Source organism: Nisaea nitritireducens, assembly GCF_014904795.1.
GTDB lineage: Bacteria > Pseudomonadota > Alphaproteobacteria > Thalassobaculales > Thalassobaculaceae > Nisaea > Nisaea nitritireducens.
Genome location: NZ_JACZFS010000014.1, coordinates 55,769 through 152,532 on the forward strand (window position 1 = coordinate 55,769; position 96,764 = coordinate 152,532).

Here is a 96,764-nt window from a genome sequence, read left to right on the forward strand (position 1 = left end):
CTTCCGCGGGCGCCAGATTCATGTCCCGCGCAACGCTATCCAGATCGGGCGCGCAATCTCCCTCATAGCAGACCGGAATGGACCAGAGCCGGTAGCCATCCTCGCCCTCATGCTGATGATGCAGGATTTCCGAGATCGCCGATTGCAACTCGGAGGAGCGCGTCACCAGCGGATCGTAATGCACCATCAGGGAGCGGATCGTCGGCACGATATCCACAATGCCGCCCAACGACAGCTCGCGCAGCTTGGCCGCAACATGGCGCACCTGCCTGTTCACAACGGCGTCGACGGCTTCGCCGAACTGCACGACAAGGGCGGTATCCCCGGCGGGAAGAAAGACAGGTTCCGACATCACAATGGTTCTGTTCCGGACATGGACCATACGAAGGGTTTGGCGCTAATCTTCACGTCCTATCGCCCTTCGACAAAGCGTCCCGGACGCGCGACCCGCGCTTCGAGACAATAGCCACGGACCGTAACCATGACCAAAGTGAATTTGAACGCCGATATGGCCGAAGGTTTCGGCGCTTACGATATCGGCGACGACATGGCGATGCTGAAGATCGTCGGCTCGGCCAATGTGGCCTGCGGGTTCCACGGCGGGGACGCCAATGTGATGGATCGGGTCGTGGCCGGTGCCAAGTCGGAAGGCGTCAGTATCGGCGCGCATCCTGGCTTCAACGATCTCTGGGGCTTCGGCCGCCGCCGCATCACCATGGCCCAGCGCGAAGTGGAGGCGATGATCGCCTACCAGATCGGCGCGCTGCAGGCGATGGCGGCGATGCACGGCATGAAAGTTACTCATATGAAACCGCATGGCGCATTGAACAATATGGCTTCCGAGGACAAGGACCTGGCTGAGACCATCGTGCGCGCCACCAGGGCGGTGGACCCTTCGATCATTCTGCTGGCGACGACCGGCTCGGAGCTGATGAAGGCCGGCGCCACGCTCGACGTGCCGACCGCATCCGAGGTCTTCGCCGACCGGACCTACGATTCCAAAGGCAGCCTCACCAGCCGGAAGCGCGACGACGCTATGATCCGCGACCCGCAGCAGGCGGTGGAGCATGTCCTGCGTATGCTCGAAACCGGCAAGGTCCGCTCAACCGACGGAGTGGATGTACCGGTCGTCGTTCATTCCATCTGCATTCATGGAGACGAGCCGACAGGCCCGGCCGTGGCCGGTGCTGTCCGTGCCGCGCTCGAAGCCAATGGCATCGAGGTCGTTACCCTTCCTGAAGTTCCCCTCAACTGATCCCCCATCTGTCCAATCCAGGAGCTACCCAAGTGAGTCGTGAGCAAGCCATCTCAGCCGCCGCCGAACATTTCGACAGCGGCGATTTCCTCAAGGACCTGAGCCGCCGGGTGGCAATCCGCACCGAGAGCCAGCTCTACGAGGAGCGGAAGCCCGACATGGAGGCCTATATGGCCGAAATGCGCGCGGCCCTGGAGCCGATGGGATATGTCTGCGAGCAGTTCCCGAACCCCTCGCCGAAGGGCGGCCCCTTCCTGATCGCAACCCGTCACGAAGGTGACACTCTGCCGACCGTGCTCACCTACGGTCATGGCGACGTCGTCCGCGGCATGGAGGGGCAATGGGCTGAGGACCGTGATCCATGGACGTTGACCGAGGTCGGCGAGCGTGTCTACGGCCGCGGGACCGTCGATAACAAGGGTCAGCACTCGATCAATATCGCCGGCCTTAACGCCGTGCTGAAGACCCGGGGCAAGCTTGGCTTCAACTCCAAGATCCTGATCGAGTCCGGCGAGGAATCCGGCTCCCCGGGACTGGCGGACTTCGCAAAACAGCAAAAAGACAAGCTGAAGGCCGATTTCCTGATCGCCTCCGACGGTCCGCGCATCAGTGCCGACCACCCGACTGTCTTCATGGGGTCGCGCGGTGCCTATCCGATGGATATCACCTGCGACCTGCGCGAAGGCGCCCACCATTCCGGTAACTGGGGCGGGCTCCTCGCAAACCCGGCGGTCATCCTCGCCCATGCGCTCGCCAGCATCGTCGACCGGCGTGGCCAGATCCGTGTGCCTGAATGGCGTCCGACCACCCTCACCCCGGCAATCCGGGCTGCTCTCGCCGAGTGCGAACTGGAGGCGGAAGCGAACGGCCCGCAGATCGATCCGAATTGGGGAGAAGAGTCCCTGACCCCGATCGAACGGGTGATCGGCTGGAACAGCTTCGAGATCCTGGCTTACACGGCCGGTCTGCCGGACAAACCGGTGAACGCGATCCCTGGCCGGGCGACCTGCCGCGGCCAGCTCCGCTTCGTCGTCGGCACCGACCCGGAAGACATCGTTCCGGCCCTGCGCCGGCATCTGGAGCGCGAAGGCTTCCCGATGGTCACCGTCGCGGACGCCGATCGCGGCTATATGAAGGCGACGCGCCTCGATCCCGACCATGCGCTCGTGCAGTGGGCGGCAAACTCGATCCAGCGCTCGACCAACAAGAAGACCGCAATTCTGCCAAACCTCGGCGGCTCCCTGCCGAACGACGTCTTCAGCGAAATACTAGGCCTGGCCACGATCTGGGTGCCGCATTCCTATGCATCCTGCTCCCAGCATGCCCCGAACGAACATGCGCTGAAGCCGATCCTCCGCGAGGGTCTGCAACTCACCGCTGGCCTGTTCTGGGATATCGGCGACGGTACCCTGCCGGAAAGCTGGTAATCCGATGACCGCGCGGCGTGTTCTGTCGGCTGAGATCAGCCACGAGACCAATACTTTCAGTGTGTTGCGGACCGACATGGACGCTTATTTGCGTCGGCAATGCTATTTCGGAGACCAGATAGCGGCGCATATGTCCGGCACCGCGACGGAAGTGGCGGCACATATCGACGCCGCGCGGACCTACGGCTGGGAGCTGATCCCGACCGTTGCGGCCCATGCCACACCAAGCGGCATGACCACGGCGGATGCCTGGGAAGAGCTTTGCAGTATTGTGCTGGCCGGTCTCGACACGGGACCGGTCGACGGGGTCATGCTGGCCCTGCACGGCGCCATGGTGACCGAGAGCAGCCAAGATGCGGAAGGCGACCTGCTGAAGCGGCTGCGTGATCGTCTCGGCAAAGATGTTCCGATTGCCGTCACCCTCGATCTGCATGCGAACGTGACGGACGGAATGGCCGCGCTGGCTGATATTCTGGTTCCCTACAGGACTTATCCGCATATCGACCAGTACGAGGCCGCGACGGAGGCGGCTTCCCTGCTCCAGCGGGCCATGGACAAAGAGATCCGTCCGGTCACGATTGTTGCCCGGTGCCCGACCCTCGACGGCCTCAATCACGGCCGCACCCAGGAAGGCCCGATGGCAGAACTGCTGGCCCGGGCGGCGGAGATCAAGGCAGCTGATCCGGACGTTCTGGAAATCGGCCTCTGTGCAGGTTTCGCTTGGTCCGATATTGCCGAGGCAGGCCCGTCCGTCAGCGTCACCACGGATGGCGATACGGAAAAAGGCCGGAGAATAGCAGACGACCTGATGCAGTTCGTCTGGGATACCCGCGCGATCAATACTGTCCCTCTGCTCTCCCTCACCGACCTTTCGGCAAGGATCAAGGGCGCGCCCTCCGGCGAAGGTCCATTGGTTATCGGGGACACGACAGACAATCCCGGCGGCGGTGGTTATGGCGACGGCGTTCGCCTGCTGGAGACCATTATCGCGACCGGCACTCCGAACGCCGCACTAGCCGCAATCTGCGATCCCGCTGTTGCCGAGCAGGCCCATACAGCCGGGGTGGGAGCAAACATCGCCATCTCACTTGGCGCGAAAGTCGATCCGGACAGCTATGGCCCGCCGATCGGGACTGAGGCCACGGTGCTCGCTCTCAGCGACACCGGCGCCTTCGTCTGTGACGGGCCTATGTGGGCGAACATGGAAGTGCGCCTCGGCCGCTCCGCCCTGCTCGATATTTCAGGCGTGAAAGTGGTGATCGCCAGCAGCAACCTGCAGGTCACGGACCAGCAGGCACTGAAGCTGTTCGGGCTCGATCCGGCGGTGCTGGATGTGATCGCCGTTAAATCCTCGCACCATTTCCGCGCGGCTTTCCAGCCGGTCGCCCGCGAAGTCGTGCTGGTGGATAGCGGCTGCCTCGTCTCCCAGGACTACAGCAGCTTTGACTACAAGCATCTGCGCCGCCCGATCTGGCCGATCGATCCTATTTCGTAAGCCGACCCACTCCGGAAGCTGAGAGGCACGCTGCGCCGCAGCGGACGGCCCCGCTCGGCCAAAACCCGGCAAGAAACGAGAAATCAATTTTCGATAGTTAAATAACTTTTAAGTTTTACAGCGGATAAAACCCCTCGGAAAACAACGGCTCTGTTCCAGAACGGGCCGGGTTCACCTCATACCAACAACGACTGATTTTCAGAGGACCTACAGATGTTCAAGAAACTCCTCATTGCCGCTGCAATGCTGTTCACCGCCACCATGGGTGCAACAGCAGCCGACTTCGCCTCCGAGGCGGAAGCCAAGGCGATGGCTGAAAAAGCCGCTGCGCATATGAAGTCCGCTGGTGTTGCCACTGCGATCAAAGACTTCATGGTCCCTGGCGGCGATTGGCATGACCGCGATCTTTATGTCTTCGTTTTTGATCTCAAAGGCATCACGATCGCACACGGTGCCAAAGCCGCTCTCGTCGGCCGCGATCTGACCGGCCTTCGCGATGTCGACGGCAAGCAGTTCATCAAGGAATTCCTGAAGGTCGAAGACGCCAACTGGATCGACTACAAATGGCAAAACCCGAAGACGAATGCGGTTGAACCCAAGACTTCCTACGTCATTCGCGTCGCTGACAACGTCATCGGTGTCGGCGCCTACAAGCGCTAAAAAAACCTATGCGCACCAGGCCGGAGACGGATCTTTCCGTCCCCGGCCGTATAAAAATCTTGGGACCGGGACCGCCAAAAATGCTGAAGAATCTACCAATCATTCAAAAAACACTAATAGCACCTGGTGTTGCCTGCTTGATGATCCTGATCATCGCAGCGGTATTCTTCATTTCTTCAAAGGAGACCACCCATCTCCAGAAAAACGCGGGGCTGGCCGGGGAACTGGTCCTTGACACCAAAGAGCTGCAAGGGCTTGTGAATGCTGGTCATGCAACACTGTTCCGGGCTCTCAGCTGGCAACAATCCGGAGTAGCTGCCGAGGACGTTGCGAAAGCAGCCGAGGAAGCACGGACCATCTACGGAAACGTTGAAGCGCTGTTCGCGAAGATTGAGGCGAATACTCCCGCAGACAAAATAGAGGCCCTGCAGACGATCCGGGACGAGTATGGCGCGTATCGTGATGTCGCGACAGAAACACTCGAAACCGTTGCTATCGACTCATTCCTGGCCTCCATGTTGATGACAGACGCTCACGTCAGACTGAGTGACGTCTCCGGAAAGATCCAGGAGCTGTCCGACGCCATCGTCCAGAAGGCGGACGACCTGCAAGATCAAGCCAAGGCGGCGCAGGATCTGGCCGAACTGGAAGTGATGGGCGTCGTTGTCGTCGCCTTTATCCTTTCGCTTGCCATCAGCATTTTCACCGGCCGCGCCATCACTGCGCCAATCAGCCGGATCACAACGGTGATCAAGGAAATCGCATCAGGGCACAGCAACACCGATATTACCGACCAGGATCGCAAAGACGAGGTCGGTGCAATTGCCGAAGCCCTCGGCGTGATGAAGGAAGGCTTGATCGAGCGCGAGGAAATGCGCGCCAAACAGATTGCCGAAGAACAGGATCGGTCGAAACGGGCCGAGCGGATCGAAGCCTCGATTGCCCGCTTTGAAAACATGATCGGGCAATCCATGACCGAACTCAACAGCATGGCGGCCAACCTGAATGACACCGCCAACGAGATGACTCTTGCCGCCGGCGAAACTAATTCACAATCGGATCAGGTGGCCTCTGCGGCGTCGTTGGCATCGACCAACGTGAACACTGTTGCCGCCGCGACGGAGCAACTCTCCGCATCGATCGGCGAAATCACCCGCAAGGTCTCCGACGCCTCCCAGATCAGCAGCTCCGCTGTTGCCGAAACCGAGCGGACGAACGCGCAGATGCAGGCTTTGGCGCAGTCGGCCGAGAAGATCGGCGAGATCGTCACGCTCATCCGGGATATTGCTGAGCAGACAAACTTGCTTGCCCTGAATGCGACGATCGAGGCCGCCCGGGCAGGTGACGCCGGCAAGGGCTTCGCGGTGGTCGCCAGCGAGGTGAAAAGCCTAGCCAATCAGTCCGCCCAGGCAACCGAGGATATCTCAACACAGGTCCAGGAAATCCAGCAATCGAGCAGCGCCGCGGTCGAGGCAATCAGTCGCGTGACCGGCCTGATCTCCAACTTGTCGGAATCCTCAACCATGATTGCGGGCGCAGTCGAAGAGCAATCTGCAGCCACCTCCGAGATTTCACGCAATGTTCAGGATGCCGCGACCGGTACCGATGAGGTTACCAGCAGCATCGCACACGTGAATCAGGCGACAGTGAAAACCAGTGCGGCGGCCGAGAATGTAACGGGAACTGCATCCCGCATGAACGACTCTGTCAGCGCCCTGCGCAGTCAGGTCGACGCTTTCCTCGCAGAGGTGCGCTCCGCCTGACCTGAGAAAAAGCTACACTAATATGAAGCGGCCGGGCATCTGCCCGGCCGTTTTCATTAGTCCTTCTTCTCGACCTGCCCGTCCGCCTTGATCCACTCTCCAAGGCCACCCTCAAGATGGGCGACGGGCGTCAGCCCCATATCCTGCGCCGTCTTGGCGGACAGCGCCGAGCGCCAGCTTGCGGCGCAATAGAAGACAAAGGTTTTGTCCTCGCCGAAGAAGTCCTTGTAATAGGGGCTGGCCGGGTCGATCCAGAATTCCAGCATGCCGCGCGGCACGTGGCGCGCGCCGGGAATGCGCCCGGTCTTGGCGATCTCGCGCACATCGCGGACATCGATAAAGGTCACGTCGTCGCTGCCGACCATGGCCTTTGCATCCTCGACGGAGACGATGCGGACCTGCTCGTTGGCTTCGGCCACCATGGAGTCGACGGTTTTGATGGTTTTCTCGGCCATTGAGGCCCTCCCTCAGGATCACGTTTCTGGGGAGAGCCTAGTGCGCGCGGAGCGCAAACGGAATGGCCTTTCGGGAACCGGACTGATGCTCCGGTTCCCTTGGGTCGTCAGGAGAGTATCAGCCTTCGGCCGCTATCTTGCGGGCATGCTTCTTGCGCTCGTTGATATCGAGATAGCGCTTGCGCAGGCGGATATGGTTCGGCGTCACTTCGACCAGCTCGTCATCGCCGATATAGGAGATCGCCTTTTCGAGAGTCATCCGGATCGGCGGGGTGAGGACGATCGAATCGTCCTTGCCCGATGCCCGGAAGTTGGTGAGCTGCTTGGACTTCAGCGGGTTCACGTCGAGATCGTTGCCGCGGTTGGTCTCACCGATCACCATGCCCGGATAGATATCCTCGCCGCCGCCGATCATCAGCGGGCCGCGTTCTTCCAGGTTGAAAAGCGCATAGGCTGCAGCCTTGCCTTTTTCCAGGCTGATCAGCACGCCGTTGCGGCGGGTCGGGATCGGGCCCTTATAGGGACCGAAGGAGTCGAACACCCGGTTCATGATGCCGGTACCGCGGGTATCGGTCATGAATTCGCCGTGATATCCGATCAGACCGCGCGACGGGCAGCGGAAGGTCACCCGTTGCTTGCCGCCGCCGGACGGACGCATGTCCATCAATTCGGCTTTGCGCTGCTGCATCTTTTCCACCACGGCGCCGGAGAACTCCTCATCCACGTCGATGACGACTTCTTCCATCGGCTCAAGGCGCTGGCCAGTCTGCGGATCGGCCTGGAACAGCACGCGCGGGCGGCTGATCGAGAGCTCGAAGCCCTCGCGGCGCATCTGCTCGATCAGCACCGCAAGCTGCAACTCGCCACGACCGGAGACCTCAAAGGCGTCCTTGTCGGCGGTTTCGGAGACACGAATGGCAACGTTGCCTTCCGCTTCCTTCTGCAGACGGTCCCAGATCACCCGGCTCGTCACCTTGTCGCCGTCCAGACCGCCGAGCGGGCTGTCATTGACGGAGAAGGTCACCGCGATGGTCGAGGGGTCGATCGGCTGCGCCATGATCGGCTCGGTCACTTCCGGCACGCAGATGGTGTCGGCAACAGTCGATTTCGAAAGCCCGGCAAGCGCCACGATGTCGCCGGCCACAGCTTCGTCCAACGGCACCCGCTCCAGACCGCGATAGGCAAGGACCTTGGTGATCCGGCCCTGCTCCAGCACCTTGCCGTCCCGGGACAGTGCCTTGACGCTGAGGTTCGGTTTCACGGTTCCGGCCTCGATCCGGCCGGTCAGCAGACGGCCGAGATAGGGATCGGCCTCAACCGTGGTTGCCAGCATCCTGAACGGCGCGTCCTTCTCGACGGCCGGTGCCGGCACGTGCTTCAGAATGAGCTCGAACAGCGGCGTCATGTCGGTGCCGACCTCTTCCGGCGTCTCGCTCGCCCAGCCGGCCTTGCCGGATGCGAAGAGCGACGGGAAGTCGAGCTGATCTTCATTTGCCTCGAGCGCGGAGAACAGATCGAACATCTCGTCCTGCACTTCGTAGGCACGCTGCTCCGGCTTATCGACCTTGTTGACCACGACCATCGGACGCAGGCCCAGCTTCAGGGCCTTGGCGAGCACGAACTTGGTCTGTGGCATCGGGCCTTCGGCCGCGTCCACCAGAACGACAACACCGTCCACCATGGACAGGATACGCTCGACCTCACCGCCAAAATCGGCGTGGCCCGGCGTGTCGACGATATTGATCCGCGTGCCGCCATATTCGACCGAGGTACATTTGGCGAGAATGGTGATACCGCGCTCGCGCTCGATATCGTTGCTGTCCATCGCCCGTTCCTCGACCTGCTGGTTCTCGCGGAACGTACCGGTCTGTTTCAGGAGCACGTCGACAAGCGTGGTCTTGCCGTGGTCGACGTGGGCGATGATGGCGATATTTCTCAGTTCCATGGATCGACTCCGAACAGGTCCGCCGCGCGCCGCTATTACGGCGCGGTGCCAGGCGTGCAAATCTGCGTTGATTGGCTCAGGGCGGTTCAGGCCCGGCAGTGTAAAATGACTCGGCGCTAACATACTTATATTGCAGCGCGAAACAAGCGCTGGATTGCATGGCTGCATCCCGTTTGCAACCCCATCCGGCATCCCACTGGGATGTGATGCCGCCTAGCCTTGCCAGCAAAGCGTTAAATGGGAACAATAAGAGAACAAACAAGAGGAATCGGGTCATGGCCGCATCGAAAGAGCTCGCGGACTTCATCACCGACATGCTGGAGCCGTTGGGCGATATCCATGCGCACCGCATGTTCGGCGGCTATGGCATCAAATATGGCGAGGTCAATTTCGCCCTCTTGCTGGGTGACCTGCCCTATTTCCGCGTGGACGACCGGAATCGCCCGGCTTTCGAGGAGCGCGGCAGCGAGCCGTTCGGCTACAACACAAAGAAAGGCGAGGTCACGGTCGGCAGCTACTGGGAGGTCCCGACAGACATACTTGAAGACCCAGAGTTGTTTCTGGATTGGGCCCGCGCCGCCATCGATGCGGCCCTCAAGGCACATAAACCTAAGAAAAATCGAAAACGCAAACAGGCTTAATTGGCCAAAATCAGTGCCTTACGGCTTGCCAATACACGGTATTTGATTCAATTTTATGTATATTATCCAATTATCCTAAACGGCGAGAGTAACCTTCATGGTACCTGAGTCTGACCGCATCACTTTCGAGGCTGGTGACATCATCTGTGAACATGGTGAGCCGTCTGACCACGTCATGTACGTTCTCAGCGGCGAGGTTGCCATGGAACATAGTCCCGGCCTCCTCGTCGAGCTGGACGGCAAGGTCACGACCTTCAAGCGCGGCTCTCTCCTCGGCGAAAGCTCTGCCATCCTGAAGCGGCCCTATGTCGGAACCCTCGTCGGCTTCAGCAGCGGCGCCTACGCTCGCGTACGTGCGGACCGGGTACGCGCCGACATCGCTAAATGCGCGAAACTGCCGAAGATGATCATCCTCAATCAGGCCCACAAGCTCGATCAGGCCTATGGCTTCATCATGACGAACTACAAGAATGCCAGCCGTGGTCAGGTGAAAGAAGTCTTCGAACCCGACCACAGCCTCGGCGATTTCTTCGAGGAAGGTGTCTCGAAGTAAGGCGAAGGCCGCCTACCCCGTCAGCGCCACCCTTCCCTCCAGCGGATAGGCCGGATCATTGTATCCTGGCGTCGAGGGGTGCCCTTCCGCCACCAGGCCGTTAATCAGCGCCTCGTCCTCTTCCGTGAATTCGTATTCCAACGCTTTCGCATAGGCCTTCCACTGCTCCATCGTGCGCGGCCCGGCGATGGTTCCGGTGACGAGGCCGTTATTCAGCACCCAACCAACGGCGAGGTCGATGATGGTCGCGCCTTTGGCTTCGGCATGGGCCTTGATCTTCTCCGCGATTACCAGACTTTCCTCGCGCCATTCGGTCTGCATCATGCGGGTGTCGGCACGGGCGGCGCGGGTGCCTTCGGCGGGCTCGGCACCCGGCTTGTACTTGCCGGAGAGCACGCCACGGGCGAGCGGGCTGTAAGGGAAGACGCCAAGTCCGTAATAATCGCAAGCGGCCAGATGCTCGGTCTCCGGCATCCGGTTCATAGCGTTGTAATAGGGCTGGCTGACGACCGGGCGGTCGATGCCCGCCGCATCGCAGAGATTGCAGATTTCGGCCACCCGCCAGGAGCGGTGGTTGGAGATACCGAAATGCCGGATCATGCCGGCATGGACCAGATCCGCCATTGCGTTCACCGTCTCTTCCAGCGGCGTCGAATGGTCTTCCTTATGCAGGTAGTAGATGTCGATATAGTCGGTATCGAGCCGCTCCAGCGATTCCTCGCAGGCCTGCAGCACCCATTTCCGGGACAGGCCGCGCGCGTTCGGATCGCCCGCGTCCATCGGATTACCAAGCTTGGTCGCCAGCACCCAATAATCGCGATGGGCGGCAATGCCGCGGCCGACCACACGTTCCGAATTGCCGTTGTGATAGGCGTCGGCGGTATCGATGAAATTCACCCCTATATCCCGCGCCTCGGCGATAATCTCGTGGGAATCGGCCTCGCTGGTCGGCCCGCCAAACATCATGGCGCCGAGACACACCTTCGAGACCTTCAGGCCGGAGCGGCCGAGATTGCGGTATTCCATTGGTTTTCCTCCCCATTTTTGCCACCCCTGATGGCTCAGGTGCGGTTCCGGAACGACAGAATAGCCGGGATGGACAACGACCGCACTTGAGGATCGCGAAGTCTCCGTGCTCTGATGCGGGCCAATGAAAAAACCGGCACCGGGAGGGCCTTCAATGACCGGATTGAGCGATACGGCACGGGAAAAGCTGGCGCATGTCAGCACCGCGACCCTGACCACGCAGCTTCTGAAGCGCGGATTGCGCAATCAGTGCCTTCAGGGCGTCAGCCGCCTGACCGCGCATGATCGCAATATGGTCGGCGAGGCTTTTACCCTGCGGAACATCCCGGCGCGTGAGGATATCGACCAGATCAGCGCCTATGACGATTACGATCACCCCCAGCGCAAAGCCATCGAGACGATACCGGCCGGCAAGATCCTGGTGGTGGATTGCCGTCAGGACGCCAGCGCCGCTTCCGCCGGCAATATCCTGATGACGCGCCTGCAGGTCCGCGGCGTCGCCGGCTTCGTTTCCGATGGCGGCATCCGCGATTCCTACGAGATCGCGGAATACGACATTCCCTGTTATGTCGGCGGACCCTCCGCGCCGACCAGCCTGATCAAGCACCATGCCGTGGCCGAGCTGAACACCCCCATCGCCTGCGGCGGTGTCGCGGTCTATCCGGACGATGTGCTGGTCGGCGACGCGGAAGGTCTTGTGGTTCTGCCGGCCCATCTTGCCGAGGAAATTGCCGAGCAATCCTTCGAGCAGGAGAAGATGGAAGTCTTCATCGCGGAAGAAGTCGCAAGCGGCAAGCCTCTGCGCGGCACCTATCCGCCGGATGAAGCCACCAAGGCCCGCTATGTGGAATGGCAGAAGAAGCGGGACGCCGAAGCGTGAGTGCTGCCGATACGGATAACGACGCGCTGATCGCGGTCTATGATCGTGATGCACGGCGCCTGCGGACGGAATGGTCCGCAGGTGCGGAGTCCGCAACCCATAGCGACAAGTTCATTACTTTTCACACCCCCTACCTTCCGTCCGAGGGAGGCCATGCCCTGGATATCGGTGCCGGATACGGGGCCCATGTAAACGGGCTTGAATCCCGGGGGCTGGAAGTGGTCGCGGTCGAACCCGCCGCCGGTATGCGCGCGGAAGCAGAGACCCTCTATCCCAACTCCCGAGCGACCTGGCTCGACGACCGCTTGCCGGATCTCGCAAAAGTGCACGCGCTCGGGCGCCGGTTTGATTTCATGCTGATGAACTCGGTCTGGATGCATCTGCCGCAGAATTTGCGGAGTCAGGGCATGGCATGCCTCGCCGCGCTTCTCGCACCTGGCGGTCGTTTCTCCGTGCTGCTGCGGCACGGTCCGGCACCGGCGGACCGGCCAATGCTCGAGTCAGACACCGAGCCCTTCCTGGCCCTCGCCGAGGCGCAAGGACTTTCCGTTATTCACCGCGAAGAAAACGGCGATGAGTTGGAACGCGACAGCGTTTCCTTCACCCGCCTCATTTTGACGAAATCAGGTTAATTCAATGACATATGAAACTTTGCTCTTCTCAATCGAAGACAACATCGCCCGCATCACCCTGAACCGGCCGGAGCGGATCAACGCCGTCACCGCGGTCATGCACGAGGATTTGCGCGACGCCTTCACTCAGCTGGAAAAACCGGGCTCCGCCCGCTGTGTGATCATCACCGGCGCCGGACGCGGATTCTGCTCCGGACAGGATCTCGCCGACCGCAAGGCCACCAGCACGGCCGAACGGCGCGACCTCAGCGAATCCATACAGCAGAACTACAATCCGCTGATCAAGCGCATGGCCGCCCTGCCGATCCCGATCATCTCGGCGGTCAACGGCGTCGCCGCCGGGGCTGGTGCCAGTCTGGCACTCGCCGCCGATATCGTGTTGGCAGGTCACAACACCAAGTTCGTGCAGGCCTTCGTCAATATCGGTCTGGTACCGGATGCAGGCGGAACCTACGTGCTGCCCCGCCGCGTCGGCCTTGCCCGCGCGCTCGGCATGACCTTGATCGGCGCTCCGGTGACAGGCAAGCAGGCTGCCGACTGGGGCCTGATCTGGTCCTCGGTCGAAGACGAAACCCTGCTGGAGGAAGCCGAAACCCTGGCAAAAACCCTGGCCGCGAAAGCCCCTCTGGCGCTCGCCGGGATCAAGAAGATCATGCGTGCCTCGCTCGACAACGGATTGGCCGAACAACTTGATATGGAAGCAGAATTCCAGCGTCAGTGCGGTTATACGGACGATTATCAGGAAGGCATCGCCAGCTTCCTTGAAAAACGCGCGCCAAACTTTCAGGGCAAATAAGCCGGAGCATCCCGATGAGCGTCGTCATCTATCACAATCCGCGCTGCTCCAAGTCGCGACAGACATTGGAGCTGCTGCGGAGCAACGGAGTTGAGCCGGAGATCCGGGAATATCTGAAATCCCCGCCGAGCGCGGCGGAGATCGAGGAATTACTCGGTTTGCTCGGCATGGAGCCGGTCGCTCTGATGCGGCGCAAGGAAGCGCCCTTCAAGGAACTCGGCCTTGGCGACAGCTCAAAAGACCGTGCAACGCTCGTCCAGGCGATGCACGACAACCCGGTCCTGATCGAGCGTCCAATCGTCATCGCCAACGGCAAGGCCGCCATCGGCCGCCCGCCGGAAGACGTGCTTAAAATCCTTTAGGGTGTTTCAGGCGGAATCGGAGATGTTCAGGATTCCGCACCGGCACATCCAGATAACCAGAAGATCTAACTCTGACGCCTGTTGAGCCCCCAACATAGATTGAAGCGGGAGCAATATCCTCAGACACAAACTTGTTCCTTAATTCCGGCTGACGCTCGGCACGATCTCAAGCGCAACAATCCCGGTAATCGTATCGTCATCGTCTGGCAAGACCTTGAACATGGCTGCGTCCATGATCCGGTGCAGCGACTTGCGTTCATTCTCGTACAGTCCGTTGACCCCGGCATTCAGGAAATAGGCCCCCGCCGTCAGACAGCACTCGAACTCAAAGCTGACATTAATCTCCTCGCCCGCCCGGTAATCCGGAAGACCGCGCCTGAGGCTGTCCGTTGTCCTGCCGGACAATAGAACCCCCTGGATGGTCTTGATCATCATCGCGCACATGACCTGCTCGCGATCCTCAACGAAGCGAACCTTATAACGGAAGGCATAGTGCCTGCCGCGCACCAGAAGATTGACCGCTTCGCCGTCAAGAGTTTCGATACGCGGCTGGCTGATCTCTGCCCCAAGGCTGACATACGCCGTGCGGCTTTCCGGCACCATTTCCGTATCTAGGGTTTCTCGCGACTCCTCGCGTCCGGTTTCGTTTCGGCAGGCTTCCTCGTCCCGGCGGATATCATCTCGCACGGCATTGAGCTGAGCGGCCGGTGCATGGGTCAGCTTGTGATAGTTGGAAATCACCCTCTTCGGATCCCCGTCCATCAGCATTTCGCCATGATCCAAAAGGACAACCCGGTCGCAAAGCTGCGTGATCATACCGGCCTCGTGGCTGACGAAGAGGATCGTTGTGCCGCGACGGCGCATTTCCTCGATCCGGGCAAAGCACTTCCGCTGGAAACCTTCATCTCCAACCGCAAGCGCTTCATCGACAATAAAAATTTCCGGGTCCACGCTGACCGCGACCGCGAAAGCGAGGCGGACATACATGCCGCTCGAATAAGTTTCGACTAGCCGGTCGAGAAAATCGGCCAGGCCGGAAAACGCGACTATGTCATCGAATTTCCTGTCGATCTCCTCCTTCGAGAGGCCGAGGATTGCCCCGTTCATGTAAATATTCTCACGGCCGCTCGCCGCCGGGTTGAAGCCTGCTCCCAGTTCGAGCAAAGCGGAGACCCGGCCATTCACCGTGACATCTCCTTCAGTTGCCATCAGCAGACCCGCAACGATCTGCAGCAACGTGGACTTACCGGACCCGTTCCGCCCGATAATCCCGATCGTCTCTCCCCGCCCGACCCGGAAAGTCACATTATCCAGGGCCACGAAAGGAGTGAAGAAGGTGCGCCGCCCCCGCAGGATCGCCTGTTTCAGCCGGTCGAGGGGCTGATTGTAGACGTTAAAGACCTTCCGGACGCCCCGAATGTCGATGGCGACATCCGTCTCCGTGCGCAGCGCGACGCTATCGCTGGTCTGATTATTCATGCGGCAATCACAATCCGGGACGGCTCGGCGGCCGGCTGGTTTAAAACACGGCTCATGGCCGCGATCTTACATCACCTCGGTGTAACGAAGCGGCTCAGCTATTCGGGCCTGCGAACATCGCTTCCATTTCGCGCCGGACCTTCACCGCATCGTCACTGTTATCGATCTCTACATCGGACCATTTCAGCCGCTCGCCTGTGACGACCGATCGCTTCATTTTGACATTCTGCGCGAGGCCAAGCGGCAGGTAGCCTTCGTCGAGCGAGGTCCGGGCCGGGGTTTGCTTGCCCCAGACGCAGAACCCGCCCTCACCGTCCAGCATCTCGCCTTCGGCAATATCCCGCTTTGCCGTGGCGACCACGTCCGAGTTGAAGGCAATCGGCGAGCCGGTCGGCTCCCCCCTTAGTGCAGCGGAGGCGACGGAAACACCCAGTTCGAGCCCGATCATGTGGGTCGGCCGGTACAGCGAGGCGAAGCGGAAACTGCTGTCCGGGAGCATGTGATACTCCTCGAAACAATAGCGGGCGTAATCGGTCTCGCCCTCGATAACGACGAACGTCCCGTATTGCAGATGGCCCTCCACCTCGGCGCCGTCCCGGGTCAGCGAGGACACCACCTCGGTGGTGCCTGAATGGGTCAGCGTGCCGCCGTTCCCGACAGGCTTGCAGACCTCGGCCAGATCAAAGCGTGAGCATGGCGGAAAAGCCAGCCCGTCCGGCTGCGGTGTCAGTCCGGTGGCATTGCAGACCGCGCTCATCTCGATGCCAGACTTTGTCCCGTCGATGAAGCTGTTGAACATTTTCGGATTGAGCCGGCCGCGTTTGACGACCTCGGGGTCCCAGCCGAAATGATCCCAGACCGTGTCAGGCGTCGATTGATGGAAGCTGGGAAGGTAACGGGTCCCCTTGCCGGCCGAGACGACCATGAAACCGCAGGTCCGGGCCCAGTCGACATGTTCGGCAATGAGCGCCGGCTGATCGCCCCAGGCGAGGCTGTAGACGGTTCCGGCAAGCTCCGCCTTTCGGGCCAGCAATGGTCCGGCCACTACATCTGCCTCGACATTGACCATCACGACATGCAGGCCGTGGCTGATCGCCATCAGGCAATGGTGGATACCGGCGGCGGGATCGCCGGTCGCCTCGATCAGGACGTCGAGGCCGCCATCCCGGATCAGGGACGCGCTGTCATCTGTGATGAAGGTGCTTCGGTGCTTCTCGGCATCGTCGAAACTGCGGGCGGCGAACCGCTCCGCCTCCCAGCCGATATGGGTCAGGGTTTCCCTGGCCCGTGCCACATTGAGATCGGCGATGCCGACCACATGGATACCCTTGGTCAGACGGGCCTGCGACAGGTACATCGCGCCGAACTTGCCGCAGCCGATGATCCCGACTTTCACCGGATCTCCTGCGGCCTCCCTCTGCGCCAGCATACGTGACAGATTCATCCCGCCCTCCCTTGGTTCCAGACCTTTGCAGCTCAGTTCAGGATGCGGATCGGCTCTCCCGCGTGCCAGGCTTTGATGTCCTCGACCATCTCGCCATAGAACAGCTTGTAGGTTTCCTCGGTCACGTAGCCCATATGCGGCGTGAGCAGGATATTATCCAGCGTGCGGATCGGATGATCGGCCGGGAGAGGTTCCGGCTCGAAAACGTCCACGGCGGCGCCTGCGATCCGGTTGTTCTTCAGCGCGTCGATCAGCGCATCCTCATCCACGATCGGACCGCGCGAGGTATTCACCAGCAGCGCCGTCGGCTTCATCTCCGCCAGAGCGGCCGCATCGATCATGCCGCGGGAACGGTCGCTCAACACGACATGGAGGGTGACGATATCCGCCTCGCGCAGAAGCGCTTCCTTGCTCGCCGCCTTGCGCACGCCGACTTCGGCACAGCGCTCTTCGGTCAGGTTCGGCGACCAGGCGACCACGTCCATACCGAAAAGCTTGGCAATCTCGGAGACTTGGCTGCCGAGTTTACCGAGCCCGACGACCCCCAGGGTCCGGCCCTTCAGATCAACGCCGATACGGGTCTGCCACTTGCCTTCCCGCATCATGCGGTCGTCATGCGCAACCTGCCGGGCCAGCGCCATCAGCATGGCCCAGGTATGTTCCTTCGTCGTGTTCCCGCTGGTCGCGGTGCCGCACACCGGAATGCCGCAAGCACGGGCCGCCGGAAAATCGACCGCGTTGTTCCGCATGCCGCTGGTGACGAACAGTTTCAGGTTCGGCAGGCGCTGGAAGATCTCCGCCGGGAACGGCGTCCGTTCGCGCATGGCACAGACGATCTCGAAGTCTTTCAGGCGGTCGACGAGCGCGTCGTGCTCTACCAGATTATCGGTAAAGACGACCGTCTCGTACCCCTCCGGCAGGCTTCCCCAATCGGCCATGCGCAGGGATACATTCGCATAGTCGTCCAAAATCGCAATCTTCGGCATTTCCTCACCTGTCACTTTAGTTTGTTGTAGTATCTTATTGTTTTACGGTCTTTTTTGACCGAGACATACAGCTTTTACTCGTCCTTCTGCTTCAGATCGAGCGACGCCGAATTAATGCAATACCGCAAGCCGGTCGGCTGCGGCCCATCGGGGAACACATGCCCGAGATGGGCTTCGCACTTCGCGCAATGCACCTCGGTCCGGACCATGAAGTGGCTACGGTCCGTCGTGCTCTCGATATTCGCCCCCTCGATCGGCTGATAGAAGCTCGGCCAGCCGCAGCCAGCATCGAATTTAGTCTCGCTTTCAAAAAGCGGCTCGCCACAACAGACGCAGGTATATGTCCCCAGCTCAGTCGTTTCGGCGTACTTGCCCGTAAAAGGGCGTTCCGTCCCATGCTTCCGTGTCACCTGGTACTGCTCGTCGGTGAGCTGCTCCCGCCACTCGGCGTCACTCTTCACGACCTTTTCCATCATGCCCTCCAGTTCCCTTGTCAGGGCTGAGATTGTGCCAATGCGCGGTTCAGGCAAGTCACCTTTCCGCAATCCGCTATTTGGCCTTGCGACGCTCCTCGACCAGAACACCCTGCTCTGCCAGTGCGGTGATTTCGGTCTCGCTGAAGCCATGTTCGGCAAGAATGGCGCGGCCATGCTCGCCGAATTTCGGCGGCACCGATTTCACTGAGCCGGGTGTCCGCGACAGTTTGATCGGGATTCCCCAGGATTTGTACCAGTCGAGTTCGACTGCCATGTCCCGGTGCTTGGTGTGCTCATGCGCCATGACATCCGCTGTATTCCGGATCGGCCCGACAGGCACTCCCGCCCTCAGCAGGCGGTCGCAGATCTCGTTTCCGTCCTTATCCTTCAGCAGAACTTCAAGCTCCGCCCGCAAGGCATCACGGTTGGTCACGCGATCCGCATTGCTGACGAACCGCGGATCCGTCGCCAGTTCCGGCTTGCCGAGCTCCGCTGTCATCCGCTGCCAGGCCCTGTCATTCCCGCCTGCAACGAAGATATCCCCGGTCTGGGTCGAGAATTTATCGTAGGGGCTGATATTCGGGTGCTGGTTGCCCGTAATCCCCGGCACCTTGCCCGACAACTCGTAATTCGCAACGTGCGGATGCATCAGCGACAGGCCACAATCGTACAGCGTCATGTCGACATACTGGCCGAGACCGGAGCTGTGCCGCTCAAACAGCGCCATCATGATCGCGTTCGCGGCATAGAGGCCTGTTCCCATATCGACCATCGGAATACCGACACGGGTCTGATCCACGGGTGTCGAACCATTGACCGAGAACCAGCCGGTCATGGCCTGAATGATGCCGTCATAGCCGGGAAAGCCGCCATAAGGACCGTCGGAGCCAAAGCCGGAAATCCGGCAATGGACCAGCTTCGGGAATTTCTCCTTCAGCACATCCTCGTAACCAAGCCCCCATCTCTCCATCGAGCCGGGCTTGTAGTTCTCGACCAGGACGTCCGCGTCCTCGAGTAGACGCAGAAGCACCTGCTTGCCCTCTTCCTTCGAAAGGTCGAGGCCGAGGGATTTCTTGTTCCGGTTCACACCGATGAAATAGGACGCATCGCCTTCATGGAATGGCGGACCCCAGTCCCGCACCTCGTCGCCCTGCGGCGGCTCGATCTTGATGATCTCCGCGCCGTGATCCCCAAGCATCTGGGTGCAGTACGGACCGCCGAGCACGCGTGTGCAATCGACGATCTTGATCCCCTGGAGCGCGCCGGCGGATGCCGCAGTGCCACTCATTCCGTTACTCCTCAATTCTCAAGGCTGGAACCGGTCAAAACGATCCGGTCATATTGGAAACCCGGCGACCCCGGGTCAATTATCAGGCTGCCTTTTCTATCCCGAAAACCTCGGCTGCGAAGCCCGGGTAGATTTCAGCGATCTGCGCGGCAACCGGCCCCCGGATGGTCTCAAGAGTTTTGGCGTCCGGCAGACGCGTTTCCGGCACGGCGGCCAGCTCATCATAATCAAAACCGGTCTGCTCCCTGATTTCCTCGACCGTATGTCCCGGATGGACACTCGCCAGGCTGAAACGGCCTTTCTCACGGTCGAAATGGAAGAGACAGCGGTCGGTGATCAGGGCATACGGCCCGCCCGGCCGGTAGATGTTCGGCTCCGAGGTTCCCGGTGCGCTGATGAAGTCGACTTTCTCCACCAGGGTACGCGGTGTGTGCTCCAGTCGGAACAGGATCACGCGCGGCACGGTGAAATACATGTAGGAAGAACCGAAGGAGCCCGGAAACCGGACCTTGGGTTTGTCCGGATTGCCGACCGAGACGAGATTGATATTCGCCTGCCCGTCGATCTGCGCGCCACCAAGAAAGAATGCATCGATGCGGCCCTGCCCGGCGCAGTCAAACAGCTCCTTGCCGCCGTCGGTGAAGAAATTGTTGTCCTCACTGCCGAGCACAGAAACACGGGTTCTGTCCGGATGCCGCGCCCGTGCCAGCATGGCCGCTGCTCCGGGCACCGGAGAAGACGCGCCGACCGCGATATGGCTCAGCCCGTCCAGCATATCAGCAATGGAGGCGATCAGGATTTCCTCGGCGCGGACGCCGTCGTTTACTGTCGTCACGTCTTTACTCCGCCGCCACGGCTTTGGTGCCTGCCATATAGGCGGCAAAACCATCTTCCGTGCGCGCCATATCGACATAGCGCGCCAGCTCATCCTGATCCGCGTCATAGCCGCCCGGGATGCCGAGCGGCCAGGCGCCCTGCTCCGCTTCGGCAATGGCGCCGACATAGAGCCCCGGGATCGTCCCAGCGGCGCGGACCGGATCGTCCAGCAGGTTCCCGTCCACGATCTTCTCGGCCGTAACCAGACTGGATTTCGCTGCATGGGCCATCAGCATCAGCTCGCGCCGGACACCGACCCAGACATTGCCGAACCTGTCCGCCAGCGGGGCATGAAACACCGCGAAATCGGGCTGGATCGCCTTCACCATCAGAATGGGATCATTCTCTGCGAAAGGATTCTGGCCAATCACCCAGTCATCCCGGCGCTTCTCGACATCGGATCCGATGACGCCGCGCAACGGCATGAAGGGCACGCCCTTCTCGGATGCCTGCAGGCCGGCATGGATCGCCGGGCAGGTCGCGTCCAGCATGCGAATACCGGCGGCCTTGATGGAGGCACTGAACCGGGGCGCCAGACCGAACTCGCCAAGCGTAACCGCCGCTGTCTCCACAGTGCCGACGCAGCCGGCACCGATCAGCTGATCCGCCTGGAAACCAAGGGCGGGAACGCCGACCAGATGAAGGTCGCGGACATTGCGGGCGATGATGGCGCGCACCAAAGCCATGGCGCAGTATGAATAATCCGGCGGCAGAGCGATTTTAGCGCCGTCACTCACCCGTGCCGCCAACCCATCAAGGTCGAGCCGGATGGCATCCATTGTCATTCCTCCCAGAATGTTTCCCGCATCCTACGCGATCGGTTGCCGGAATAAAGCCGCAACCCGTCATGACATCGTTTCCCATGCAAGTGGGTCCAAACCCATCGACGGCCATCGGCCAGGCGCATATTCTCCCCGCAAAAGAAGTGACTAAAAGAGCAAGGGAGTAACGGGGTGAGCGAAGTTTACGACTATATCGTGGTCGGCGCGGGCTCAGCGGGCTGCGTCGTCGCGAACCGGCTGTCGGCGGATCCGAAGAATCGCGTCCTGTTGCTGGAAGCAGGCGGCAAGGATCGCAACCCCTGGATCCATGTTCCGGTCGGTTACTACAGGACGATGTATCATCCCGATATTTCATGGGGTTACGAGACGGAACCGGATGCCGGCGTGAATGACCGGGTGATGGTCTGGCCGCGCGGCCGGGTGCTCGGTGGCTCCAGTTCTATCAACGGCCTGCTTTATGTACGCGGCCAGCATCAGGATTACGACCACTGGCGCCAGCTCGGCAACGAAGGCTGGGGCTGGGACGACGTGCTCCCCTTCTTCAAGAAATCCGAAAGTTACGAGCGTGGCGGGAACGAGTTCCGTGGCGGCGACGGCCCTCTTTCGGTCTCCGACATCGCCGACCGGCGCCCGGTCTGCGAGGCCTTCCTTGAGGCTTGCGAGGAAGTCGGTATTCCGCGGAACGAGGATTATAATGGCTCGACCCAAGACGGCGCCGGCTACTACCAGACCACCAGCCGGAACGGCCGCCGGTGCAGTGCCGCAGTCGCTTATCTCAATCCGATCAAAAGCCGGAAGAACCTGCGTATCGAAACCCGCGCCATGGCGTCGAAGCTGGAGCTCAAGGACGGACGCGCGAGCGGAATTACCTACTTACGCGACGGCATCGAATATAAAGCGGAAGCAACGCGCGAGATCGTGCTCTGCGGCGGCGCCATCAATTCCCCGCAATTACTGCAGCTCTCTGGCATCGGCCCTGGAGAGCATCTGCGTAGCGTCGGCATCCCGGTGCAGCACGATCTGCCCGGTGTCGGTGACGACCTGCAGGACCATTTCCAGGTCCGTGCGATTTATGAGCTGGACGGCCTTGAGTCGCTCAACACCGATGTCGCCAATCCGCTGAAACGGATTGCCATGGGCCTGCAATACGCCCTCACCCGAAGCGGACCGCTTACCGTCAGCGCCGGTCAGGTCTACGTCTTCACCAAGACGCGCGCAGAGCTGGAAACACCAGATATCCAGTTCCATTTCATCCCGTTCAGCGCGGACAAGCCGGGCCAGCTGCTGCACCCCTTCCCCGGCGTCACATCCTCGATCTGCCAGCTCCGCCCGGAAAGCCGGGGCACAATCATGGTGAAATCCGGCGACCCGCGTGAGTATCCGAGCATCAAGCCGAACTATCTTTCAACAGAGGGCGACCGGCGGACAATCATCGACGGCATGAAGCTGAGCCGGAAAATCTCCCAATCCCCGGCCTTCAGCAAGCATCTGAAGAACGAGTATGAACCGGGCCTGGACCGTGCGGACGATGAGGGTCTGCTCGCCTATGCCCGCGAGAAAGGCGGCACCATCTTCCACCCGACCAGTACCTGCCGCATGGGGGCCGACCCGAAAGCAGTGGTCGATGCCCGGCTGCGAGTGCACGGTATAGCCGGATTGCGCGTCGCCGACTGCTCGATCATGCCGACCGTGGTCTCCGGCAACACCAACGCGCCTGCGATGATGATCGGGGAAAAGGCGTCGACGATGATCCTCGAGGACAACCAAAGTTAAGGGCATTCACTCAGAATTCCCGAAAACATAAAAAAGAGCCTAGGGAGTGGACGAATGGATTTCAGCGAGGATCCAATCATCGAGGTAGTGCGCGACACGGTCCGCCGGGTCTATGACGTCGAGATTGCCCCGAAGATTGACGCATACGAAGCTTCCGGTGAGTTTCCCTACGAGATCATCCGCGCCATGGGCGGTGCGGGTTTGTTCAGCGCGGCCTTTCCCGAAGAGATGGGCGGGACCGCACTGGGTTTTGCCGCTGTCGGAACCATCGCCGAGGAGATTTCCCGTCTCTCGCCGGGCTTTGGCTATGCCATGAACATGCAGGCCATGACCTGTCCCTTCACCATCTTCAATTGGGGCACGCCTGAACAGGCTCGGCATTTCGTTCCGGAGCTTATCTCGGGCCGGAAGATAGGCATGTTCGCCTTGACGGAGCCCGGCGGCGGCTCCGATCCCGGTGGCGCCATGCGGACCGTGGCAAAGCGTGACGGCGACAGCTATGTGCTGAACGGCTCCAAGATCTGGATCACCTTCTCAAATGCCGCCGATGTGGGTGTGTTGTTCGCGAAGACAGATCCGGCCGCCGGCAAGCGCGGTATTTCGGCATTCATTGTCGAGCCGAAGAGCGCGCCCGGTTTCACCGCCCGGCCGATCGAAATGCGTCCGCTGTCCAATTGCCTGCGCTCCTGCGAGGTCTTTTTGGAGGATTTCCGGGTGCCGGCAGAAAACCTGCTCGGCAACGAGGGCGAAGGACTTAAGGTCGCACTTAATGCGCTGGAATACGGACGTTTGACCGTTTCCGGGAGACTGATCGGGCTGGCCCAGGCCTGTTTCGACGAAACATTGCGCTATGCACAGGAACGGGAAGTCGGAGGGCAAAAGATAGGCGCCTATCAGATGGTCCAGCACCCGATAGCCGATGTTGCCGTCGGAATCGATGCAGCACGCCTGATGATGCGCCGTATGGCCTGGCTGATGGATAAGGGCGAGCGCTCGACCAGGGCCGCAGCGCGGGCGAAGTATCTGGCCTCGGAAGTCGCACAGAAAGCGGCTCAAACCGCCAGGGACACGTTCGCCGCCTATGCCCTCGCGGAGGAGTACCCGATCAACACGCTTTCCGCTTACGTAAACATGCTGACTGTTGGCGAGGGTACCCCGAATGTACAGCGTATCCTGATCGCTGAAGACGCGCTTGGCTTCAAGACTGCCGACCGGCACCCGGTCATGAACCCGCTGAGACGCCAAAAAGCCTTATACAAATGAAAAGGCCGCCCGAAGGCGGCCTCTCAGATCAGGTTTGCAAAAACGTAGTCGTTCAGAGCTTTTCGACGTTCACACCGATGGTGATAGCCCCGATCGGCTTGCCGCCATCACTGATGGTCGCGGACATCTGCGACTGGAATGCACCCGAGCTTTCGTCGAACTCAACCTCGTCGATGAAGAGAGCATCGCCGCCAGAACCATACGTCTTCTGGTGCTTGCCTTCATCGCCCTGCATGTAATCGGACGTCAGATCGCTCAAGCCCACATTGAGGCCCTTTGCGTCCATAACGAACGCCTCGGCAATCTTGCCGCCGGCTTCTTCCTTCTTCTGCTTCAGCCAGGCTGACAACGCGTTGCTGGAAACCTTCTCCACGAGCGGACCACTACCCGCCTTTGCTTCGGCGCGCCACTGCTTGTCGAGAGTATCGATCTTCGCCGCATCAAAGCCGGCCGTTTCTCCGTTCTGCGCCTTAATGGCTGCAATCACCGCCGGATCGGTAAGCCAAGCCTTCACCGTACTGTTGTAGAATTCCTTGATCTGCGGCTCAAAATCGTTTGCTGCGGCCGGCATGGCAAAAGCCATGGTCAAGGCGAGTACGGCAAGTCCGTTTGCAATTTTTTTCATGAGTGTCTCCTCCTAAAGCTGCCTTTTTGAATGGGACAGCAATCATCTGAACATATGATTAACGATATTACGCAAAACTTTGTTAACGCCTTATTAAATTGTGCCCGTTATTTGTTTCATGTTCTATTCTTTCAAGCCACAACAATGTCTGGGTTAGCCATGCGCATTGGATTTCGGATCGCTTCGGGTTTCGCCGTCACTCTTCTAATTGCTGGCGGTGTAGGTTTAATCGGGTATTTCGGCCTCAACCGATACGATCGGGACATCACACTGACACTCGATCTACTGGATGCAGTTGACACATTCAGAAGCTCGAACGCTCAAGTTAATCTGTACGCTCTCAGCCGAGCGGAACAGTATTACGAGGAGGCAGCGACCGGCGCACGGGCAACCAGCGAAAAACTCTCGGCGATTGAATCGAGAGGCGAAACAGATCCCGCGATCACCAACATCAACAACGAAGTTGGGTTGTATCAGGCAAAGCTCGAAGAACTGCATACGGTAAACACCGAGACCAAAGCCATTACCGCGTCGATGGCTGTGGAAGCAGAAGATATCAAAGCGAGCGCCGCCCAGCTCAGTGTCGCTGCAGGAGAGACATTCGCGATCAACCTCGCGGCCGAGGCTGCTGCGACCGCCACCCGAGACAGCAGCATTGCCATCATGAATTCGTCGAATGCGCTGCTGGCAAATGGTAATGGCATCCGGGCGACAGAGGCCGCCTACAGGCTTGAGCGGTCGGACGAGAACAGGACCGAACTGGAAGCCGGGACGAAGCGCCTCTTCCTTGACGCCCTGTCGCTGCGCAAATCGGCCAAGGGTACTCCGGCGGAAGCCGCCGCCGGGAAAATCGCTCAATTGAGCGGTGCCTACCGCAAGACGTTCTCCACCTTGGTGCAAGCCGTCCAGGACGGAGACTCTCAAGCAGAGACCCTGTTCAACGAACTGAGTAACACCAGTAAGGCCCTGACGCAGACGGCAAGTGAGATCCTGAAGGATCGCAGAGCTGCGCTGAAGGAAGCAAACGAGGCGTACGAGATCGCGAAAAAGAAGGGCGGCGAAGCTACAAATGCCCGCATCGCCGCTTTGGAGATGGTGATCGCAGCCGACGAGATGGCAGCGGAAACGAAAGCCTATATCGAAACATCGGACGAGAGCGTGCGCGCCGCTCTTAAGGACGCAATAAGCGCCGAAGTTTCCAGAGTTTTCTCGAAAGCGCTCGTCGTGAAGAAAGCGCTTTCGGAAGAATTTGGCAAGATCGCCATTGGTGCAGCAAAAGCCGCAAAAAGTTTTCGTAATCGGGTTGATACTGTAGACGAGGCCTTGGCAAAGCAGGCCGAAATCGAACAGCAGATGCGGACGGTCGAAGCTAAGAACTCTGAGCTGACCAGCAGCTTCAAGAACGACAAGCTCGCTGATCTGAAAGATCTGAAAGAACAATCCGTCCAGTCGATCCTGTTCGGCACATTAGGCGGTATAGCCATCGGCTTCGTTCTCGCCTTCCTGATTGCCCGCAGCATCGTGCGGCCGATATCCGCGATCACAGGTTCCATGAACGGTCTTGCCGACGGCGATCTTGAAAGCGAAATCCCGATGACTGACCGCAAGGACGAGATCGCTGAAATGGCCCGCGCGGTCCAGGTCTTCAAGGACAACGCGACCGAAATGAAGCGCATGGAAGGCCAACAGGAAGAGTCCGAGCGCCGCACAGCGGAAGAGAAACGCCGACAAATGGCGGAACTCGCCGATAATTTCGAAAGTTCCGTGAAATCCATTGCGCAGCGCGTCGCGGATGCCGGCGGCACAATGGAAGGCTCAGCAGGCGAAGTGAGTCAGGCAATCGCCCAAACGCACGATCAGGCCGCCGCTGTCGCCGCCGCTTCAACTGAAGCCAGCGCAAATGTCCAGACCGTGGCAGCAGCGACATCCGAGCTGACCTCCTCCATTCAGGAAATCAGCCGCCAAATCGCAATTTCGAACGAGAAATCGCACGATGCCTCGCAGCGCGCGGAGCAATCCGTCGCCCTGATGGGGAATCTGCGCAAGGCGGTAGGTGAAATCACCGAAGTCGTACAGCTGATCCAGGAAATCGCCGAACAGACAAATCTGCTGGCCCTTAACGCCACGATCGAGGCTGCCCGCGCGGGCGACGCCGGTAAGGGTTTTGCCGTGGTCGCCTCCGAAGTGAAGAACCTCGCAACGCAAACCGCCCAGGCAACGGAACGCGTCTCCGAACGTGTGGCAGCCATTCAGCAGGAAACCGACAGCGCTTCCGTGAACATGGAATCAGTGTCGAAGGTGATTGAAGAGCTTGGTGAGATCTCGGCCAGTATTGCGGCTGCGATGGAAGAGCAGACCTCCGCGACACAGGAAATTGCCCGCAACATCGAGGAAGCCAGCGTCAGCGCGGACGATGTCGCCCGCAACATCGAAGGCGTGAATTCAAGCGCCGAGGTCTCCGGCAGCGCCGCTGATGCCGTCAGCGGACGGGCACGCGAGCTTTCGACGCAAATCCAGAACCTCAACCGTCAGGTCGAGGAATTCCTTGTGGAAGTCAGGCAGAAGTAAGCGACGTTACTCAGGATCGGGCGCGGTGCCGACAGTCCAGAACAGGCCCGCCCCGATCAGCGCTGCCAGCGTGCAGCCAATGAAGGCAGCGCTGTAGCCGCCGGTCAGGTCAAACAGCAGGCCGGAAAAGAACGCACCTGACGCCGCGCCCAGGCCCTGCCCGAAATTCGCCGCACCGAGAATGGCGCCAATGCCGGAACCGGAGAACCGCCGCGCCATCAATGTCGTGATGATCGGCCCGCGCGCCCCCATGCTGAGACCGAAGCAGACGATATAAATGACCAGCAGAATGCCAGTGCTGTCCGCTGGTACAAGCGCAAGAGCACCGATGGCAATCACCGTGAGAACATAACTCCCGGTCGCGACGATCCGATGCCCGAACCGGTCCGCCGCCATGCCTGTCGCCGTCATACCGAAGAAGGACAGCATGCCCGCCGTACCGAATGCGAAGGCGGCTTGCTGCTCGCTCATCCCCCCACTGACCAGATAGGCGACCGATTGCAGGCTGATGCCGTAAATTGAAACCGCGGTAACGAAAAAGATCACGAAAAAGGCCCAGAACTCTAGGGTCTTCAACGCGGCCATCAAGGTTGGCCCAGAGGGCCCCGCCGAAGCGCTATGGCGGCGCGGGTTGCCGGGAGCCCCTTCCGCGATCCGGCGCCAGGGCAGGAACAGCACAAAGCCGCAAAGCACCGCGAAAACCAGCGCATACCAGCCATAGGCGTCCCGCCACCCCTGACTGGAGATCAGATATTCAGCCAACGGCGCCATGATCAGGGTTCCGATACCCAGCCCGCCATAGGTCATGGAAAGCGCCGTCGCCAGGCCTTTGTCGAACCAGCGGCTGACCACAGCCTGGGCCGGAGCGAGACCGATCAGCGCGGCGCCGAAACCGCAGAAGCCACCGATTGCAATCTGGAACTGCCATAGCTGGGAAAGGGATCCGGCAGCAAAATAGCCTACCGCGAGTGAGCCCAGCCCCACGGCATAGACAAGACGCCCGCCAAAACGGTCGAACAGATGTCCGGCCAATGGCGCGAAAAATCCGGTCGCCGCCATGAAGAGAGAATAGACCGAGGTTGCCGAGGAACGGTCCCAGCCAAGCTCCCCCGACAGCGGGAGCAGAAAGACGGCGTAGCTTTCCCCTGCCCCGCGCCCCAATGCCGTCATGCCAAGACACAAGGCAAGAACACCGAGAGCGCCGATCATGGCAACACCCGCTCCGCGCAATAGCGGCATCTGGAAACACTCCGGCAACGATCAATATGCGGCAGTCACACTAGGCCGTGACAGCCACAACCGAAAGACGCCGCTCCGGCACTTCAGTCGCGCGATTTTCTGAAAAGCTGCGTCAGGATGAGAAGCGAGGAGGAAATGACGATCATGATGGTCGAGATCGACGCGATAGTCGGATCGATCTGGTCCCTGAGCGCGTTGAACATGTTCCGCGTCAGGGTCGAGTTGTCACCACCCGAGACGAACATGGCGACAATCACTTCATCGAACGACGTCAGGAATGACAGCAAGGCCGCGGTCAACACGGAAAACCGGATCTGTGGCAGGGTTACATCCATGAAGGCGGTAAAGCGTGATGCGCCGAGGCTTCGAGCCGCCATTTCCAGGTTCATGTCAAAGCTCTTCAAAGCAGCACTGATCACGATCAGAACCAGCGGCAGCGCCAGGATCGAGTGCGCGATCACCAACCCGAACATGCTGTTGACCATCCTGATCTGCACAAAGACATAGAAGGCCGCGATGGCGATCAGAATGACCGGGATCATGATCGGCGTGATCAGCAGAACATAGAACATCCGGCTAAGCGGATGCTTGGTGACGAACAGGCCGTAAGCCGCCGCCGTTCCGATCGGCGTCGCAACGCACATGGTGAAGAACCCGGCCTTCAGGGATGTCCAGGTCGCCTGTATCCATTCCGGCGAATTGAGATAATGCTCGTACCAGCGGAGCGACCATTCCCGTGGCGGGAACTCGAGATACTGCGAGGCCGAGAAGGACATCGGGATCACGATCACCGTTGGCGCAACCAGCAGGATCATAATCACCGTCGCCAGAATGTAGAGCCAGAGACGTTGGCCATGGGTGATCTGGGTTTCGGAGGCGGGTCTGTTCAGCCAGTTCATCAGTGACCTCCGCCAAGAACATTGTCGAGTTTAAGCAGCCGGGAGGCAGCAAGCAGGATCGCCAGGGTGATGACCAGCAGGACGACACCAAGAGCGCTAGCGGCGCCCCAATTGAAGAACAGCTCGATATTGCTGGTGATCTGCATGGAAACCATGATCACCTTGCCGCCGCCGAGCACTGCGGGTGTCACGAAGAAACCGAGACAAAGCACGAAAACGATCAGCGCGCCGGCGAACAGGCCCGGCAACGACAGCGGGAAGAAGATATTCCAGAACGTCTGGCTTGGCCCCGCACCTAGATTGGACGAGGCTTTCAGGTAATCGGCACTGATGGCCTTCATCGAGCCATAAAGTGGCAACACCAGGAACGGCAGCATGATGTGCACCATGCCGATCAGTGTGCCGTTCAGATTGTGCACCAGTTTCAGCGGCTCATCCCAGAGCCCGAGATCAATCGCCCAACTGTTAATCAGCCCCTTGCGCTGCAGCAGGACCAGCCAGGCGTAGGTCCGGACCAGAAGCGAGGTCCAGAACGGCAGCAGCACTGTCAGCATGCAAAGCGCCGCCATACGCGGGGAAAGCTGCGACAGGAAATAGGCCAGTGGATAGCCGATCAGAATGCAAAGGCCCGTGGTCAGGAAGCTGACCTCGAACGTCGTCATGAAGATCCGGCCGTAGGCTTTGCTTTCCAGCATCCGGTTGTAATGCTCAAGCGAGAAGCTGCCGTCATCCGCCAGGAAGGACAGATAGAAGAGCCAGCCGACCGGAAGCACCATGACAATCAGAACCGTCAGGATCGCGGGCGATGCCAGCCCAAGCAGAGCCCATTCCTCTCGCCGCGACTGCTTCAAAAGAACCGTCTCGTTGGCGCGGGCTTCCGATCCGATGCTCACCCCGGTCACGCCTCCTCACGCGGTATCAGGACGGCGTCGGCAGATTTCAGGCCCAGCTCCAACCGGTCGCCGATAGAAGCTTTCTCGATCGGCTCGCCCGTGCGGGTTCCGGCCCGGACGGTCAAATCCGTCCCATCCGCAAGCGTGACATAGGCCAGCACCGTATCGCCCTGATAGACCAGATCGCGCACGGTCCCGGAGAAGACATTGGTATCCGGTGTCGGCGGGCCGTCAAGAACGCTCAGTCGCTCCGGCCGGACAACCAGAGCAAGTTTGCCGGCCGCAGGGAGCGCGCCCGTCTTCAATTCCGTACCGGAAAAGCTTACCCGGTCCCCATCGCGCTCAACCTGCAGAAAGGTGGACTCGCCGATGAACTCGGCGATGAAACGGTTGGCCGGACGCTCATAGATCGTGCGTGGCGTATCAAGCTGCATCAGCCGGCCGTGATTGATGACTGCGATGCGATCCGACATTGTCAGTGCCTCGCGCTGGTCGTGTGTCACATAGACCGTGGTCATACCCAGTTTCTCATGCAAATGGCGGAGTTCGATCTGCATGTGTTCGCGCAAATTCTTGTCGAGAGCGGACAGCGGCTCGTCCATCAGCAGGATGCGCGGACTGAACACTATGGCGCGGGCAAGGGCCACACGCTGTTTCTGGCCACCGGAGAGCTGACTGATTCGCCGCTCGCCGTAACCGCCGAGCTGAACCGTTTCCAGAGCGTCCGCCACCAGCTTTTCCGCTTCGGCCTTCGGTGTTTTCCGGAGCTTCAGCGGGTAGCCGACATTCGCCGCGACGGTCATGTGCGGGAACAGCGCGTAATTCTGAAACACCATTCCCACACCGCGCTTATGCGGCGGCATGGAGATGATCTCGTCCTCGCCGAACCGGATGCTTCCGAAGTCCGGCCGGGTGAACCCCGCGAGCGCCATCAGCAGTGTGGTCTTGCCGGAGCCGGACGGGCCCAGCAGCGTCAAAAATTCGCCGCTCTGAACCTCCAGATCGACATCGTTCAGGGCGAAGATATCGCCGTAAACCTTTGTCAGACCGGAAATAGAGATCGGAAGCGCTTGCTGCTTCGACATGCCAAATTCACCGATTATCACTGGATTGAGAACATAGCCGGATTAGGCCGGCGACGGGACGGCGGAGAACCGCCGTCCACGTCCCTTCGAAAGCGCTAACGCTATTCGGTCAGCATATCCTGATACATGGCAGCGGCCTTCTGCTCCCACTTGGCATACCAAGCGAGGCTGACAGGAAGCTGAACAGCGGCATTGTCCGGGTGAGACGGCATCATGCGCGCTGTCTTGTCGTCGATCATGCCGATTTCGTAGGCCTTCTTGTTGGTCGGCCCATAGGTGATGTGTTTCGGCAGGTTGGCCTGGATCTCCGGCTTGCTCACCTCCGCCAGGAACTTCATGGCGAGATCCTTGTTCGGCGCCCCTTTCGGGATCGCGAAGCAATCATAGTCGAGCAGGCCCTGGTTGAAGGTGTAGGCGACTTTCGCGCCGTCTTTCTTGGCCACGTCGAAACGTCCGTTCCAGCCCGTCGTCATGTCGACTTCGCCGTCTTTCATAAGCTGGGCATGCTGGGCACCAGACTTCCACCAGACAGCAATTTCCGGCTTCAGCTCGCGGATCTTGTCGAGAGCGCGCTTGATGCCTTCCTCGGAATCCAGAACCTTGTAGACATCTGCCGGCGCGACACCGTCGGCCATCAGTGCCGGCTCAAGCGCACCGGCGACCTTGTTGCGGTAGGCGCGCTTGCCCGGGAATTTCTTCACATCCCAAAAATCGGCCCAGCTCTTCGGTCCGCTATTGCCATAGGTTGCCGTGTTGAATGCCATCACGGTCGAGAACACGTCGCTGCCAACGCAGTAGTCCGTCTTCAGCGTCGGATAGAAGGTCGAGACGTCAATGACGTTGTAGTCCAGTTTTTCCAGCAGGCCTTCCGCGGCAGCGCGCGCGGCGCTCCCCGAACCGCTGGAAACGATATCCCAGGACACGGCACCGGCCTTCACTTTCAGACGCACGTCGGACATGCCGCCGTAGGTCTCTTCCTTCACCGTGATCCCCATGGCTTTCGACGCCGGCTGGAACAGTGCGAGGCTTTGCGCGTTCTGGTAGGAGCCGCCCCAGGAGGCAACAGTCACCGAGCCGTCCGCCTGGGCGGGCACTGCGGTCATGGACATCGCCATCGCACCGGCGGCAACCGCCAGCAAGCCACGACGCGAGAATTCTGTCTTCTTCGTCATAAGAACGTTCTCCGCTGTTCGATTTCTGGGTCTTATTCAAAGCTTGGCATCCCTGCCCGGCTCCCGGATTGGTTTCAATCCTGCCCACTGTCGGAAATTGAAGGACGCGATTGGACTTCAGAACAGGTCCATTCTCGATAAAACATCAGACCAATTTTATCCAAAATTCTTGCCCGGAATGGCTTTTCGGCTACCTGTTGAGGCCATCTCGCCACCTGTAGAAGGCCACGGATGCCGACAGAAACCATGGCCGCCCGGTATAGAGTGGACGCGATGGAAAACTGATTCCGTCGAACCCGGTTCTGCCTTCCTTAAGTCCCAGCATCTGCTGCGCAATCCGCATCCCCAAATATCCCGACATGGAAACACCAGAACCGCAGTATCCCATCGCATAGTGGATGTTTTCATGACAGCCGACATGAGCCAGCGTGTCGAAGGTGTAAGCGACGAACCCCATCCAGGAATGACTGACCCGAACACCGGACAGTTCGGGGAAGAGACGGATCAATTCCTGACGCAGCAACGGCGCGCTTTTGAGCGGATCTGTTTCACTGCTGGACACACGTCCGCCAAAAAGGATGCGGCTGCGATCAGGAGACGGGCGGTAGTAGTAGACCACCTTCCGGCTGTCACCGAGCATCCGGTCTGTCGGCATGATCCGGTCCATCAGATCCTTCGGAAGCGCCTCTGTCGCGATGATATAGCTGCCGATAGGAATGACCCTCCGGCGCTGCCAGCCAGATTCCGAACCTGTATAGCCGTTTGTCGCGACAAGCACGTTACGGGCCTTAACGGTGCCGCCGGGTACCTTCACCCGGAAGCCCGGGGCCGACTCTTCAATTCCCGTGACAGGGCAATGCGTCACGATCGTCACACCGGCTTCACGGACCCGCTCCAGCATTCCCTGATGAAACATTGCCGGATCGAGCGACGCCGTGCTGGTGTTCACGATACCGCCGTAATAAGCGTCGGTCCCAAGCTCACGCTTTTGCTCCGCCCGCGTAATTACCTCAAGCGGCTCCTCCAGGCCCTCGGGCTGGTTCGCAGCAGCCCGGGCCATGGCTTCGAACTGGGCCTGATTGTGGGCACCGGTGAATTTTCCAGGTACCGCAAAGTCACACTGGATATTTTCCGAGGCGACAAAACCTTCTACCCATTCCAAGGCCCGCGAGCCTTCGCGGATGATCTCGAAAGCCGTGTTTGCGCCGTAACGCCGGGTAAGTTTCTCATATCCCGGTTTGATTGACCGGCTGATCTGCCCGCCATTACGCGTGCTGCAGCCCCATCCCGCATCCCCGGCATCGAAGACCAGAACGGAGCGACCGGCCCGGGCCAGCACCAGCGCCGCAGAGAGGCCGGTGTAGCCGGCCCCGACGATAACGACATCCGATTTCTCCGGTAATGACGTAGCGCCAATATTGGGCCGCGGGGTCTTTTCCCACCAAAAGGGCTCAGTCTTGAAATCCTCGGTAAAGATGTCGGTCTGCATGGTTCCGTGTCCGCGTTTCAGCTATCGAGCTCGCTGCATTGATAGTGCGCACGTTCCAGCCAATCGCGCCTGATCTGAATGCCCCAGCCCGGCTCGAAGGGTATTTGAACCTTGCCGTCCCTGGCTATCGGGAACGGGTCATAAAGGTCTTTCTGCCACGGATAGTAATCGAGCCCTTCGATGGCGAATTCGACGTAGGGTCCAGCCGCCTCGATGGCACCCATCAGATGCAGCGTGAAGACGGTGACAAGCGAGAGATTCGCCGAATGCGGTGTGCAGGCCATCTCGTACCGCTTCGCCAGCTCGGCCACCCGCATGGTCCGGGTGATGCCGCCGAGATAACAGATATCCGGCTGCAGCACATCGACCGCCCCCATTGATGCCATCCGGCGCCAGACCGCCAGATCGCAATCCTGCTCCCCGCCGGTCACATCGATGTCGAGGGCATCCGCAACTTCCTTCGTCCAGTCGAGTTCCCAATAGGGACATGGCTCTTCGAAATGGGAGAACCCGTTATCCTCAAGCATCCGGCCGACCTCAATCGCGCGCTTTGGTGTGAAGCAGCTGTTGGCGTCGGCCAACAAGGTTGCCTTGCCGCCGAAGGCCGCACTCATGGCTGTGATAATTTCTTCGGTCCGGCCGGGCCATTCGTCGACATCATGGCCGTATTCGCTGCCGACCCTGATTTTAAAGGCGTCGTAGCCGCATTCGTCCTGGAGCTTCTTCAGCCGCTCCACTTCGTCTTCCGGAGAAATATCGCGCCGCATGCTGGAGGCATACACACGAAGCGGCCGAGGTCTACCGCCGAGTAACTCGCAAACGGTCTTGCCCTCGCGCTTGCCATAGAGATCCCAGAGCGCCGTATCGACGCCGCCAATCGCCCGTCGGAGATAGGCGCCGGGAAACTTGTGCTCCTTCTCCGGAATGATATCGACCAGCCCGTTCAGATCGAACGCATCCCACCCAAGCGCATAAGGCGCCACCTGCCGATGCAGCACGAGGGAGGAGATATCGGAATTATAGGTCGAGACCTGCCCCCAGCCTTCGCTGCCATCTTCGGTGGTCACCTTTACGAAACCAACGAACTCCGTGCTGAAGGTCTCGATCTTCGTGATTTTCATCCGTGGTTTCCCATGCGTTTGGATCAAAAAGCGGAAATTAGCAGCTCAGCAAAGACTGAATGATGACTCATCTTGACGAGTAATTTGGATGGAAATTAAGGTCCATTATCGACATTTCGCCAAACCAATTTTGCGCGCGATAAAAAATCTCCGCCATAGCGGTTGAAAGTTCTGTGATGGTGAAACGAGCCGCCGGCGCCCTGCTCAGCGCAATCCGCATCGATCACGGGTCGTCGCGCCTGCTCGCGACGCAGATCGTCTCCTCTATCCGGGACATCATCCTCACGGGCGGATTGAGGGCCGGCGACCGTCTGCCGGCCACACGCACGCTGGCCAACGATCTCGGCGTTTCACGCACCACCATGGTCGAAGTATTCGATCGGCTGACCGCTGAAGGTTTGCTGGAAGGACGCACCGGGGCCGGAACATTTGTCAGCCAATCCGTCCGGATAGGCCATCCGGCAGAAGAGACCGCAATCGACATCGCCAATGACGGGCCGGAGCCGCAGGCAGACAGTGCATTCCCGTCCCCTGCTCCCGTCGGCTCGGCTTTCGTTGAGCGACTCCCACACACCATCCGGGCATTTACGACCGCCCTTCCCGCCGTTGACATCTTTCCGATCGCGCAATGGACCCGCCAGTCGAACAAACACTGGCGCGAGCGGCGCGATGTGGTTCTCGGCTACGGTAATGCCTCCGGCTTTCCGCCGCTTCGGCGCGCCATTGCCGCACACCTGCGGGCCAATCAGGGGATCAACTGCCAAGACCGGCAAATCTTCATCACCAACGGCGCTCAGCACGCCTTCCATATCATCGGCTCCATGCTGCTGAACCGGGGGGACAAGGTCTGGTTCGAGAATCCAGGAGCAATCGGTGCCTACAACGCCTTGCTGGCCGCCGGTGGAGAGATGGTTCCGCTGCCAATCGACGACCAGGGCATGATGGTGTCCGAAGGACTGCGGCAAGCGCCGGACTTCCGGCTCGCCTTCGCGACGCCGCTGCACCAGCAACCGCTCGGCGTGACCATGAGTCTGGAACGCCGCTTTGCCTTGCTGGAAGCCGCTGGGGCGGCCGATGCCTGGATCATCGAGGACGATTATGACGGCGAATTCTATTACGGCGACCATCCGATCCCGACCCTGAAGAGCATCGACCATGCCGACCGCGTGTTCTATGTCGGCACCTTCAGCAAGACGCTGTTCCCCGCCCTTCGGCTCGGCTACATGCTCGTCCCCCCGGCCTTCGTCGAGCGTCTCGAGCAGATGTTCGCTGCCTATCTGCCAAGTGCCCCCCTGAACCAGCAGGCCATTGTCGCGGGCTTCATGGATGAAGGTCATTTCGCGACCCACCTCCGCCGGATGCGGCGGGTCTATACGGAGCGCTATCAGGTGCTGAAAGCCTGCGCTGACCGGGAGCTTAACGGACTGCTGAAACTGAAGCCGACCGATACCGGTCTTCACACGATTGCGCATCTGCCTGACGAGCTTGACGAAAGAGTGGTCGCAGACGCAGCAGACAAGGCCGGCATTACGGTGACACCATTCAGCCGTTACGCCATAGCCCCCCTCACCCTCAATGGCCTCGTGCTCGGCTTCAGTGGGGTTCCACCGAGCGATATCGAGGCAGGGTCAATGGTCCTGGCAAATGTTCTCGACAATGCCTTCCGCGACAGCCGGAAGACGAAGACAGTAAGGGTTTGAGAGTTGGAAGATCAGTTTGACTACATCATCGTCGGCGCCGGGTCGGCAGGATGTGCGCTTGCGGGGCGCCTCAGCGAGAACGGACGACACCGGGTGCTTTTGTTGGAAGCGGGTGGCGACGACCGGCGGTTCTGGATCCAGGTTCCCATCGGCTATGGCAAGTCCTTCTACGACCGGTCAGTGAACTGGATGTACATGACCGAGCCGGTGCCAACGGCAGGCAACCGCCCGAGCTATTGGCCCCGCGGCAAGGTGCTCGGCGGCTCAAGCTCGATCAATGCGATGGTTTATATCCGCGGACAGGCCGGGGATTTTGACGATTGGCGCGATGCAGGCAATCCCGGCTGGGGCTGGGATGACATCCTGCCGGTCTATAAAAAGATGGAGTCTCACGAATGGGGCGAGAGCGCCTGGCACGGCGGCTCCGGCCCGCTCCATGTCAGCGCCCCGAAGGACGACCTTCACCCGCTCTGTGAGGCCTATATCAAGGCCGGCGAAGAAGCCGGTCTGCCACGCAACGACGATTTCAACGGCGCCAGCCAGGAAGGCGTCGGCACCTATCACGTCACGACCCGGGACGGCGTGCGCATGTCCACCTCCCGCGCCTATCTCTGGCCTGCCCGGCGACGGTCAAACCTGCGGGTCGAAAAACACGCGATGGCCGAACGCCTGCTGTTTGACGGAACCCGCGCGACCGGGGTCGAGTACCGATGCCGCGGAGAGCTGAAACGCGCACATGCAAATGCCGAAGTGATCGTCTCCGCCGGCGCGATCGGCAGCCCGCTGCTGCTCATGCGTTCCGGCATTGGTCCGGCGGAAGACCTGAAAGCAGCCGGGATCGATGTTCTTGTCGACCGGCCCGGCGTTGGTCGGAACATGCAGGATCACTACATCGTCGACCAAACGCTGAAATCCAGACTTCCGACGCTCAACAACACGCTGACGCCATGGTGGGGAAAACTCTGGGCCGGGATGCAGTATGTGTTCGCGCGCAGTGGCCCGATGTCTCTCAGCCTGAATCAGGGCGGCGGTTTCTTCAAAACCCGCCCGGACCTTGAGCGGCCTAACATGCAGCTCTATTTCTCGCCACTGAGCTACCTGAAGGGCCCGCCGGGCAAACGCGCTCTGATGCATCCGGACCCCTTCGCCGGCTTCATCATGAGCATTTCGCCCTGCCGTCCGACCAGCCGGGGCTATCTGCGCCTTCGTTCCGCCGACCCGGAGGCCGCACCGGAAATTCAGCCCAACTACCTCGCAACCGAGCATGACTTGGAGGAGAATCTGGAAGGGCTGAAATTCCTCCGCCAGCTCACCAACACACCGACAATGAAGGACATCGTGCTGGAGGAACTCTTTCCCGGCCCCGATGTCGATGGCGACGAGGCCATGCTCGACTACATCCGGACCAAGGGCGGCAGCGTCTTCCATCCGTGCAGCACCTGCATGATGGGCCCCGACGCGCAGACCTGTGTGGTCGATCCGAGCCTGAAAGTGTACGGCCTGGAGAATCTGCGTGTCGCCGACGCGTCAATCTTCCCCACAGTGACGTCGGGGAACATCAACGCCCCCTCTATCATGGTCGGGGAGAAGGCGAGCGACATCATTTTGGAGGCTGCGAAAAGCCCCTGAAACCAAGATCTTCCTCCGGAGCAGGACATGTCCGTCGTGCCTGCCCTGAAAAAAAACAGTTCGGATGAATGCATTCATTGACAGTGGGCAGGCCGCCGCATAGAAGGGGCGCTGCATACGTCGTGCGGCGGGTTTACCCGCTGTGTCACTCCGGCGGAGGGGTGGCCGAGTGGCTGAAGGCGGCGGTTTGCTAAACCGTTATACTGGGAAACCGGTATCGAGAGTTCGAATCTCTTCCCCTCCGCCAGTCTTCCCTTCCCGATAATCTGATATTGCATCGTGACAGGCTCGTTTCCGGAGTAGCCGGAAACGTCTCTAGTCGCCGATTCCGAGCCGTGTCCATTTTGGCGGAGGCTGGTCGGCTTTTACGCCGACGGACAGCCAGACATTCCAGGCTGCATCGATTTTCTCGTAAGTGCCATTGTCGCGTATTTTTTCAAGACCGGTGTCAAGAGCATGCGCCAGCATCATTGACCGCGCTTCAGCCGCCCGGGAAAAGGACACGAAGAGATCGTATTCCACCAGCTTATGAACCGGCACCGGTGACGGCGCAATCCGCGCCCGATTCCAACCCATCTGAAACTGCGCTACTTTTTCATAAACGACCGCAAAATCGGCCCTGCGGCGGGCAACCATGGCCAATGTCTGCAGATCGGACTCAACTGCGATTTTCCGGATAGACGGGTTTCGGTCGAACGCATCCGTATAAGTGTACCCGCGCACAACCGAAAAACTCTGGGTCTCGAAGTCCTCTTCAGTGAAAACCCCAGTCCGGACGGGGTGCGCATAAATCATGATGCGGCCACGGAACAGCGGCCGGTCGTGGAATATGAATTTCTGCTGATTATCCGCTGAGTTCGTCGTGTTGAAACAGCCGATCTGCCGCCCAGCCTGGACCTCGCGGATGCAGCGCGCATAGGGCATTGCCACGAAGTTGACTGTACAGCCAACCGCGCTGAACGCCGCAGAGACAATATCAAGCGAGAAGCCCCGCAGCTTGCCTTCGAACATTCCGGTGTAGGGAAAGAATGCATCCTCGGCAGCGAGCGTGAATGCGGGAGCCTTATCACATGAATGGCCCTCGTCTGCTCGCGCAGCGGCGCCGGATTGAACCACGGCAATAAAGACGCCGAGCATGGTTGCAACAACCATGAACAAGCCCCGCAATTCATGCGGCATCCCCCCCTGTTCACGTCCCGCACACAACATCGCCATTAACCAATTCTCGACTGATTACCCAGTATAGCAATATAGCCGAAGTCTCGGGCCAGCCCCGTAATTCGGCCACAATACCACAATTATATTAAGTTCCCCGCAGGCTAGCCCTGATTGATCCGGTCTTATACCGTAACCTTGTTACTTGCGTTCCAGAGAGAGTCCTTGGTCAGTTCACAGGTTCCTTTTCGTCGCCGGTTGTCAGTCCGGCAAGCTCAGATAGCGGTCTTTATCGCGCTGGCTATCGGGGCTGTGTTCGCCATCATGCAAATTCTGCTCGACGCGCGAAACGAGCGTAAAGACTTGAGCGTCCATGCTGCATCCATTCTGAATTATGCGGGCCAGCCGGCGGCCCGCGCCGCATACCGGCTGGATGATGTCGGTGCCCAGGAACTGGTCGCCAGCCTGCTGAGCGATCCGGCACTTGTACAAGCTCAAATTCTGGATGAGATCGGCCTCACGCTCGCTCGTGCGACCCGAACCACGACGAAATCACCCTCGGTTATAGAGCAACTCTTGCTGGGGTCCGAAGCGGCGCATTTCGAACGTCATTTGCGCATTGAAAAAGCGGACCTTGACGTCGGAACCCTGATTATCGAACTCGACCCGGTAGCGGCTGCGCCAGGGTTCCTGCAACGGACCTGGAATGCTGTGCTTTCCGGCCTGTTGAAAAGTACGCTTCTAGCGTTCCTGCTTACGACGATATTTCAGCTGATCATCACAAAACGTGTCACCCGGCTTGCTGAATCGTTTTCCAGCGCCGCACACAACAAACCGAACACGAACCGGCGCGGCGACGAGCTGGATCTGCTGGAAGAGCGTGTACTTCAATCGACCAACGCTTTAGCCGCAGCCGTTATCGAGGCCCAGGCCGCGAACAAAGCCAAATCTGTTTTTCTTGCCAGCATGAGCCACGAAATGCGGACGCCGCTCAATGCCATCATCGGCTACGCGGAGGCGCTGGAAATGGGCATCGGCGTCGACAATACAGAACGCAGGAACTCGTACCTCAAAAACATCTCCAGTGCCGGCCGGCAACTGAACCGGTTGCTCGGAGACATCCTCGACTTCTCGAAAATCGAGGCTGGCTCAATCGAATTCGAGATCGAGGATGTCAGCCTGGCTGACATCATCCGGCGCGATACCCAGCAATTGGAAGAGATCGCTGCCGAGCGCCAGATCACGCTGAAAACCGATATAAGCACTGAGGAAACAGTGCAGGCAGACCAGTCTCGCCTGCGACAGATTTTGCTGAATTTCGTCACCAACGCGACGAAATACAACACCTCCGGCGGCACTGTCATCGTCGGCGTCACGGCCCGGCCAAATGGCCTGCAACGCCTGTATGTTAAAGACAGCGGAAGCGGAATCCCCCCCGACCAGCTCCGGTCGATATTCGAGCCCTTTGTTCGGGGAGACAACAACCTCCCTGACATTCCCGGAGCCGGCCTTGGACTTGCCATCTGCAAAATGCTCGCGGAAGGCATGGGGGGACATATCGGCTGTGACAGCATTGTTGCCGAAGGATCGACATTCTGGGTCGATCTGAAAGTTTCGCCTGCTGCTGCACCCTCTCACGATGAGGGTGCCCTGCCCCAATTATCTGAGATACGGTGATATTCACGACACAGGATGACCCATCAGTGCCCGCTGCCGCACGCGGCAGTCAGATCATTTTTTTCCATGCACAATCGAGAATGTAGTCCGTGACGCCATCATATGCGGACAGGAAAACGCCACGATCGAGATCGCTGTTTCTGTCCTGGATGGACGCGTCACCCAGACAATAGACAACCGCGGCGAAAGCCTTCGCGCCTCGGGCCTCCAGCCGGTCTTCGAGCCCTTCTATAGAACGCCCGCCGACCACATTCCTCCCCGCAGGACCAAGTATCGGCCTTGCCACAACGCATCACGTGCTGCAGGTGCACGGTGGCTCTGCTGCCTCATCATAACTGGTCGCCAGAACACTAAACGAAAAACGGGCCGATCACTGTGTGACCGGCCCGTAAATTCACAAGTGGCGTGATGTGTTAGAGCGCCCGGACATTCCCCAGGAACTGGTCGATCTCGCCTTTGAGCTTGCGGTTCCGCTCGCTCAACTCGCCGACGACAGTCTGCTGGCTCTCGGCAAGCTGGCCGGTCTCTCCAGCCGCGGAAGACACTGTCTCGACGACCTGGGCAACCGTCTGGGTACCGGAAGCCGCCTGCTCGATGTTTTGTGCGATTTCATTGGTCGCAGCACCCTGCTCCTCAACCGCACTGGCGACCACGGCCGTCAACTCGTCAATCTTGTTGATCGTATTCCCGATACCGAGTACCGCATCGGCGGCTGCACTGGTCTCGCTCTGGATCTCCGCGATTTTCTGACTGATCTCCTCGGTCGCTTTGCTGGTCTGGGTCGCCAAGCTTTTCACTTCGCTGGCAACAACCGCAAACCCTTTTCCGGCCTCGCCGGCCCGGGCAGCCTCAATGGTCGCGTTAAGGGCAAGCAAATTGGTCTGCTCGGCAATCTCGTCGATGATCTGGATGACCTGACCGATGCTTTCAGCCGCTTCGTTCAGAGCCCCGACCCGCGTGTTGGTCGTCTCGACTTCTCCGACCGCGGCACGGGTCACGGTTGAAGCCTGTGCCATTTGCGAGGAGATCTCGTTGATGGAAGAGGACAGTTCGGTCGTTGCAGACGCCACAGTCTGGATATTGGCGTTTGCTTCCTCGATCGCCGCTGCGGCATCTCGCGAGAGGCCTGTCGTATTTTGAGCGTTGGCCGCCATCGTTTCAGACGAAACACGGACACTATTGACCGCCTCTTCCACGATTTTCAGCGCGCTCACCATCTCGGCATCAAATGAACGGGTGTAGCCTTCCATCTTCTGGTGGCGTTCGTTCTCCTGTGCCTGCTGCTCTGCCTCACGCGCCTTCTGTTCACGCTGCTCAAGGCCGTTGCGTTTGAAGATCTCGACGGCCGCAGCCATGCTGCCGATCTCGTCTTTTCGTTCGGTACCGGACACAGTGATATCGAGATTGCCGTTGGCCATCTCCCCCATCAGTGCGGTCATGCTGCCAATCGGGGTCGCAATCGAACGGCTCATCGCGAAGGCCGAGACGACGGCAACGACAATAATCAAGGCGATCGAGACGATCATGGTTACGGTGAAGCTGGCGAGTGCCGCCGTACGCTGTGCAACGGCATGGGCAGAGATACCCGAAAGTTCCTGCTCCAGCTTCATCGCTGCTTCAGTGAAGCGATCGATCGCGATCTGGGGCTCACCGGTCACCTCAATGGCGCGGGCCTGGTTCACCGTCAGATAGTTACTCATGAGCCGGACCTGCTCTGCTGCATAAACGTCCAGCCATTCCTTGTAATCCAGAACGAGCGTATCCACGAGTTTGGCGACAGCCGGAATGTCAGCCGACTGTTTGCGAAGCGAGGCAACAGCGGCAGCGATCTTCGGTGACATCTCGTTGAATTGTTCCAGACCTGTCCGATCCCCCGTCAGGAGGTAGTAAAGCAGGCCCTGACGCTTGAGCGCGAAAGCCCGCTCATACTCGAGATAGATATCGCCGAGCTGATCAGCTTTCTGACTCTCGGCTTCAGCGGATTTGATTTGTTCCATCGCCGCGAAGGCCAGGATGGCTGTCAAAACCGTCATCGCGATGATGATGGAGAAGCTAAGAGCGAGCTTCCGTGAAATCTTGAGGTTCTGGATAAAATTCATTTTATGTTTCCCCGGTAAACCGATGGTCAGGCGGCGTTACATGATCCCCCGGCGACGCGCCAGCTCGCTCAGGTTGTACTCTACGGTAACCGCACCGATCGCTTTTCCATCCTTGGCCAAGGTCAGATTCACCTGGGTTCGCCACGTCTTGCTTTTCTCGTTGAACTCAGGCTCATCGACAAAAACAGCCGTCGGGCTGACAAGGAACGTCTTCTGATACTTCGCCTCGTCTCCCTGCCAGAAATCGGACGTGATAGCGCTCTGCCCCACATTCAAACCGAAGGCATTCATGACGAAGATTTCAGTGAAAATTCCGCCGGATGCCGCCTGAATCTGGGTCAGGTAGGTCGATAGCGGGCTGCTGAGCGTGGCCGCGATCAGCGGCTGGTCTGCACTTTCTTTCTCGGCGCGCCATGCTTTATCGAGCTCATCGATCTGCGCCTGCTCAACACCCTCATACAGTCTGTTATGCGCGGTAACGGACATTTCCACGACCGGATTGGAGAGCCAGTCACGAATTTCAGCGATCGCGTTACCGTCGAGAATGTCCACAGACGGAGGATTATCTTGGGCGTAGCTCTCCGTGATCATGAAGGGACACGCGACGATCAAAAGGGCGGCGAACCGCGAGAAGACCGTATTCATTGCAACCTCACATTCAAACCGTAATGCCGTCAGCCTGACTTTCAGGCGAGTAGCGATCAGTTAAGCTGCAAGAAATTAAGAAACATTTAAACTAAGTCTAATTCTCCATCAGCAAAACACCCTTTGGTTTGTTTTTGCTGGATTTTTGATGTTAATCAATTTTCATCATGAGGTGATTCGATCCACATCAAAGGTGGACATTCATGCTAGAGAAATTCCATATGCATGGTGATCGGTTACGTAAAAACTCAACCGCAACTCGACACAGCGGTCCGCTATGTCGAATGCTTTTCTCTCAACACGCATAACTGGACGGGTTTCGACAATTCCCAAGGCAGAAGCGGTCTCTTGATCTGCCGCAACAGCCCTGATGCTTTCATCCGCGCGTACGATCGCAATCCTGAAAGCTTGCTGGTAAAGGGCGTAGAGCGCGTTGGGCAGCGGTGCACGTTCGGCCAGGCCGGGGAAGAGCACTGCCGGCACCACTGATTTTTCATAAATCAGCCGCGCTCCATCAATGGTCCGCACGCGGACAATTTCATGAACCCTTTCCGGCGCATCGGAAAGCTGTCCCGCTTCAGATGCCGTCGCCTTACGAGATGTCACCGTTTCCTCGGCCAGTCCCGGGATGGCTTGGGTGCCGTCCGGATTACGCAGTCTGAAAAACTGAAACAGGGCATTCTCGGGAGTCCGGACGGCGACAAAACTTCCCACACCTTGTCGGCGCTTGATGATCCCCCTTCGCTCCAGCTCCTCAAGCGCCTTGCGGGCGGTGCCTTGGCTCACGCCGAGTTCCGCGCCGAGGTCATATTCACTCGGCAGCATCGCACCCGGGACCAATTCGCCCGAGACGATGCGGTCGATCACAGTTCCTATTACGGCTTTGTAGAGCGGTTCCGTCATCAGGTTCGCTTGATCCAATCCAGCTTCCATCGCGCTAGCAACGCCATGTACCAGATCGGAGCGCATCAGTCTTGTATAAGAATTCTCCTACATGTAATGAGATGGGTTAACGAAACTCAAAAATGAAACTGAGGGAGCTCACGAAATGACCAACATCCCGCAATTGCTGGTCCATAACCCGGACGACACGGTCGGTGTCGTCGTGGTGGAGGACCTGAAAGCCGGCACCGAGATGCTCTGCGTCGTCACGCACGATAATTCGGACTTCCGGCTGACCGCCAAGGCGGACATTCCCATCGGCCACAAGGTGGCCCTGAAGGATCTCTCCGCCGGTGATACGGTCATCAAATATGGCGAGGATATCGGCAAGATGGTCGGCAATGCCGGCGTCGGCGAGCACGTCCATACCCACAACATGAAAACCAAGAGGTGGTAGAGATGGCCGATCTTGCAAATACGAGCGTGAATGCCTGGCGCCGGGAAAACGGCCGCGTCGGCGTCCGCAACCATGTTCTCGTCCTGCCCGTGGACGATATTTCCAACGCCGCCTGCGAAGCCGTGACCAACAACGTCAAAGGCACCATGGCCATCCCGCATGCCTATGGGCGCCTGCAATTCGGCGAAGATCTGGATCTGCATTTCCGCACCATCATCGGCACCGGCGCGAACCCGAATGTCGCCGCCGTTGTGGTGATCGGCATCGAGCCTGAATGGACCAAGGTGATTGTCGACGGCATCGCCAAGACCGGCAAGCCGGTCACCGGCTTCTCCATCGAGCAGAAAGGTGACTTCGAGACCATCCGGGCCGCCTCCTGGCAGGCCAAGGAATATGTCCACTGGGCGACGGAACTGCAGAAGGAAGCCGTACCGCTGACCGACATCTGGGTTTCGACCAAATGCGGCGAGAGCGACACCACGACTGGCCTCTCCTCCTGCCCGACCGTCGGCAACATGTACGACAAGCTGCTGCCGCACGGCCTTTATGGCTGTTTCGGGGAAACCTCGGAGATCACCGGCGGCGAGCATATCTGCGAGGCCCGCGCGGCAACGCCCGAGATCGGAGCCAAATTCCGCAAGATCTGGCAGGCCTATCAGGATGAGGTGATCTTCGCCCACCAGACGGACGACCTTTCGGACAGCCAGCCGACCAAGGGCAACATTCTCGGCGGTCTCACGACCATTGAGGAGAAGGCGTTGGGCAATCTGGAGAAGATCGGCCGGACATCGACCTATATCGATGCCATCGGCCCCGCCGAGACGCCGGAAAAAGGTCCGGGACTCTACTTCATGGACAGCTCGTCGGCGGCGGCGGAGTGCGTCACCCTGATGGCGGCTGGCGGCTTCGTCATCCACACCTTCCCGACGGGACAGGGCAATGTCGTCGGCAACCCGATCGTGCCGGTGGTCAAGATCTCCGGCAACCCGCGCACCCTGCGCACCATGTCGGAGCATATCGATGTGGACGTGACCGGCGTGCTGACCCGGGAGATGACCATCGACGAGGCCGGAGATTCCCTGATCGACATGATTATCCGGACCGCGAACGGCCGTAACACGGCGGCTGAAGCCCTCGGCCACCGGGAGTTCTCCATGACCAAGCTCTACCGCTCGGCCTGATCGACATCCACATCACAGAGAAAGCCGGCCCATTATGCGGCCGGCTTTTTCGTTCGCCCCCCGCGTCAGATGTTTCCGCCGTCGACCCTGAATTCCTGGCCGGTGCATCCGCGCGATGCGTTCGAGGCCAGGAACAGCACCATCTCGGCAACATCGTCTGCCTGCATTGGCCGCTTCAGGCACTGGCGGGCGATAATGTCGCGTTTGGTCTCTTCGTCGATCCATTCACGAAGCTGGCGCGGGGTCAGGATAGCGCCCGGCACGACTGAGTTGACACGGACACCCGCTTCACCGAAATCGCGCGCGAGGGAACGCGTCAGACCGAAAGCCGCTGCCTTGCAGGAGGAATAGACTGCCAGGTTCTTCACCCCCTGGGTCGGTGCGATCGAGCCGAAATTGATGATCGACCCTCCTCCATTTTCGGACATGATCCCGTAGGCAGCCTGCGCGGCAAAAAACTGATGCTTCAGGTTTATCGCGACGATTGCCTCCCAATCCTCCTCCGTCACTTCTTCCGCGACGAAGCGCTGGTCATGCGCCGCATTGTTGACCAGCGCGCAGAGTGATCCTGTCGCATCCGCGGCCCGGTTGATCGCGCTTTTCAACTCCGTCGTGTCGGTCACATCGCAGCGATGGAAGAAAGGCGCATTTCCCGTTTCCTCAGCCAGGCGCTGCATCAATGCTTCAGCCGCCTCGACGTCGATATCGACAAAATAGGTATGCGCGCCCTGTACGGAAAATGCCTCGACGATAGCCGCGCCGATCCCTGTCGCGCCGCCGCTGACAAAGACCGCCTGTCCTTCCAGATCCGGATACCGTGTCTGATATGCGGTCATCTCAACATCTCCCTCTCAAGCATCCTTGTAACAAGATCATAAGACAGGCCGTACAGCTTGCGGACACGAAAAGAAGCGACCCGGGAAAAGGAAATTATTGACGGTGAAATAGCCTTGCGGCAACATATTTTTGAGCAAAAAAATAAATCAAATGGCGAGTTAATGCCATCTCATAAGGGAGGAAAAAATGAGGGTACGTTTCCCTGGAATTCTTGCCGCCGGGACATTGCTTCTTGGCGGAATGATTGCAACCTCACAGCCAACCAACGCAGCCGATCTTGTTGTCGGCGTCAGCTGGTCGAACTTTCAGGAAGAGCGCTGGAAAACCGACGAAGCGGCAATCAAGGGCGCTCTGGACAAGGCTGGCGCTGAATATATCAGCACGGATGCGCAGAGCTCGACGGCCAAGCAACTCTCCGACGTTGAAAGCCTGATCGCGCGGGGCGCCAATGCCCTTATCATCCTGGCTCAGGATGCATCCGCCGTAACGCCGGCAATCAGAAAAGCGGCAGCCGAAGGCATCCCTGTGGTCGGGTATGATCGTCTGATCGACGACCCGGACGCGTTCTACATCACCTTTGACAATATCGAGGTCGGGCGCATGCAGGCCCGCGCGGTGTACACGTCTCAGCCAAAAGGCAACTTTGTCTTCATCAAGGGGAGCCCGCAGGACCCGAACGCCGACTTCCTTCATGACGGCCAAATCGAGGTCCTGAAAGCCGCGATCGACAAGGGCGATATCAAGGTCGTCGGAAATCAATATACCGACGGCTGGCTGCCGGCGAATGCCCAGCGCAACATGGAGCAGATCCTCACCGCGAACGACAACAAGGTCGATGCTGTGGTTGCGTCCAACGACGGAACAGCAGGCGGCGTTGTCGCCGCGCTGACGGCGCAGGGCCTCGATGGCATTCCCGTTTCCGGCCAGGACGGCGACCATGCGGCACTCAACCGCGTTGCGCTCGGCACGCAGACGGTTTCGGTCTGGAAAGACGCCCGCGAACTCGGCAAACGAGCCGCTGAAATCGCCGTGGAACTCGCCAAGGGGGAGGACGCCTCAAAGGTTTCGGGTGCCGTGCAATGGACCAGCCCGAACGGAAAGGCCCTGAACTCGCTCTTCCTCGCACCTGTGCCGATCACCCAGGACAAGCTGAACATCGTGATCGATGCCGGCTGGGTCTCGAAAGACGTGGTCTGCAAAGGCGTCAAGAACGGCTCGGTCGCCGCCTGCAACTGATCCAACCCTGTCCACTGACCGGCACCACCCGGTGCCGGTCTTTTCTTCTCTGCAAATTGGATGGGCTGGATGAGCGACCGCGTTCAATCACTCTCTGACATCGAACAACCTGAGACGCCGACATCCGCCGAAACCAGGAGCGGCATCACCGGCATGGTGCGCACCATGGAGCTCGATCTACGCCTGCTCGGCATGGTCGGAGCTCTCCTGCTCATCTGGGTTGTGCTGGATCTGCTGACCGGCGGGCGCTTCATTACCCCGCGCAATCTCTTCAACCTCTCCGTCCAGACAGCGTCGGTCGCGGTCATGGCGACCGGCATGGTGTTCGTTATCGTGACACGCCATATCGACCTCTCCGTCGGCTCGGTCCTCGGCGTCATCGCCATGGTCATGGGGGTCGTCCAGGCGGAAATCTTGCCTGATCTCCTTGGCTTCAACCATCCAGCAAACTGGATTATCACGATCCTTGTCGGGCTCTGCCTCGGGATTCTGATCGGCTGCCTTCAAGGCTGGGTGATCGGATACCTTGCCGTGCCCGCGTTCATCGTCACACTCGGCGGCCTCCTGATCTGGCGCGGCGCCGCTTGGTGGGTCACGACCGGGCGCACAGTGGCCCCGCTGGACTCGACCTTCATCCTGTTCGGCGGCGGCGTCGCCGGTACCATGGGCGAGATGGCCAGCTGGATATTCGGGGCCATCATGGCCGCGCTGGTAATCTATGGAATCCTGAGGGGACGTCGCAGGCGTCAACTCTTCGATTTCCCGCTGAAGCCGCTCTGGGCAGACTGGCTGAATATCGGCGTGCTGACTTTGGCCGTCTTCGGGTTCGTCGCCGCAATGAATGCCTATCCGGTGCCTCCCCGCGCCGCCAAGAGGCTGGCTGAAGCCAAGGGTTGGGCTATTCCCGAAGGCGGGCTGGAGCTGATGCACGGGATCGCCATCCCGGTTGTCATCGTTGCCCTGGTCGCCATCGCAATGACAATCGTCGCCCGGCGCACGAAGTTCGGACGCTATGTTTTTGCCATCGGCGGCAACCCGCAGGCGGCAGAACTCTCCGGCATCGATACCCGGCGGATGACCCTCTACATTTTCACATTGATGGGCGGGTTGTGCGCCATCTCGGCAGTCATCGCTTCAGCACGGCTGCAATCGGCAGCCAATGATCTCGGCACCCTCGACGAGCTGCGCGTCATTGCCGCCGCCGTGATCGGCGGAACCTCCCTCGCCGGGGGCATCGGAACGATCTATGGCGCAATCCTCGGTGCGCTCGTCATGCAAAGCCTGCAAAGCGGGATGGCCCTGATCGGCACCAACACGTCGCTGCAATCCATTGTCATCGGCTTTGTGCTTATTCTCGCGGTCTGGGTCGATCAGGTCTACCGCCGCCGGATCGGGGAGTGAACGCCATGCCCACAGATACCGCTCATCCCCTCGTCGCGCTCAGCGATATTCATGTCTCCTTCGGCGGCATCAAGGCCGTCGATGGCGTGTCCTGCGATCTCTATCCGGGCGAGGTCGTCGGCCTCCTTGGGCATAACGGGGCAGGAAAATCGACCCTGATCAAGGTGCTATCCGGTGCCTGCCATTCGGACTCCGGTGACATTCGGATCAACGACCAGAAGGCCGTCATCCGCAACGCACGGGATGCAAGAGCCTACAATATCGAGACAATCTACCAGACGCTCGCCCTCGCCGATAACCTGGATGCCGCCGCCAATCTCTTCCTCGGGCGGGAAATCCTGACGCCTTCCGGGATGCTGGACGACGTCAGGATGGAGGACGAGACCCGCAAGATAATGGGCCGCCTCAACCCGAATTTCCGCAAGTTCGCAGCCCCCGTAAAGGCTTTATCCGGTGGCCAACGCCAATCCGTGGCCATCGCCCGCGCGGTCTATTTCGACGCCAAGGTCCTGATCATGGACGAGCCGACCGCGGCTCTCGGGGTTCAGGAAACAGCCATGGTCTCCGAGTTAATCAAACAGCTAAAGGCCGAGGGTATCGGTATCTTCCTGATCAGCCATGACATTCATGACGTGTTCGATCTTTCCGATCGGCTGACAGTCATGAAGAATGGGCGCCTGGTTGGAACTGTCCGCACCGAAGAAGTTTCAAAGGAAGATGTACTCGGCATGATCATTCTCGGGAAAATGCCGGATCACCTGGAAGATGGCTCCGAAGCGGGCAAGTCCCCCGCGCAATGAACCAGCATTACCGCCGACTTGGACGGCACATATCCGACCCGGTCCGGGCGCAGAACAGAAAAGCAATTGTCGACTGCCTCCGGCGGCACCAGGCCGCGGCGCGGATCGAGATTGCAAAGCATGTCGGCATCAGCCCCGCGACGGTCACGGTTATCACCTCGGAATTGATCGAGGATGGTGTGATCCGCGAGGAAATAAGCTCGACGGACAGAAACGGGTCGTCACGCGGCCGCCCCCGCACACGACTGGAGTTGAACCCGGAAGCCGGCTTCGCCATCGGCATCAAGATATCGATGCACCAGGCCTCCATCTCTCTGACGAACCTCTCGGGAGAAATTCTGGGGGCAAAGATCGTTCCCATGCGCGCAAACCGCGACTCGCCGGAACGCATCGCCGAGGTCTGCATGACCCAGATACAAGAAGTGATCGGCGATGCAGGGATCGATCCGGAGCTGGTTCTTGGTGTCGGAATTGGCGTTCCTGGATATGTGGAATATCCATCCGGAATTGTCAGATGGGCGCCGGTCTTCTCTCGACCAGACGTTCCGTTCCGCGAGATCGTCGAGCAGAAAACCGGATTTCGAACCTTTATCGACAATGACGCCAATATGACGGCCCTCGCCGAGAAATGGTTCGGGGTCGGGCGGCAATTCCCGACCTTCCTCGTCGTCACAGTCGAGCACGGCATCGGCATGGGGCTGGTTGTCGACGAAAAGCTCTATCGCGGTGCCCGCGGCTTCGGGGCTGAGTTCGGACACACGAAGATCGTCGTTGGCGGCGCCCTATGCCGCTGCGGCCAGCGCGGGTGTGTCGAAGCCTATGCCTCAGACTACGCCATAGCACGTGAAGCGAACGTCTTGGGGTCAACAACCGACATCGACGATCCGTTCGCCTTGCAGGACCGGATGGAGCATCTCATCAAGCTGTCCGATGAAGGCTCGCCAGCAGTGACGTCGATCTTCAAACGCGCGGGAACCATGCTCGGCACCGGCATCGCCAATCTCGTCGACGTTCTGGACCCTCCGGTTGTTGTGCTTTCGGGCGCCCGATCCCGGTCCGCAAAGGCGTTTTTCTCGGCACTCACCGGCGCGATGGAGACGAACACCTTGCTCGGAGCCCAGACCAAGGTCGACCTTCGGGTCGATCCCGGCGGTGACGAAGTCTGGGCGCATGGCGCCGCCGCGCTGGTGCTGGAAGAAACCCTTATCTGAGAGCAGCCGCAGATCAGGCGGACGCGAGCGCTTTCAGACGTACGGGGTCGAGCCCGTAGACCATATCGCGCAACTGATCGAGCAATGCCTGCCGGTCGTTCCCGATGGAAAGCTCCGATGACCGGACCGGTGTGCCGATATGGGCCTGCACATTGTCGCCAATCCGGCGGGCCACCTCGTTCATCAAAAGCGCTTCGCGCAAAGCCTCGCTGAACCGGCTGACCAGATGAAACAGGAACCGATTCTGCCCCTCGAAGAAGATAGGAACGACGGTCGCATCCGTCTGGGCGATGAGCTTACCCGCAAAAAGCTTCCAGGGAGCGTCGGTCGCCCTGCCGAATAAATTCTCCGACGTCGACACCCGGCCCGCCGGAAAAATCACCAGCGCGCCGCCGTCATTCAGATGCGTCAGAGCCTTGCGCTTCGATTCGACATTGCTGCGGACAGCACTGGAGGCCCCGTCGAACTCGATCGGAATCAGATAGGGCCGCAACGGCTCTGCCCGCCCAAGGGCTGCATGCGCGAGCAGCTTGAAGTCCTTGCGGACGAGCGACGTGATATGCCCGACAGCAATTCCGTCAAGCACTCCAAACGGGTGGTTCGCAACCACGATCAGAGGACCTTCAGCCGGGATCGCATTAAGGCGGCTCCGCTCGAAATTGACGGATAGCCTCAGATACTCGACGGCAGAGTGCCAGAAATTATCGGTGTCGTGATGTTTCCGGCAATAGTCGTCATACATCCGTTGCAGACGCGGCTGCCCGCTCAGCAACTCGACGAAACGGATGAGCACCTGCCGGGTCAAAGAGTCGTCTGGATTACAGTACGAAACGACCGGCGTCCGTTTTTCGAACTCCTGCCGGATCCAGTTTACCCCAGATTTTCCGACCATTTTTACACCGCGCCTTTTGCTCAAAAGATGGAGGCTAGCGGCCAGGAATGACAACTTGATGACCGATTAATTGCAGTCTTTCAGTCATGTTCTTTCAGGAACCGGATGAGCAGGCATACCGGCAGTTTTATTTATGATTAACTGGCGCCGGCGCCCCTGATTTGGCATTGTTTTCATGATGATCATGCAGAATTCATGATGCCGCTTTATGCGCCGGGTAGCGGGTCAGAAGCACTGTCCTGGATGATTGAACCAGATGATGCACTCTTGGGAAACATGGTCGACGCTCCCTCCCATTTAACGGAACATTCCACGCCAATCGGCAGTGCATCGGCCACTCCGACAGCAGGCCCGCCGTCAGCTCTGATCAAAGTCAGCCTTCTCGGCGGTTTTCTGATCGAGGCACCTAACGGAACAGTCGGTTTGCCCAGCCGAAAGGCACAGGCAATTCTCGCCTATCTCATGCTGCTGCCGTCACAAAAAGCGACCAGAGAGAGCATTGCAGGCCTCCTCTGGAGTGGGGCGACAGAAGACCTTGCGCGTGCATCTCTGAGACAGGCACTGCGGCGACTCAACCAGTATTTCGATGCCGTCGGCATCGTTGGAATTGACGCGACGCGGACCGAGGTCCGTCTCAATAAAAGGATGTTCGAAACCGACCTTTGGGCTGTTCTGGAAATTGACGCCGATGCGCCCATACACCCCATCTTGCTGCAACGCTCCGACATATCGGCCTCGCTGTTGCTCGGCTTCGACGACCTGGATGAGGCTTTTAACTCCTGGGTGCTGACGCAAAGGCAAAACCTGAATGATCGTCTGGTTGCCAACCTGGAGGTCCGCCTGGCCCAACCCTCCGGCAGTGCAGGCCGCGATGCAGCTCACGCGACCAAGAATGCTGCCCTTGCCCTCTCCAACCTCGACCCAACCCATGAAGGCGCATGCCGGGAGCTGATGCTGCAGCATGTCCGCGCTGGAGATATCGGCTCCGCCCTGAAGCGCTATAATCGCCTCTGGTCGCTGCTTGAAAACGACTATGACATGGAGCCGTCCGAAGAGACCAAGGCGCTCGTCGCCCTGATCAAGAGCGGCGCTGACGAGGCTGATGCAAAACCGGATGCCGGATCTTCGAGGCCCGACCCGTCCGGAACTCCCCGTCTGGTTGTCGAATCATTCAGTTACGCGGGCGTGCCAGACCCGCTGAAATTCATGGCCCGCGCTTTCCGTCATCAATTCATGTCCAGCCTGCTCAAATTCAGGGAATGGCTGGTGGTCGATGGCGAACGCGCCGAGCGCCAGCGAATCATGCTTCCGTCTAACCCGGTCTTCAGGATTTCGGGCGATACATACGTTAAAGACACGATCCTCTATGTCGTGGTTTCGGTTCGTGACTCCAGCAATGACACCATCCTCTGGAGCGAAGAGAACCCGGCAAGTCTGGATACCTGGCCGCGAACGCTCCGGCAGCTCGTGCAGAAGCTCGCCATAGCAATCAATACCCATGTCGCGAGCAACCGGCAGTCCGCCAAACGCGAAGAGCCGAGCCAGTCTCCCCCCGTCTACGACAGATGGATGCAAGGCCGCCGACTGCTTCATCTCTGGACCCCGACCGGATGGGCCGAGGCCGAGGAAATCTTCACATCAGTGCGTAAGGACCAGCCCGACTTCGCGCCAGGCCATTCCAGCCTTTCATTCTGCGCCAGCCTCAAGCGGTTCGTATATCCGGGGTTCCGGGACGAACCCGGCCTTTCACTTTCGGCCATCGAGCATGCAAAACGCTCGATAGAGCTCGGTCCAAGGGACACAAAAGGCTACCAAGCCTCCGGCTGGGCTCACATTCTGGTCGGGGAATTCGAACGGGCCGCGCTCTGCTTCGGTATCGCCGAAACCCTGAATGAAAACGACATCGGAGTCGCCGTCTCCTCCGCCCTGGGTCTGGCCTATTGCGGAGAATCCGAAGAGGCTTTGCGGCGGCTGGATCACCTGCAGGAAGCCGACTTCGACTACCAGTCTCTGCACTGGTCCATTGAAGCCGCCTGCCGTTTCATTTGCCGGGATTATCCGGGAACGCTCTGGGCAGCGGCGAAAGCGAACGAAGGCGCATTCTACCCACAGGCCTGGTCAGCGGTGGCCTTTGCCCAACTCGGGAACGACCGCTCAGCTGAGCGCGAAGCCCGGAAGTTCCTCGCCACGGCTCGTGAGAACTGGACCGGCGAGATGCCCCCTCTACCCGGCGATATTTCCCGCTGGTTCCTCTCGGTTCAGCCCTTTCGCAATCCGGCAGACTATTTCCATATGAAACACTCCCTGGAACGCGCCGGCCTCACGACCCGCTGAGAAAACGCTCCAGGAATAACCCCAGGTCTTATTGGCCGACCCGATGCTCCATCCGGCTGAGGATGCGGACCACGGGCCAAAGGAGTACCAGATACATCGCAGCCGCCATAACGAGCGGGGAGGAATTGTAGGTCAGGGACCGTGCCATATCGGCTGAATACAACAACTCCTGAAACGATACGACACTGGCAATCGATGTCAGTTTCACAACCTCGATGCTGTTGCTGAGCAGATCCGGAAGCACGTTACGGGTTGCCTGCGGCAACACCACGTAAGCCATGGTCTGCAGCCGACCCAGCCCGGTTGACCGCGCCGCCTCCGTTTGCCCGGCTCCAATGCTCTCGATACCCGCGCGGAAGATCTCCGCGAAATAGGCTGAGTTATTCAGCAGGAAGGCAATGCACACTGCCGCAAAAGGCGAGATATCCAAGCCGGCGAAGGGTAGCCCCGCATAGACAAAGATCAGCAGCACGAGCGGCGGAACCGCGCGAAACAGATCGATGAACGCGATGACGGCATATCGCAGCACGCGTCTTCGGGTGCGGGCAGCAAGGGCGACGATCAGTCCCCCAAGCAAACCGAGCGGTATCACCGCCGCACAGAGCAAAAGCGTCTGGCCAGCGCCGCGCAGCAACAACGGAAAAGCTTCTGCCATGATCTCGAAATTGAAGAAATTGTAGATCAGCATTTCCATGTCAGGCACGCCTCCACTGGAACCGTGTCTCAATCCAGCGGCCGACAATGACGACCGGAATGAAAAGCAGAATATAGGCAATCGCCCCCATCATCAGCGGGGTCGCGCTGCCGGAGAAGGATTGCGCCGTCGATGCCTCGTTCAGGATCTCGCCGACCCCTATCACGGTGCCGAGCGCCGTATTCTTGGTGATGGCAATCGTCCGATTGGTGAGTGGTGCGACCGTCATGCGAATGGCCTGGGGTACCACCACATAGATCAGGCACTGATTGAACCCGAGCCCGGTCGACCGGGCAGCTTCCCATTGTCCCTTGCGGACAGAGAGGATTCCGGCCCAGAAGATCTCTTCGGCAAAGGCCGCGAGCACCAGCGTGAGCACGAGCCAGAGGACAAAGAAGCCGGAGAGTGTCAGACCGACCGTCGGCAAGCCGAAATAGAGCAGCAGAATGATGACGAGCGGTGGCAGCGACCGCAGCAGGTCGACCAGCCCCACGATGATCAGGGAGAGCGCTCTTATCCGGTATGCCCGTACAATCGCCAGCAACATGCCGAGCGCGAGCCCGCATATCACCACAAGCACCGCTATCTCGCAGGTGACGATCACGCCCTTCCCGATAGCGCCGGCATACTGATCGATCAGGTCAGGCCGGAAAAAGGTTTCAATAAAGTGGGCCCAAGTGCCCGCTTCCGGCGCCGTACTCATTGACCGATCTCTTGCATGAATTCACGGGTTCGGGCGTGTTCAGGGGCACCAAAGATCTTGTCCGGTGTCCCTTCTTCCAGAATTTCCCCATCGGCCATGAAGATCACACGGTCGGCGGCCGCGCGGGCAAAACGCATCTCGTGACTGACGACGACCATCGTCATACCCGCTTCACGAAGCTGTTGCATGACCTGCAACACACTGCCGACCAATTCGGGGTCGAGCGCACTCGTGGGCTCGTCGAACAACATGACGGAGGGCTCAAGCGCCAAAGCACGGGCGATGGCCACCCGTTGTTGCTGACCACCTGACAGCGCGCCCGGATGAGAGTCGGCCTTGTCGCCCAGACCGACCCTGTCCAGCATGGCCTCGGCGATTTCGTTCGCTTCGGCCCGGGACTTGCCGAGCACCTTGCGCAGCGCCAGCGTGACATTGTCCCGCGCCGTCAGATGCGGATAGAGATTGAACTGCTGAAACACCATGCCGAGGCGCCGCCGCATCAGGTTGATGTCGACGGAACGGTTCATCAGATCCACGCCTTCGAACATGACGGAACCGTCTGTCGGCTCCTCAAGCCGGTTGAAGCATCTGAGCATGGTGCTCTTGCCGGACCCGGACGGTCCGATAACGAAAACGAGCTCTCCGGCATTCAGGGTGAAATCAACGCCTTTCAAAGCGTCGAAATCGCCAAATGACTTCCAGAGGCCGCGGGCCTCAAGGATGGCTGCCATGGCTTGGGGCTTTCTTTAACGCTGCAGGGAGGAATGGCGGCGAGTCATGAAACGCCGCCGCCATTCGAGAGGTAGGTCGATTAGCTACAGGCCAATCAGCTACAGGACGGGGTATGTTCCGTCGGATCGTAGCCTTCGAAACCAGGCTCACCATATCCCGGCTGAACGGTGATCGCCGCGGAACCCGCCGCCGGTGTCACACCGAACCATTTCTCGCTCAGCTTCGTCATGGTGCCGTCGAGCTTCATGCATTCGATGGCGGCATCAACCATGTTCCGAAGCTCTCCACTGGCTTTCGGGAACGGTACGGAGAACACCTTGCCGGTGGAGTGCAGATAAGACAAAGCGATCATCGGGTTCTTCTTCACCGCCCAGGCCGACGCCGTGTTGCCGGCGACATTTGCAAAGGCACGGCCGGAAATCACCGCCTGGATCGCGTCCGTGTTGGTACCGTAGGATTCGACTTTCCAGCCAACTTCGCTCTCAAGCTCCCGCGCCCAGCGGTCGTAGACCGCGCCTTTGTTGACTGCGATGACCTTGCCTTTGAACTGCTTGAGATCGGTGATCTCTTCCGCGCCCTTCTTCACGACGAACTGGAAGTCCGTGTTCAGATATCCTTCGCTGAACAGCATGCTCTTGGAGCGCTCTTCGGTCAGCGTGGTCGGCGCCACCAGAAAATCATAGGTGCCGGCCTGCATGCCCGGCAACAGTCCGGACCATTGCGCCGCGGTGATGTCCATCTCGGCACCCAAGCGCTTCCCCAGTTCATTGGCGAAATCGACATTGAAGCCTTCTACGCCGCCAGAGAGTTTCGGCATGGCGTGCGGGGCGAAAGTTCCGTCCAGCCCGACCTTGTAGGTCTTCGCTTCCACGGCTCCGGTAAATGCCATAGCGGCAACCGCACCGATGGTAGCAATTTTCATGAAATTCATAATCAGCCTCCTTGTTTTTGAGTCGCCTGCCCGCCGCTTTGTTTTCAATAGCGCCCATCCCCGCAGGCGCTATTTCGGCTGAGCTCCACGAACAGACCCGCAGGACGCGAACCCATCTCGCAGTAGCGAAGTGTTCAGAGAACAGAAGCTCCAAACGATTGATCAGGAAGTCTAGACCGAGATTTTGCAGTGCAACAATATGATTCTTTGAACGAAAGCCACACCGGTGAATCCATAATGGTTCAATTGGTCTGGTGCCGTTTCCGCATGTTGCACCGAACAATTTCATGGGCTAATGGGAACCATGCCTTGTTCCGGCGAGGCTCCTTGTACCGGCCCTGCCCTCTACCCAAATGCGGCTATTGAGCCGTCCTGTCCTGAGACGGGCCAACATTCACTGAGCGAGCGCGCGGCTCGACGACACGCCGCGGGAGGATCAAATGGAACGCAAGACCGATTTCTTTATCGACGGAAAATGGGTAGCGCCGGCCAGCGCCAATGACTTCGAGGTCATCAACCCGGCCAACGAAACCCCTTTCGCGACGATTTCCCTCGGCAGCGAAGCCGATGTGAATAAGGCCGTCGCAGCAGCCAAGAGCGCCTTCACGACATGGAGCACCACGCCCCACGACGTGCGCGTCGGCTATGTCGAGAAGCTGGCCGAGATCTATCAGGAGCGCATCGAGGAGATGGCCGCCGCAATCTCCAGCGAAATGGGCGCGCCGAAGAACATTGCCAGCAGCCAGCAGGCTGCAGCCGGTCTCGGCCATATCAAGGCCTTCATCCGGGCATTGAAGGCCTTCACCTTCGAGCATCCGCTGAACGAGAAGTTCCAGACCGAATACATCATGCACGAGCCGATCGGCGTCTGCGGTCTGATCACGCCGTGGAACTGGCCGATGAACCAGGTGACGCTGAAGGTCATCCCGGCCGTCGGCGTTGGCTGCACCGTGGTGCTGAAGCCCTCCGAAATTGCGCCGATGTCTTCCTTGCTCTTCGCCGAGTTCATGGAGCAGGCAGGCTTCCCCGCCGGTGTGTTCAATCTCGTCAACGGCGACGGCCCAACCGTCGGTGAAGCGATGAGCAAGCATCCCGACATCGACATGATGAGCTTCACCGGCTCGACCCGCGCCGGCATTGCCGTGACCAAGTCTTCGGCCGATACGGTCAAGCGCGTGTCGCTTGAACTCGGCGGCAAGGGCCCGAATCTGGTGTTCGCCGATACGGACGTTGCTAAAGCCGTCAAACGCGGTGTGCTGCACATGTTCAACAACAGCGGCCAGAGCTGCAACGCGCCGAGCCGGATGATTGTCGAAAAATCCGTATATGGCGAAGCGGTCGAAGTCGCCAAGTCCGTGGCCGAGGCGCAGGAAGTCGGCGATCCGACCCAGGAAGGCCGTCAGATCGGCCCGGTGGTCTCGCAGGCCCAGTACGACAAGATCCAGGGCCTGATCGAATCCGGCATCAAAGAAGGCGCGACCCTCCTTGCCGGCGGTCTCGGCCGTCCCGATGGCCTCAACCGCGGCTACTATGTGAAGCCGACCGTGTTTGCGGACGTAAAAGAAGACATGACCATTGCCCGGGAAGAAATCTTCGGCCCGGTGCTCTCGATCATGTCCTTCGAGGACGAGGCCGACGCGGTCCGGATTGCCAACGACACGCCATACGGCCTGACCTCCTACGTACAGACCGGTGACCCGGAACGGGCCAAGCGCCTCGCCCGTCAGCTCCGTGCCGGCATGGTCCAGATGAACGGTGCCGGCCGCGCGCCGGGTAGCCCGTTCGGCGGCTACAAGCAGTCCGGCAACGGCCGCGAAGGCGGCGAGTACGGTCTTATTGAATTTTTGGAAGTGAAAGCTGTTTCGGGTTGGCCCGCAGAAGCTGCCGAGTAGATTTCCAAACATCCAAAAAGAGCGGCCGCATCGGGATGATGCGGCCGGTTTTTTATCTGTATAGAACCGGTCGATCGTTCGCTAAGGCAGATACCCGAACCGCTTCATCACCGGACCATGATCTCTAACGAGACGTGCAAGTTGTCCTTCGCTAAGTGCCTGTTGGCCTTCTCCGCTGCCGCCTGAGCGGAAAAAGCGCTGCATATGCGGCGGGCGTTCGGAGAAACCTTTCTCCTTTTCCTGCCGGCTGAGCTCTTCAAAAGATGAGTGCCGGATTGATCGCGCCAGCCGTTCCCGGTCAAACGGTAACCCAAGGACCTTCAGGACTTGTCCGAAAGCCTTTTCCGGGTCGGCGTAGAGGTCTTCGTATCTCACCACGCAGACCGGTAGAGAATGGCTTCCGTCGATCCAGCTTTCGGCATGATCTCCCCAGCGGCCGATCGGAGTCAGGATCTGGACATCGGCCTCGACGGTCGCATGATCGCGATCAGCCATGATTTCGATAGCCGCGTCGGTCGCCACGCCCATATGGCTGGCATAGGACGGCACGATGTCCGCCGGATTCCTTATGATGTAAACGGCACCGGCCGAAACAGAACGATCGATGAGATGCGTCCCGTTCAGCATGCCGAAACGTGAGTGTGTCTTGACGAAATGATCGTGCCCACGCGCCGCGGCAAGCCGCTGCTGTGCTTGTGGGCGCACTGTTACGCTCTCCTCTGCCGTCATCTCTTGCACGGGCTTGGTGAGCACTTCCGCGTAGAAGCGCGGCCGCACATCGCTCAGGGAAAACGCACGCAAATCCTCGATAGCGAACGGCTCTTCCTGTCCAATAAGGTAGTTTGCCAGAAGCGCACGCATCCACGTGTTCCCAGATTTGGGATAGGATGCAAGCCATATAATCCGGGACATGTCATAATCCGATAGGACAAAACTACTCGGTGTAGTTTTGTCCTTAATATGGCAATTTCAAGGTCCATGCGATCACATATTTGCGAAACTGGACAATTGGACGGAAATTCATCAATCGTATTAAATTAAAGGGCGTCCGCAGATCATACAGCGGTGCTCAAACGGCCCGGTTTAGTACAAGTCAGAAACCTCTCCTGACCGTCACCGCCTCTTCTTAATTTCGAATCTGGCACAACTGATTTGCGCCTTCGAAGGACTGCAATCCCCGTCAATTCCGAATAAGCGGACGCTCAACGAAGCGACTCAATCCTCTTGTTCGAGCCAATCGGCCAACAACCGAACCGTCTCTTCCGGCGCCTCGAGCGGCAACATGTGACCGCACTCCTCGACGATCTCGAGCCGTGCGCCGGGAATGCCGTCCACAAGCTCCTGCGCCTCATCCAGACTTCGCAGTACATCCTGGCGGGACCAGACGACCAACGTCGGGCAGGAAACCCGGGCGAGCAGGTCATGCCCGTCCCGACGCACCACGCCGATCTGGTTCACGAATCCATCCTTGCCGATCCGGTCGGCCATTTCGCGGATCTTTGCCACAAGTCCCTCGTCTTCCTGCCGTTCCGGGTGAAGGGAGGACAGGATGGAATGACGCGAAAGACCTCGAAATCCCCGACCTTCCGCCGCTATGGCAAGGCCCGCCTTGCGGGTTGCCTGTTCTGGACTGTCACCCCGCGCGCTTGTGTTGAGCAATGCCAGACGCTCAACCCGCTCCGGCGCCATCAGGGCAATCTCGCGGGCAACAAATCCCCCCATGGAAAAGCCGACCAGGGAAAACCGATCCGGTGCACCGGCCAATACCCGTTCGGCCATTGCCTCAAAGGTCCGATCACGGGTGAGATCCCCGAAATGCAGGGTCCCGAGCTGCTCCAGGCCGCTTTTCGCATCGTCCCAGAGATGCCGGTCGCACATGAAGCCGGGAAGAAACAGGATATCGGTCATGAAAAGCCTTGAGGATGAACGGAAGAGAACGGGCTAGGCCGAGATTACTCCGCCGCGAGACGAAACATCCAGTCGAGCCCTTCTCCAACCCACTCGGCCGGAATGCTGTGTCCGCCGTCGTGCAGGCACAATTGAACCTCCCTGCCGGAAGCACATCCGCTCCACACCCTGCATTTATAGCGCTTCCCGATCTCTTCTCCGGACGGAGTCTGCGCACAGCGATTGAGGGAGACCACGCCGTCGATCCCGGCGGTTACCGGCATCGAGTTGTAGGTGCCGATCGCGTCATAGGCGACGACTCGGTCCGCCGTTCCATGAATGTGGCGAAGGTTGACCGGGCCGCCCGGGCAGACCTCGGGATTTGAATTCCAGAACCCACCCGCAATCGGCACATACGCGCGGAACATACCCTTGGCATAGCAGGCGACGTTCCAGACCATTGAGGCACCGCGCGAGAAACCGGATGCCATGGTCCGCGTCCCGTCGATAGGCCAACGACGCCGAATATCGGCCATGACCCGCTCCGTATAGGCGAGCTCGTCACGGCCATTCTCCGCACGCCCTTCCCCGATCTGCCGCCAATAGCCGTGCGGTGCATACGGTGCCACGAACAGGGCTCCGCGCCGGTTCACACCGCGTACCATTGCCTTGTTCCGGAAGGTCGCTTCCGGTGAGCTGTTCCAACCGTGGAAATACACCACGAGCGGCAAGGGCGAAAAACCGTCCCAATCTGCCGGAGGCGACGAGAGGTAATAGCCTTCGGCCACGTCACAGCGCTCCCCGTCCCCACAGGAGGCAAACACACCCTGCGATCCAGAACCGGCAATCAGGGCAAATGCAAGAAGGAGAGCTGAAATGAGCCGGATCATGCGGCACTCCGGAGCCGGGAGACATTGTGTTCCCCCGAGACATATACCGCCCGATGACCTCATGGCGGACAAACCCGGTCACAGGCGCGCGACCGGATGGTCCGGCTTCCCGTGTTTCAGCGCGGCGCGGTGAAGAGATCCGTATAGACCAGTGTCTGGTTCGCATGCTCCCGCATCATCGCTTCGGCACGCTGCGGATCACGGGTCCGGATCGCATTGAGAATCAGCTTGTGCTGCATGTTGCCGAGACGCAGACGCATCAGGTCCTCCTCGGCATTATCCTGGCTGAAAACGACGGTGCCCAATTTGATCATCGGCAGCGTCTCCATCCGGCTGAACGTGAACGCGACATAAGGATTGCCGCAGTCCTTCATGATGGTTTCGTGAAAGGCGACATTGCCGTCCTGGTAGTCCAGCGCCTTGCTCGCCGGATCCATATCCGCATCAAGAGCAGCTGCCATCGCATCGACGGCTTCCTGCAGCCTGGCATCGGCCGTCTCGGATATCCCGGTTTTCGCCATCGTTCCCGCGGACAGTCCTTCGAGGACACCGCGTACCTCGTAGGCCTTCTTGATATCGCCGAGATTGAACTCCTGGACGGTGAACCCTCGCCCCTCCCGTTTGCGAATAAGGCCTTCGACCTCCAGTGCCCGGAGCGCAAGCCGTGCCGGTGTTCGGGAAACGCCGAACATCTCGGCCGCGATCACTTCTGAAATCTTGGTGCCTTCCGGCAACGTTCCGTCGATGACCATGCGGCGCAACGCAGACAGAACGCGCTTGTCCGCTGAGCCTTCATCGGCTGAAGGGCGCATCAAATGGTTCACCCGGACCTCCTCCCGCCACTTCCGGTTACGGCGCGGCAACACTTCATCACACCAACAATGGATACATAATTTTGGATTTATTTCCAATTCGAACTTGGAATCAGCATTTCCTTGCCTTGAACGCCGCATTATGGATTCATTTTGGAGCAGCCGCGAAAAAGAGCTGCAACCAAGGGAGGACAATCATGAATCGACGCAATTTCGCGATCGCATCGGCTGCGGTCGCGTTGAGTCTCGCGTTTGCTGAGGCCCCACAGGCCCAGGAACCGATCAAATTCGGAATGGTCGCGCATCTCTCAGGCCCGCTGGCGGGTGGCGAGGCGGTTACCCATCTTCCGAACGTGCAGCTCTGGGTCGAAGAGGTGAACGGACGCGGCGGCTTGATGGTGGACGGCAAGCGCCGCCCGGTCGAGATCGTTCAATATGACGACAAGACCAATCCGGCCGAGCATATCAAGGCAGTCCAGCGCCTCGCCTCCCAGGACGAAGTCGATTTCATGATCGCGCCCTACGGAACCGGCTTCAACATTGCCGCCGCGCCTATCTATGCGCGCTACAAGTATCCACTGGTCGCCGTCACGGCGATCACCGACGAAATCCATGAGCTGACCGCTAAATTCCCGAACATGTTCTTCACGCTCGGGTCCACGAGCGGGTTTGTCGAAGGGGTCACGAACACGCTGAAGACCCTGCAAAGCAAGGGTGTGATCGGCGACAAGATCGCCATGGTCAACGTGGCCGACGCCTTCGGCATCGAACTCGCAGGCGTGGCCCGGGAGAAGTTCAAGGAAGCGGGCTTCAATATTGTCTATGACAAGTCCTATCCGCTCGGCACACCGGACCTTTCACCGGTGATGAAAGGCGCGAAAGCGGCTGCCCCGGATGCCTTCGTTGCCTGGTCCTATCCGCCTGACAGCTTCGCGCTGACCGAGCAGGCGATCATCGAGGATCTCGACGTGAAGGCGTTCTACACAGCCGTTGCCACGGCGTTCCCGGCATATGGCGGAAAGTTCGGAAACGCCATCGAAGGCAATCTCGGCGCCGGCGGTGTGAATCCGAACACCGACGCCATGAAGGCCTACCGCAAACGGCATCAGGACGTGACGGGCAAGGCTCCGGACTACTGGGCATCCGCCACCTACTACTCCGCCCTGCAAGTGCTGGAGCAGGCCATTGAAGGCGTCGGCAAGGTCGACCGTGCGGCTGTGACAGAGCATATCAAGAACAATGCGTTCGAGACCGTGATCGGCACCATCAGGTTCGACAAGCACAATAACTCCGAACGGTACTGGTCGGTTGGCCAGTGGCGGGGCGGACAGTTTGTCGCCGTCGCCGATACCGGCATGGGCGACAGCGTCGCACCGGTCGCGAAAAAAGGCTGGAAGTAACCTGCCCTGGGCCGGCTTTCGATGCCTCGGGCCGGCCCATTTTTTCCAGGCCCTTATTCCAGGAATGAAATCCAGATGGACGTTGTGATCTCCGGATTGCTGCTCGGCGGGGCCTATGCGCTGGTCGCCATGGGGCTGAACCTGCAATACGGGGTCGCGCGGATCATGAACCTCGCAAATGGCGAGATCCTGATCCTCGGTGGCCTCGCAGCTTTCTGGGCCTTTGTCAGCTTCGGCCTCAGCCCTCTCCTGACACTGGTCATTGTCGCCCCGCTGGCCTTCATCGGCAGCTGGGCAATGTACAGGCTGCTGCTGCGTCCCCTGGTCAGACGGGCAAAAACCCGCGGCCAGCTTGAAGTAGATTCGATCCTCGCGACCTTCGGCATCAGCTTCTTCCTTGTGGGCGTCATGGTGAGCCTGCGTGCCGAATACTTCACCTATTCCTTCCTTGCCACGCCCGTCCACCTGCTTGGAACGACCGTCGCCGCCAACCGGCTGGTGGCGGCGCTCATTGCCGCTGCCATCGGAGGCGCGCTCTATTTCTGGCTGAACAGATCCCGCCCCGGCATGGCCGTGCGCGCCGTCGCCGTCTCGCCGGAAGCCGCAGGGCTTGTCGGGATCAATGTCGACCGGGTCTCGGCCTTCGCCTTTGCCCTCGGCGGCGCGGTCACCGCGCTCGGCGGCTGCCTGATCTCGACCTTCGTGACCCTCGATGCATCGTCCGGTGTCATCTTCACCATGAAAGCGCTGATCATCGTCATCATGGGTGGCGTGGGCGACATCAGGGGCGCGATCATCGCGGCGCTCATCCTCGGGCTCGTCGAAACCGCTGTCGCCTCGATCATCGATCCGGGCCTCACTCTGGTTGCCGCCTATGCGATATTCCTCGCCGTCCTGCTCTTCCGGCCGCAGGGCCTCTTCGGACAGGGGAGCGCCTGATGCCGGATATCCTCCGCGGCGGAGCGGTCCTGCTCGCTGTCCTCGCAGTAGCCGCCCTGCCCCTTCTGACCGACGGTTACTGGCTCTCCATCGCCGTCACCATCATGATGTACACGGCGCTCTCCACCAGTTGGGCCCTGTTCTCCGGGCCTACACATTACATCGCGCTATCAACAGGTGCCTTCTACGGCATCGGCGGATATCTGGTCGCGACGGGGATGAGCGATTTCGGCACCTCTTTCTGGAGCATGATGGCGATTGCCCCCTTCGTTGCCGCTCTGCTGGCCGGCGCGATCGGCATCGCCACCCTGCGCCTTTCCGGCGTCTATTTCGTGATTTTCACGCTCGGGCTGGCGGAGATGATCCGCAATCTCGTGAGCTGGGTGCAGAACAATTTCCTCGGCTCCAAAGGGCTCTATGTCCTGACCGAGCTGGAGGAGCGCCACATCTACTGGATGCTCCTCGTGGTCACCCTCGCGGTCTTTCTGTTCGGCTGGCGTCTCGGCCGCTCACGCATGGGCTTCGCGCTCCGCATTCTCGGCAATGACGAGGAGGTCGCGCGGCATGTCGGGATCGACACGGCGCGCACGAAGGTCCTGCTTTTCATGACGACAGGGTTCTTCGCCGCGCTCGTCGGCGCCATTGTCGCGCCGCGCTATTACTATATCGAGCCGAATGTTGTGTTTTCCCCGGAGCTGAGTTTCCTCGTCGTCATCATGGCGCTGCTGGGCGGTACCCGTCGCCTCTATGGCCCGCTCCTGGGGGTCATCCCCTTCACCCTGCTCTGGGAAGTGGTCTCCGCATCCTTCCCGAGCGCAACGACCATGGTACTCGGCCTCGCCTTCCTGCTCATCGTCTATCTGATCCCCGACGGTGTCACCGGCCTGATCGGAAAACTCAGAAAGCGGAGCGTTCCATGACACCGGGCGAGACCATTCTCGAAGTGCGCGGACTGACGAAACGCTTCGGCGGCCTGATTGCCGTCAACGATCTCTCGTTCGATGTTCGCGAGCATGAGGTCATGGGGGTGATCGGGCCCAACGGTTCCGGCAAATCCACCACGATCAACCTGATTTCCGGCGCCCTCCGGGCAACATCCGGATCGGTTTTACTCGAAGGCCATGATCTGACGGCGGCTCGTCCGCACGAGACAGCTCGGTTCGGGATTTCCCGCACCTTCCAGCTGGTCCGCATTCTTCCGGCTCTTTCTGTTCTTGAAAACGCGGTCGCCGGGGCGGTTTTAGGCCACAGGCAACGCTGGGGACAGGAGGCGGACGCTTTCGCGAAGGATCTGCTTGAACGGGTCGGTCTGGCGGACAAGATCTCCGTTCCGGTATCCGCTCTCACCTATATCGACCAGAAGCGCCTGGAACTTGCCCGCGCGCTTGCCGGCGAGCCGGAAGTGCTGCTGCTGGACGAATGGCTGGCGGGGCTCAACCCCTCGGAACTCCAGGTCGGGATCGATCTGATCTCCTCTCTCCGGGCTGAAGGACGGACGATCATTCTCGTTGAACATGTGATGGACGCGATCCGGTCCCTGTGCGACCGCTGCGTCGTGATGAATTCAGGGCAAAAGATCGCCGAAGGGACACCAGCGGAAGTTCTCTCTGATCCGCATGTCATCGCAGCCTATCTGGGAGACTCCTGATGCTGGAAGTGCGGGACATCAGCGTTTCCTACGGGCTGCACGAGGCACTGCACGGTGTTTCAATCACTGTCGAGCCGGGCGAGATCGTCGTCATTCTCGGGGCGAACGGCGCGGGGAAATCCTCGTTGCTGCGCGCCATCGCGGGGGTCTCGGACGGCAAGGTCAGCGGTGTCGCCTCTCTCAATGCAAAGGCTCTCATCGGTCAGAAACCGGACAGGGTGGTCGAGACGGGCCTGGCACTGGTGCCCGAAGGGCGCGGTATATTCGGTGCGCTCAGCGTCGGTGAAAACCTCACGCTCGGTGCCTATCCGGCACGGGCGCGCGCTGCGGAGAAAGACAACCTTGCGAAAGTCCTGGAGCTGTTCCCGAAACTCAAGGACCGCAGGGCGCAGATCGTCCGCACCATGTCCGGCGGCGAGCAGCAGATGGTCGCCATCGGACGGGCCATCATGTCCAACCCAGATATCCTGCTGCTGGACGAACCCTCGCTCGGATTGTCGCCAATACTCTGTCAGGAACTGTTCCGCAATCTCGCGAAGATCCGCGATACCGGCATGGGCATCCTGCTGGTCGAACAGAATGCCCGTCAGAGCCTGGCAATCGCCAACCGTGGCTATCTGATCGAGAATGGGCAAATAACCGGCGCCGGCAGCGCTGCGGAGCTGGCAAACGACCCGGCGGTCCAGAAAGCCTATCTCGGCGCCACCAGCATTTGAGCGCATGAAAAAGGCGGCCCTTAAGCCGCCTTTTCCGGATCGGTTTTAAAGCGCAGCTTACTTCAGCGCCTTGTTCGTGATCATGTGGGTCCAGGCATCTTCCGGCCGCTTGGTGATGACCGGGCTGGAGCCGCCTTTCAGCAGGGTATTCACGGTCCGCTCGTAGTCGGCCGGGTCGAGCGTGCCGTTGGAGCCTGCCGTCAGCTTGGAGATTTCCCGCATCATGCGGCGCTGGTGCATTTCGGTCTGGGCGCCGGAAGCATCGTTCTCAAGCACGATGTCGGCGGCTTCGTCCGGATGCTCGGCCGCATATTTCCAACCCTTCATCGAGGCTTTCACGAAGCGCGCCATCTTGGAGACGAATGCCGGATCCTTGAGGTTTTTCTCAAGCACATAGAGGCCGTCCTCAAGCGTAGCAACGCCCTGGTCCTGATACTTGAACACCACCAACTCGTCCGCCGGAATGCCGGCATCGATAACCTGCCAATATTCGTTGTAGGTCATGGTGGAAACGCAGTCGGCCTGCTTCTGCAGCAGCGGGTCAACGTTGAAGCCCTGCTTCAGCACAGTGACGCCGCCGGCGCTGCCGTCGGTCTTGATGCCGAGCTGAGCCATCCAGGACAGGAACGGATATTCGTTGCCGAAGAACCAGACGCCGAGGGTCTTGTCCTTGAAGTCAGCCGGGGACTTGATGCCGGTTTCCTTGCGGCAGGTCAGCATCATGCCGGAGCTCTTGAACGGCTGGGCGATATTGACCAGCGGCACACCCTTCTCGCGGGAGGCGAGAGCGGAAGGCATCCAGTCGATGATCACATCGGCTCCGCCCCCGGCGATCACCTGCGGCGGCGCGATGTCCGGACCGCCCGGTTTGATATCTACAACGAGCTCTTCTTCCTCGTAGAAACCTTTGTCCGCGGCGACGTAATAGCCTGCGAACTGGGCCTGGGTCACCCATTTGAGCTGAAGCGTGACATGGTCATCGCCTTCAGCCATCGCCGTGGCGGCGGCCAGACTGAATGCCCCCGCGAGCAATCCTGTCAGCATCTTTTGCATGGTTACTCTCCTCATTCGATGAAGCCTGCCTGACCCCGGACTTATCTGTTTGACGGGTGCCAGAATGTAAGGGTGCGCTCGATTAGAACGAGCGACCCGTAGAAAGCGGAACCGGCAAGCGCCGCGACCGCAATTTCCGCCCAGACCATGTCGACATTCATACGGCCGACCTCGGTTGATATGCGGAATCCCATACCCACGATCGGCGTTCCGAAGAACTCCGACACGATGGCGCCGATCAGCGCCAGAGTCGAATTGATCTTGAGGGCGTTAAAGATGAAAGGCAGAGCCTCGACGAGACGCAGTTTAAGCAGTGTCTGGCTGTAACTGGCGGCGTAGGTGCGCATCAGGTCCCGTTGCATCGCGCTTGAGGCAGAGAGGCCTTCCAGCGTGTTCACCAGCATCGGGAAGAACGTCATAATGACGACGACCGCTGCTTTCGACTGCCAGTCGAAGCCAAACCACATCACCATGATCGGCGCCACGCCGATGATCGGCAGCGCACTCACCATATTGCCGACAGGCATCAGCCCGCGCTTCAGGAAAGGCGAACGGTCGACCAGGATGGCGGTGCCGAAACCGATTCCGCATCCGAGGACGTAGCCCGCGATCACGGCCTTCATGAAGGTTTGGACGAAATCCGCCCAGAGTATCGGCAAGGACGCAATGAGCTTAGCCCAGACCGCGCTCGGTGCCGGCAAGAGTACCTGCGGTATCCCGGCGCCTCGTGTAACGGCCTCCCAGATCAGAATCAGCCAGACCCCGAAAACAAACGGGATCAGCAGGTTAATCGCCTGTCTGGCCGATGGCGGTACTGACCTGGCGGCGGCCGTCAGCCGCGTGACGCTGGTCCAGGCAGCCAGCCAGCCGGAAATCAGCAGGGCCCAGTAGGCCGGCCCCATTTCTCCTTCGCCGTGACCGATATGTCCGATCAGCGGAATAGCCGCGAGATGCACAATAGCGAGCAAAAGAAATGCCGCTGCCGCTCCGTGCCGCCAAACTATCGCCAGGAGGTAGGAGCTAGCCAGCAACGCCGCAGCGAGGCCGTAGGACGGCGACCACACCGCATCGGCGGAGATGATCTGGATCGCAAGCCCGGCCAGAAGGGCGATACCGCCCGCCAGCACGGTCAATGGCACGGAGCGGCTCATTGCATGATCCCCATCCGGCGCCGCACAGCCTTATCGGCAAAACCGACGATGGTGACCAGCATCGCAGCAAGGAAAGCCGCACTCAGCAAGGCGGACCAGATCTGCACCGTCTGCCCATAGTAGGAACCGGCCAGCAGCCGCGCGCCCAGTCCGGCAACTGCTCCGGTCGGCAACTCACCGACAATGGCGCCAACAAGACTGGCGGCAATCGCGATTTTCATCGAGGTGAAGAGGAACGGGATCGAGGACGGCCAACGCAGTTTCCAGAAGGTCTGGAAGGAGGATGCGCTATAGGTCCGCATCAGGTCGAGCTGCATCGGGTCGGGAGAGCGCAGGCCCTTCACCACACCAACCGTGACCGGGAAAAAGGACAGATAAGTCGAGATCAATGCCTTCGGGATCAACCCGGAGATGCCTACCGCGTTCAGCACCACGATGACCATCGGCGCAATCGCCAGGATCGGGATGGTCTGGGAGGTGATGATCCAGGGCATCAGGCTGCGCTCAAGGCTCTCCACATGGATGATTGCCGCTGCCAAAGTCACGCCGAGAACGGTGCCCATGACAAAGCCGAGCATGGTCGAGGAAAGCGTTATACCGCCGTGATAAACAAGGCTTCTTTTGGACGTAATGCGTTTCTCGACAGTGGTGTTCCAGATCTCAACAGCGACCTGATGCGGCGCCGGCAGGACCGGCCGTTTCTGGTTCAGTGTCGCTTCGATGAATTGTCCTGTCGTCGGGCTCAGCTTTGCCCGCTCGTCCAGCTCGCGCTGGAACGGTGCATTCAGCATGACCGCGCTGAAATACCAGATCGCGATCAGCACCAGCACGACCGTTCCGACCGCAAAGGTCTTTGATTTCAGCACATCATTCATCGTCATAAGCGTGCCCTGCCCTGAGCCCGTCCCGGACCCTGTGGGCGATTTCCAGAAACTCCGGCGTCTCCCGGATGTCCAGAGTGCGCTCGCGCGGCAGATTACAGTCGATCACGTCATGCACCCGGCCGGGACGCGGCGACATGACGACGATCTTGGTCGACAGGAACACCGCCTCGGGGATCGAGTGCGTCACGAAAATGACTGTCTTGTTGGTCCGGTCCCAAAGCTGGTTGAGCTGCTCGTTCAGATGATCGCGGACAATCTCGTCCAGCGCCCCGAACGGCTCATCCATCAGCAGCAGGTCAGGCTCTACGGCAAGCGCGCGGGCGATGGAGGCCCGCTGCTGCATGCCGCCAGAGAGCTGCCACGGGAATTTCCGCTCGAAGCCAGACAGGTTCACGAGCTCCAGATTCCGGGCGATCCGCTCTGCCCGCTCCGCCTTGTCCAGCCCCATGATCTCCAGCGGCAACGCGACATTGCCGGCAATCGTCCGCCAAGGATAAAGCGCGGCTGCCTGAAAGACGTAGCCATAGGCACGCTTCCGCCGCGCCTCTTCCGGTGACATTCCGTTGACGGAGATCGTGCCGGCGGTCGCCTTCTCAAGGTCGGCAATGACCCGAAGCAAAGTCGTCTTGCCGCAGCCGGACGGACCGATGAAGGAGACGAACTCCCCCCGGTCGACCGTCAGGTCCACATTCGACAGCGCGTGTACCGGGCCATCATTGGTCTCGAATGTCAGGCAGAGCTCCCGCGCCTCGATAACCCGGAAAGCATCGTCTTCAGCCGTGCCGCCCGCCCCTGAAGCGGCATCGGTTGCCTGGATGTCTGTCACCATATTCTCCAAATCGGCGGACCGTCCGATCCCAGTCGGCGGTCCGCTTCTGCTTTATCCGGTATCTTCTGGTCCGGTCTAGACGCCGGCCGGCATGTTTGCCGCGGACCGCACGACCTTGCGCGGCGCCGTCAGTTCCTTCCACTTGGAAAGCGCCTTGTTGGTCGCCGGGTACGGATCGCGGCCGACGAACTTGCCACGCCCTTCGGGGGCATCGACCTTGCCTTCGATTGCCACCACATCGCCCCGGCTCAGCGTGAAGCGCGGCAGCCCCATAACATCGATGCCTTCAAAGACATTGTAGTCGATGGCGGAGGTCTGCTTCGCCGCGGAAATGGTCTTCGTCGCCTTCGGGTCCCAGACCACCAGGTCGGCATCCGCGCCAACCATCACAGCACCTTTTTTCGGGAACAAATTCAGAATCTTGGCGATGTTTGTTGATGTCACCGCGACGAACTCGTTCGGGGTCAGACGGCCGGTATTCACACCCCGCGTCCAGAGCACGGGCAGCCGGTCTTCAAGCCCGCCGGTGCCGTTCGGGATCTTGGTGAAATCGCCCAGCCCCATACGCTTCTGGTCCGTGGTGAAGGCACAATGGTCGGTCGCCACACATTGCAGCGAGCCGGCAGCCAGACCAGCCCAGAGGCCGTCCTGGTGCATCTTGTCGCGGAACGGCGGGGACATAACGCGGCGGGCGGCATGGTCCCAGTCGGCATTGGCATATTCGCTCTCGTCCAGCACCAGATGCTGGATCAGCGGCTCGCCGAACACGCGCTTGCCGTTCTGCCGGGCCCGGCGGATTGCCTCATGCGCCTGCTCGCAGGAAACATGCACGATGTAGAGCGGGACGTTCGCCATGTCGGCGATCATGATGGCCCGGTTGGCGGCCTCGCCCTCGACTTCCGGCGGACGGGAATAGGCATGCGCCTCCGGCCCGTTATTACCTTCGGCCAGCAACTTCTCCTGTAGGTGAGCAACCACGTCGCCGTTCTCGGCATGGACCAGCGGCATGCCGCCGATATCCGCGCAGCGCCGGAAGGAGGCGAACATCTCGTCGTCCTCGATCATCAGGGCGCCCTTGTAGGCCATGAAATGCTTGAAGGTGTTGATACCGCGGTTCACCACCTGCTGCATCTCGTCGAAGACCTGCTCCGACCACCAGGTGATGGCCATGTGGAAGGAATAGTCGGTCACCGCCTTGGAGCTTTTCTGATCCCAGCTCTGCAATGCCTGCATCAGGGACTGATCCGGCACCGGCAGACAGAAATCTACCACCATGGTGGTGCCGCCGGCGACGGCCGCCGAGGTCCCGCTGTGGAAATCATCCGCCGAATAGGTCCCCATGAAGGGCATTTCCATATGCGTGTGCGGATCGATTCCGCCCGGCATGATGTAGCAGCCGGTCGCATCGATGGTTTCGTCGGCCTTCAGGTTCTTGCCGATGGCAGCGATCACGCCGCCTTCGATCAGAACGTCCGCTTCAAAACTGTGATCGGCGGTGACGACTGTCCCGCCTTTGATGACTTTGGACATGAATTCGCTCCTCTCCGGTTTTATTCGACGATCTGCGCGGTCTCGACCACGGCATGGAACAGCACATCCGCACCTGCGGTCGCCCATTCCTTGCTGATCTCTTCATCCTCGTTATGGCTGAGGCCGTCGACACAGGGGCACATGATCATGGATGTCGGTGCGACCCGGTTGATCCAGCAGGCATCGTGCCCGGCGCCGGAAACGATGTTCCGGTGCGTATAGCCAAGGCTCTCCGCCGCGTTGCGCACGGCAGTGACGCAATTCTCGTCGAAGGTGACCGGGTCGAATCCGCCGGTCTGCTCGATCTCGATGCCGAGGCCGATTTCCGCCGCGATCTTCTCCGCGCCAGCCCGCAGCTTGGCGTCCATCTGTTCGAGAGACGCCTTGTCCGGGTGCCGGAAATCGACGGTGAAAACGGTACGCCCCGGGATGATGTTCCGGGAATTCGGGTAGAGCTCGAGATGGCCGATGGCGCCAACGCCGTTCGGGCCGTGCTCAAGAGCGATCTCGTTCACAAGTTCGGTGACGCGCGCCATGCCAAGCCCGGCATTGATGCGCTTCGGCATCGGCGTGGAGCCGGTGTGGCTCTCCTTGCCGGTCAGGGTGATCTGGATCCATTTCAGGCCCTGGCCGTGGGTTACCACGCCGATATCGATATTCTCGTCCTCAAGGATCGGGCCCTGTTCGATATGCAGCTCGAAGAAAGCATGCATCTTGCGCTGGCCTACCGGCTCATCGCCCTTGTAGCCGATGCGCTCCAGCTCGTCGCCAAGCCTCAGCCCGTCCGCGTCGGTCCGGTCATAGGCCCAATCCTGAGTATGAATGCCGGCGAAAACGCCGGAGGCCACCATCGCGGGCGCGAAACGCGTGCCCTCCTCGTTGGTCCAGTTCACGATCTCGATCGGATGCTTCGTCTTGATGCCGAGATCGTTCAGCGTGCGGATCACCTCCAGCGCTCCGAGAACGCCGAGAACACCGTCATACTTGCCACCGGTCGGCTGGGTATCCAGATGGCTGCCGAGCATCACCGGAAGCGCGTCCGGGTCCGTGCCCTCGCGCCGGGCGAACATGTTGCCCATGCTGTCGACGCCCATGGTCAGGCCCTGATGCTCACACCACTTGGTGAACAGGTCACGGCCCTGCTTGTCGGAATCGGTCAGCGTCTGGCGGTTATTGCCGCCACGCAGGCCGGGCCCGATCTTCGCCATGTCCATAAGGCTGTCCCACAGCCGCTGCCCGTTGATCCGGATATTGCTGGCCGGTTCAGTCATCCCAAACTCTCCTGTTCGCTCCGTCCCTCGGCGGGGACGATTTGATCGGCATCGGCAAGTTCACATGTGAAGGACAAGAACTTGGCGATTGCCGACTTTTGAGGGCATTTGTGCTCACGCCCTTCTGGGGTATAAGCAAAGACAAAGTTGACCATTTGATCAAGATTAAAGTGTAGGCAATCAGGTGAGCCGCTTGCCCAGCAAACACGCAGACATTCCAGTGCCGCTCCCCGTGCCCGCAGCTTTGATGTTTCCTTTCGACCGTCCCTGAAAATCACACTTAACATGCCGGATTGAACCAATGGCTGTGACATCGGAAAATGGCCGCCGCACAAGAATTCAGCAGGAAAACCGCGAGCGCATCCTGAAGGCCGCGCTCGATATGTTCTCCCGCTCAGGCTATCGCGGCACCACACTGGACCAGATCGCCGCAGCAGCGGGCATGTCCAAACCCAACATGCTGTACTATTTCCGCACCAAGCAGGAACTGTATCAGACAGTCCTGCAGGAAACCCTGGATGACTGGCTGACCCCCTTCGCCAAACTCGATCCGCAAGGCGACCCGGCCTCCGAACTCGGCGCCTATATCTCCGCCAAACTGGCCCATGCCCGGATCAACCCGAAAGCCTCCCGCCTTTTCGCCAACGAGATCCTGCAGGGTGCCCCCCTGCTAGAGGACACCCTCAAAGGCCCCCTCAAGGATCTTGTCGAAACCAAGTCGAAGGCCATCCGGACTTGGATCGCCGACGGTAAGATGGCACCGGTCGACCCACTGCACCTGATCTACATGATCTGGGCCTCGACCCAGCATTACGCCGATTTCGAAACCCAGATGGACGCCCTCGAAGGCACCGAGCCGGGCACCCGCGACAAGCGGTTCGAAGGCGCCGAGAGAACGCTGTTCACCGTGCTATTCAACGGCTTGAAGCCGCGTTAACAACACCCCCTATCATCATGTAATCTTTAATAATAACCGTCATCCCCGCGCACGCGAGGACCCAGAGATCGTAGAGTTTCGCCTGTCTTCCCTAGGTCCCCACTTTCGTGGGGATGACGGTGAAAAAATCGGTGCGAACACGGCCCCAGCCTACTCCGCCGCGACCCGCATCGGGTTGTTCGGGTGGGTTGTCCAATTGCCGTATTCCGGATTGATCGGCTGGCCGGTGCGGGCATCCACGCCATCCGTCTGCTGCTCCATGGTGATGCAGTTCTCAACCGGGCAGACGCTGACGCAGAGATTGCAGCCGACGCATTCCGTGTCGTTGACTTCAAAATGCCGCTGCCCGTCCTTTTCCGCCCAGATCGCCTGGTGGGACGTGTCCTCGCAGACGATATGGCAACGCCCGCACTTGATGCAGGACTCCTGATCGATCTTCGCCTTCACTACGTAATTGAGGTTCAGATACTGCCAGTCGGTGACGTTCGGAACCGCCATGCCGACGAACTGATCGACGGACGTGTAACCCTTCTCGTCCATCCAGTCCGACAGCCCCAGTTTCATCTCCTCGACGATCTTGAAGCCGTAGGTCATGGCAGCGGTGCAGACCTGTACCGTACCGGCGCCGAGCGCCATGAATTCCGCCGCGTCCCGCCAGGTGGTGATGCCGCCGATAGCAGAGATCGGCAGGCCCTGTGTCTCCGGATCGCGAGCGATCTCGGAGACCATGCTCATGGCAATCGGCTTTACGGCTGGGCCGCAATAGCCGCCATGTGTGCCCTTGCCGTCAATATGCGGGCTCGGCGCCATGATATCGAGATCGACGCCCATCACTGAATTGATCGTATTGATCAGCGATACCGCATCCGCTCCGCCGTTTTTGGCGGCCCGGGCAGGCTGACGAACATCGGTGATGTTTGGTGTCAGTTTCACGATCACCGGCATGCGCGTGTTCTGCTTGCACCAGCGCGCGACCATCTCGACATATTCCGGCACCTGACCGACGGCCGCGCCCATGCCACGCTCGGACATGCCGTGCGGGCAGCCGAAATTAAGCTCGATCCCGTCGGCGCCGGTATCTTCGACCAGCGGCAGGATCTTCTTCCAAGCCTCCTCCTCGCACGGCACCATCAGCGAGACGACAATGGCCCGATCTGGCCACGCCTTTTTCACCGCCTTGATCTCGCGGAGATTGACCTCCAGCGGCCGATCCGTGATCAGCTCGATATTGTTGAGGCCGATCAGACGGCGGTCGTTGGAATGGATCGCTCCGTAGCGAGGCCCGTTCACATTGACGACATGCGGATCCTCTCCGAGCGTCTTCCAGACCACACCGCCCCAGCCCGCCTTGAAGGCGCGTGTGACGTTTACTTCCCGGTCGGTCGGCGGTGCCGAGGCGAGCCAGAAGGGGTTTGGGGATTTGATACCGAGGAAATTCGTCTGCAGATTTGCCATGATCTCTCTCCCGATCCGGCTTACGCGCCTGTCAGCGCGTTATGGATGGAAAGCGCGGCTTGCTTGCCGTCTTCAACGGCCGCAACGGTGAGATCCTCACCGCCGGCAACCGCATCGCCCCCCGCCCAGATTTTCGGATGACTGGTGCGCCGGTCGTCCCCGGCCTTGATCCGTCCAGCCTCCAGCGCAACCTCGACCGCACTGCCCTGAAGCGGCACCGGTACAAAGGTCTGGCCGATGGCTTTCAGCACCATGTCCGCCTCGAGCGTGAACTGCGCGCCAGTGTCGGCGAGTTTTCCGCCCTCGTCTTTCGTCCGGGCAAAACTGATCGAGCCAACCTTGCCATCCGGCCCCGCTTCGATCTTTTCCGGCCGCGCCCAGTGCCGCAGCACAACGCCCTTCTCCTTGGCGAGCGACTGCTCGTATGGGCTGGCATTCATCCGATCTGCACCGCGACGATAAACCAGCGTCACCTCGTCCGCGCCCAGCAGCTTGGACTGAACGGCCGCATCAATCGCCGTCATGCCGCCGCCGATGACGACAACATTGCTACCGACAGCGACTTTCTCCATCGCCGGTGCCTGCCGCAGATCCTCGATGAAATCGACCGCATCGGCAACGCCGTCGAGCGCCTCGCCGTCAACGCCGAGCCCATTGGTAGCCCCGAGGCCAAGGCCCAGGAAGACAGCATCGAAATCGGCGACCAGACTGTCGAGCGTTACGTCCCGCCCAAGCGCCATGCCGTTTTTCAATTCAACTCCGCCGATGGACAGCACGAAATCGAGCTCTTTCTGGGCGAACTCATCGACCGCCTTGTAGGCCGCAATACCGTACTCGTTGAGCCCGCCACCCTTTTCCTTCGCCTCGAAGATCGTGACCTCATGCCCCAGCATGGCAAGCCGATGGGCACAGGAAAGCCCTGCAGGGCCGGCACCGACAACGGCAATCGTCTTGCCGGTCAGGGCTGCGCGTTCAAAAGGCTGAGCGCCCTTTTCCATCAGGTGATCGGTGGCATAACGCTGCAGCTCTCCGATCCGCACCGGTTTGTGTTCTATCTCCCGCACGCAGGCCTGCTCGCACAGGGTCTCCGTCGGGCAAACCCGGGCACACATGCCGCCGAGAATGTTCTCGCTCAGGATCGTCTTGGCCGACCCGGACGGATTGTCGGTCAGGATCTGGCGGATAAAGAGCGGTATATCGATGCCTGTCGGGCATGCCGTGACGCAGGGCGCGTCATGGCAGAAATAACAGCGGTCAGCCTCGACAACAGCTTCGTGTTTGCTGAGCAACGGATGGAGATCGGCGAAATTCGACTCGACCTCCGCCGGGGACAATCTGTCCCCACGGATATCAGACGGCATAGTCTCTCCAGTTCAGAAGCCACGGTGCATTTGCACTCGTTTTTTACTATCTGATCAAAAATTTGAGACGCCGTCAAACTGAAGACGCGGTTGCCAGGCATAAAAAATCGCCGGGAAGGTCACCCTCCCCGGCGATTTTTTGACTTGCTCATAAAACCGGACAATCAGACGGTCAGTAAGCCCAGCTTGCCAGCACGGCGGGCTCGACACGGCCGTATGCGCCGCCGTGACCGGACGGGGCAGTCTCGGCCTTGTCCTGGCAGGTGCCTTCGACGACATCGAGCGCCGGCTGATAGTAGCCCTTGAAACGGCGGTTCGCCCGCATCCAGGCCTCCAGCAGTTTTTCATCAGCGACCTCGACCGCATCGACGCCGCAGCGCTGAAGGAACAGGAACTGGTCCTGAATGACATGACCGGTCGCCCGGATTTCACCCTTGAAGCCAAAACGATCCCGCAGCAAACGCGCTTGGGAGAAGGCCCGGCCATCATTGAATTTCGGGAAGAACAGGATCACCGTGTCGATATCTGCCAGATCCTCGCGGATATCCTCAACGTCATCGGCGTTTTCCAGCCGGACGGCGCGCCGGTCGAAATTTGCGATTAGTGTTTCGCGGCCCGCCTTCCATTCCTCGAGACTGACCTGCACCGGCGTGTCCCGGCCAAGCGTTTCAGCGTCCCGATCCGTAAGCGAAACCCAGATATCTTCCTGGATACGGCCACTCTTAATGATTGGCATAGAGAGTCTCCTTGAAGGGGTTAATGCCGACACGGGACACCGTGTCGATGAAGGTCTCGCCTTCGGTGCGGATTTTGCGGAACGTCCCGATCAGGGTGTCGATGGCGTCCACAACGCCTTCGGCCGGGAAGGACGGGCCGAGAATCTTGCCCACAGCGGCATTCTCGTCCGCGATACCGCCAATGGTGATCTGGTAATGCTCGACGCCCTTCTTATCGACACCGAGGATGCCGATATTGCCGACATGATGATGCCCGCAGGCATTAATGCAGCCGGAGATGTTCAGCGTGATCGGGCCGATCTCGGATTGCAGCGCCGGATCGGAGAAGTGCCGGCTAAGGCGCTGTGCGATCGGAATCGCCCGGGCATTTGCCAGGTTGCAGTAATCCAGCCCGGGACAGGAAATGATGTCCGTGATCAGGCCTATATTGGCATCCGCCAGACCATGCTCGCCAAGGGCCTGCCAGAGCGTGTGCAGATCCTGCTTGCGGACATAGGGCAGCACCACGTTCTGCTCGTGCGCGATGCGCAGCTCGCCGAGCGAGTATTTCTCCGCCAGATCGGCCAGCACTTCCATCTGCTCCGCCGTGGCATCGCCCGGCACCCCGCCCGCAGGCTTCAGGGACACCGTAACAATGGTGTAGCCCGGCTGCTTGTGCGGGAAGAGATTGGTCCGGGTCCAGGCCGCGAAGGCCGGATCGGTAAAGCGTGCGGCATCGTACGGCGCGACCGGCTCCGCGATGGTCTCATAGGTCGGCGGCGCGAAATGCTGTTCGATCTCCGCGATCTTCCCGGCGTCCAGCGTCAGCGCGCTGTCCTTGATCTCCAGCCACTCCTCCTCGACCATCTCGGCGAATTTCTCGATGCCGACGGCGGCGACCAGGATCTTGATCCGGGCCTTGTAGAGATTGTCCCGGCGGCCGAGCAGGTTATAGGTCCGCAGGATCGCCTCCAGATACGACAGCAGGTGCTGCTTCGGCAGGAACTCGCGGATCGTCTCGCCGACGATGGGCGTGCGGCCCTGCCCCCCCCCGACGATCACCTCGAAGCCGACTTCACCGGCATCGTTTCGGCGCATGCGCAGGCCGATATCGTGCAGCTTCACAGCCGCCCGGTCATGCTCGGAGCCGGTGATGGCGATCTTGAACTTGCGCGGCAGGAAGGTGAATTCCGGATGCAGCGTGGACCATTGCCGCATGATCTCGGCCCAGACACGGGAATCCTCGATCTCGTCGGCGGCAACGCCGGCGAACTGGTCGGCCGTGACGTTACGGATGCAGTTGCCGCTGGTCTGGATCGCATGCATCTCGACATCGGCGAGTGCGTCCAGAATATTCGGCACATCGTCCAGCTTGGTCCAGTTGTACTGGATGTTCTGCCGGGTGGTGAAATGCCCCCAGTTGCGGTCCCAGCGCCGGGCGATATAGCCGAGCTGGCGCATCTGCGCGGCGGATAGCGTGCCATAGGGGATCGCGACCCGCAGCATATAGGCATGAAGCTGCAGATAGAGGCCGTTCATCAGGCGCAGCGGCTTGAACTCGTCCTCGGTCAGCTCGCCGGCGATCCGGCGCGCAACCTGATCCCGGAATTCCGCGGTGCGGTCCCGGACGAAGGCGTGATCGAATTCGTTATAGGTATACATCGCGTCAAACCAATGGAGTGGTTGCGGGAAGGTCGGTGCCGACGGTCGGCCCGGCCGCGCGGATGATTTCGCGCTGGCTGACCGGTGCAATGCCGGTTTCGGAAACGGATACGGCGAACAGATAGGTGCTCACGACCTCCTGCCGGGCGGCTGACGCAGCGGCACGCGCCTCAAGGACGGCTGCTGCCTCGTCACCGTCGGCAACTTCCGCATCGTGGAGCGCCAGAACCCAATCATTGTCTTCGGCGAGATAAACAACGGCGCCGTCACCCAGACGGTTGGCGGTCATGACCTTGGTCGTCACTTTCATTCTCTTCTGTTCCTATACGGCGAGGCGCCGGCCCTCGGGGGCCACGGCCTCAAAAATTTCACCTTCGGCAAGCGCGGCCACATCACCGAGAACGATCAGCGCGGGAGCGGAAATCTGCCGCGCATCGACCATCCCGGCGAGATCGGCCAGGGTCGTTTTCAGAATGCGTTGGTCCGGCAGGGTCGCCTTTTCGATCACGGCAACCGGCGTATCCGGCGTTCGGCCGGCAGCAAGCGCCGCCTCCATGATCCGAGGCGCCGCGCCGAGGCCCATATAGATGACGACGGTGCCCTTGGTGTCGGCCAGCACATGGCTGTCGAACTCGGTCACACCGTTCCGGTCATGCCCGGTCAGAATGGTCAGGCGATTGGCATGATCGCGATGGGTCAGCGGCAGTCCTGCAGCGGATGCCGCGCCAAGAGCCGCAGTCACACCGGGCACGATCTCGACGGAAAGGCCGCGCTCTTTCAGATAAGCCAGCTCCTCGCCGCCCCGGCCGAAGATGAACGGATCCCCGCCCTTCAGCCGCACAACGCGACTGCCGGCTTCGGCATGCTCGGCCAGCAGAGCGTTGATATCGTCCTGACTATAGGAATGCTGCCCTGCCCGCTTGCCGACATCGATCCGGATAGAATCCCGCCGGACATAATCCAGCATGGTTGGGCCGATCAGCGCGTCATGCACGATCACATCCGCATCCTGCATCAGGCGCAGCGCCTTCAGGGTCAGAAGATCCGGGTCGCCGGGACCGGCGCCGACAAGGGCAACACTGCCCGATGCGCCGCCGCGCTGACTCCGAGAACCATTGACCAGTCGCAACATGGCTTCCCGCCCGGCAGCTTCCCTGCCGGCGAGCACGTCATTGGCAACGGTGCCGTCGAACACAGTCTCCCAGAACAGGCGGCGCTCGCCGCCATCCGAAATGGCGGACATGACGGCACCGCGAAAACTCTGGGCAAACCGTGCCAACGCGCCGAGCCGAACCGGCAAGGACCGCTCGATCCGCTCACGGATGCGACGCACCATAACCGGTGCCGAGCCTTCGCTGCCTATGGCGACCACAATCGGGTCGCGGTCCACGATGCCAGGGATAATGAAAGTGGAGAGATCCGGACGGTCTACGACATTCGTCGGGATGCCAGTATTACGGATCTCACGCGCCAGACCATCGACGGCAAAGTCCTCGGCATCGCCGACAATAGCCAGACGGACATTGTCCAGATCGTGCGGCTCGAATCCGCGCCGGTGCAGCTCAATGCGCCCGGCAGCGGCCTCCGCCTCAATCTCGACATTAGGCTTCGTCGACACCACACGAATGACCGCTTCTGTCTTCAGCAGCAGACGCAACTTGCGCGCCGTGTCTTCATTGCCGCCGACCAGGAGCACATGCTGATCGGCAAGATCGGCGAATATCGGAAAATACTTCATCGGTGGCTGTCCGCCTGGAGAAACCTGATCAGGAAATCGACCGCGTTCCCGTTGCCGGGCTCGGAGAGCTATTGAACTCTCAACGCTCCTGAAATATCATTATTTTTCCCAAATCGACAATATGACCCCACTAAAAAGAAAATATTGTTCCCATACGCAGCACGCAGAGAACACGGCTGTCACAAAACAGGAAATTTGAGAATGGATGACATGGACCGGAAGATCCTGCGGCTCCTGCAGGAAGACAGCAGCATCTCCGTCTCGGATATTGCCCGCACTGTCGGGCTTTCCGCATCGCCGTGCTGGAAGCGCATCAACCGCATGCAGGCAGAAGGATTGATCAAGCGCCAGGTGGCCGTGCTGGATGCGGACAAGCTTGGATACGGCCTCACCGTATTCGTGAGCATCAAGACGGGAGAACATTCGGGAGACTGGCTGAAATCCTTCGCCGAGACCGTCCAGGGCATGCCGGAAGTCCTCGAATTTCACCGTATGGCCGGTGAAGTGGATTACATGCTGAAAGTTGTCGTTCCCGACATGAAGAGTTTCGATTTATTCTACAAGAAGCTTGTGGAACTGACGGCGCTTAGTGAGGTCACCTCACGCTTCTCCATGGAGACCATCAAGGAAACGACCGCGTTGCCCGTTTGAGGCCCGCCCTGATTCGACCATATTTCGAGTTATAAAATCTCGAAATTGATATTTTCTAACTCTGGGGAGGGGCACTTGAGCAAATTTATACCGCATTGCGGCAATCGTGGTGAAGAATGGTTGCCAAATTGAAATTTCGAACGCACTAATTTCCGCGAGCTGCGAATAGGCACTTGTATAGTGGTCCGTCAGTGGCTTCACTCTGCGATCCAATTCGCACCGTTGAACGAAACAAAATATCTAGGGAGCTTCAACAATGAAACGTCGCGATTTTATCACTAAGGCTGGGCTTGCTGGCGTTGGCGGTGCTGCTACCGTTGCCGCAGCATCGTCCTTCCCGAAACCGGCCCTTGCACAAGAGCGCATCGAGATGGTGATCGTCTCGACCTGGGGTCGCGATTTCCCGGGTCTCGGCACCAACGCCCAGCTGATGGCCAAGCGCCTCGGAGATGTTTCCGACGGCCGCATTCAGGTTCAGTATTTCGCCGCTGGCGAGCGTGTCGGTGCATTCGACTCGTTCGACGAAGTCGCTTCCGGTAACGCGCAGGCCTATCACGCCGCCGATTACTACTGGAAAGGCAAGCATCCGGCCTGGGCGTACTTCACGTCCGTTCCGTTCGGCCTCACCGCCAGTGAAATGGGCGCCTGGATCCATCACATGGGTGGTCAGGAACTGTGGGACGAGTTGGCCGGCGAATATGGCCTCAAGTGCCTTCCGGCTGGTAACACCGGCGTGCAGATGGGCGGCTGGTTCAACAAGGAAATCAACAGCGCCGACGACCTCAAGGGCCTGAAGATGCGTATCCCGGGCCTCGGCGGCGACGTCATGGCCAAGCTGGGCGCCTCTCCGGTTTCCCTGCCGGGCGGCCAGATCTATGAAAACCTTGTTTCCGGCGCCATCGAGGCAACGGAATGGGTTGGCCCGTGGAACGATTATGCGATGAAGTTCTACGAAGCCACCAAGTACTACTACTTCCCGGGCATGCATGAGCCGGGCGGGTACGATTCCCTCGGCATGAACGCCTCCTGGTGGGGTACCCTGAGCAAAGCCGATCAGGCTCTCATCACCGCCGTTGCTCACCAGACCAACGACTGGATGATGGCCGAATATAACGCCAAGAACGGTGAATACCTCCGCAAGCTCGTTGACGAGCAGGGTGTTGTCGTCAAGGAATTCAACGACGACGTCTATGACGCGTTCGGTGGAGCTGCCCAGGAAGTGTTCGAGGAAACGAAGGCGCACAGCGATCTCGCGCTCCGCGTTCACGAGAGCTTCGAGAAGGCCCGCAGCGCAGCTGGTGGCTGGCTGAAGCTTGCCGACATCGGCTACTCCCAGAAGCGCAACCGGGTGCTTGGCCTCTAAACTCAGCGTTTTCCTAACGCGTGCCGAGGCGGGGTTCCTGAATCCCGCCTCGGTCTTATAAGAGATTTCAAGAAATGTCCGAATCAACCAACGTCACCGGGTTTCCCCCTGTCGGCGCGAGCTATCAGACGCCTGTATCCGCATTGACCCGCACATTTTGCTGGGCAAGCGTTGCTCTGACCCTGATGTTCATCGTCAACAATTACCTGATCTTCTGGCTGGATTGGCCCGGCTTTCTGACGCTCGTCGACCATCTGGCGATCTTCGGTCCGAGCAGTCTGAAGAAGCCGCTGGACAGCAGCGCGCAGCTCCTTGGCTGGCTCCAGGCCGCGAGCTACCTCGCCTGCATCGTCGGCGCTGCGCTCTATACCAAGCGCACCCCAGACAGGCCCCTGCGCCTAGACTCAAAGGTCATGGTGGACATTGCCGCCTATATCGTACGCGCGGCCTTCTGGGCCGTGATCTTTGTCGGCCTTGCAGACATGATCATTTCCTTCCTCCGCGTTGAGGGACTCCTGCCGACGATACTCGGCGACGAAATGGCAACCGCTCTTGGCCGCTCCCAGTTTCGCGGCTCCTATGTCCACATCCCGCTGGTGCTGGTTGGTGCGCTGGTGGCCTGCTTCACCCGCTCGCTCGGCTTCACCTGGCTCGCGCTCCTTGTGGTGGCCGCGGAGCTGGGGATCGTGCTCAGCCGGTTCATCTTCTCCTACGAGCAGGCGTTCCAGGGTGACCTCGTCCGTTTCTGGTATGGCGCCCTCTTCCTCTTTGCCAGCGCCTACACGCTGTACGAAGACGGCCACGTCCGGGTGGATGTGTTCTACGCGGCGCTCACGAGCCGTATCAGGGGACTGATCAATATTTGGGGATCGCTACTGCTCGGCATGTCGCTTTGCGTCACCGTCATGACCATTGGCATGTGGAGCAAGTCGGCAATCATCAACAGCCCGCTGCTGAGCTTCGAAGTGTCCCAGTCCGGCTTCGGCATGTATGTCAAATACCTGATGGCCAGTTTCCTCGGAATCTTCGCCGTCACCATGATGATCCAGTTTGCCAGCTACATTCTGGAAAGCCTCGCCGATTATCGAGACGAGCCCGGCCGACGCGAAATCGGCGGGTCCTCCGCACATTAAGACCTGAAAAGCGAACCTGACCGATGGAACTCGTATTCCTCCTCCTGCTTGTCGTGCTCATGGCCGGCGCTCTTGCATCCGGTTTTCCGGTTGCATTCGCGCTTCCGGGCTCCGCAATCATCACCATTGGCCTGGCGGCCCTTTCCGGCGAGATATTCGCCGGTGATGCCGCTGCCTATTTTGCACAGGGCGGGCCCGTCAACTGGCTGACAGCTGGCGTGACAAACTTCCGGGGCGTTTACTGGGAAGTCGAACGGGACACACTCATAGCGATCCCGCTTTTTGTCTTCATGGGCATCATGCTTCAGCGCTCGAAAATCGCGGAAGACCTTCTGGTCGCCATGGCGCAGCTGTTCGGCCCGATCCGGGGCGGTCTTGGTATCTCCGTCGTGTTCGTGGGCGCACTGCTCGCGGCAACGACCGGTATCGTTGGCGCAACCGTGGTTGCGATGGGACTGATTTCCCTGCCGGCGATGCTGCGAAACAACTACTCACATTCGCTCGCGACCGGCACGATCGCCGCGTCCGGGACGCTCGGGCAGATCATCCCGCCCTCCATCGTCCTGATCATTCTCGCCGATCAGCTATCGAGCGCGGTCGACCAGGCAGGCATGGCCCGGAAAGCCTACTTCAAGGAAACAACCGGCGAATTCTCCATGCCGAGCTCCTTCGGTGTCGGCTCGACCAGCGCCGGTGACATGTTCATGGGCGCCCTGTTGCCGGGTCTCGTCCTTGTCGGCCTCTATATGGCCTACATCCTGATCGTCGCGTTCTTTAAGCCGAAGATCGCGCCGTCCGTTCCGTTCGAAGGCAAATACGACCGCAAGTTCGTGGCAAACGTCCTGCTTGCGCTGATTCCGCCGCTGACACTGATTTTTGTCGTCCTCGGATCCATCATCACCGGCATCGCGACCGTCAACCAGGCTGGCGCAATCGGCGCTGTCGGTGCCATGGTCATGGCCGGTTACAGGCTCTATGACGGACGTAGGGGCGCCTTCTATCCTGCCATTCTGGCGATGACATCACTCATCGTCATCCTGGTGCTGAACAGCATTCATCCGATCAATATCAGGAATGTGCAGACGTCGGCCGATACACTGGCGGTCGTGATCGCCGTTATCGCCGTCGCCATGTTCCTCGCCGGCATCATCTGGAGCGGCATCCGCACCTACCACATTGACGACACCCTGCGCGGTGTGATGGTGGAGACGGCCAAAACCTCGGCTCTGGTCTTCATCATTCTGCTCGGCGCTGCGATGCTGACGGCGGCCTTCCGGGCCTTCGGCGGCGAAGAACTGGTGCGTGAATTCCTCACCGGCCTGCCTGGCGGGTTCTGGGCCCAGTTCATCATCGTCATGGCCGTGATCTTCGTCCTCGGTTTCTTCCTCGACTTCATCGAGATCGCCGTGGTCGTGGTTCCGATCGTCGCCCCGATCCTACTTGCAGATCCCTCCGCCAACATCACGGCGGTATGGCTCGGCGTCATGATCGGCATGAACATCCAGACCTCGTTCCTGACACCGCCTTTCGGCTTCGCGCTTTTCTATCTGCGCGGTGTCGCACCGGCTGCGGTCAAGACGCTGTCGATGTACAAAGGCGTGATCCCGTTCATCTGCTTGCAGCTTTTCGCCCTCTTCATTGTCGGGATCGCACCGCAACTGGTGAACTACCTGCCGAACAGGATGTCCCTCACCTCGGAAAGCGCGCCGCCGCCGAAGAATCCCCGGCTGCAGGCCTGTGTCGAAGATTATGTCTTCGCGACATTCTCCGAGACGGGTGGCGATATCCGGGCCGCTATTACCGATGCGAAAACCTGGGATATTACGAATCTGCCGAAATCTGTGCAGAAAGATCTCGAGAAGAGCTTTGCTTCGGCGGAAAAGTCTTTCTCCGCACTGGATGAGGCCTTCGCTGCAACTGCCGCTATCGAGGCTGCCGCAGTGGATTACAGACCGCTGCACGTCTCCGTCCGCACCATCCAGCGGGATATCGGCAAGCATGCTGATGAAATCGAAGCTCTTGAGCAGGAAGTCAGCAGCCTGAAGCGGCAGAAAGATGCGAAGCCGGGCCAGATCGAGAAAGCCATGGCCAAGATCGAACGCCTCGCTGCCGAAAAGGCCGAACTGGAGAGTGAAATCCCCGCAAACTGGGAGGCGGACCACAAAGCCTTCACCAAGGTTCTTGCCTCGGAGAAGAAGGCACGCCTGAGCTATCGGAGAACTGTGGACTCAGCTTACGAGCCGATCCAGGTGCTCCGGGCAACGATCCAGGACGCCGATGCGCTGGCTGCGCTTTCCGCCGATATCGATGCACTTGCACAAGCGGTGACCGATCTCGAGCCCAAGCAGGCCGAAGAGGCAATCAAGGAGGTCGAAGCAAAGATCGGCCGCATCGTCGAAGCGGGCTCCATCCGCTCCGCGGTCAGCAAGGTACGCCGAGCCATCAAAGGCAAGTCGCCCGACCCTGAAAAGGCATTGGGTGAGCTCCAGAAAGCCAAGGCGCTGTACGATGAGGAAGTGACCTGGCGTCAGACGGCGAAGCAGTCGATCGGCGCCAAGCTGGGCGAGTATGACGCCGCCATCCGCAATACGATTGGCCTGCGTCTGCAAGACCGCCTGCCGCGCGACGCGGCACTGGATGTCGCCGCGTGCCAGTCCGATCACGTGGACATCTCGCTTCACTTCTAGAACGCTCCCGCAAGGGTTCGAACGAAAGCCGGGGAACCTAGTGTTCCCCGGCTTTTTCTTTTCCAGAGACCGTGTCGGTTAGCCGCAACACGTTCGAACGCACACAGACCGTTATCGAACCGTCATAAAACGAACAGTATTTCCGCAACAGATCGCCTCTAGCTTTCGCCTCGCATTCATTTGAACACCTCATGCGAAGGCAAGTCAGTGGCTCCCAACATTTCTTCGAACGCTTCCAAGCGCCGGGCCGAAATCACCGAACTGGTGCGGGCCGCCGGTTATCAGTCCATCATCGATCTCGCGGACCGGTTTGCCGTTACCGAACAGACCATCCGGCGGGATGTGAACCAGCTTTGTGACAGCGGTTTGCTGCGCCGCCGGCATGGCGGGGTGGAACTGCCCTCTCCGAACACGAACATCGATTTCGACCAGCGCATGATCCTGAACGCAGGGGCCAAGGCTCGGATCGCCAGTGCCGTGGCAGCCCGCATCCCCGATGGCGCCTCGATTGCCGTCAGCATCGGTACAACTCCGGAGATGGTCGTACGCGCCCTGCGCTCCCACACCGGATTGCGGATCGTCACCAACAATATCGCCGCAGCACTGACAGCGAGCGCCAACCCGACCTTCGAAGTCACCATCGCTGGCGGGCGTATCCGGTCCGAGGGACGCGATGTGCTTGGCCAGCAGGTCGAACAGTTCTTCTCCGCCTACAAGGTCGACTTCGGCCTTTTCGGTGTCGGCGGTGTGGATGCGGACGGCAGCCTGCTGGACTTCACCGAAGATGAAATCCGGGCGCGCGAGACCATCAGTCAGAACTGCCGGACCAAGATCGTGGTTCTCGATCACACAAAATTCGGACGCGCGGCCTATGTGCGCGGCGGCCATATCTCCGATCCCGAACTGGTTTTCTGTGATGGCGAGCCACCCGAGGAAATCAGCGCCATGATCCGCGATGCCGGACATGAGTTGATTACCGACGGTAACGACGCAGCCGCACTCGCCCTTCTGCCCGATCTCGCGGAAGCCGGGGAATGACCGGAATTTCCGTTAAGGGACTGACAAAACGCTGGGATACGGCGACAGCTGTCGACGACGTCTCTTTTGACGTTGAACCCGGCTCGTTTGCGGTCCTCCTTGGTCCGTCGGGATGCGGGAAATCCACCATCCTGAGATTGATCTCGGGTCTGGAGAGCGCCAGCGCCGGAACCATCACCATTGGCGGCAAGGATGTTACCGCGCTGCCTCCGGCAGAGCGGGATCTGTCGATGGTTTTCCAGTCCTATGCGCTGTTTCCGCACCTGACCGTCGCCGAGAACATCCTGTTCGGTCTCAAGGTCCGCAAAATAAGCACGCGCGACCAGCAACATCGGCTCGAACGTGTGGCCGAATTGATCGGGCTCTCCGCCCTACTCGATCGGCGTCCCAACCAGCTTTCCGGCGGCCAGCAGCAGAGGGTTGCGCTCGGGCGGGCGATCATCGCCGAGAAACCCGTCTGCCTGATGGACGAACCTCTCTCGAACCTGGACGCCAAGCTGCGGCACGAGATGCGGGTGGAGATCCGCGCCCTGCAGCGCAAACTCGGCATGACCATGGTTTACGTCACACATGATCAGGCCGAGGCCATGGGTATGGCGGACCGCATCATCCTGCTGAAAGACGGCCGGATCGAGCAGAACGCCACACCGGCGGAAACCTACCGTAAGCCTGCCACAAGCTTCGCAGGGCGCTTTATCGGCACACCGCCGATGAACGTGCTCGCGCTTGACTGGAACGGCAACGATGCCCGTTTCCATGGGCAGAATGCAGGAACCACGGCTCCCATATTTTCCGGCAAGCCCCAGACGCCCGTGTCTATCGGCATTCGGCCGGAGGAAATCAGTTTCAGCGCGAGCAGTCCGTGCCGGGCGACGGTTGAGACTGTCGAATATCTCGGCGCCGATACGCTGGTCGATTGCCGCATCGGCAGCGAGCGTCTGACCGTGCGCGCCCGGAATGCCGACAATCTCAAGACAGGCGCCGATGTCGGCCTCTCCTGGCCGCGCGACGCCGTTCACCTTTTCGAAGCCGCCTCTGGCAGGCGGCGGGACGATCTCCTGATCGGTGCGGACGCATAGCGCGAGCACCGGCCAGGAATTGGAGCCCACCCCGTAGGGCCCCGGAGCATGCCGGACGGGATCCGTTCGGCAATCAGTTCAGACGAGAGGACTTGAAAGCGATGCACTTCACGAAAAAACTTGGGATCGGCGCCGTCGCGGCCGCGATGTCGCTCTCCCTCGCCGGCACGGCCCAGGCCGTTGACCTGCAGTTCTTCTTCCCGGTCGCCGTCGGCGGCAAGGCAGCGGACACGATTGAAGCCCTGACCAGTGAATATGCCGCGGCCAACCCGGACGTAAAGATCGACGCCGTCTACGCCGGCAGCTACCAGAACACCGTCACCAAGGCACTGACGGCAGCGCGCGGCGGTCAACCGCCGCAGCTGTCTGTGATCCTGTCGGTCGACATGTTCACCCTGATCGAGGAAGAAGCCATTGTCGCATTCGACGATCTGATCAAGACCGACGAAGACAAGGCCTGGCTGAAAGCCTTCTATCCCGCCTTCATGGAAAACAGCCAGACTGGCGGCAAGACCTACGGCATTCCGTTCCAGCGCTCCACTCCGGTGATGTACTGGAACAAGGAAGCCTTCAAGAAAGCCGGTCTCGACCCAAACACCCCTCCGGCGACCTGGAAGGAACTGGTCGAGTTCGGCAAGAAGCTGACCGTCAAGGACGCCTCCGGCAACGTGACCCAGTGGGGCGTGCGCATCCCGAGCTCCGGCTTCCCCTACTGGCTGTTCCAGGGTCTGACGACCCAGAACGACGTCATCCTGGCCAACAGCGACGGCAACAAGACCAACTTCGCCGATCCGAAAGTGATCGAAGCCCTGCAGTATCTCGTCGACCTCAGCACCAAGCATGAAGTCATGGCACCGGGCATCATCGAGTGGGGCGCCACCCCGAAGGCCTTTTTCGAGGGCGAGTCCGCCATCATGTGGACCTCCACCGGCAACCTGACGAACGTCCGGACCAACGCGCCGTTCGATTTCGGTGTGGCCATGCTTCCGGCCAACAAGCGCCGCGGCGCGCCGACCGGTGGCGGGAACTTCTACATCTTCAAAGACTCCACAGACGCGCAGAAAGCGGCCTCGCTTGACTTCATCAAGTGGATCACCGCTCCGAAGCAGGCCGCCAAATGGTCCATCGCGACCGGTTATGTCGCGCCGCGCGCCGACGCCTGGGAAACCGCCGAGATGAAGGCCTATGTCGCCGACTTCCCGCCGGCACTGGTCGCCCGCAACCAGCTCGAATATGCGGTTGCCGAGCTCTCCACCTACCAGAACCAGCGTATCACGAGCATCTTCAATGACGGTCTCGAAGCCGCCATTACCGGCAAATCCTCGCCGGAAGAAGCAATGAACGATGCGCAGCAGAAGGCGGACAAGATCCTCAAGGACTACCGCTAAAACTTCGGGACCCGGCGGGGGGGGTTGGGCCCCCCCCCGGTCTTTTTTTCGACCACCGAAAGCACCGCGCGCCATGGGCCCCACAGCAAAAAGAACCTGGATTCATGCCTGGCTGTTCCTGAGCCCGGCCATGATCCTGCTGATTGCCTTCACCCACTATCCCGCTGCTGTCACCCTCTTCCACAGTTTCTTCTCCACTCCGCGCGGCAAACGTTCGGCGAAGTTCGTCGGCCTTGAGAATTACGAAACGCTGATCGCGGACGACACGTTCTGGACCGTGCTGGTCAACAATCTCTGGTACGCGCTTGCCACCATCCCGCTTTCGATCGGGATTGCCATCGCCATGGCGCTCTGGGTCGATAGCAAGCTGAAGGGCCGGTCCTTCGTTCGGATGGCCTATTTCACCCCGACCGTGCTGCCGCTGATCGCTGTCGCCAATATCTGGATGTTTTTCTACACGCCCGGCTTCGGCCTGATCGACCAGATCCGCGGCGCCTTCGGTTTCGCGCAGCAGAACTGGCTCGGCGATCCGGAAAGCGCGCTGAATGCCGTCATCGTGGTGGCGATCTGGAAGGAAGCCGGTTTCTTCATGATCTTCTATCTGGCCGCGCTTCAGACCATCCCCACCTCCCTCAGGGAAGCCGCTGCGATCGAGGGGGCCGGTCGCTGGTACTTCTTCCGCCGCGTCACCTTCCCGCTGCTTATGCCGACCACCCTGTTCGTTTCTGTGAACGCGATCATCAACTCGTTCCGGCTGGTCGACCATATCTTCATCATGACGGAAGGCGGCCCGGACAATGCCAGCTCGCTGCTGTTGTTCTATATCTACGAGACCGCATTCCGGTTCTGGGACACGGCCTATGCCTCGACCCTGACGGTCGTTCTGCTGCTGATCCTGTTCACCGTGGCCATCGGCCAGTTCCTGCTTCTCGACAAACGGGTGCATTACCGATGAGTGCCGCCAGAGCCTTCCGCTTCGACTATGACCGGGCGCTGAACACAACAGCCGCATGGGCACTCGCCCTCGTCTGGTTCGCCCCGCTGATCTACGCCGTCTGGACAGCGTTTCACCCGACCGAATTCTCCACCCGGTTCGTGCTGACAGCACCACTGACGCTGGAGAATTTCGTCGCCGCCTGGAACGCCGCCCCCTTCGCCCGCTATTTCCTCAATACAGTGTTGCTGGTGACGTCGATCCTGATCGGCCAGTTCGTGCTCTGCACCCTTGCCGCCTTCGCCTTTGCCCGGTTCGAATTCCGCGGGCGGGACACCGTCTTCGTGCTGGTGCTGCTGCAGCTTCTGGTGATGCCGGATATTCTGATCGTCGAGAATTACCGGACCATGCGGTTTCTCGGTCTGGTCGACACCATCCTCGCCATCGGCCTGCCCTACATGGCGTCCGGCTTCGGCATCTTCCTGCTGCGGCAGACCTTCAAGACCATCCCGAAAGAGCTGGACGATGCCGCCCGGGTCGAGGGTGCCGGGTTCTTCACCATTCTGATGAAAGTCTATGTGCCGCTGGCCAAGCCGACCTACCTCGCCTACGGGCTGGTCTCGGTCAGCCACCACTGGAACAACTTCCTGTGGCCCTTGATCATCACAAATTCGGTCGAGACACGGCCCGTGACGGTCGGCCTCAGCGTCTTCGCCTCGACCGACCAAGGCATCGACTGGGCCGTCATCACCGCCGCAACGCTAATGACCTCCGGCCCACTACTGATCGCCTTCCTGCTCTTCCAACGGCAGTTCGTTCAGAGTTTCATGCGGGCCGGGATCAAGTGAAGGCGGACAGCCGCGCAAACCGAGGGCAAGCTAAAATGTCGCGTGTCAGCGCACGAGGTGCCGTAGAATTATTCGGGTATGGTTAGCGTGTAAACTTTTCCTCGGACAGTCGTCCGGAAACAGGAGAACCGATCATGGCCACTATGAAAGCTGCTGTCGTCACCCAGTTCGGAAAACCACTGGACATCCGGGCGGTGGAAAAGCCGGAAGTGTCCCGCGGCAAAATCGTCGTGAAAATCGAGGCGTCGGGCGTTTGTCATACAGACCTGCACGCGGCGAAAGGCGACTGGCCCGTAAGACCCAATCCGCCTTTCATTCCGGGACATGAGGGCGTCGGTATCGTTGCCGAAGTCGGACAGGACGTTACCGGCATCAAGGAAGGCGACCGTGTGGGCGTGCCGTGGCTGCACACCGCCTGTGGTCATTGCCGCCATTGCTGCGGCGGCTGGGAGACATTGTGCATCGATCAGCAGAACACGGGCTATTCAGTCAATGGCGGCTTTGCAGAATACGTCCTGGCCGATCCGAATTATGTCGGCCGCTTGCCGAACGCCCTCTCCTTCGCGCCCGCAGCACCGCTGCTGTGCGCCGGCGTCACCGTCTACAAGGGCCTCAAGGAAACCGAAGCTAAACCGGGCAGCACGGTCGCAATTCTGGGCATCGGCGGGTTGGGGCACATGGCCGTGCAATATGCGAAGGCCATGGGCCTGCATGTCATCGCGGTCGATATCGCCGATGAAAAGCTCGCACTGGCCAAGAAGCTCGGTGCGGATCAGGTGATCAATGCAGCAACGACAGATCCGGTTGCCGAAGCACAGAGCGGCGGCGGCGTCGAAGGTGTGCTTGTAACTGCCGTCTCCACCTCTTCCTTCTCCCAGGGGCTCGGCATGCTGGCGCGGGGCGGCACCATGAGTCTTGTCGGGTTGCCGCCGGGCGGATTCGAGCTGCCGATCTTCGACGTGGTTCTGACCCGCAAGACCATTCGCGGCTCAATCGTCGGCACCCGGAACGACCTCGCTGAGGCGCTCGATTTCGCCGCGGAAGACAAGGTCGCGGCGCATTTCACCACCGAAACGCTCGACGACATCAACTCGATCTTCTCGCGCATGGAAAAAGGCAAGATCGATGGCCGGATCGTGATGGAAATCTAAGTCACGGGAGCAAGCGCGACCGGACCTGAAGGGGTCAGGGCACAACCTTGCCCGGATTCATGATCCCCTTCGGGTCGATCGCCTTCTTGACCGCCTGCATGAGGGCGATTTTCGAGGGCGAGCCGTATTTGACCAGATACGGAAGCTTTTCCGAGCCTATCCCGTGCTCGGCGGAGATACTGCCGCCAAGCGCGACCGTGCTTTCGTACATGCGCTCGGAGAGACCGGGCTGCTTAACCTCCCATTCCTCGTCGCTCATGCTTGCCGGCTTCCGGGCCGTGTAATGGATATTCCCGTCGCCCATATGGCCGAAGCAGTTGAAAGTCAGCCCCGGCACATACGCGCTTAAAGCGGCCTGCGACTGATCGATGAAGGTCGCCACCTTGGAAACAGGGACCGAGATATCGCCGGCCATACGCGGGCGACCGTCACGGCGTCCGGCTTCTGCCTGCTCTTCCCGAATCCGCCACAGATCCCGGCGCTGCCCTTCGCTCTCGGCGATTACACCGTCGGTCACCCAGCCGTTCTCCATCGCCTCTTCAAAGATTGCTTCCAGCTTGGCGCGGAGATCGTCCAGCGGGGACGGTGTCGCCATCTCCAGCAGCACATACCAGGGAGACGAAGCGGACAGCGGATCGGTGATCCCCTCGATGTGCTTCAGCACCAAGTCGAAAGCTGCACGTGGCATGATCTCGAAGGCGAGGATCGTGTCGCCGGATAGCTCGCGCGCGCTCGCCAGCAGATGCTGTGCCTCATGCGGAGATGGTACTGCCAGCATCGCGGTCTCACGCACGCGCGGCAGCGGCATCAAACGGAAAGCCGCAGCAGTGACGATCCCCAATGTGCCTTCGGCGCCAATGAACATCTGCTTCATGTCATAGCCGGTATTGTTCTTGCGCAGCGTTTCCAGCCCGTCGAACACGGAGCCGTCCGGCAGCACCGCCTCGATACCGAGGATCTGCTCCCGGGTGTTGCCGTATTTTATCGTGTTATTGCCCCCGGCATTGGTGGAGAGCGTGCCGCCAATCGTGCTGGAGCCTTCCGACGAGAGCGAGAGCGGGAACAGCCGCCCCGCGTCCGCTGCAACCGCCTGCATGTTCTGGATAACGCAGCCTGCTTCCGCGATCATCGCGTAATTCTCTGGGTCAAGAGAGCGCACGGCCGTCAGACGGTCGGT

The 96,764-nt window shown here is 59.9% G+C and carries 88 protein-coding genes and 1 tRNA gene (1 of these 89 cut by a window edge); 42 read left to right on the forward strand and 47 right to left on the reverse strand.

What is annotated here, in order from left to right; genetic code table 11:
• Positions 1-352 carry the beginning of a 5-oxoprolinase subunit PxpB gene (pxpB, locus tag IG629_RS05160; protein ID WP_193170904.1) on the reverse strand. 386 nt of this gene lie to the left of the window's left edge, so only the first 352 of its 738 coding nucleotides appear in the window; the start codon lies at positions 350-352; the stop codon falls past the left edge of the window.
• Between the two features lie 129 nt (positions 353-481).
• Here pxpB and IG629_RS05165 point away from each other — a divergent pair, with 129 nt between their 5' ends.
• The 5 genes from IG629_RS05165 (at position 482) to IG629_RS05185 (ending at position 6,600) form a co-directional block, all read left to right on the forward strand.
• On the forward strand, positions 482-1,255 hold the full coding sequence (locus IG629_RS05165; RefSeq protein ID WP_193170905.1) for a LamB/YcsF family protein: 774 nt from the start codon (positions 482-484) through the stop codon (positions 1,253-1,255).
• Between the two features lie 32 nt (positions 1,256-1,287).
• A complete protein-coding gene (locus IG629_RS05170; RefSeq protein WP_193170906.1) occupies positions 1,288-2,682 on the forward strand; it encodes a M20 family metallopeptidase in 1,395 nt (464 codons plus the stop codon).
• A gap of 4 nt (positions 2,683-2,686) precedes the next feature.
• Positions 2,687-4,177: a M81 family metallopeptidase gene (locus IG629_RS05175; RefSeq protein ID WP_193170907.1), complete on the forward strand. Its 1,491-nt coding sequence runs from the start codon at positions 2,687-2,689 to the stop codon at positions 4,175-4,177.
• A gap of 213 nt (positions 4,178-4,390) precedes the next feature.
• Positions 4,391-4,837 (forward strand): cache domain-containing protein, encoded by a 447-nt coding sequence (locus IG629_RS05180; RefSeq protein WP_193170908.1) that lies wholly within the window; start codon positions 4,391-4,393, stop codon positions 4,835-4,837.
• A gap of 140 nt (positions 4,838-4,977) precedes the next feature.
• A complete protein-coding gene (locus IG629_RS05185) occupies positions 4,978-6,600 on the forward strand; it encodes a methyl-accepting chemotaxis protein (RefSeq protein ID WP_193170909.1) in 1,623 nt (540 codons plus the stop codon).
• 56 nt (positions 6,601-6,656) lie between these two features.
• Here IG629_RS05185 and IG629_RS05190 read toward each other — a convergent pair whose 3' ends face one another.
• On the reverse strand, positions 6,657-7,055 hold the full coding sequence (locus tag IG629_RS05190; protein WP_028465206.1) for a rhodanese-like domain-containing protein: 399 nt from the start codon (positions 7,053-7,055) through the stop codon (positions 6,657-6,659).
• A gap of 118 nt (positions 7,056-7,173) precedes the next feature.
• The gene (gene typA, locus IG629_RS05195) at positions 7,174-9,000 is read right to left on the reverse strand and encodes a translational GTPase TypA (protein ID WP_193170910.1); all 1,827 of its coding nucleotides are present in this window, start codon (positions 8,998-9,000) and stop codon (positions 7,174-7,176) included.
• 275 nt (positions 9,001-9,275) lie between these two features.
• Here typA and IG629_RS05200 point away from each other — a divergent pair, with 275 nt between their 5' ends.
• Complete coding sequence (locus IG629_RS05200; RefSeq protein ID WP_193170911.1) at positions 9,276-9,641, forward strand: TfoX/Sxy family protein; 366 nt, start codon at positions 9,276-9,278, stop codon at positions 9,639-9,641.
• A gap of 97 nt (positions 9,642-9,738) precedes the next feature.
• Positions 9,739-10,194, forward strand: coding sequence for a cyclic nucleotide-binding domain-containing protein (locus IG629_RS05205; RefSeq protein WP_193170912.1), 456 nt, complete (start codon positions 9,739-9,741; stop codon positions 10,192-10,194).
• A 12-nt stretch (positions 10,195-10,206) separates the two neighbouring features.
• Here IG629_RS05205 and IG629_RS05210 read toward each other — a convergent pair whose 3' ends face one another.
• Positions 10,207-11,220 carry an aldo/keto reductase gene (locus tag IG629_RS05210; protein ID WP_193170913.1) on the reverse strand — a complete coding sequence of 338 codons (1,014 nt, stop codon included), beginning with the start codon at positions 11,218-11,220 and terminating at the stop codon, positions 10,207-10,209.
• Positions 11,221-11,374: 154 nt separating this feature from the next.
• On the opposite strand from IG629_RS05210, the gene IG629_RS05215 reads away from it, so the two are divergent.
• The 4 genes from IG629_RS05215 to arsC are packed head-to-tail and all read left to right on the forward strand — an operon-like array spanning position 11,375 to position 13,890.
• Positions 11,375-12,100 (forward strand): ribonuclease activity regulator RraA, encoded by a 726-nt coding sequence (locus IG629_RS05215; RefSeq protein WP_193170914.1) that lies wholly within the window; start codon positions 11,375-11,377, stop codon positions 12,098-12,100.
• The gene (locus IG629_RS05220; protein ID WP_193170915.1) at positions 12,097-12,732 is read left to right on the forward strand and encodes a class I SAM-dependent methyltransferase; all 636 of its coding nucleotides are present in this window, start codon (positions 12,097-12,099) and stop codon (positions 12,730-12,732) included. The genes IG629_RS05215 and IG629_RS05220 overlap by 4 nt, the downstream gene beginning before the upstream one ends.
• Before the next feature lie 4 nt (positions 12,733-12,736).
• A complete protein-coding gene (locus IG629_RS05225; RefSeq protein WP_193170916.1) occupies positions 12,737-13,528 on the forward strand; it encodes an enoyl-CoA hydratase-related protein in 792 nt (263 codons plus the stop codon).
• 14 nt (positions 13,529-13,542) lie between these two features.
• Positions 13,543-13,890: an arsenate reductase (glutaredoxin) gene (arsC, locus tag IG629_RS05230; RefSeq protein ID WP_193170917.1), complete on the forward strand. Its 348-nt coding sequence runs from the start codon at positions 13,543-13,545 to the stop codon at positions 13,888-13,890.
• Between the two features lie 138 nt (positions 13,891-14,028).
• Here the strand turns inward: arsC and IG629_RS05235 are convergent, their stop codons facing one another.
• The 7 genes from IG629_RS05235 to IG629_RS05265 all read right to left on the reverse strand — a co-directional run bounded on the left by IG629_RS05235 (position 14,029) and on the right by IG629_RS05265 (position 21,218).
• On the reverse strand, positions 14,029-15,369 hold the full coding sequence (locus IG629_RS05235; protein WP_193170918.1) for an ABC transporter ATP-binding protein: 1,341 nt from the start codon (positions 15,367-15,369) through the stop codon (positions 14,029-14,031).
• A gap of 94 nt (positions 15,370-15,463) precedes the next feature.
• Positions 15,464-16,813 (reverse strand): NAD(P)H-dependent oxidoreductase, encoded by a 1,350-nt coding sequence (locus IG629_RS05240; protein ID WP_193170919.1) that lies wholly within the window; start codon positions 16,811-16,813, stop codon positions 15,464-15,466.
• A 32-nt stretch (positions 16,814-16,845) separates the two neighbouring features.
• Positions 16,846-17,799, reverse strand: a complete 954-nt coding sequence (locus IG629_RS05245) for a D-2-hydroxyacid dehydrogenase family protein (RefSeq protein ID WP_193170920.1) — start codon at positions 17,797-17,799, stop codon at positions 16,846-16,848.
• A 74-nt stretch (positions 17,800-17,873) separates the two neighbouring features.
• Complete coding sequence (msrB, locus tag IG629_RS05250) at positions 17,874-18,329, reverse strand: peptide-methionine (R)-S-oxide reductase MsrB (RefSeq protein WP_404923402.1); 456 nt, start codon at positions 18,327-18,329, stop codon at positions 17,874-17,876.
• Between the two features lie 19 nt (positions 18,330-18,348).
• Positions 18,349-19,563: a CaiB/BaiF CoA transferase family protein gene (locus tag IG629_RS05255; RefSeq protein WP_193170921.1), complete on the reverse strand. Its 1,215-nt coding sequence runs from the start codon at positions 19,561-19,563 to the stop codon at positions 18,349-18,351.
• An 82-nt stretch (positions 19,564-19,645) separates the two neighbouring features.
• The gene (locus IG629_RS05260) at positions 19,646-20,398 is read right to left on the reverse strand and encodes a CoA-transferase (RefSeq protein ID WP_319025016.1); all 753 of its coding nucleotides are present in this window, start codon (positions 20,396-20,398) and stop codon (positions 19,646-19,648) included.
• Positions 20,399-20,402: 4 nt separating this feature from the next.
• Positions 20,403-21,218: a CoA transferase subunit A gene (locus IG629_RS05265; protein WP_193170922.1), complete on the reverse strand. Its 816-nt coding sequence runs from the start codon at positions 21,216-21,218 to the stop codon at positions 20,403-20,405.
• A 174-nt stretch (positions 21,219-21,392) separates the two neighbouring features.
• Here IG629_RS05265 and IG629_RS05270 point away from each other — a divergent pair, with 174 nt between their 5' ends.
• Both IG629_RS05270 and IG629_RS05275 read left to right on the forward strand, forming a co-directional pair.
• Entirely contained in the window at positions 21,393-22,994 is a 1,602-nt protein-coding gene (locus IG629_RS05270) for a GMC family oxidoreductase (protein ID WP_193170923.1), read from the forward strand.
• 54 nt (positions 22,995-23,048) lie between these two features.
• Positions 23,049-24,257, forward strand: coding sequence for an acyl-CoA dehydrogenase family protein (locus tag IG629_RS05275; protein ID WP_193170924.1), 1,209 nt, complete (start codon positions 23,049-23,051; stop codon positions 24,255-24,257).
• Positions 24,258-24,309: 52 nt separating this feature from the next.
• Here IG629_RS05275 and IG629_RS05280 read toward each other — a convergent pair whose 3' ends face one another.
• On the reverse strand, positions 24,310-24,882 hold the full coding sequence (locus IG629_RS05280; protein WP_193170925.1) for a hypothetical protein: 573 nt from the start codon (positions 24,880-24,882) through the stop codon (positions 24,310-24,312).
• 159 nt (positions 24,883-25,041) lie between these two features.
• Between IG629_RS05280 and IG629_RS05285 the strand changes: the two genes are divergently transcribed.
• Positions 25,042-27,450, forward strand: a complete 2,409-nt coding sequence (locus tag IG629_RS05285) for a methyl-accepting chemotaxis protein (protein WP_193170926.1) — start codon at positions 25,042-25,044, stop codon at positions 27,448-27,450.
• A 6-nt stretch (positions 27,451-27,456) separates the two neighbouring features.
• Here the strand turns inward: IG629_RS05285 and IG629_RS05290 are convergent, their stop codons facing one another.
• From IG629_RS05290 to IG629_RS05320, 7 genes are all read right to left on the reverse strand, one after another.
• Positions 27,457-28,689 (reverse strand): MFS transporter, encoded by a 1,233-nt coding sequence (locus tag IG629_RS05290; protein ID WP_193170927.1) that lies wholly within the window; start codon positions 28,687-28,689, stop codon positions 27,457-27,459.
• 83 nt (positions 28,690-28,772) lie between these two features.
• Positions 28,773-29,588, reverse strand: coding sequence for an ABC transporter permease (locus IG629_RS05295; protein ID WP_193170928.1), 816 nt, complete (start codon positions 29,586-29,588; stop codon positions 28,773-28,775).
• Positions 29,588-30,481 carry an ABC transporter permease gene (locus IG629_RS05300; protein ID WP_319025017.1) on the reverse strand — a complete coding sequence of 298 codons (894 nt, stop codon included), beginning with the start codon at positions 30,479-30,481 and terminating at the stop codon, positions 29,588-29,590. Before IG629_RS05300 ends, IG629_RS05295 begins: the two co-directional genes overlap by 1 nt.
• A 5-nt stretch (positions 30,482-30,486) precedes the next feature.
• Positions 30,487-31,566, reverse strand: a complete 1,080-nt coding sequence (locus tag IG629_RS05305; protein ID WP_193170929.1) for an ABC transporter ATP-binding protein — start codon at positions 31,564-31,566, stop codon at positions 30,487-30,489.
• 101 nt (positions 31,567-31,667) lie between these two features.
• Complete coding sequence (locus tag IG629_RS05310) at positions 31,668-32,738, reverse strand: ABC transporter substrate-binding protein (RefSeq protein ID WP_226886469.1); 1,071 nt, start codon at positions 32,736-32,738, stop codon at positions 31,668-31,670.
• A 190-nt stretch (positions 32,739-32,928) separates the two neighbouring features.
• Positions 32,929-34,227, reverse strand: coding sequence for an NAD(P)/FAD-dependent oxidoreductase (locus IG629_RS05315; RefSeq protein ID WP_193170930.1), 1,299 nt, complete (start codon positions 34,225-34,227; stop codon positions 32,929-32,931).
• A 17-nt stretch (positions 34,228-34,244) separates the two neighbouring features.
• Entirely contained in the window at positions 34,245-35,348 is a 1,104-nt protein-coding gene (locus IG629_RS05320; protein ID WP_193170931.1) for a mandelate racemase/muconate lactonizing enzyme family protein, read from the reverse strand.
• 176 nt (positions 35,349-35,524) lie between these two features.
• Here IG629_RS05320 and pdxR point away from each other — a divergent pair, with 176 nt between their 5' ends.
• The 3 genes from pdxR to IG629_RS05335 all read left to right on the forward strand — a co-directional run bounded on the left by pdxR (position 35,525) and on the right by IG629_RS05335 (position 38,924).
• A complete protein-coding gene (gene pdxR / locus IG629_RS05325) occupies positions 35,525-37,048 on the forward strand; it encodes a MocR-like pyridoxine biosynthesis transcription factor PdxR (RefSeq protein ID WP_193170932.1) in 1,524 nt (507 codons plus the stop codon).
• Between the two features lie 3 nt (positions 37,049-37,051).
• Entirely contained in the window at positions 37,052-38,677 is a 1,626-nt protein-coding gene (locus IG629_RS05330; RefSeq protein ID WP_193170933.1) for a GMC family oxidoreductase, read from the forward strand.
• A gap of 155 nt (positions 38,678-38,832) precedes the next feature.
• Positions 38,833-38,924, forward strand: a tRNA-Ser gene (locus IG629_RS05335).
• Between the two features lie 68 nt (positions 38,925-38,992).
• Here the strand turns inward: IG629_RS05335 and IG629_RS05340 are convergent.
• The gene (locus IG629_RS05340) at positions 38,993-39,892 is read right to left on the reverse strand and encodes a substrate-binding periplasmic protein (protein WP_193170934.1); all 900 of its coding nucleotides are present in this window, start codon (positions 39,890-39,892) and stop codon (positions 38,993-38,995) included.
• Between the two features lie 165 nt (positions 39,893-40,057).
• Here IG629_RS05340 and IG629_RS05345 point away from each other — a divergent pair, with 165 nt between their 5' ends.
• On the forward strand, positions 40,058-41,509 hold the full coding sequence (locus tag IG629_RS05345) for a sensor histidine kinase (protein WP_193170935.1): 1,452 nt from the start codon (positions 40,058-40,060) through the stop codon (positions 41,507-41,509).
• A gap of 49 nt (positions 41,510-41,558) precedes the next feature.
• Here the strand turns inward: IG629_RS05345 and IG629_RS05350 are convergent, their stop codons facing one another.
• The 4 genes from IG629_RS05350 to IG629_RS05365 all read right to left on the reverse strand — a co-directional run bounded on the left by IG629_RS05350 (position 41,559) and on the right by IG629_RS05365 (position 45,174).
• Positions 41,559-41,759 carry a hypothetical protein gene (locus tag IG629_RS05350; RefSeq protein ID WP_193170936.1) on the reverse strand — a complete coding sequence of 67 codons (201 nt, stop codon included), beginning with the start codon at positions 41,757-41,759 and terminating at the stop codon, positions 41,559-41,561.
• Between the two features lie 163 nt (positions 41,760-41,922).
• Positions 41,923-43,608, reverse strand: coding sequence for a methyl-accepting chemotaxis protein (locus IG629_RS05355; protein WP_193170937.1), 1,686 nt, complete (start codon positions 43,606-43,608; stop codon positions 41,923-41,925).
• 36 nt (positions 43,609-43,644) lie between these two features.
• Entirely contained in the window at positions 43,645-44,253 is a 609-nt protein-coding gene (locus tag IG629_RS05360; RefSeq protein WP_193170938.1) for a hypothetical protein, read from the reverse strand.
• A gap of 201 nt (positions 44,254-44,454) precedes the next feature.
• Positions 44,455-45,174 (reverse strand): GntR family transcriptional regulator, encoded by a 720-nt coding sequence (locus IG629_RS05365; RefSeq protein WP_226886470.1) that lies wholly within the window; start codon positions 45,172-45,174, stop codon positions 44,455-44,457.
• A 127-nt stretch (positions 45,175-45,301) separates the two neighbouring features.
• Between IG629_RS05365 and IG629_RS05370 the strand changes: the two genes are divergently transcribed.
• Together IG629_RS05370 and IG629_RS05375 are read left to right on the forward strand one after the other, a co-directional pair.
• Complete coding sequence (locus IG629_RS05370) at positions 45,302-45,592, forward strand: UxaA family hydrolase (RefSeq protein WP_028465236.1); 291 nt, start codon at positions 45,302-45,304, stop codon at positions 45,590-45,592.
• 2 nt (positions 45,593-45,594) lie between these two features.
• Complete coding sequence (locus IG629_RS05375; RefSeq protein ID WP_028465237.1) at positions 45,595-46,773, forward strand: UxaA family hydrolase; 1,179 nt, start codon at positions 45,595-45,597, stop codon at positions 46,771-46,773.
• A gap of 65 nt (positions 46,774-46,838) precedes the next feature.
• On the opposite strand, the gene IG629_RS05380 is transcribed toward IG629_RS05375, so the two are convergent.
• The gene (locus tag IG629_RS05380; RefSeq protein WP_193170939.1) at positions 46,839-47,609 is read right to left on the reverse strand and encodes an SDR family NAD(P)-dependent oxidoreductase; all 771 of its coding nucleotides are present in this window, start codon (positions 47,607-47,609) and stop codon (positions 46,839-46,841) included.
• A gap of 187 nt (positions 47,610-47,796) precedes the next feature.
• Here IG629_RS05380 and xylF point away from each other — a divergent pair, with 187 nt between their 5' ends.
• The 4 genes from xylF (at position 47,797) to IG629_RS05400 (ending at position 52,258) form a co-directional block, all read left to right on the forward strand.
• Complete coding sequence (xylF, locus tag IG629_RS05385; RefSeq protein ID WP_226886471.1) at positions 47,797-48,846, forward strand: D-xylose ABC transporter substrate-binding protein; 1,050 nt, start codon at positions 47,797-47,799, stop codon at positions 48,844-48,846.
• Between the two features lie 69 nt (positions 48,847-48,915).
• Positions 48,916-50,247, forward strand: coding sequence for a sugar ABC transporter permease (locus IG629_RS05390; RefSeq protein WP_226886472.1), 1,332 nt, complete (start codon positions 48,916-48,918; stop codon positions 50,245-50,247).
• A gap of 5 nt (positions 50,248-50,252) precedes the next feature.
• A complete protein-coding gene (locus IG629_RS05395) occupies positions 50,253-51,047 on the forward strand; it encodes an ATP-binding cassette domain-containing protein (protein ID WP_193170940.1) in 795 nt (264 codons plus the stop codon).
• Positions 51,044-52,258, forward strand: a complete 1,215-nt coding sequence (locus tag IG629_RS05400; RefSeq protein ID WP_193170941.1) for an ROK family transcriptional regulator — start codon at positions 51,044-51,046, stop codon at positions 52,256-52,258. Before IG629_RS05395 ends, IG629_RS05400 begins: the two co-directional genes overlap by 4 nt.
• A gap of 13 nt (positions 52,259-52,271) precedes the next feature.
• Here IG629_RS05400 and IG629_RS05405 read toward each other — a convergent pair whose 3' ends face one another.
• Complete coding sequence (locus IG629_RS05405; protein WP_193170942.1) at positions 52,272-53,150, reverse strand: lysophospholipid acyltransferase family protein; 879 nt, start codon at positions 53,148-53,150, stop codon at positions 52,272-52,274.
• Positions 53,151-53,393: 243 nt separating this feature from the next.
• Between IG629_RS05405 and IG629_RS05410 the strand changes: the two genes are divergently transcribed.
• Entirely contained in the window at positions 53,394-55,484 is a 2,091-nt protein-coding gene (locus tag IG629_RS05410; protein WP_193170943.1) for a BTAD domain-containing putative transcriptional regulator, read from the forward strand.
• Between the two features lie 28 nt (positions 55,485-55,512).
• Here the strand turns inward: IG629_RS05410 and IG629_RS05415 are convergent, their stop codons facing one another.
• From IG629_RS05415 to IG629_RS05430, 4 genes are all read right to left on the reverse strand, one after another.
• A complete protein-coding gene (locus tag IG629_RS05415; RefSeq protein ID WP_193170944.1) occupies positions 55,513-56,178 on the reverse strand; it encodes an amino acid ABC transporter permease in 666 nt (221 codons plus the stop codon).
• A gap of 1 nt (position 56,179) precedes the next feature.
• A complete protein-coding gene (locus IG629_RS05420; RefSeq protein WP_193170945.1) occupies positions 56,180-56,881 on the reverse strand; it encodes an amino acid ABC transporter permease in 702 nt (233 codons plus the stop codon).
• The gene (locus IG629_RS05425; protein WP_226886473.1) at positions 56,878-57,612 is read right to left on the reverse strand and encodes an amino acid ABC transporter ATP-binding protein; all 735 of its coding nucleotides are present in this window, start codon (positions 57,610-57,612) and stop codon (positions 56,878-56,880) included. The genes IG629_RS05420 and IG629_RS05425 overlap by 4 nt, the downstream gene beginning before the upstream one ends.
• A gap of 95 nt (positions 57,613-57,707) precedes the next feature.
• A complete protein-coding gene (locus IG629_RS05430) occupies positions 57,708-58,544 on the reverse strand; it encodes a transporter substrate-binding domain-containing protein (RefSeq protein WP_193170946.1) in 837 nt (278 codons plus the stop codon).
• Between the two features lie 440 nt (positions 58,545-58,984).
• On the opposite strand from IG629_RS05430, the gene IG629_RS05435 reads away from it, so the two are divergent.
• A complete protein-coding gene (locus IG629_RS05435; protein ID WP_193170947.1) occupies positions 58,985-60,436 on the forward strand; it encodes an aldehyde dehydrogenase family protein in 1,452 nt (483 codons plus the stop codon).
• 81 nt (positions 60,437-60,517) lie between these two features.
• Here the strand turns inward: IG629_RS05435 and IG629_RS05440 are convergent, their stop codons facing one another.
• The 4 genes from IG629_RS05440 to IG629_RS05455 all read right to left on the reverse strand — a co-directional run bounded on the left by IG629_RS05440 (position 60,518) and on the right by IG629_RS05455 (position 64,037).
• Positions 60,518-61,348 (reverse strand): sulfotransferase domain-containing protein, encoded by an 831-nt coding sequence (locus tag IG629_RS05440; RefSeq protein WP_226886474.1) that lies wholly within the window; start codon positions 61,346-61,348, stop codon positions 60,518-60,520.
• Positions 61,349-61,651: 303 nt separating this feature from the next.
• A complete protein-coding gene (locus IG629_RS05445) occupies positions 61,652-62,344 on the reverse strand; it encodes an alpha/beta fold hydrolase (protein ID WP_193170949.1) in 693 nt (230 codons plus the stop codon).
• Between the two features lie 44 nt (positions 62,345-62,388).
• Positions 62,389-63,213 carry an alpha/beta hydrolase family esterase gene (locus IG629_RS05450; RefSeq protein WP_193170950.1) on the reverse strand — a complete coding sequence of 275 codons (825 nt, stop codon included), beginning with the start codon at positions 63,211-63,213 and terminating at the stop codon, positions 62,389-62,391.
• A gap of 116 nt (positions 63,214-63,329) precedes the next feature.
• Complete coding sequence (locus tag IG629_RS05455; protein ID WP_193170951.1) at positions 63,330-64,037, reverse strand: GntR family transcriptional regulator; 708 nt, start codon at positions 64,035-64,037, stop codon at positions 63,330-63,332.
• 185 nt (positions 64,038-64,222) lie between these two features.
• Between IG629_RS05455 and IG629_RS05460 the strand changes: the two genes are divergently transcribed.
• The 5 genes from IG629_RS05460 to IG629_RS05480 all read left to right on the forward strand — a co-directional run bounded on the left by IG629_RS05460 (position 64,223) and on the right by IG629_RS05480 (position 68,728).
• A complete protein-coding gene (locus IG629_RS05460; protein ID WP_193170952.1) occupies positions 64,223-65,425 on the forward strand; it encodes an amino acid ABC transporter substrate-binding protein in 1,203 nt (400 codons plus the stop codon).
• Positions 65,426-65,500: 75 nt separating this feature from the next.
• Positions 65,501-66,364, forward strand: a complete 864-nt coding sequence (locus IG629_RS05465) for a branched-chain amino acid ABC transporter permease (protein ID WP_193170953.1) — start codon at positions 65,501-65,503, stop codon at positions 66,362-66,364.
• Positions 66,364-67,284, forward strand: a complete 921-nt coding sequence (locus IG629_RS05470; RefSeq protein WP_193170954.1) for a branched-chain amino acid ABC transporter permease — start codon at positions 66,364-66,366, stop codon at positions 67,282-67,284. Before IG629_RS05465 ends, IG629_RS05470 begins: the two co-directional genes overlap by 1 nt.
• On the forward strand, positions 67,281-68,012 hold the full coding sequence (locus tag IG629_RS05475; protein WP_193170955.1) for an ABC transporter ATP-binding protein: 732 nt from the start codon (positions 67,281-67,283) through the stop codon (positions 68,010-68,012). The genes IG629_RS05470 and IG629_RS05475 overlap by 4 nt, the downstream gene beginning before the upstream one ends.
• Positions 68,012-68,728: an ABC transporter ATP-binding protein gene (locus IG629_RS05480; RefSeq protein WP_193170956.1), complete on the forward strand. Its 717-nt coding sequence runs from the start codon at positions 68,012-68,014 to the stop codon at positions 68,726-68,728. Before IG629_RS05475 ends, IG629_RS05480 begins: the two co-directional genes overlap by 1 nt.
• A 57-nt stretch (positions 68,729-68,785) precedes the next feature.
• Here IG629_RS05480 and IG629_RS05485 read toward each other — a convergent pair whose 3' ends face one another.
• From IG629_RS05485 to IG629_RS05510, 6 genes are all read right to left on the reverse strand, one after another.
• Positions 68,786-69,781 (reverse strand): ABC transporter substrate-binding protein, encoded by a 996-nt coding sequence (locus IG629_RS05485; RefSeq protein ID WP_193170957.1) that lies wholly within the window; start codon positions 69,779-69,781, stop codon positions 68,786-68,788.
• A 41-nt stretch (positions 69,782-69,822) separates the two neighbouring features.
• Positions 69,823-70,932 carry an ABC transporter permease gene (locus tag IG629_RS05490; RefSeq protein ID WP_193170958.1) on the reverse strand — a complete coding sequence of 370 codons (1,110 nt, stop codon included), beginning with the start codon at positions 70,930-70,932 and terminating at the stop codon, positions 69,823-69,825.
• Positions 70,929-71,813 carry an ABC transporter permease gene (locus tag IG629_RS05495; RefSeq protein ID WP_028465257.1) on the reverse strand — a complete coding sequence of 295 codons (885 nt, stop codon included), beginning with the start codon at positions 71,811-71,813 and terminating at the stop codon, positions 70,929-70,931. The genes IG629_RS05490 and IG629_RS05495 overlap by 4 nt, the downstream gene beginning before the upstream one ends.
• The gene (locus IG629_RS05500; RefSeq protein ID WP_084608125.1) at positions 71,800-72,645 is read right to left on the reverse strand and encodes an ABC transporter ATP-binding protein; all 846 of its coding nucleotides are present in this window, start codon (positions 72,643-72,645) and stop codon (positions 71,800-71,802) included. Before IG629_RS05500 ends, IG629_RS05495 begins: the two co-directional genes overlap by 14 nt.
• A gap of 75 nt (positions 72,646-72,720) precedes the next feature.
• Positions 72,721-74,175 carry a dihydropyrimidinase gene (gene hydA / locus IG629_RS05505; protein WP_193170959.1) on the reverse strand — a complete coding sequence of 485 codons (1,455 nt, stop codon included), beginning with the start codon at positions 74,173-74,175 and terminating at the stop codon, positions 72,721-72,723.
• Positions 74,176-74,195: 20 nt separating this feature from the next.
• Complete coding sequence (locus IG629_RS05510; protein ID WP_193170960.1) at positions 74,196-75,446, reverse strand: Zn-dependent hydrolase; 1,251 nt, start codon at positions 75,444-75,446, stop codon at positions 74,196-74,198.
• A gap of 301 nt (positions 75,447-75,747) precedes the next feature.
• Between IG629_RS05510 and IG629_RS05515 the strand changes: the two genes are divergently transcribed.
• The gene (locus tag IG629_RS05515) at positions 75,748-76,383 is read left to right on the forward strand and encodes a TetR family transcriptional regulator C-terminal domain-containing protein (protein WP_028465261.1); all 636 of its coding nucleotides are present in this window, start codon (positions 75,748-75,750) and stop codon (positions 76,381-76,383) included.
• A 150-nt stretch (positions 76,384-76,533) separates the two neighbouring features.
• Here the strand turns inward: IG629_RS05515 and preA are convergent, their stop codons facing one another.
• The 6 genes from preA to cysG all read right to left on the reverse strand — a co-directional run bounded on the left by preA (position 76,534) and on the right by cysG (position 83,315).
• Positions 76,534-77,838 carry an NAD-dependent dihydropyrimidine dehydrogenase subunit PreA gene (preA, locus tag IG629_RS05520; RefSeq protein WP_193170961.1) on the reverse strand — a complete coding sequence of 435 codons (1,305 nt, stop codon included), beginning with the start codon at positions 77,836-77,838 and terminating at the stop codon, positions 76,534-76,536.
• A gap of 20 nt (positions 77,839-77,858) precedes the next feature.
• Positions 77,859-79,199 (reverse strand): NAD(P)-dependent oxidoreductase, encoded by a 1,341-nt coding sequence (locus IG629_RS05525; protein ID WP_193170962.1) that lies wholly within the window; start codon positions 79,197-79,199, stop codon positions 77,859-77,861.
• Between the two features lie 172 nt (positions 79,200-79,371).
• The gene (locus IG629_RS05530; RefSeq protein ID WP_193170963.1) at positions 79,372-79,935 is read right to left on the reverse strand and encodes a DUF934 domain-containing protein; all 564 of its coding nucleotides are present in this window, start codon (positions 79,933-79,935) and stop codon (positions 79,372-79,374) included.
• Positions 79,922-81,577, reverse strand: a complete 1,656-nt coding sequence (locus IG629_RS05535; protein ID WP_193170964.1) for a nitrite/sulfite reductase — start codon at positions 81,575-81,577, stop codon at positions 79,922-79,924. Before IG629_RS05535 ends, IG629_RS05530 begins: the two co-directional genes overlap by 14 nt.
• 4 nt (positions 81,578-81,581) lie before the next feature.
• A complete protein-coding gene (locus IG629_RS05540) occupies positions 81,582-81,887 on the reverse strand; it encodes a DUF2849 domain-containing protein (RefSeq protein ID WP_051284594.1) in 306 nt (101 codons plus the stop codon).
• 12 nt (positions 81,888-81,899) lie between these two features.
• A complete protein-coding gene (gene cysG / locus IG629_RS05545) occupies positions 81,900-83,315 on the reverse strand; it encodes a siroheme synthase CysG (RefSeq protein WP_193170965.1) in 1,416 nt (471 codons plus the stop codon).
• A gap of 201 nt (positions 83,316-83,516) precedes the next feature.
• Between cysG and IG629_RS05550 the strand changes: the two genes are divergently transcribed.
• From IG629_RS05550 to adhP, 10 genes are all read left to right on the forward strand, one after another.
• Positions 83,517-83,966: an Lrp/AsnC family transcriptional regulator gene (locus tag IG629_RS05550; RefSeq protein WP_193170966.1), complete on the forward strand. Its 450-nt coding sequence runs from the start codon at positions 83,517-83,519 to the stop codon at positions 83,964-83,966.
• 256 nt (positions 83,967-84,222) lie between these two features.
• Entirely contained in the window at positions 84,223-85,329 is a 1,107-nt protein-coding gene (locus IG629_RS05555) for a TRAP transporter substrate-binding protein (RefSeq protein WP_193170967.1), read from the forward strand.
• Positions 85,330-85,403: 74 nt separating this feature from the next.
• Positions 85,404-86,462: a TRAP transporter small permease subunit gene (locus IG629_RS05560; protein ID WP_193170968.1), complete on the forward strand. Its 1,059-nt coding sequence runs from the start codon at positions 85,404-85,406 to the stop codon at positions 86,460-86,462.
• 23 nt (positions 86,463-86,485) lie between these two features.
• Entirely contained in the window at positions 86,486-89,149 is a 2,664-nt protein-coding gene (locus IG629_RS05565) for a TRAP transporter large permease subunit (protein WP_193170969.1), read from the forward strand.
• 207 nt (positions 89,150-89,356) lie between these two features.
• On the forward strand, positions 89,357-90,187 hold the full coding sequence (locus IG629_RS05570; RefSeq protein ID WP_319025018.1) for a DeoR/GlpR family DNA-binding transcription regulator: 831 nt from the start codon (positions 89,357-89,359) through the stop codon (positions 90,185-90,187).
• On the forward strand, positions 90,184-91,266 hold the full coding sequence (locus tag IG629_RS05575) for an ABC transporter ATP-binding protein (protein WP_193170970.1): 1,083 nt from the start codon (positions 90,184-90,186) through the stop codon (positions 91,264-91,266). Before IG629_RS05570 ends, IG629_RS05575 begins: the two co-directional genes overlap by 4 nt.
• A gap of 101 nt (positions 91,267-91,367) precedes the next feature.
• The gene (locus IG629_RS05580) at positions 91,368-92,654 is read left to right on the forward strand and encodes an ABC transporter substrate-binding protein (protein WP_193170971.1); all 1,287 of its coding nucleotides are present in this window, start codon (positions 91,368-91,370) and stop codon (positions 92,652-92,654) included.
• A 73-nt stretch (positions 92,655-92,727) separates the two neighbouring features.
• Positions 92,728-93,609: a carbohydrate ABC transporter permease gene (locus IG629_RS05585; RefSeq protein WP_193170972.1), complete on the forward strand. Its 882-nt coding sequence runs from the start codon at positions 92,728-92,730 to the stop codon at positions 93,607-93,609.
• A complete protein-coding gene (locus IG629_RS05590; RefSeq protein ID WP_193170973.1) occupies positions 93,606-94,436 on the forward strand; it encodes a carbohydrate ABC transporter permease in 831 nt (276 codons plus the stop codon). The genes IG629_RS05585 and IG629_RS05590 overlap by 4 nt, the downstream gene beginning before the upstream one ends.
• 134 nt (positions 94,437-94,570) lie before the next feature.
• Positions 94,571-95,587, forward strand: coding sequence for an alcohol dehydrogenase AdhP (gene adhP, locus IG629_RS05595; protein WP_193170974.1), 1,017 nt, complete (start codon positions 94,571-94,573; stop codon positions 95,585-95,587).
• Positions 95,588-95,621: 34 nt separating this feature from the next.
• On the opposite strand, the gene IG629_RS05600 is transcribed toward adhP, so the two are convergent.
• On the reverse strand, positions 95,622-96,764 hold a 1,143-nt coding region (locus IG629_RS05600; protein WP_193170975.1), incomplete at its 5' end, for an FAD-binding oxidoreductase.

What these genes read in the sequence shown, in the direction of transcription:
- IG629_RS05410 (WP_193170943.1), top strand. Translation starts at nt 53,394, where the DNA reads ATGATTGAACCAGATGATGCACTCTTGGGAAACATGGTCGACGCTCCC.
- IG629_RS05585 (WP_193170972.1), top strand. Translation starts at nt 92,728, where the DNA reads ATGGGCCCCACAGCAAAAAGAACCTGGATTCATGCCTGGCTGTTCCTG.
- IG629_RS05240 (WP_193170919.1), bottom strand. Translation starts at nt 16,813, where the DNA reads ATGAATCTGTCACGTATGCTGGCGCAGAGGGAGGCCGCAGGAGATCCG.
- IG629_RS05420 (WP_193170945.1), bottom strand. Translation starts at nt 56,881, where the DNA reads ATGAGTACGGCGCCGGAAGCGGGCACTTGGGCCCACTTTATTGAAACC.
- IG629_RS05225 (WP_193170916.1), top strand. Translation starts at nt 12,737, where the DNA reads ATGACATATGAAACTTTGCTCTTCTCAATCGAAGACAACATCGCCCGC.
- IG629_RS05245 (WP_193170920.1), bottom strand. Translation starts at nt 17,799, where the DNA reads ATGCCGAAGATTGCGATTTTGGACGACTATGCGAATGTATCCCTGCGC.
- IG629_RS05500 (WP_084608125.1), bottom strand. Translation starts at nt 72,645, where the DNA reads ATGGTGACAGACATCCAGGCAACCGATGCCGCTTCAGGGGCGGGCGGC.
- IG629_RS05540 (WP_051284594.1), bottom strand. Translation starts at nt 81,887, where the DNA reads ATGAAAGTGACGACCAAGGTCATGACCGCCAACCGTCTGGGTGACGGC.
- xylF (WP_226886471.1), top strand. Translation starts at nt 47,797, where the DNA reads ATGAGGGTACGTTTCCCTGGAATTCTTGCCGCCGGGACATTGCTTCTT.
- IG629_RS05555 (WP_193170967.1), top strand. Translation starts at nt 84,223, where the DNA reads ATGAAACGTCGCGATTTTATCACTAAGGCTGGGCTTGCTGGCGTTGGC.
- IG629_RS05185 (WP_193170909.1), top strand. Translation starts at nt 4,978, where the DNA reads ATGATCCTGATCATCGCAGCGGTATTCTTCATTTCTTCAAAGGAGACC.
- IG629_RS05580 (WP_193170971.1), top strand. Translation starts at nt 91,368, where the DNA reads ATGCACTTCACGAAAAAACTTGGGATCGGCGCCGTCGCGGCCGCGATG.
- IG629_RS05370 (WP_028465236.1), top strand. Translation starts at nt 45,302, where the DNA reads ATGACCAACATCCCGCAATTGCTGGTCCATAACCCGGACGACACGGTC.
- IG629_RS05390 (WP_226886472.1), top strand. Translation starts at nt 48,916, where the DNA reads ATGAGCGACCGCGTTCAATCACTCTCTGACATCGAACAACCTGAGACG.
- arsC (WP_193170917.1), top strand. Translation starts at nt 13,543, where the DNA reads ATGAGCGTCGTCATCTATCACAATCCGCGCTGCTCCAAGTCGCGACAG.
- IG629_RS05355 (WP_193170937.1), bottom strand. Translation starts at nt 43,608, where the DNA reads ATGAATTTTATCCAGAACCTCAAGATTTCACGGAAGCTCGCTCTTAGC.
- IG629_RS05210 (WP_193170913.1), bottom strand. Translation starts at nt 11,220, where the DNA reads ATGGAATACCGCAATCTCGGCCGCTCCGGCCTGAAGGTCTCGAAGGTG.
- IG629_RS05380 (WP_193170939.1), bottom strand. Translation starts at nt 47,609, where the DNA reads ATGACCGCATATCAGACACGGTATCCGGATCTGGAAGGACAGGCGGTC.
- IG629_RS05490 (WP_193170958.1), bottom strand. Translation starts at nt 70,932, where the DNA reads ATGAGCCGCTCCGTGCCATTGACCGTGCTGGCGGGCGGTATCGCCCTT.
- IG629_RS05445 (WP_193170949.1), bottom strand. Translation starts at nt 62,344, where the DNA reads ATGACCGATATCCTGTTTCTTCCCGGCTTCATGTGCGACCGGCATCTC.
- IG629_RS05320 (WP_193170931.1), bottom strand. Translation starts at nt 35,348, where the DNA reads ATGAAAATCACGAAGATCGAGACCTTCAGCACGGAGTTCGTTGGTTTC.
- IG629_RS05175 (WP_193170907.1), top strand. Translation starts at nt 2,687, where the DNA reads ATGACCGCGCGGCGTGTTCTGTCGGCTGAGATCAGCCACGAGACCAAT.
- typA (WP_193170910.1), bottom strand. Translation starts at nt 9,000, where the DNA reads ATGGAACTGAGAAATATCGCCATCATCGCCCACGTCGACCACGGCAAG.
- IG629_RS05565 (WP_193170969.1), top strand. Translation starts at nt 86,486, where the DNA reads ATGGAACTCGTATTCCTCCTCCTGCTTGTCGTGCTCATGGCCGGCGCT.
- IG629_RS05560 (WP_193170968.1), top strand. Translation starts at nt 85,404, where the DNA reads ATGTCCGAATCAACCAACGTCACCGGGTTTCCCCCTGTCGGCGCGAGC.
- IG629_RS05215 (WP_193170914.1), top strand. Translation starts at nt 11,375, where the DNA reads ATGACCGGATTGAGCGATACGGCACGGGAAAAGCTGGCGCATGTCAGC.
- IG629_RS05200 (WP_193170911.1), top strand. Translation starts at nt 9,276, where the DNA reads ATGGCCGCATCGAAAGAGCTCGCGGACTTCATCACCGACATGCTGGAG.
- IG629_RS05255 (WP_193170921.1), bottom strand. Translation starts at nt 19,563, where the DNA reads ATGAGTGGCACTGCGGCATCCGCCGGCGCGCTCCAGGGGATCAAGATC.
- IG629_RS05550 (WP_193170966.1), top strand. Translation starts at nt 83,517, where the DNA reads ATGGATGACATGGACCGGAAGATCCTGCGGCTCCTGCAGGAAGACAGC.
- IG629_RS05495 (WP_028465257.1), bottom strand. Translation starts at nt 71,813, where the DNA reads ATGACGATGAATGATGTGCTGAAATCAAAGACCTTTGCGGTCGGAACG.
- IG629_RS05165 (WP_193170905.1), top strand. Translation starts at nt 482, where the DNA reads ATGACCAAAGTGAATTTGAACGCCGATATGGCCGAAGGTTTCGGCGCT.
- IG629_RS05375 (WP_028465237.1), top strand. Translation starts at nt 45,595, where the DNA reads ATGGCCGATCTTGCAAATACGAGCGTGAATGCCTGGCGCCGGGAAAAC.
- cysG (WP_193170965.1), bottom strand. Translation starts at nt 83,315, where the DNA reads ATGAAGTATTTTCCGATATTCGCCGATCTTGCCGATCAGCATGTGCTC.
- IG629_RS05430 (WP_193170946.1), bottom strand. Translation starts at nt 58,544, where the DNA reads ATGAATTTCATGAAAATTGCTACCATCGGTGCGGTTGCCGCTATGGCA.
- IG629_RS05290 (WP_193170927.1), bottom strand. Translation starts at nt 28,689, where the DNA reads ATGCCGCTATTGCGCGGAGCGGGTGTTGCCATGATCGGCGCTCTCGGT.
- IG629_RS05435 (WP_193170947.1), top strand. Translation starts at nt 58,985, where the DNA reads ATGGAACGCAAGACCGATTTCTTTATCGACGGAAAATGGGTAGCGCCG.
- IG629_RS05205 (WP_193170912.1), top strand. Translation starts at nt 9,739, where the DNA reads ATGGTACCTGAGTCTGACCGCATCACTTTCGAGGCTGGTGACATCATC.
- preA (WP_193170961.1), bottom strand. Translation starts at nt 77,838, where the DNA reads ATGGCAAATCTGCAGACGAATTTCCTCGGTATCAAATCCCCAAACCCC.
- IG629_RS05515 (WP_028465261.1), top strand. Translation starts at nt 75,748, where the DNA reads ATGGCTGTGACATCGGAAAATGGCCGCCGCACAAGAATTCAGCAGGAA.
- IG629_RS05475 (WP_193170955.1), top strand. Translation starts at nt 67,281, where the DNA reads ATGACACCGGGCGAGACCATTCTCGAAGTGCGCGGACTGACGAAACGC.
- IG629_RS05510 (WP_193170960.1), bottom strand. Translation starts at nt 75,446, where the DNA reads ATGACTGAACCGGCCAGCAATATCCGGATCAACGGGCAGCGGCTGTGG.
- IG629_RS05590 (WP_193170973.1), top strand. Translation starts at nt 93,606, where the DNA reads ATGAGTGCCGCCAGAGCCTTCCGCTTCGACTATGACCGGGCGCTGAAC.
- IG629_RS05535 (WP_193170964.1), bottom strand. Translation starts at nt 81,577, where the DNA reads ATGTATACCTATAACGAATTCGATCACGCCTTCGTCCGGGACCGCACC.
- pdxR (WP_193170932.1), top strand. Translation starts at nt 35,525, where the DNA reads ATGGTGAAACGAGCCGCCGGCGCCCTGCTCAGCGCAATCCGCATCGAT.
- IG629_RS05425 (WP_226886473.1), bottom strand. Translation starts at nt 57,612, where the DNA reads ATGGCAGCCATCCTTGAGGCCCGCGGCCTCTGGAAGTCATTTGGCGAT.
- IG629_RS05440 (WP_226886474.1), bottom strand. Translation starts at nt 61,348, where the DNA reads ATGTCCCGGATTATATGGCTTGCATCCTATCCCAAATCTGGGAACACG.
- IG629_RS05340 (WP_193170934.1), bottom strand. Translation starts at nt 39,892, where the DNA reads ATGGCGATGTTGTGTGCGGGACGTGAACAGGGGGGGATGCCGCATGAA.
- IG629_RS05485 (WP_193170957.1), bottom strand. Translation starts at nt 69,781, where the DNA reads ATGCAAAAGATGCTGACAGGATTGCTCGCGGGGGCATTCAGTCTGGCC.
- IG629_RS05450 (WP_193170950.1), bottom strand. Translation starts at nt 63,213, where the DNA reads ATGATCCGGCTCATTTCAGCTCTCCTTCTTGCATTTGCCCTGATTGCC.
- IG629_RS05360 (WP_193170938.1), bottom strand. Translation starts at nt 44,253, where the DNA reads ATGAATACGGTCTTCTCGCGGTTCGCCGCCCTTTTGATCGTCGCGTGT.
- IG629_RS05265 (WP_193170922.1), bottom strand. Translation starts at nt 21,218, where the DNA reads ATGGATGCCATCCGGCTCGACCTTGATGGGTTGGCGGCACGGGTGAGT.
- IG629_RS05305 (WP_193170929.1), bottom strand. Translation starts at nt 31,566, where the DNA reads ATGTCGAAGCAGCAAGCGCTTCCGATCTCTATTTCCGGTCTGACAAAG.
- IG629_RS05190 (WP_028465206.1), bottom strand. Translation starts at nt 7,055, where the DNA reads ATGGCCGAGAAAACCATCAAAACCGTCGACTCCATGGTGGCCGAAGCC.
- IG629_RS05530 (WP_193170963.1), bottom strand. Translation starts at nt 79,935, where the DNA reads ATGCCAATCATTAAGAGTGGCCGTATCCAGGAAGATATCTGGGTTTCG.
- IG629_RS05460 (WP_193170952.1), top strand. Translation starts at nt 64,223, where the DNA reads ATGAATCGACGCAATTTCGCGATCGCATCGGCTGCGGTCGCGTTGAGT.
- IG629_RS05310 (WP_226886469.1), bottom strand. Translation starts at nt 32,738, where the DNA reads ATGACGAAGAAGACAGAATTCTCGCGTCGTGGCTTGCTGGCGGTTGCC.
- IG629_RS05525 (WP_193170962.1), bottom strand. Translation starts at nt 79,199, where the DNA reads ATGCCGTCTGATATCCGTGGGGACAGATTGTCCCCGGCGGAGGTCGAG.
- IG629_RS05280 (WP_193170925.1), bottom strand. Translation starts at nt 24,882, where the DNA reads ATGAAAAAAATTGCAAACGGACTTGCCGTACTCGCCTTGACCATGGCT.
- IG629_RS05180 (WP_193170908.1), top strand. Translation starts at nt 4,391, where the DNA reads ATGTTCAAGAAACTCCTCATTGCCGCTGCAATGCTGTTCACCGCCACC.
- IG629_RS05575 (WP_193170970.1), top strand. Translation starts at nt 90,184, where the DNA reads ATGACCGGAATTTCCGTTAAGGGACTGACAAAACGCTGGGATACGGCG.
- IG629_RS05480 (WP_193170956.1), top strand. Translation starts at nt 68,012, where the DNA reads ATGCTGGAAGTGCGGGACATCAGCGTTTCCTACGGGCTGCACGAGGCA.
- IG629_RS05470 (WP_193170954.1), top strand. Translation starts at nt 66,364, where the DNA reads ATGCCGGATATCCTCCGCGGCGGAGCGGTCCTGCTCGCTGTCCTCGCA.
- IG629_RS05315 (WP_193170930.1), bottom strand. Translation starts at nt 34,227, where the DNA reads ATGCAGACCGACATCTTTACCGAGGATTTCAAGACTGAGCCCTTTTGG.
- IG629_RS05415 (WP_193170944.1), bottom strand. Translation starts at nt 56,178, where the DNA reads ATGGAAATGCTGATCTACAATTTCTTCAATTTCGAGATCATGGCAGAA.
- IG629_RS05295 (WP_193170928.1), bottom strand. Translation starts at nt 29,588, where the DNA reads ATGAACTGGCTGAACAGACCCGCCTCCGAAACCCAGATCACCCATGGC.
- IG629_RS05400 (WP_193170941.1), top strand. Translation starts at nt 51,044, where the DNA reads ATGAACCAGCATTACCGCCGACTTGGACGGCACATATCCGACCCGGTC.
- IG629_RS05405 (WP_193170942.1), bottom strand. Translation starts at nt 53,150, where the DNA reads ATGGTCGGAAAATCTGGGGTAAACTGGATCCGGCAGGAGTTCGAAAAA.
- adhP (WP_193170974.1), top strand. Translation starts at nt 94,571, where the DNA reads ATGGCCACTATGAAAGCTGCTGTCGTCACCCAGTTCGGAAAACCACTG.
- IG629_RS05235 (WP_193170918.1), bottom strand. Translation starts at nt 15,369, where the DNA reads ATGAATAATCAGACCAGCGATAGCGTCGCGCTGCGCACGGAGACGGAT.
- IG629_RS05285 (WP_193170926.1), top strand. Translation starts at nt 25,042, where the DNA reads ATGCGCATTGGATTTCGGATCGCTTCGGGTTTCGCCGTCACTCTTCTA.
- hydA (WP_193170959.1), bottom strand. Translation starts at nt 74,175, where the DNA reads ATGTCCAAAGTCATCAAAGGCGGGACAGTCGTCACCGCCGATCACAGT.
- IG629_RS05395 (WP_193170940.1), top strand. Translation starts at nt 50,253, where the DNA reads ATGCCCACAGATACCGCTCATCCCCTCGTCGCGCTCAGCGATATTCAT.
- IG629_RS05275 (WP_193170924.1), top strand. Translation starts at nt 23,049, where the DNA reads ATGGATTTCAGCGAGGATCCAATCATCGAGGTAGTGCGCGACACGGTC.
- IG629_RS05465 (WP_193170953.1), top strand. Translation starts at nt 65,501, where the DNA reads ATGGACGTTGTGATCTCCGGATTGCTGCTCGGCGGGGCCTATGCGCTG.